Source organism: Selenomonas sp. oral taxon 478, from assembly GCF_001189555.1.
In the GTDB taxonomy this organism is placed as follows: domain Bacteria; phylum Bacillota; class Negativicutes; order Selenomonadales; family Selenomonadaceae; genus Centipeda; species Centipeda felix.
Map to the genome: position 1 here is coordinate 57,672 of NZ_CP012071.1, position 115,343 is coordinate 173,014.

The 115,343-nt window shown below is 56.7% G+C and carries 107 protein-coding genes, 1 tRNA gene, 3 rRNA genes, 3 CRISPR repeat arrays and 1 riboswitch (1 of these 115 only partly in view); of the genes, 21 read left to right on the top strand and 90 right to left on the bottom strand.

The genetic code is table 11. The features are described from left to right. The 11 genes from ADJ74_RS00335 to ychF form a co-directional block, all read right to left on the bottom strand. Positions 1-367, bottom strand: partial view of a PFL family protein gene (locus ADJ74_RS00335; RefSeq protein WP_009442400.1) — the 5' end (the start) only. It extends 995 nt beyond the left edge of the window; only the first 367 of its 1,362 coding nucleotides appear in the window; the start codon lies at positions 365-367; the stop codon falls past the left edge of the window. A gap of 15 nt (positions 368-382) precedes the next feature. Then, on the bottom strand, positions 383-655 hold the full coding sequence (locus ADJ74_RS00340; protein ID WP_009442401.1) for an ACT domain-containing protein: 273 nt from the start codon (positions 653-655) through the stop codon (positions 383-385). A 127-nt stretch (positions 656-782) separates the two neighbouring features. Continuing rightward, complete coding sequence (locus ADJ74_RS00345; RefSeq protein WP_050344133.1) at positions 783-1,418, bottom strand: hypothetical protein; 636 nt, start codon at positions 1,416-1,418, stop codon at positions 783-785. Between the two features lie 20 nt (positions 1,419-1,438). Then, positions 1,439-1,912 carry a hypothetical protein gene (locus ADJ74_RS00350; RefSeq protein ID WP_009442404.1) on the bottom strand — a complete coding sequence of 158 codons (474 nt, stop codon included), beginning with the start codon at positions 1,910-1,912 and terminating at the stop codon, positions 1,439-1,441. Between the two features lie 225 nt (positions 1,913-2,137). After that, positions 2,138-2,926, bottom strand: coding sequence for an NYN domain-containing protein (locus ADJ74_RS00355; protein ID WP_371257526.1), 789 nt, complete (start codon positions 2,924-2,926; stop codon positions 2,138-2,140). 29 nt (positions 2,927-2,955) lie between these two features. After that, positions 2,956-4,275: a dicarboxylate/amino acid:cation symporter gene (locus ADJ74_RS00360; RefSeq protein ID WP_050341005.1), complete on the bottom strand. Its 1,320-nt coding sequence runs from the start codon at positions 4,273-4,275 to the stop codon at positions 2,956-2,958. 192 nt (positions 4,276-4,467) lie between these two features. Next, on the bottom strand, positions 4,468-7,995 hold the full coding sequence (gene nifJ, locus ADJ74_RS00365; RefSeq protein ID WP_050341007.1) for a pyruvate:ferredoxin (flavodoxin) oxidoreductase: 3,528 nt from the start codon (positions 7,993-7,995) through the stop codon (positions 4,468-4,470). 406 nt (positions 7,996-8,401) lie between these two features. Then, positions 8,402-9,190 (bottom strand): enoyl-CoA hydratase/isomerase family protein, encoded by a 789-nt coding sequence (locus ADJ74_RS00370; RefSeq protein ID WP_050341009.1) that lies wholly within the window; start codon positions 9,188-9,190, stop codon positions 8,402-8,404. A gap of 63 nt (positions 9,191-9,253) precedes the next feature. Further along, on the bottom strand, positions 9,254-9,478 hold the full coding sequence (locus tag ADJ74_RS00375) for a hypothetical protein (protein WP_050341011.1): 225 nt from the start codon (positions 9,476-9,478) through the stop codon (positions 9,254-9,256). After that, complete coding sequence (locus tag ADJ74_RS00380) at positions 9,475-10,428, bottom strand: magnesium transporter CorA family protein (protein ID WP_039981535.1); 954 nt, start codon at positions 10,426-10,428, stop codon at positions 9,475-9,477. Before ADJ74_RS00380 ends, ADJ74_RS00375 begins: the two co-directional genes overlap by 4 nt. A gap of 151 nt (positions 10,429-10,579) precedes the next feature. Beyond that, complete coding sequence (gene ychF / locus ADJ74_RS00385; protein WP_050341013.1) at positions 10,580-11,686, bottom strand: redox-regulated ATPase YchF; 1,107 nt, start codon at positions 11,684-11,686, stop codon at positions 10,580-10,582. A 219-nt stretch (positions 11,687-11,905) separates the two neighbouring features. Between ychF and ADJ74_RS00390 the strand changes: the two genes are divergently transcribed. Further along, complete coding sequence (locus ADJ74_RS00390) at positions 11,906-12,118, top strand: DUF1858 domain-containing protein (protein WP_009442412.1); 213 nt, start codon at positions 11,906-11,908, stop codon at positions 12,116-12,118. 59 nt (positions 12,119-12,177) lie between these two features. Here ADJ74_RS00390 and ADJ74_RS00395 read toward each other — a convergent pair whose 3' ends face one another. The 10 genes from ADJ74_RS00395 to ADJ74_RS00440 form a co-directional block, all read right to left on the bottom strand. Continuing rightward, a complete protein-coding gene (locus ADJ74_RS00395) occupies positions 12,178-12,996 on the bottom strand; it encodes a class I SAM-dependent methyltransferase (protein ID WP_050341015.1) in 819 nt (272 codons plus the stop codon). Between the two features lie 35 nt (positions 12,997-13,031). Then, a complete protein-coding gene (gene amrA / locus ADJ74_RS00400) occupies positions 13,032-14,429 on the bottom strand; it encodes an AmmeMemoRadiSam system protein A (RefSeq protein WP_050341017.1) in 1,398 nt (465 codons plus the stop codon). 216 nt (positions 14,430-14,645) lie between these two features. Then, a tRNA-Leu gene (locus ADJ74_RS00405) sits at positions 14,646-14,730 on the bottom strand. A 15-nt stretch (positions 14,731-14,745) separates the two neighbouring features. Next, on the bottom strand, positions 14,746-17,001 hold the full coding sequence (locus tag ADJ74_RS00410; protein ID WP_050341019.1) for a DEAD/DEAH box helicase: 2,256 nt from the start codon (positions 16,999-17,001) through the stop codon (positions 14,746-14,748). Next, positions 16,998-18,323 carry an ATP-binding protein gene (locus ADJ74_RS00415; protein WP_050341021.1) on the bottom strand — a complete coding sequence of 442 codons (1,326 nt, stop codon included), beginning with the start codon at positions 18,321-18,323 and terminating at the stop codon, positions 16,998-17,000. The genes ADJ74_RS00410 and ADJ74_RS00415 overlap by 4 nt, the downstream gene beginning before the upstream one ends. Continuing rightward, the gene (locus ADJ74_RS00420; RefSeq protein ID WP_050341023.1) at positions 18,310-19,854 is read right to left on the bottom strand and encodes a TerB N-terminal domain-containing protein; all 1,545 of its coding nucleotides are present in this window, start codon (positions 19,852-19,854) and stop codon (positions 18,310-18,312) included. The genes ADJ74_RS00415 and ADJ74_RS00420 overlap by 14 nt, the downstream gene beginning before the upstream one ends. Positions 19,855-20,265: 411 nt before the next feature. Further along, entirely contained in the window at positions 20,266-21,060 is a 795-nt protein-coding gene (locus ADJ74_RS00425; RefSeq protein WP_009442419.1) for an ABC transporter ATP-binding protein, read from the bottom strand. Further along, positions 21,060-21,941, bottom strand: a complete 882-nt coding sequence (locus tag ADJ74_RS00430) for an ABC transporter permease (protein WP_050341024.1) — start codon at positions 21,939-21,941, stop codon at positions 21,060-21,062. The genes ADJ74_RS00425 and ADJ74_RS00430 overlap by 1 nt, the downstream gene beginning before the upstream one ends. A 224-nt stretch (positions 21,942-22,165) precedes the next feature. Next, positions 22,166-23,152, bottom strand: coding sequence for an ABC transporter substrate-binding protein (locus ADJ74_RS00435; RefSeq protein ID WP_050344134.1), 987 nt, complete (start codon positions 23,150-23,152; stop codon positions 22,166-22,168). A 24-nt stretch (positions 23,153-23,176) separates the two neighbouring features. After that, a complete protein-coding gene (locus ADJ74_RS00440) occupies positions 23,177-24,172 on the bottom strand; it encodes an ABC transporter substrate-binding protein (protein ID WP_050341026.1) in 996 nt (331 codons plus the stop codon). A gap of 261 nt (positions 24,173-24,433) precedes the next feature. Here ADJ74_RS00440 and ADJ74_RS00445 point away from each other — a divergent pair, with 261 nt between their 5' ends. The 3 genes from ADJ74_RS00445 to ADJ74_RS00455 are packed head-to-tail and all read left to right on the top strand — an operon-like array spanning position 24,434 to position 26,027. After that, entirely contained in the window at positions 24,434-24,991 is a 558-nt protein-coding gene (locus ADJ74_RS00445) for a DNA-3-methyladenine glycosylase I (RefSeq protein WP_172664492.1), read from the top strand. Then, positions 24,988-25,698: an AzlC family ABC transporter permease gene (locus ADJ74_RS00450; protein ID WP_050341030.1), complete on the top strand. Its 711-nt coding sequence runs from the start codon at positions 24,988-24,990 to the stop codon at positions 25,696-25,698. Before ADJ74_RS00445 ends, ADJ74_RS00450 begins: the two co-directional genes overlap by 4 nt. Next, positions 25,695-26,027 carry a branched-chain amino acid transporter permease gene (locus tag ADJ74_RS00455; protein ID WP_050341032.1) on the top strand — a complete coding sequence of 111 codons (333 nt, stop codon included), beginning with the start codon at positions 25,695-25,697 and terminating at the stop codon, positions 26,025-26,027. The genes ADJ74_RS00450 and ADJ74_RS00455 overlap by 4 nt, the downstream gene beginning before the upstream one ends. Before the next feature lie 70 nt (positions 26,028-26,097). Here ADJ74_RS00455 and ADJ74_RS00460 read toward each other — a convergent pair whose 3' ends face one another. Together ADJ74_RS00460 and ADJ74_RS00465 are read right to left on the bottom strand one after the other, a co-directional pair. Continuing rightward, positions 26,098-29,289: an efflux RND transporter permease subunit gene (locus tag ADJ74_RS00460; protein ID WP_050341034.1), complete on the bottom strand. Its 3,192-nt coding sequence runs from the start codon at positions 29,287-29,289 to the stop codon at positions 26,098-26,100. Positions 29,290-29,301: 12 nt separating this feature from the next. Further along, positions 29,302-30,483 carry an efflux RND transporter periplasmic adaptor subunit gene (locus ADJ74_RS00465; protein WP_371257539.1) on the bottom strand — a complete coding sequence of 394 codons (1,182 nt, stop codon included), beginning with the start codon at positions 30,481-30,483 and terminating at the stop codon, positions 29,302-29,304. 184 nt (positions 30,484-30,667) lie between these two features. On the opposite strand from ADJ74_RS00465, the gene ADJ74_RS11400 reads away from it, so the two are divergent. Then, positions 30,668-30,799 (top strand): secretion protein HlyD, encoded by a 132-nt coding sequence (locus ADJ74_RS11400; protein WP_071844268.1) that lies wholly within the window; start codon positions 30,668-30,670, stop codon positions 30,797-30,799. A 20-nt stretch (positions 30,800-30,819) separates the two neighbouring features. Here ADJ74_RS11400 and rnc read toward each other — a convergent pair whose 3' ends face one another. From rnc to ADJ74_RS00605, 27 genes are all read right to left on the bottom strand, one after another. Beyond that, positions 30,820-31,536 (bottom strand): ribonuclease III, encoded by a 717-nt coding sequence (gene rnc / locus ADJ74_RS00470; RefSeq protein ID WP_050341038.1) that lies wholly within the window; start codon positions 31,534-31,536, stop codon positions 30,820-30,822. Continuing rightward, positions 31,533-32,783: a beta-ketoacyl-ACP synthase II gene (fabF, locus tag ADJ74_RS00475; protein ID WP_050341040.1), complete on the bottom strand. Its 1,251-nt coding sequence runs from the start codon at positions 32,781-32,783 to the stop codon at positions 31,533-31,535. The genes rnc and fabF overlap by 4 nt, the downstream gene beginning before the upstream one ends. 19 nt (positions 32,784-32,802) lie before the next feature. Further along, entirely contained in the window at positions 32,803-33,750 is a 948-nt protein-coding gene (locus ADJ74_RS00480; RefSeq protein ID WP_050341042.1) for a nitronate monooxygenase family protein, read from the bottom strand. A 252-nt stretch (positions 33,751-34,002) separates the two neighbouring features. Beyond that, on the bottom strand, positions 34,003-34,233 hold the full coding sequence (locus tag ADJ74_RS00485; protein ID WP_009442433.1) for an acyl carrier protein: 231 nt from the start codon (positions 34,231-34,233) through the stop codon (positions 34,003-34,005). Positions 34,234-34,267: 34 nt separating this feature from the next. Next, positions 34,268-35,011, bottom strand: coding sequence for a 3-oxoacyl-[acyl-carrier-protein] reductase (gene fabG / locus ADJ74_RS00490; RefSeq protein WP_009442434.1), 744 nt, complete (start codon positions 35,009-35,011; stop codon positions 34,268-34,270). Positions 35,012-35,048: 37 nt separating this feature from the next. Further along, complete coding sequence (fabD, locus tag ADJ74_RS00495; protein WP_050341044.1) at positions 35,049-35,984, bottom strand: ACP S-malonyltransferase; 936 nt, start codon at positions 35,982-35,984, stop codon at positions 35,049-35,051. An 11-nt stretch (positions 35,985-35,995) separates the two neighbouring features. Continuing rightward, on the bottom strand, positions 35,996-36,943 hold the full coding sequence (gene fabK / locus ADJ74_RS00500) for an enoyl-[acyl-carrier-protein] reductase FabK (protein WP_009442436.1): 948 nt from the start codon (positions 36,941-36,943) through the stop codon (positions 35,996-35,998). Then, positions 36,943-37,947 (bottom strand): beta-ketoacyl-ACP synthase III, encoded by a 1,005-nt coding sequence (locus ADJ74_RS00505; protein WP_050341046.1) that lies wholly within the window; start codon positions 37,945-37,947, stop codon positions 36,943-36,945. The genes fabK and ADJ74_RS00505 overlap by 1 nt, the downstream gene beginning before the upstream one ends. After that, complete coding sequence (gene plsX, locus ADJ74_RS00510; protein ID WP_009442438.1) at positions 37,940-38,956, bottom strand: phosphate acyltransferase PlsX; 1,017 nt, start codon at positions 38,954-38,956, stop codon at positions 37,940-37,942. Before plsX ends, ADJ74_RS00505 begins: the two co-directional genes overlap by 8 nt. 27 nt (positions 38,957-38,983) lie before the next feature. Further along, a complete protein-coding gene (fapR, locus tag ADJ74_RS00515) occupies positions 38,984-39,538 on the bottom strand; it encodes a transcription factor FapR (protein ID WP_050341049.1) in 555 nt (184 codons plus the stop codon). Positions 39,539-39,693: 155 nt separating this feature from the next. Then, positions 39,694-39,873, bottom strand: coding sequence for a 50S ribosomal protein L32 (gene rpmF / locus ADJ74_RS10680; protein ID WP_006306287.1), 180 nt, complete (start codon positions 39,871-39,873; stop codon positions 39,694-39,696). Between the two features lie 15 nt (positions 39,874-39,888). Next, complete coding sequence (locus tag ADJ74_RS00520) at positions 39,889-40,389, bottom strand: DUF177 domain-containing protein (protein WP_050341051.1); 501 nt, start codon at positions 40,387-40,389, stop codon at positions 39,889-39,891. A gap of 64 nt (positions 40,390-40,453) precedes the next feature. Continuing rightward, positions 40,454-40,993 (bottom strand): hypothetical protein, encoded by a 540-nt coding sequence (locus ADJ74_RS00525; RefSeq protein WP_050341052.1) that lies wholly within the window; start codon positions 40,991-40,993, stop codon positions 40,454-40,456. Between the two features lie 36 nt (positions 40,994-41,029). Further along, positions 41,030-41,521, bottom strand: coding sequence for a pantetheine-phosphate adenylyltransferase (gene coaD, locus ADJ74_RS00530; RefSeq protein ID WP_050341054.1), 492 nt, complete (start codon positions 41,519-41,521; stop codon positions 41,030-41,032). Further along, on the bottom strand, positions 41,518-42,072 hold the full coding sequence (gene rsmD, locus ADJ74_RS00535; protein WP_050341056.1) for a 16S rRNA (guanine(966)-N(2))-methyltransferase RsmD: 555 nt from the start codon (positions 42,070-42,072) through the stop codon (positions 41,518-41,520). The genes coaD and rsmD overlap by 4 nt, the downstream gene beginning before the upstream one ends. 503 nt (positions 42,073-42,575) lie before the next feature. Beyond that, a CRISPR array of direct repeats spans positions 42,576-42,903; the repeat unit is 37 nt; unit sequence GTTTCAATGCCGCACGCGGCTTTGTGGGTGGTGCAGC. Between the two features lie 321 nt (positions 42,904-43,224). Continuing rightward, a CRISPR array of direct repeats spans positions 43,225-44,196; the repeat unit is 37 nt; unit sequence GTTTCAATGCCGCACGCGGCTTTGTGGGTGGTGCAGC. A gap of 336 nt (positions 44,197-44,532) precedes the next feature. Further along, positions 44,533-45,495 (bottom strand): CRISPR-associated endonuclease Cas1, encoded by a 963-nt coding sequence (gene cas1, locus ADJ74_RS00540; RefSeq protein ID WP_050341058.1) that lies wholly within the window; start codon positions 45,493-45,495, stop codon positions 44,533-44,535. A gap of 12 nt (positions 45,496-45,507) precedes the next feature. Continuing rightward, positions 45,508-45,783 carry a CRISPR-associated endonuclease Cas2 gene (gene cas2 / locus ADJ74_RS00545; protein ID WP_050341060.1) on the bottom strand — a complete coding sequence of 92 codons (276 nt, stop codon included), beginning with the start codon at positions 45,781-45,783 and terminating at the stop codon, positions 45,508-45,510. 1,800 nt (positions 45,784-47,583) lie between these two features. Next, a CRISPR array of direct repeats spans positions 47,584-47,981; the repeat unit is 37 nt; unit sequence GTTTCAATGCCGCACGCGGCTTTGTGGGTGGTGCAGC. 527 nt (positions 47,982-48,508) lie between these two features. Continuing rightward, positions 48,509-50,317 carry a TIGR03986 family CRISPR-associated RAMP protein gene (locus ADJ74_RS00560; RefSeq protein ID WP_050341066.1) on the bottom strand — a complete coding sequence of 603 codons (1,809 nt, stop codon included), beginning with the start codon at positions 50,315-50,317 and terminating at the stop codon, positions 48,509-48,511. Beyond that, entirely contained in the window at positions 50,310-50,912 is a 603-nt protein-coding gene (gene csx19, locus ADJ74_RS00565; RefSeq protein ID WP_050341068.1) for a CRISPR-associated protein Csx19, read from the bottom strand. Before csx19 ends, ADJ74_RS00560 begins: the two co-directional genes overlap by 8 nt. Next, positions 50,909-52,288 carry an RAMP superfamily CRISPR-associated protein gene (locus ADJ74_RS00570; protein ID WP_050341070.1) on the bottom strand — a complete coding sequence of 460 codons (1,380 nt, stop codon included), beginning with the start codon at positions 52,286-52,288 and terminating at the stop codon, positions 50,909-50,911. The genes csx19 and ADJ74_RS00570 overlap by 4 nt, the downstream gene beginning before the upstream one ends. Continuing rightward, positions 52,285-53,889, bottom strand: coding sequence for a hypothetical protein (locus ADJ74_RS00575; RefSeq protein WP_253271706.1), 1,605 nt, complete (start codon positions 53,887-53,889; stop codon positions 52,285-52,287). Before ADJ74_RS00575 ends, ADJ74_RS00570 begins: the two co-directional genes overlap by 4 nt. After that, positions 53,889-54,746 (bottom strand): RAMP superfamily CRISPR-associated protein, encoded by an 858-nt coding sequence (locus tag ADJ74_RS00580; protein ID WP_050341072.1) that lies wholly within the window; start codon positions 54,744-54,746, stop codon positions 53,889-53,891. The genes ADJ74_RS00575 and ADJ74_RS00580 overlap by 1 nt, the downstream gene beginning before the upstream one ends. Before the next feature lie 2 nt (positions 54,747-54,748). Then, entirely contained in the window at positions 54,749-56,338 is a 1,590-nt protein-coding gene (locus tag ADJ74_RS00585) for a hypothetical protein (RefSeq protein ID WP_050341074.1), read from the bottom strand. 96 nt (positions 56,339-56,434) lie between these two features. Continuing rightward, on the bottom strand, positions 56,435-57,256 hold the full coding sequence (gene cas6, locus ADJ74_RS00590; RefSeq protein WP_050341076.1) for a CRISPR system precrRNA processing endoribonuclease RAMP protein Cas6: 822 nt from the start codon (positions 57,254-57,256) through the stop codon (positions 56,435-56,437). Positions 57,257-57,304: 48 nt separating this feature from the next. After that, entirely contained in the window at positions 57,305-57,670 is a 366-nt protein-coding gene (locus tag ADJ74_RS00595; protein WP_050341078.1) for a hypothetical protein, read from the bottom strand. Further along, complete coding sequence (locus tag ADJ74_RS00600; RefSeq protein WP_050341081.1) at positions 57,667-59,409, bottom strand: TM1812 family CRISPR-associated protein; 1,743 nt, start codon at positions 59,407-59,409, stop codon at positions 57,667-57,669. Before ADJ74_RS00600 ends, ADJ74_RS00595 begins: the two co-directional genes overlap by 4 nt. 1 nt (position 59,410) lies before the next feature. Beyond that, entirely contained in the window at positions 59,411-61,267 is a 1,857-nt protein-coding gene (locus tag ADJ74_RS00605) for a TM1812 family CRISPR-associated protein (protein WP_050341083.1), read from the bottom strand. A gap of 229 nt (positions 61,268-61,496) precedes the next feature. Between ADJ74_RS00605 and ADJ74_RS00610 the strand changes: the two genes are divergently transcribed. Next, complete coding sequence (locus ADJ74_RS00610) at positions 61,497-63,191, top strand: DUF4127 family protein (protein ID WP_050341085.1); 1,695 nt, start codon at positions 61,497-61,499, stop codon at positions 63,189-63,191. A 57-nt stretch (positions 63,192-63,248) separates the two neighbouring features. Here ADJ74_RS00610 and ADJ74_RS00615 read toward each other — a convergent pair whose 3' ends face one another. After that, on the bottom strand, positions 63,249-63,647 hold the full coding sequence (locus ADJ74_RS00615; protein WP_009442458.1) for a biopolymer transporter ExbD: 399 nt from the start codon (positions 63,645-63,647) through the stop codon (positions 63,249-63,251). Next, on the bottom strand, positions 63,644-64,309 hold the full coding sequence (locus ADJ74_RS00620; protein WP_050341089.1) for a MotA/TolQ/ExbB proton channel family protein: 666 nt from the start codon (positions 64,307-64,309) through the stop codon (positions 63,644-63,646). The genes ADJ74_RS00615 and ADJ74_RS00620 overlap by 4 nt, the downstream gene beginning before the upstream one ends. Positions 64,310-64,476: 167 nt before the next feature. Here ADJ74_RS00620 and ADJ74_RS00625 point away from each other — a divergent pair, with 167 nt between their 5' ends. From ADJ74_RS00625 to ADJ74_RS00650, 6 genes are all read left to right on the top strand, one after another. Continuing rightward, entirely contained in the window at positions 64,477-66,189 is a 1,713-nt protein-coding gene (locus ADJ74_RS00625) for an ABC transporter ATP-binding protein/permease (RefSeq protein WP_050341091.1), read from the top strand. Next, complete coding sequence (locus ADJ74_RS00630) at positions 66,179-67,024, top strand: peptidoglycan recognition family protein (protein ID WP_050341093.1); 846 nt, start codon at positions 66,179-66,181, stop codon at positions 67,022-67,024. The genes ADJ74_RS00625 and ADJ74_RS00630 overlap by 11 nt, the downstream gene beginning before the upstream one ends. A 28-nt stretch (positions 67,025-67,052) precedes the next feature. Continuing rightward, entirely contained in the window at positions 67,053-67,400 is a 348-nt protein-coding gene (locus ADJ74_RS00635; protein ID WP_050341095.1) for a hypothetical protein, read from the top strand. A 25-nt stretch (positions 67,401-67,425) separates the two neighbouring features. Further along, positions 67,426-68,151: a TVP38/TMEM64 family protein gene (locus ADJ74_RS00640; RefSeq protein WP_050341097.1), complete on the top strand. Its 726-nt coding sequence runs from the start codon at positions 67,426-67,428 to the stop codon at positions 68,149-68,151. Then, positions 68,148-69,395, top strand: a complete 1,248-nt coding sequence (locus tag ADJ74_RS00645; RefSeq protein WP_050341099.1) for a metallophosphoesterase — start codon at positions 68,148-68,150, stop codon at positions 69,393-69,395. The genes ADJ74_RS00640 and ADJ74_RS00645 overlap by 4 nt, the downstream gene beginning before the upstream one ends. A gap of 112 nt (positions 69,396-69,507) precedes the next feature. After that, positions 69,508-69,987 carry a PDDEXK nuclease domain-containing protein gene (locus tag ADJ74_RS00650; protein WP_071844269.1) on the top strand — a complete coding sequence of 160 codons (480 nt, stop codon included), beginning with the start codon at positions 69,508-69,510 and terminating at the stop codon, positions 69,985-69,987. A 229-nt stretch (positions 69,988-70,216) separates the two neighbouring features. Here the strand turns inward: ADJ74_RS00650 and ADJ74_RS00655 are convergent, their stop codons facing one another. The 19 genes from ADJ74_RS00655 to ADJ74_RS00745 form a co-directional block, all read right to left on the bottom strand. Then, positions 70,217-70,531, bottom strand: a complete 315-nt coding sequence (locus tag ADJ74_RS00655; RefSeq protein WP_050341103.1) for a hypothetical protein — start codon at positions 70,529-70,531, stop codon at positions 70,217-70,219. Between the two features lie 274 nt (positions 70,532-70,805). Continuing rightward, positions 70,806-71,039, bottom strand: coding sequence for a 30S ribosomal protein S18 (gene rpsR, locus ADJ74_RS00660; RefSeq protein ID WP_006306231.1), 234 nt, complete (start codon positions 71,037-71,039; stop codon positions 70,806-70,808). A 46-nt stretch (positions 71,040-71,085) separates the two neighbouring features. After that, positions 71,086-71,535, bottom strand: coding sequence for a single-stranded DNA-binding protein (locus tag ADJ74_RS00665; RefSeq protein ID WP_050341107.1), 450 nt, complete (start codon positions 71,533-71,535; stop codon positions 71,086-71,088). A 65-nt stretch (positions 71,536-71,600) separates the two neighbouring features. Beyond that, positions 71,601-71,894, bottom strand: a complete 294-nt coding sequence (gene rpsF, locus ADJ74_RS00670; protein ID WP_050341109.1) for a 30S ribosomal protein S6 — start codon at positions 71,892-71,894, stop codon at positions 71,601-71,603. Positions 71,895-72,109: 215 nt separating this feature from the next. After that, complete coding sequence (gene sufU / locus ADJ74_RS00675; protein ID WP_050341111.1) at positions 72,110-72,556, bottom strand: Fe-S cluster assembly sulfur transfer protein SufU; 447 nt, start codon at positions 72,554-72,556, stop codon at positions 72,110-72,112. Beyond that, positions 72,546-73,784 carry a cysteine desulfurase gene (locus ADJ74_RS00680; RefSeq protein WP_009442469.1) on the bottom strand — a complete coding sequence of 413 codons (1,239 nt, stop codon included), beginning with the start codon at positions 73,782-73,784 and terminating at the stop codon, positions 72,546-72,548. Before ADJ74_RS00680 ends, sufU begins: the two co-directional genes overlap by 11 nt. Then, a complete protein-coding gene (locus ADJ74_RS00685; RefSeq protein WP_050341113.1) occupies positions 73,765-74,616 on the bottom strand; it encodes a SufD family Fe-S cluster assembly protein in 852 nt (283 codons plus the stop codon). Before ADJ74_RS00685 ends, ADJ74_RS00680 begins: the two co-directional genes overlap by 20 nt. Then, positions 74,613-76,031, bottom strand: coding sequence for a Fe-S cluster assembly protein SufB (sufB, locus tag ADJ74_RS00690; RefSeq protein ID WP_050341115.1), 1,419 nt, complete (start codon positions 76,029-76,031; stop codon positions 74,613-74,615). The genes ADJ74_RS00685 and sufB overlap by 4 nt, the downstream gene beginning before the upstream one ends. 6 nt (positions 76,032-76,037) lie before the next feature. Continuing rightward, a complete protein-coding gene (gene sufC, locus ADJ74_RS00695; RefSeq protein WP_050344137.1) occupies positions 76,038-76,796 on the bottom strand; it encodes a Fe-S cluster assembly ATPase SufC in 759 nt (252 codons plus the stop codon). 220 nt (positions 76,797-77,016) lie between these two features. Beyond that, positions 77,017-77,133: ribosomal RNA gene (gene rrf, locus ADJ74_RS00700) — 5S ribosomal RNA — on the bottom strand. 82 nt (positions 77,134-77,215) lie between these two features. Further along, a 23S ribosomal RNA gene (locus tag ADJ74_RS00705) occupies positions 77,216-80,150 on the bottom strand. Positions 80,151-80,560: 410 nt separating this feature from the next. Continuing rightward, positions 80,561-82,104, bottom strand: a 16S ribosomal RNA gene (locus ADJ74_RS00710). Together the 16S, 23S and 5S rRNA genes form the textbook arrangement of a ribosomal RNA operon. A 307-nt stretch (positions 82,105-82,411) precedes the next feature. Then, a complete protein-coding gene (cytX, locus tag ADJ74_RS00715; RefSeq protein ID WP_050341117.1) occupies positions 82,412-83,599 on the bottom strand; it encodes a putative hydroxymethylpyrimidine transporter CytX in 1,188 nt (395 codons plus the stop codon). A 3-nt stretch (positions 83,600-83,602) separates the two neighbouring features. Further along, entirely contained in the window at positions 83,603-84,406 is an 804-nt protein-coding gene (gene thiD / locus ADJ74_RS00720) for a bifunctional hydroxymethylpyrimidine kinase/phosphomethylpyrimidine kinase (protein WP_050341119.1), read from the bottom strand. A 13-nt stretch (positions 84,407-84,419) separates the two neighbouring features. Then, a complete protein-coding gene (thiE, locus tag ADJ74_RS00725; protein WP_172664493.1) occupies positions 84,420-85,079 on the bottom strand; it encodes a thiamine phosphate synthase in 660 nt (219 codons plus the stop codon). Between the two features lie 60 nt (positions 85,080-85,139). Then, a complete protein-coding gene (gene thiM / locus ADJ74_RS00730; protein ID WP_050341121.1) occupies positions 85,140-85,961 on the bottom strand; it encodes a hydroxyethylthiazole kinase in 822 nt (273 codons plus the stop codon). A 129-nt stretch (positions 85,962-86,090) separates the two neighbouring features. Then, positions 86,091-86,189, bottom strand: a riboswitch (TPP riboswitch). A 45-nt stretch (positions 86,190-86,234) separates the two neighbouring features. Then, positions 86,235-86,795 (bottom strand): dTDP-4-dehydrorhamnose 3,5-epimerase, encoded by a 561-nt coding sequence (gene rfbC / locus ADJ74_RS00735; RefSeq protein ID WP_050341123.1) that lies wholly within the window; start codon positions 86,793-86,795, stop codon positions 86,235-86,237. Between the two features lie 9 nt (positions 86,796-86,804). Next, the gene (rfbA, locus tag ADJ74_RS00740; protein WP_050341125.1) at positions 86,805-87,680 is read right to left on the bottom strand and encodes a glucose-1-phosphate thymidylyltransferase RfbA; all 876 of its coding nucleotides are present in this window, start codon (positions 87,678-87,680) and stop codon (positions 86,805-86,807) included. A gap of 121 nt (positions 87,681-87,801) precedes the next feature. After that, positions 87,802-88,968 carry a DUF819 domain-containing protein gene (locus tag ADJ74_RS00745; protein WP_050341128.1) on the bottom strand — a complete coding sequence of 389 codons (1,167 nt, stop codon included), beginning with the start codon at positions 88,966-88,968 and terminating at the stop codon, positions 87,802-87,804. A 144-nt stretch (positions 88,969-89,112) separates the two neighbouring features. Between ADJ74_RS00745 and ADJ74_RS00750 the strand changes: the two genes are divergently transcribed. Further along, positions 89,113-90,201 carry a dipeptide epimerase gene (locus tag ADJ74_RS00750; protein WP_050341130.1) on the top strand — a complete coding sequence of 363 codons (1,089 nt, stop codon included), beginning with the start codon at positions 89,113-89,115 and terminating at the stop codon, positions 90,199-90,201. 9 nt (positions 90,202-90,210) lie between these two features. Next, positions 90,211-90,771 carry a hypothetical protein gene (locus tag ADJ74_RS00755; protein ID WP_050341132.1) on the top strand — a complete coding sequence of 187 codons (561 nt, stop codon included), beginning with the start codon at positions 90,211-90,213 and terminating at the stop codon, positions 90,769-90,771. Between the two features lie 109 nt (positions 90,772-90,880). Here ADJ74_RS00755 and ADJ74_RS00760 read toward each other — a convergent pair whose 3' ends face one another. Genes ADJ74_RS00760 through ADJ74_RS00770 form a run of 3 tightly spaced genes read right to left on the bottom strand, consistent with a single transcriptional unit; the run spans position 90,881 to position 95,773 of the window. Beyond that, entirely contained in the window at positions 90,881-92,647 is a 1,767-nt protein-coding gene (locus ADJ74_RS00760) for a bifunctional homocysteine S-methyltransferase/methylenetetrahydrofolate reductase (RefSeq protein ID WP_050341134.1), read from the bottom strand. A gap of 12 nt (positions 92,648-92,659) precedes the next feature. Then, the gene (locus tag ADJ74_RS00765; protein WP_050341135.1) at positions 92,660-95,068 is read right to left on the bottom strand and encodes a homocysteine S-methyltransferase family protein; all 2,409 of its coding nucleotides are present in this window, start codon (positions 95,066-95,068) and stop codon (positions 92,660-92,662) included. Between the two features lie 18 nt (positions 95,069-95,086). Then, complete coding sequence (locus ADJ74_RS00770) at positions 95,087-95,773, bottom strand: vitamin B12 dependent-methionine synthase activation domain-containing protein (protein WP_050344141.1); 687 nt, start codon at positions 95,771-95,773, stop codon at positions 95,087-95,089. Between the two features lie 403 nt (positions 95,774-96,176). Here ADJ74_RS00770 and ADJ74_RS00775 point away from each other — a divergent pair, with 403 nt between their 5' ends. Next, complete coding sequence (locus ADJ74_RS00775; RefSeq protein ID WP_071844270.1) at positions 96,177-96,866, top strand: hypothetical protein; 690 nt, start codon at positions 96,177-96,179, stop codon at positions 96,864-96,866. 141 nt (positions 96,867-97,007) lie between these two features. Here ADJ74_RS00775 and ADJ74_RS00780 read toward each other — a convergent pair whose 3' ends face one another. After that, entirely contained in the window at positions 97,008-97,409 is a 402-nt protein-coding gene (locus tag ADJ74_RS00780) for a type II toxin-antitoxin system HicB family antitoxin (RefSeq protein WP_050341139.1), read from the bottom strand. Between the two features lie 12 nt (positions 97,410-97,421). Then, complete coding sequence (locus ADJ74_RS11170; protein ID WP_071844271.1) at positions 97,422-97,670, bottom strand: type II toxin-antitoxin system HicA family toxin; 249 nt, start codon at positions 97,668-97,670, stop codon at positions 97,422-97,424. A gap of 200 nt (positions 97,671-97,870) precedes the next feature. Here ADJ74_RS11170 and trpD point away from each other — a divergent pair, with 200 nt between their 5' ends. The 3 genes from trpD to ADJ74_RS00795 all read left to right on the top strand — a co-directional run bounded on the left by trpD (position 97,871) and on the right by ADJ74_RS00795 (position 101,971). After that, entirely contained in the window at positions 97,871-98,887 is a 1,017-nt protein-coding gene (gene trpD, locus ADJ74_RS00785; protein ID WP_050341141.1) for an anthranilate phosphoribosyltransferase, read from the top strand. A gap of 31 nt (positions 98,888-98,918) precedes the next feature. Then, positions 98,919-99,854, top strand: a complete 936-nt coding sequence (locus ADJ74_RS00790; RefSeq protein WP_050341143.1) for a bile acid:sodium symporter family protein — start codon at positions 98,919-98,921, stop codon at positions 99,852-99,854. Positions 99,855-100,000: 146 nt separating this feature from the next. Continuing rightward, complete coding sequence (locus tag ADJ74_RS00795) at positions 100,001-101,971, top strand: methyl-accepting chemotaxis protein (RefSeq protein WP_050341145.1); 1,971 nt, start codon at positions 100,001-100,003, stop codon at positions 101,969-101,971. A 167-nt stretch (positions 101,972-102,138) separates the two neighbouring features. Here ADJ74_RS00795 and sdhB read toward each other — a convergent pair whose 3' ends face one another. The 12 genes from sdhB to murI all read right to left on the bottom strand — a co-directional run bounded on the left by sdhB (position 102,139) and on the right by murI (position 111,869). Beyond that, positions 102,139-102,891 (bottom strand): succinate dehydrogenase iron-sulfur subunit, encoded by a 753-nt coding sequence (gene sdhB, locus ADJ74_RS00800; RefSeq protein ID WP_050341147.1) that lies wholly within the window; start codon positions 102,889-102,891, stop codon positions 102,139-102,141. A 15-nt stretch (positions 102,892-102,906) separates the two neighbouring features. Continuing rightward, positions 102,907-104,718 (bottom strand): succinate dehydrogenase flavoprotein subunit, encoded by a 1,812-nt coding sequence (gene sdhA, locus ADJ74_RS00805; protein ID WP_050341148.1) that lies wholly within the window; start codon positions 104,716-104,718, stop codon positions 102,907-102,909. 25 nt (positions 104,719-104,743) lie between these two features. Continuing rightward, positions 104,744-105,376 (bottom strand): succinate dehydrogenase, encoded by a 633-nt coding sequence (locus ADJ74_RS00810; protein ID WP_006690890.1) that lies wholly within the window; start codon positions 105,374-105,376, stop codon positions 104,744-104,746. A 173-nt stretch (positions 105,377-105,549) separates the two neighbouring features. After that, complete coding sequence (locus tag ADJ74_RS00815; RefSeq protein ID WP_006690892.1) at positions 105,550-106,107, bottom strand: Fe-S-containing hydro-lyase; 558 nt, start codon at positions 106,105-106,107, stop codon at positions 105,550-105,552. A gap of 59 nt (positions 106,108-106,166) precedes the next feature. Continuing rightward, positions 106,167-107,009, bottom strand: coding sequence for a fumarate hydratase (locus ADJ74_RS00820; protein ID WP_006690893.1), 843 nt, complete (start codon positions 107,007-107,009; stop codon positions 106,167-106,169). Between the two features lie 302 nt (positions 107,010-107,311). After that, entirely contained in the window at positions 107,312-107,800 is a 489-nt protein-coding gene (locus tag ADJ74_RS00825) for a metallophosphoesterase (protein WP_050341152.1), read from the bottom strand. A gap of 95 nt (positions 107,801-107,895) precedes the next feature. Then, entirely contained in the window at positions 107,896-108,522 is a 627-nt protein-coding gene (gene rdgB / locus ADJ74_RS00830; RefSeq protein ID WP_050341154.1) for an RdgB/HAM1 family non-canonical purine NTP pyrophosphatase, read from the bottom strand. Position 108,523: 1 nt separating this feature from the next. Beyond that, positions 108,524-109,270, bottom strand: coding sequence for a ribonuclease PH (gene rph, locus ADJ74_RS00835; protein ID WP_050341156.1), 747 nt, complete (start codon positions 109,268-109,270; stop codon positions 108,524-108,526). A 147-nt stretch (positions 109,271-109,417) separates the two neighbouring features. After that, complete coding sequence (locus ADJ74_RS00840) at positions 109,418-110,080, bottom strand: hypothetical protein (protein ID WP_009754180.1); 663 nt, start codon at positions 110,078-110,080, stop codon at positions 109,418-109,420. Beyond that, positions 110,073-110,591 carry a hypothetical protein gene (locus tag ADJ74_RS00845; protein ID WP_253271731.1) on the bottom strand — a complete coding sequence of 173 codons (519 nt, stop codon included), beginning with the start codon at positions 110,589-110,591 and terminating at the stop codon, positions 110,073-110,075. The genes ADJ74_RS00840 and ADJ74_RS00845 overlap by 8 nt, the downstream gene beginning before the upstream one ends. Positions 110,592-110,634: 43 nt before the next feature. Continuing rightward, the gene (locus ADJ74_RS00850) at positions 110,635-111,069 is read right to left on the bottom strand and encodes a thioesterase family protein (RefSeq protein ID WP_006690900.1); all 435 of its coding nucleotides are present in this window, start codon (positions 111,067-111,069) and stop codon (positions 110,635-110,637) included. Between the two features lie 11 nt (positions 111,070-111,080). Beyond that, complete coding sequence (gene murI / locus ADJ74_RS00855) at positions 111,081-111,869, bottom strand: glutamate racemase (protein ID WP_050341158.1); 789 nt, start codon at positions 111,867-111,869, stop codon at positions 111,081-111,083. A gap of 205 nt (positions 111,870-112,074) precedes the next feature. Here murI and ADJ74_RS00860 point away from each other — a divergent pair, with 205 nt between their 5' ends. Then, positions 112,075-112,914 (top strand): polysaccharide deacetylase family protein, encoded by an 840-nt coding sequence (locus tag ADJ74_RS00860; RefSeq protein ID WP_050341160.1) that lies wholly within the window; start codon positions 112,075-112,077, stop codon positions 112,912-112,914. Positions 112,915-113,005: 91 nt separating this feature from the next. Here the strand turns inward: ADJ74_RS00860 and ADJ74_RS00865 are convergent, their stop codons facing one another. Continuing rightward, a complete protein-coding gene (locus ADJ74_RS00865) occupies positions 113,006-113,200 on the bottom strand; it encodes a hypothetical protein (RefSeq protein ID WP_009754176.1) in 195 nt (64 codons plus the stop codon). A gap of 273 nt (positions 113,201-113,473) precedes the next feature. Between ADJ74_RS00865 and ADJ74_RS00870 the strand changes: the two genes are divergently transcribed. Further along, positions 113,474-113,674: a hypothetical protein gene (locus ADJ74_RS00870; protein WP_009754175.1), complete on the top strand. Its 201-nt coding sequence runs from the start codon at positions 113,474-113,476 to the stop codon at positions 113,672-113,674. Between the two features lie 246 nt (positions 113,675-113,920). Here the strand turns inward: ADJ74_RS00870 and ADJ74_RS11175 are convergent, their stop codons facing one another. Beyond that, positions 113,921-114,265, bottom strand: coding sequence for a hypothetical protein (locus tag ADJ74_RS11175; RefSeq protein ID WP_050341162.1), 345 nt, complete (start codon positions 114,263-114,265; stop codon positions 113,921-113,923). Between ADJ74_RS11175 and ADJ74_RS00880 the strand changes: the two genes are divergently transcribed. After that, positions 114,245-115,300, top strand: a complete 1,056-nt coding sequence (locus tag ADJ74_RS00880) for a methyl-accepting chemotaxis protein (RefSeq protein WP_084708942.1) — start codon at positions 114,245-114,247, stop codon at positions 115,298-115,300. The two genes, ADJ74_RS11175 and ADJ74_RS00880, sit on opposite strands and share 21 nt — an antisense overlap. Positions 115,301-115,343: the final 43 nt, after the last annotated feature.

The following is a 115,343-nucleotide window of genomic DNA, read 5'->3' on the forward strand; positions in this document are numbered from 1 at the left end:
TTCCTTTTTCGACGAGTGCCGAAAATCCGCCAATAAAGTTGACCCCGACCGCCTTGCCCGCGCGGTCGAGTGCCTCCGCCACAGGGACGAAGGAATCCGTCTGACACGCATCCGCTGCAATCCCGATGGGCGTGACCGAGATGCGCTTATTGATGATGGGGATGCCGTACTCCGTCTCGATGTCCTCGCCCGTCTGAACGAGATATTCCGCCGAGCGCGTGATTTTCTCATAGACATTCTGGCAGAACTTCTCGAGATTCGGATGAGCGCAGTCCCGCAGGGAGATTCCCATCGTAATGGTACGCACATCGAGGCGGTTTTCCGTAATCATCCGATTGGTTTCACGGATGTTCTCAAATGTAATCAATCTGCCGCTCCTTGCTCAAATTTTGTGCATGACCTGGAAAATCTCCTGATGCTGAACCTTGATCTCGAGTCCCTGCTCCTCGCCCTTCTTCCGCAGAATCTCCTGCAGCTCCTTGAGCTTGATCTCTGCATCATCCGGCATCTCGGCTATCATCACCATGTTGAAAAAACCATCCATGATGTTCTGGTTCACATTCATGATGTTGACGCGTTGCTCGGCAAGAATCCCGCTCACCATCGCCACAATACCGACCTGATCCCGTCCGACTATCGTTACAACCAGCTTCATCTTTGCCACTCCTCATCCACTTGCCCGCATGGGCTATGCAATATACCCTGCATCATATCAAAAAAGGCAGACAGCGTCAAATGCAAATACGGCATGAACCACACTGCAACGTGCTGTTCATGCCGCATCAAAGCCCCAGATCTCCCATCCGCATCTCCGACACGTGATCGTCCGTGATGGAGAAGGCAAATCCGACCGTGGGATCCTCCTCGAAGAAATATATGTAGTCTTTTCCATAAATCATGCTCGGCTCGCCGTAGACACGCCGCAGCTCCTCGACGGGCGTGCCGATGCGCACGCCCTTGCCGGAGGCAATGGTATTGTGCGACCGTACGCGCACCATGCGCACTGTACCGTCCACCGTCTCGACGAGAAGGCCATCCTCATATCTGCACGCAACGATATCCTTGCCCGCATAGCGCATGGATTTCTGCGATGTCGTCTCCTGCGGTGTTCCATAGCTGGCGTGTACCTCTGCGTCCCCCGCACCATACGCGATGCCGCCGAGGAGCAGTGATTTGCGTTCCAGCCGAACGGCCGAGGTCTGCTCCTCTGTACGGTGCTGGCGAAGCAGCTGTGCCTCACGCTTTGCCGCATCATCCGCCATCAACGTCTTTTTGACAGACTCACGTGCAATCGGTACATGTCCGCTATGCGTACCGTCCTGCGGTTCTTCCGCACAGCCCGGAAACATAGAATAGGCGGTAAGAACAGCTGCGGCTCCTGCGATGGCAATTCCCGCATACATTGCGTTCTTTCGCATCTTCACCGACCATCTCTCCCTCAGCGGATTGTGCCCACGCAGAACTCGGCAACGCGGCCGTGCTCGATTTCAAAGGTAAGACCGACGCTGTTATCCCCATCCACGCGGTAGATGTAGTCGTCCCCATGGATCACATCCGGCTGCCCGTATGCCGCAATCAGTGCACTCAGATCACTGCCGACCGTGATGTTATCCTGCGTATAGATGCCGTTGCGCGCACCGACCTCAATCTGCCGAACGACGCCGTCCACAAAGATGATGTCAAAATCGCTGCCGTACTCCCACTCGGTCACATGACTGCCCGCGTACATGGAGTCATACTTCGTCTCCACCTCGCGCGGCGCGCCGTAAATACTGCGCACATAGCTCTCCGACGCACCGTATGCAATCCCGCCGGCAGCGAGCGCATCCTGCGGCACCGACGCCTGCACAGCGGTCATACCGAGGAAACTGATGCCAAGAGCCAATCCTGCGATTTTGCTGTAAAAAATCATCACGTTCTCTCCTTATTTTGTTATTAATAAAAATATAGGATAAAACGCTGAAAAGCCTCTGAATATTTCCTTTCAGAGGCTTTTCATATCTTAGGGAAGCACGGATAAACTCCATACAAGTATCCTGACGCATCTTTTTCGCCCGTTTTTCTTGTGCCCTTTATACCGCTTATGCGGTCCCCCTTCCCCGTAAATAACGGGAAAACTCTGATGATCCGTGATTCCTTAGAGTCGATCTATGTCGATATACACCCGATTCTGTTGGACACAAAGGTGACTCTCGGCGAGTATATCCTTCATTTTTCGCGTTTTCCCATACCCTTTCCGTATCTCCGTGAGTGGGATGAGACGGCAGAAGAGATTCATATCGATCCCGCGTGCAAATGGGACTTCGAGCAGCCCACTCTGTGTCTTGAGAAAACACGTCGTCATATCATACGCCTGCAACTTTTTCAACTCTTTGGACGAAAGCATCGCATGACATACGAGGTGGACGCCCATGGGATCAATGTCAATGCAGTCAATCAGTCCGAGGTCGATCGCCAGCCGCTTGAGATGTTCCTCACGCATCTGACGCGCCGCCACCATAAAAACGCGCTTCTTATGTTCTGTCACTACCTTGATGGCGGGCAGAAAATCCCGATCATGGGAAAATATGGCGACCCCGCCGATCTCCGCTTCTTCGTAAATTGCACGTACAATGGCCGCCGTCATAAAGGTATCGGCACTATTTTTTCCGACGAAGGCGCGCACGTAGTTGTGTCCAGCAGCCCACTTGGGACAGACTTTTCCAAATACATCGATCTGAACGAGCTCATGATCTTCCTGCAGACGGCTGCATCCCTCGATAAACAGGCGTTGACTGATATTCTCTGCATCGATAAAAGCGTGTATTTTCATGAGGATGCTCCTCTGCTGTATGTGTCGCAAAACTCCACTCCTGTGTTGCCATACCTCTTTTATTCTACTTGCGAACGCCTGATTCCTTCTTTTTAAAAATGAACTGTTCCGCACGCAGCAGAACAGTTCTATGATATTTTTACTTACACGCTTGGAACCGGCACATCCTCGTCCGACAGAGTTCCCTCAAGGTCGTGATTTGTGATCGCGCAGACAGCCGAATCCGACCAGACATTTTCCGCCGTCTCAATCATATCGATGATCGAGTAGATCGGCAGGATGACCCCCATGAGCCCGACCGGTGCGCCAATCGACGCCATGAGAGAGAGCGTCAGAAAATAGCAGCCCATCGGAACGCCCGCATTGCCGACGGCGGCGAGCACGGCGATAAAGAGCCAGCTGATCATCGTGCCGAGCGAGAGTTCCATCCCTGCATTCTGCATGACGTAGAGCGAGGTCACGAGAATGAACGCAGCACAGCCGTTCATGTTGATTGTCGTGCAGATTGGCAGGACGAAACGTGTCACCGAAGGATGCGCCTTAAGACGCTGCTCGGCAGAAGCGAGTGTCACGGGGAGCGTACCTGCCGAGCTCTTTGTAAAGAGAGCGACCGCGACCGCCGGCATCATCTGGCGGAACACGCGCACGGGATTCAGGCCGCGTACAGCGAGGAAGAACGGAATGACAACGAAGAACTGAATCAGATTGCCGCCGATAACAACCGCGGTATAGACACCGAGCGAGCCAATGATGACACCCGCCTCGATCTGTGCCGCGAGCTGTGCGGCAAAGGCGAGAATTCCCACAGGCAGGACAGTGATCAGCGCGCGAATGAGCGTGAAGAGCAGCTCCTGCAGACCGTGAATCCCCTTGAGGAGCATCTCACGGTTCTCCGTCTTGGGGGCAAAGGCAAGTCCGAGCCCCGCCGCAGCCGCAACGAGCATGACCGAGAGGACGTTGCCCGAGACAAACGGAGCGAGCACATTGTTCGGCACGATGGAGAGAAAGTGATCGTAGTAGGACAGCCCCTCCAGCTTGCCCGGCACATCCGATGCGCCCGCGCCGACGACATCGGCGGGCAGGTTCGCAGGTGCGAGCCAGAGGAAAAGTGCTAGTCCGACCGCCGCCGCACAGATCGTCGTCAGCAGTGTGTAGGTGACGGCGTGGGCAAAGATGCGCCCCGTGTCGCGCTTCGTCCCAAGCGCGGCAAGCGTCGTGATGACGGCAAGAGCAATCGTCGGCACGGCGACGAACTGGAAAAGGCGCGTAAAGACGGTTGCGATAAAGCTGAACAGGTCGTTCAGTGCGGGCACGTTCGCCCAGCCAAGAATACCACCGACGATGAGTGCCGCGATCCACAGCGCGAGCTGACGCTTCTGCCCGCTGAGCTTCGCGGCAGAGAGCGCGGCCTGCGCCTGCTGTTCCACCTCATCATGAGGCGTATGTTTATGTTGATCTGCCATAGAGAATTCCTCCATATCCCAAGATGTAAGAAATCGCTGGTAAGATGATACTGAGCAGATCAGCGATCTCCAAAAACATTGTTTGCATATTATATTTCTATGTTAATGATATGTCAAGTAAAAACTGCCGTGACAGCACGGCAGTTTTTCTCCGCAGGAGCAGCAAAGTGTACGAGAAAATCCGGTACGTCCTTATGCCTTGCCTGCAAGTTTCTTGTAGTTGTTGTAGCGCGTCTCCGCGTCCTTCTGCGTCTTCTCAAAGAGTGCATCCGCCGCCTCGGGGAAGCTGCGCTGGAGATTGATGTAGCGGTTCTCACCCAGCAGGAACTCACGGAACTTCGAGAAGTCCGGCTCTTTCGAATCGAGGCTGAACGGATTCTTGCCTGTCTCGATAAGCTGCGGGTTGTAGCGATAGTTCGCCCAGTAGCCGCACTCCACGGCGAGCTTGCCCTCAAGCTGAGCACAGCCCATGCCCTTGCGGATGCCGTGATTGATGCACGGCGAGTACGCAATGATGAGCGAGGGGCCCGGATATGCCTCCGCCTCGCTGATCGCCTTGAGCACCTGATTCTGATCGGCGCCCATGTCGATCTGGGCAACGTAGACGTAGCCATAGGACATCGCCATCATGCCGAGATCCTTCTTCTTCGTCTTCTTGCCCGTTGCAGCAAACTCTGCAATCGCCGCCGCCGGCGTGGACTTCGACGCCTGACCGCCCGTATTGGAGTAAACCTCCGTGTCAAAGACCATGATGTTGATGTCTTCGCCCGAGGCGAGCACGTGATCCACACCGCCGTAGCCGATGTCGTATGCCCAGCCGTCACCGCCGAAGACCCACTGCGAACGCTTGACAAAGTAGTCGTTGTCACTGTAGATGCGGCAGAGGAGCTCGTCCGTCCCCTTCTCCTTCTCGAGCAGCTCGCGCAGGAGGTCGGCGCGGTCGCGCGTTCCCTCACCGCTGTTGCGCTTTTCGAGCCAGAGCTGCATCGCCGCCTGGAGCTCCGCCGAGCCCTTCTTGGCCTCCAGTGCCTCCGTCACAGCGGCAGCGAGCGACTCACGTACCGACTTTGTGCCGAGCAGCATACCGAGACCATACTCTGCGTTGTCCTCGAACAGGGAGTTCGCCCATGCAGGACCGCAGCCCTTCTGGTTTTTCGTGTACGGAATGGCAGGTGCACTGGCGCCCCAAATGGAGGAGCAGCCCGTTGCATTGGCGATCATCATGCGGTCTCCAAAGAGCTGCGTGATGAGCTTGGCATACGGTGTCTCACCGCAGCCTGCGCACGCCCCCGAGAATTCAAAGAGCGGCTGCTCGAACTGCGAGCCGATCAGCGTTGTCTTCTTCATCGGGACATTCTTGACCGCGACCTTCGTCGTATCGACACCGTAGTCAAAGTACTTCTGCGCATCGCGGAGCTTGTCATCGAGCAGGGTCATATCAAGTGCCTTGCCCGGGCAGACCTGTGCACAGTTGCCGCAGCCAAGGCAGTCAAGTGTCGAGACGGCGATGGTGAGGTTCATTCCCTTTGCGGGACGCGACTTCACAGACTGCATCCCCTCAGGTGCTGCCGCAAGCTCCTCGTCCGTCGTCAGGATCGGACGAATCGTCGCATGCGGACAAACAAAGGAGCACTGGTTGCACTGAATACACTTCTCAGGGCGCCATACGGGGACAGAGATCGCCGTGCCGCGCTTCTCATAGGCTGTACCGCCCACGGGGAACGTACCGTCCTCCATGCTGAGGATCTCGGAGATCTTGAGCTTGTCGCCCTCCTGACGATTCATGACATTCTGGACGTTCGTGATGAATGCAGGCGTCTTCTCGTTGACCGGCACCTCTTCGTCCACAGCATCCTTCCACGCATCAGGAACATTGACGCGGTGCAGCGCCTCGATGCCCTTGTCGATCGCACCATTGTTCATGTTGACGACCTTCTCGCCCTTGCTGCCGTAGGAGGTGACAACCGCATCCTTGAGATACTTGACTGCATCGTCGAGCGGAATGATGTTGGCGAGCTTGAAGAACGCGGACTGCATGACCATGTTGAAGCGTCCGCCGAGTCCGAGCTCACGCGCGATGTGAACGGCGTCCACCGTATAGAACTGGATGTCGTTGCGTGCGATAAAGCGGCGCATTGATGCGGGCAGATGCGTATCCAGCTGCTCATCCGACCAGAACGTATTGAGCAGGAACGTGCCGCCCTTTCTGAGTCCTGCGAGCAGGTCATACTGACGTACATAGGACTGCTGCGAACAGGAGATAAAGTCCGCACGGTTGATGAGATACGGGCTGATGATCGGCGACTTGCCAAAGCGCAGGTGACTCATCGTGATGCCGCCCGACTTCTTCGAGTCGTAGGCAAAGTATGCCTGCGCATACATATCCGTCTTGTCGCCGATGATCTTGATCGCGCTCTTGTTCGCGCCGACCGTGCCGTCCGAGCCGAGTCCCCAGAACTTGCACGCCGTCGTCCCCTCCTTCGTGAGGTTGACATCGCTGTGTGCGGGCTTCAGGCTGCGGTTCGTCACATCATCGACGATGCCGAGCGTAAAGCCGTGCATCGGCTCGTCCTTCTTCAGCTCCTCGTAGACGCCGAAAATCTGATCCGGCGTCGTATCCTTGCCGCCGAGACCATAGCGGCCGCCGACGATGACGGGATCCATGCCTGAGCCATAGTACGCCGCCTTGACATCGAGGTAGAGCGGCTCGCCGAGGGCACCCGGCTCCTTCGTGCGGTCGAGGACAGCAACCTTCTTCACCGTTTTCGGGAGATACTTGAAGAAATGCTCGACGGAGAACGGACGATAGAGATGAACGGACAGCAGTCCGACCTTCTCGCCCTGTGCATTGAGATACTCTGCGACCTCCTCCGCCGTCTGGCAGACCGAGCCCATCGCAATGATGATGCGGTCCGCATCAGGTGCGCCGTAGTAGTCAAAGAGATGGTGCTCACGGCCTGTGATCTTTGCCATCTGTGCCATTGCTTCCTCAACGAGGGAAGGAATGGCATCATAGTAACGGTTGACCGCCTCACGCCCCTGGAAGTAGATATCAGGGTTCTGTGCCGTGCCGCGCACCACCGGATGATCCGGGTTGAGCGCACGGCGGCGGAACGCCTCAACGGCATCCCAGTCGAGGATCTTCGCGAGGTCAGCATAGTCCACGACCTCGATCTTCTGGATCTCATGCGAGGTGCGGAATCCGTCAAAGAAGTTGATGAACGGCACACGTCCCTTGATGGCGACGAGATGCGCTACTGCAGAGAGATCCATGACCTCCTGCACGCTCGACTCGGCGAGCATGGCAACACCTGTCTGACGCGCTGCCATGACATCCTGATGGTCGCCGAAAATGTTCAGCGAGGAGGCGGCAATGGCGCGTGCACTGACGTGGAACACGCCCGGCAGCAGCTCACCTGCAATTTTATACATATTGGGGATCATCAGCAGAAGCCCCTGCGATGCTGTGTAGGTCGTCGTCAGCGCACCCGCCTGCAGAGACCCGTGGACAGCACCTGCAGCACCGGCCTCCGACTGCATCTCAATCAGACGCAGCTTCTGTCCAAAGATATTTTTCATTCCTTTGGCAGCAAGGCTGTCGACATACTCCGCCATCGGCGACGAGGGCGTGATCGGATAGATCGCTGCCACGTCCGTAAAGGCATAGGAAATATAGCCCGCGGCGGTATTTCCGTCCATCGTCTTCATCTTTTTTGCCATAGTACTGCTCTCCTCTCTTTAGAGAAGCGCCGATAAATTCGGCACGACCATCTTGACGCATCTTTTTCGCCCGCTTATCGTTAGCAAATCCTCGACATAGCTCTCGCTATGCGTCCGGTTTGCTGTCTCAATCGGACAAAAAATCTACGGCAATCTGAGAGACTGTTTTATCAGCGATTCCCTAGAAATGCTTCTGCACTTCATCGAATATTAAAATATATACACATGAGCAAAGAATTTCTTCCCCTCCGTCGAACGAGAAACAATATCTATGGAGAAGTATCAATTCTATACTTTCCGTTTATTATACAACGGAACACCCGCCTTGTAAACAAGACAGGTGCTTTGTATCTCCGATATTACGGTGTTCTATCATTGTTTTTTATGATGCAAGCATCCGAACGCCCTATTTCGTTCCTGTTTCCTTCTGATTAAAGCTCGGTTCGCGTCTTTCCAAGAAAGCCGTCACAGCCTCACGATGATCAGGAGAGGCCCCCGCCTTCCCGAGATTTTCCGCCTCGATGCGGCTGTATGCCATATAGTCGCGGTAAAAAACCTCATAGTAAAGCTGTTTCTGCATGGCGATGGCATCAAGAGGACGGCGTAGGAGCTGTATGGCAAAGGCACGCGTTTCCTCCTCCAGTTTCCCCTCGGGGGCGATTCGCGTTGCCAGTCTGAGGCGCAGAGCCTCCTCACCAAAGACAGGGGTACTCAGTGCCATGAGCTCAATCGTCTTCGCAAGGCCGACAATCTGATGCAGGTGGTAGATGCAGCCCGTGTCCCCGGGCAGGGCGACGTTCGAGAACGCCGTGAGCAGGCAGCTCCCTTCCGTCATGATACGAAAATCTGCACCGAGCGCGAGCCCACAGCCCGCGCCCGCCGCTGTGCCGTTCACCATCGCGATCACAGGTTTTCGGCACTTTCGCAGAGCAAGCGACGCCTGCCCCGTCAGCATGGAGAGTTCATAGCTGATGAATTCAAAGGTCGCCATCTCCTTGATGTCGCCGCCTGCGGAGAAATTCTTGCCCGCACCCGTGAGGATGATCACCTTCACCGCTTCGTCCGCATCACAATGCTCCACAGCCGCAATCAAATCGCGAAACATCTGCGCGTCCAGTGCGTTGTTTGACGCCGGACGATCCATAACGATCTGCGCGATACCATCCTGAATGGATTGCTTTATATGCTGATACATGGGAAACCTCCTATCGGAATACACAAAGGACGATGTCCCGCTCGGGCAGCGTGCGGGACATTCTCAGCAGCTTGTCCTGCCAAGGAGCGGATGTGCGGTCGGACGCAGATCACGCACGCGGATGAGGTGCAGTGCCTCTGAGAGATCAATGTCTCTACGTTCGGAACCGTTCTCGTACACGTAGACCGGATGCTCCGCACCGACCTCGCTGCCCGGCATATATACGTACTCCGCCGTATGCGCATCACCAAAGATGATGCCGCGATCCAGCTGTGCTTCGCGTATCAAAACATATCCCTCCGCCAGAGCAGGTAGACCGCCAGCGTCGATACGCAGACAGCGAAGATGAGCACGCGCAGAAAGCCTGTCGGATCATCCTGATACGGCACCGGCACATTCATCCCTAGAAAACTTGAGATTACCGTCGGGATGGCGAGAATAATCGTAATTGCGGTCAGAAACTTCATCACGAGGTTCAGATTGTTCGAGACGATGGACGAAAACGTATCGGCAAGACGCGCCAAGATCGTGCTGTATAGATCCGCCATCTCACGCGCCTGCTTATTCTCGATGATGACATCCTCCAGGAGATCCTCGTCCTCCTCATACATGCGAAAGATATGATGGAGGGAGGTATTCGTCCGCAGGCGCATCAGGCGGTCGAGCACCGCTCCGTTCGAGCGCAGTGCTGCATTGAAATACGTCAGGCCCTTCTGCAGCTGCAGCAGACGCAGGATTTCGCTGTTCTTCATATCATGCCGCAGCCGATCCTCGATCTCCTCGGTCAGCTTGCTGATCTGCCGCAGATAGCGCAGGTAGAACACATCGGATTTATAGAGAATCTGAAAGAGGAACCGCGTCCGCTTGTACGTGCGGAACATCTTCGCTGTCCGCTCGTTGAACTCCGCGATGACGGGCGTCTCTTCGAGACAGACGGTGATGACATGCTCATCCGTGAGAATGATCGCAAGCGGCAGTGTGTCGTAGCTGTCCTCGCCGCGATAGACGGGGACATTGGTCAGGATCATGACGGAGTCATCCTCAACATCCGTATGCGAACGCTCCTCATCGTCGAGAGCGGAACGCAGGAAATCGGGATCAACCTCTGTGAGGGTACTGACGACCTTCAGCTCGTATGGCGTCGGATTGACGATATTGATCCATGCCCCTTTGGACAGCGTCTTGAGTGACAGCTCCTGCAAGGGGCCGGATTCCATGGATTTATAAATCTGCAGCAAGGGAGAACGCTCCTTTCCGATCGTCCTCCCCCGCTGTCACCGCATCATAGCTGCGCAGCGAAGGGAGGACAAAATACACGTATGCGGCGGAGGCTGCAAAGGTGTATCGTCCATGCTCTTCACTTCCTTTCATCGTGCTCAGAAATTACGCTCAAACATTAAAACGGAAATTCACCACATCACCGTCGCGCATGACATAGTCCTTGCCCTCAAGGCGCACCAGACCCTTGTCACGCGCTGCCGCGACACTGCCGAGCGAGATGAGATCGTCATAGTTCACGATCTCCGCACGGATGAACCCGCGCTCAAAGTCCGTGTGAATCTTTCCTGCCGCCTTCGGCGCGGTCGTTCCGCGCGTAATCGTCCACGCATGGCACTCATCCTCTCCCGCCGTAAGGAATGTCTGCAGGCCGAGCAGGGCAAACGCACCGTGGATCAGGCGATCCAGCCCGCTCTCCGCAAGACCAAGATCTTCGAGGAATGCCGCTGCTTCCTCGTCATCGAGCTCGGCGATCTCCTCCTCGAGGCGCGCCGATACTGTCACCACCTGCGCGCCCGTACGTGCAGCATACTCCTTCACCTTCTGCACGTAGGGATTCTCCGTATCCGCCGTCGCCGCCTCATCCTCGCCGACATTCGCGATGTAGAGGATGGGCTTGCGCGTGAGGAGATTCAGATCGCGCAGGATCCCCTGCTCCTCCTCGGAGAGCTCCACCTCGCGCGCAGGCCGCCCCGCATCGAGTGCCTCCTTCAGGCGCTCCAGTGCCGCATGCTCCGCCTTTGCCTCTTTGCTCCCCGATTTCAGCAGTTTCGTCACCTTGGCCAGGCGTTTTTCCACCGCCTCCAGATCGGCAAGGCACAGCTCCGTCTCGATGATGTCAATATCGCGCAGTGGGTCAATGCCGCCCTCTACATGCGTGATGTCCGAGCTCTCAAAGCAGCGCACCACGTGGGCGACAGCATCCACCTGGCGGATGTGCTCGAGGAACTTGTTGCCAAGCCCCTCGCCCTTCGAGGCACCCTTCACAAGGCCTGCAATATCGACGAAGCGCACACTGGCGGGCGTCGTCTTTTTGGAATGATAGAGATCCGTCAGCACCTTGAGACGCGCATCCGGTACGGCCACGACGCCAACGTTCGGCTCAATCGTGCAGAACGGGTAGTTCGCCGCCTCTGCTCCCGCCTTCGTAATGGCGTTAAACAGCGTGCTTTTTCCCACATTCGGCAGACCGACGATTCCGACTTCAAGGTTGCTCACAGATATTCCTCCAAAACACGTTATGACAGATATACACGTTATGTTATAGCACACAACCCATGCACAGGTCAATTCCAACACAGTTTTCCGACGCTTTTCTTCACAGCATGGACGTATATGTTGCAAATGGTACTTTCAATTTTTATATCTTGTGCTATAATGTGAAAAAGTCAAGGATATCTTCCTTCTTTTCACTGTATTTTCCCATAGGAGGTCATTATGGCAATTACCAAAGATATGAGCATCATCGAGATTGTGCAGAAGTACCCCGACACGGTCGAGGTTCTGATGAACGCAGGCATGGGCTGCCTCGGCTGCGCGGCGGCACATTTCGAAAACATCGAGCAGGGCGCACTGGCACATGGCATCGACATCGACGCACTCATCGACAAGCTCAACGAGACGGTCGGCGAGACAGCCGCGGCACAGTAAGCAAAATACGCACGAAAAAGCCACCTCACGACAGCGAGGCGGCTTTTTTGATGCAGTTGTTAGAGCATTTCCCGCACATCCCACCAAATCACGGCCGAGCGCGTTGCAACAGTGCATTTTCCGTTCTTTGCCTCCGCGCAGACGGCACGGTGCAGCTCCTCACGCACGGCATCCGTGACATCGCCCTCATACTGCTCATAGGCGAGCAGCCGATACCGCAGCTCATCCTCAATACTGCGCTCACAGCGATAGTCAATCGTATGCACGTTGGCGAACCGTCCCTGCGCAGCAAGCATATTGTAGAGAATCTGGAACTCCTCCACGTCACAGCTGCTCGCCGAGCGCGGATTTTTCTTGTCGGGGATCTCCGCCACGATGGCGCAGTATGCCTTCGTATATGCCTCCATCTGCAGGATGAGCGGCCATACATTCGCATACATCCAGAAGACGAGCGACACCGTCACGAGATCAAATGCACGGTCAAGTGCCCCACCGACAGGAAGATCCTGCACCAGCTCCTCGATCACCGCATAGTTGGACACTCCTGCCGCAGCGGCATTTTCCCGCAGGAGGCGGACCATCTCATGCGACGGTTCCACGGCCGTAGCGAATTTGATCTTCTCGGCAAAGGGAATAATAAAGGAGCCGGGTCCCGCGCCGATATCGAGCATCGTCGCGTCCGCGCTCAGAATGTGCCGCAATGCCGCATAGGTTTTCCGCCCGTAGTCATAATCGTTGCTGCGGCGCATGGCGGAGAAATCCCGTGCGCGCTTGTCCCAATAATCCACCTGCGGGTTTGCCCGTATGTGCTCCACGCGTTCGTGAAATTTCTCCTTCCACCAGGCATTCCAAAAAGAAAAGTCCGGCTTATCTCCCATGCAAATACTCCTTTCCCGCGGCGAAATGCTCCTGTTCAATGATGCCGAATAACGGTAAATCGTGCGAGAGAAATCGGCTCTTTCGGCATGATGTGTGCCTTCTCCCGTGCAATGGCGATCTGCTGCTCCGCCGTGTCGATCCCCGCGAGATCGGGCAGCAGGAGACCGCGCCGACGGTCCGCCACGCTTTTTACGATAACGCCGTAGACATGCGGATCCAGTTCCTCTGCCGACGTGATCGGCTCAGGCGTACTGAGCACATCCACGCTGTAGACGAGACGATCCAGTTCCTCCACGGCAATCGGCTCAAATCGGCTGTCGTGTGCCGCTGCCGAGACTGCATTGTAGAGAATCTCCTCGGCGAGACTCTGCTGTGCGGGCAGAAACGTCCCGATGCAGCCGCGCAGTTTGCCATATTTCTTGATGGAGACAAAAACCCCCGCACGTCCCTCCGTCAGCTCCTCCGGCATATCCGGCGGCAGAGCGGCATAGCTATGCGTCCGCACAAAGTGCTCCACGCTCGCCCGCGCGAGACGTACATACATATCCTCCGATGCACGCAGCTTCTCCATCGCCGCATCCTCCGCACGAACGAGCTGTGCCGTATAGTCGCGGCTCTCATCCGTTCCCGTGACCGTAAAGGAAGCCACTGCATAGCCGACACCGAAGGGGCCTTCATAGCTGCAGAGACGGCTCTCTATCGCACTGCCGTCGAGCACTCCGGCGAGCACCCAGAGACCATTCAGCCCACAGTGCCCTGCCGTCTCGGCAAAGCTCCCCGGAATCTGCAGCAGGGAGAAAAAATCTCCTGCCCCCATAAACGCCGTACAAAGGCGGTCAAACTCCGGTCCCTCCGCGGCGAAACCATTCGGTGCCGCAGGACTGAGCCGATGCGAGAGATCGCCGCTCGCGATACACACCGTACGCCGCCCCAGCCGCTCCGACACGGCAGCAATGCACTGACCGAGCCGCGCGTGCAGATATGCCGGCAGACCCGAAATACCGATGCGCACCACCTTGACCGGCGCATCTCCGAGATAATCGCTCAAAAAGGCCAGCGGAATCATCGTCCCGTGATCGAGTGCTGCCTCCCGCTCTCCGAGGGTGCCCGCCGGAATATCGTGATCCATCGCCGTCGCGGCGAGCATCCGCACAAAATCTTCGTCATAGTCGACACCGACGGAGATCGCGGGATGCCCAAATGCCGCAAAATTTCCTTCCGCACGCTCTCCCGGTGAGATATGAAAGTAATCCTCATAGACGACAGCATGCGGGCTGATGACAACGACGGTATCGGGATGGAGCTCTGCCGCCGCACGCATGACCTCACGATAGGCGTCAATGGTGTGCGCAATCTCCTGCTCGCGTCCCGCGCCGATCGCAGGAAGAATGAGCGGCGGATGCGGTACAGCATAAGCAGCAAGAACAGACATAAGATTCACACTCCTATACAACAAATGACGGGCTTCATTTCATCCGTGATTCCCTAAAAAAATACCGACTGCACTGCAGTCGGAAGGAACTGTGCACCATGGGTGCGGCTTCGTCCTGCCAAGGAAAAGAAGACGGCATAAACCTGCAGCGAACCCACGAGGACAATGAAAGGAAGCGCTGAGCCCTATCCTGTCAGCGGTTCCGATAAGCCAAAATGGTGCGGATGAAGGGGGTCGAACCCATACGCCTTGCGGCACTGGATCCTAAGTCCAGCGCGTCTGCCAGTTCCGCCACATCCGCATGGAAATCATTCTATCATGCACGCGCAATACTGTCAATCCGCGCTCCCCGCCACGAGAGAACGGTTTTCCGCATCTCTGCTGTGTGCAGCACGCCCTCCGCGAATCCGCGCCGTACCAGTTCCGCGGGGAGATACTCATCGTACTTGTCAAACACAGGCACTTCATCCGAATAGAGAAGCTCCATCGGCGTAAAGTCTGCCGCAGCTTCTTCCGCGAGAATGCGGAAAAAGTCGGCAGGAGACGCCTTCATCGTAAACTGCATAAAATACGGCCGCATGGATTCCAGCCCGCGCAGGCCAAGACGCGCAGCACAGCGGATCCGCAGAAAGCGCTCCAACGCGAGAAAGGCATAGCTGCCAAGCCACGGCAGAAGTGCATACATTGCTCCGCCGAGCGGTATGAGCACGTCCCGCCCCGCCCCTGAATGCTGTGCCGCCCTCCGCGCTCCCATGAGACGCGCCGCGGCATTTTTCAGCAAATACGGAGGGAGAAGATCCTCGGCGAGCACCTGCCGCATCCGATGCAGGATATGCGTATGGATGTCCCCGGGACACTCGCCGAAATACGCGGGCACATTCCCCTTGACCATTTCACAGTAGACGTGATGCCGCTTGCGGTCCACCTCCAGTACACGCCACACATGCCCCGCAATGGCAATTTTCTCACCGACCGGCGGCGGTGTGACAATCGTTCCGATCTCCTGGGACTCGCAGCGAACCGTGTACTCCTCGTTTTCCTGAAAGACACCGTAAAAGCGATAGGACTGCACGACGCGCTCCCCTGCCAGCCCAACGATCAGGCCGCCGCGCTCCGTCCGCTGGATATGCTCCTCCTGCAGGAGATGGCGCAGGAGTGTGCGATAGTCCTCCTGCGTCACGCGTGCGAAAACAGGCAGTGTGAGTACCCGTTCCGCCAGTGCGCGTGGAGAGAGCTCGCCACAGGAGGCGAGGGTGCTCATCGTCTGATGGTAGAGGAGGCTGAACGGGAGACGATGAAGGCGCGGCGGCTCCACCCAGCGCTCCTCAAGATAGAGCTGAATCAGGGCAATCCCCTGCAGGAGCTTCCACGGGATCGCTGCAGGCAGGAGAGCGCGTGCATCGGGAACATCCTCGCGCACGACAAAGTGCATCTCCTGCGGCTGCCCGCGCCGCCCCGTCCGTCCCATGCGCTGGAGGAAGGACGACACCGTCCACGGCGCATCGATCTGAAACGCGCGCTCAAGTCTGCCGATGTCGATGCCGAGCTCAAGCGTCGCCGTCGTGCACGTCGTGAGACAGCTCTCCTCATCCTTCATGCGCGCCTCTGCCGTCTCACGAAAGGCAGCCGAGAGATTGCCGTGGTGGATGAGGAACCGATCCGGCTCATGCCTGCGCTCGCAGTAAGAGCGCAGGGTATTCGTCACCGCCTCGCACTCCTCGCGCGAATTGACAAAGACGAGACATTTTTTCCCGCGCGTATGCTCAAAGATATAGGCAATCCCCGGATCCGCCCCCTCCGGTGCCATATCGGTCGGTGCATCCGGCGCGGTGGGCAGATCAATATCCGTACGGCCTTCTCCCGCCTGCGTGTTCTGCACGTAGAAATGCTCCACGGAAAGCCGCCATCGGCTTCCCTTCGCTGCGATCTCCGGCACCAGCGTCCCGCGCCCCGTCCCCGCCGCAAGCAGTGCCCCCGTCTCTGCGGGCGTGCCGATGGTTGCCGACAGCCCGATGCGGCGCGGCTGCACACCGGCGATACGCGAAAGACGTTCGATCAGGCAGAGCGTCTGCCCGCCGCGATCCCCGCGCAGGAGAGAATGCACCTCGTCGATCACGACGAAGCGCAGATCGCCGAAGAGCTTCGGGATCGCCGCATGCCGATGCAGGAGGAGCGCCTCAAGTGACTCGGGCGTGATCTGCAGAATGCCCGACGGATGCTTCATCAGCCGCGCCTTGTGCGTCTGGCCGACATCGCCGTGCCAATGCCGCACGGGGATCCCCGCCGTCGCGCAGAGCGGCGTCAGCCGCTCAAATTGGTCATTGATGAGTGCCTTCAACGGACCGATGTAGATGCAGCCGACGGAGCTGGGAGGGCTCTCCAGCAGCAAGGTGATGATCGGAAAGAACGCCGCTTCCGTTTTCCCCGACGCCGTTGAGGAGGTGAGGAGGACGTGCTCCTCCGACCCAAAGATCGCCTCGCCTGCCGCGACCTGAACCCCGCGCAGACTGCGCCAATCCTGCCCGTAGATGTACTCACGGACACAGGGCGCATAGCGGTCAAACACGTTCATAGATCAAACTCCGCAAACTGCGCGCTGACCTCCGCCCCCTCCACCGCATTGGCGGCATAGGAAAAGTTCTCCGACAGGAGCAAATCTGCCATCTTGAGCGTCGGTGTCTGATAGATGATATCCAGTGCCTGAATGAAGTCACGAATCACCTCACGCGGCGTAATATGGTCATCTGCGCCGATACGCCCGAACTCGATGCGGATGAAATCCGCCAGATCCTCCTGCGTGACGGTCGTCTCGTATCCGTACAGCTCCGCATGGACGCCTGACAGCTTTTCCACCAGCACCAGCATCTCCTCGTGAGTCAGGGGTGACAGCTTGATAACGGGCGAGAGCAGATCGCGGTGCTCGCCTGCAAAGCGCCCCTCGGCAAGGCGCGAGCGCAGCGCCTCATAGCTGTATACGCCGCGGCGCGTATCCTCCATGCAGGCAGGCGTGCCGCAGAGAACCATCCCGAGATACTTGGCGCGCCCCTGCATGGCGTCGTTATACATCGTGAGGATCTTCTCATAGTTATACTGGCGCGTAATCGCATGGGGGATCTTGTAGATATTGACCAGCTCATCGATAAAGATGAGCATCCCCGCGTAGCCTGCCTGCCGCAGAAATGCGGCGAACAGCTTCAGATACTCATACCAGTCATCATCTGTGATGATGATATTCACGCCGAGCGCATGACGCGCCTCCGTCTTGGTCGTATACTCCCCGCGAAACCATCGCGCTACCTGTGCACGCAGTGCATCGTCACCGTCGCGGTAAGCATGATAGTAGAGCGTCAAAAGACGCGTAAAATCAAAGCCGTGGACAAGATCATTCAGACCGTAAATCATCGCAGCGATGCGCCGATCCACTGCCGCCGAGAAGTTCGCACGGTCCGGCGGCGTTTCGTCCGCCGTCTCCTGCTGGATTCGGCTGATCCAGCGGTCGAGGATGAGGGTGAGCGCCCCTCCCTCGGGCGTCGTCTTGGTCGCCATATTGCGGATCAGCTCACGATAGGTTGCGAGCCCTTGCCCACGCGTTCCCTGAAGCCGGCGCTCCGGGGAGAGATCTGCGTCCACCACGACGAAATTCTTCGCCATCACATAGCTGCGCAGGGTCTGAAGGAGGAAACTCTTGCCGCTCCCATAGCGCCCCATAATAAAACGAAAGGATGCGCCGCCCTCCGCAATCATATCCACATCCGACAGGAGCGCCTCGATCTCACGCCGACGCCCCACCGTGATATAGGGAAGCCCGACACGCGGCACAACGCCCCCCTTGAGCGCATTGATGAGCGTCTGTGCGATGCGGCGCGGAACCTTCCGCGTTTCATTCGATGCCATGACTGTACCGCCCTTCCAATTCATCACGATAGTCCTCCACAACGGCAGGCGGCTCGCCCTCAATCACCGTATCGGAAAAGTCCTCATACAGCTTCTCGTTGATGCCGTCCACGAGCACGGAGAGGATCTGTCCCTCCGCGCGCACCCAGTCAAGCGTCCCACCAGTGAGGAGTGCACAGAGGAGACGCTTCTCCGCCTGTGTCAGGCCATGATCGACGGACGACGAGGACGGTGTATCCTGCTGCTGCGGATTCGTATATGGCGCTGCCGCTGCATCCTGCGCTGCAGGGGGTTGCGGAGAATGCTCCTGCATAAGAGGTGATATGTTCTCCCCTGCGACGGGGAGCAATTCATCATCCTCATCCACAATCAGGCGCTCCTCGGTGACAGCAGCATCGGCGCGGATGCGGTCAAGCTGACTGAAATCCAAATGAACGCGGCGTGCCTCGATCTCGCGCTGTGCCGCGAAAAATTCTGCCGTCTCCTCACGGATGATCTTCCACTGCCATTTTAGAAGCTGCGGCAGACGAATCTCCGTGAGCCCATAGTGCTCGCGCAGCTGCGTATCCACCCCGCGCAGGAGCCCACCGATACGCTGCGCCGCACCATCCGTACGCTCATAAGAATGCAGCTGCCATGCGCCGCCTGCGCACTCATACTGCCGCAGAGGATGCACGGCATAGATGCGGTCCTCCTCCGCGCGCGGCGGATGAAATACGGCCGACGCAAAGAGATCCACCGACCTCGTACAGGAATGTGCGATACAGTCCGAGAAAAAATCGCAAATGCGGTGTTTTTCATAGTATTCTTTGACACGTGCAAGGACGCGGAGAACAATGGCATCCGCTTCCGCCGTATGTGCACGATAAAGTTTGGAGCGCTCCAAACGATACGAGGAAAGCGTACACACTGCCGCCATGATCTCCTCTGCCGTATGCTCCTCTTGATGCAGCATCACATAGACAGCATCATCCTGTCTGCGCTCCTGCACCGCCCCATCATGCTCCTCCAACAGCGCAGGACTGAGCCCGTAGTAGATGATGAGCGCACGCTCCCAATCCTTGAGGCAGCGCAGAATCTGCGGATCCAGAGCACCATAGGCGTGACCGAAGATATGCAGGCGCTCATAGGCATCCATCGGCGATGTGCAGCCAACGAGTGCCAGGAGTTCATAGGCGTAGAGCGACACGTAGGACATTCCCCGCCGCTCCACCTCCCCGCGCCGCACCTTCGTCCGCCAAGCAAAATACCCGCGCAGCTCGGGATCGGTGAGCGAATCGTACGTTGGGAAATACTGATTGACCGTTCCCCGATAGTCATAGTCGTCCTCGTAGTTCGCCATGAGACGCGCCTGCTTGAGGAAAAGCTCGGAACGGGACTGCCAGAAGTTCGTCGAGGTTTTGACAAGAGAGCGCATGGCACGGAGCAGTTTCGGTGTTTTCTCCGCCGGCGGCTGCGGCGGGATTGCCTCATCGCCATAGAGATTCCCCCCTGTATGCCTGCCGTCTGCAGGCCTCCACTCCCATACCATATTGCTCCCTCCTCTCGTTCATGCGTTCGAATCCATCCTTTTATTGTACTACGAATTAGCGAAAAGGCAAGAATTGTACGCAAAGAAAATACGCCTCCCGCCGGGCAGCGGAAGACGCTTTTCGATAGAGAGAAAGAAATGTAGGGAATGTATGTGAACCCTACGGAAGGGAAGACCGCAGGAGATTCACCGGAATCGGTCGTAAGCGTTTGGTTCAGCATGCCTGCGTCGCTCTCTCGCTTACATTGATTACTATAACGGAGCGATTTTAAAACGTCTTGTGAGGGGCGTTAGGTTTTAATTAAGAACTATCGTTTGCCTATTGTTTTACACACTGGTACCGGGATTTCGCACCAAAGCAAGATCAAAAATCAACGCTAATTCAGCTGTGCCGAATTTATCCGTGCATCCCTAGCTCAGCAGGAGGCTGTCACTCGCCAGCTCGCTGCCCGCCGCCTGTTCAAACATGGAGAGCAGGTCGCGCGTGGTCAGCCCCTCCTTTTTCTCCTGCGGCACATCGAAGAGAATGCGTCCCTCGTGCAGCATGATGAGGCGGTTGCCATAGCGCAGGGCATCCTTCATATTGTGCGTAATCATCAGTGTCGTCAGCTGATCCTCCGCGACGATCTGCTGCGTCAGTTCCAGCACCTTCGCCGCCGTCTTCGGATCAAGGGCTGCCGTATGCTCATCGAGGAGGAGCAAATTCGGCTTGACGAGCGTCGCCATGAGAAGTGTCAGTGCCTGCCGCTGTCCGCCCGAGAGAAGCCCGACACGCGAGGAAAGGCGATCCTCCAGACCAAGTTTCAGGCGTGCGAGCTTCTCACGAAACACATCGCGCATCTCACTCGTCGAGCCCCATTTGAGTGTCGGCGTCTGCCCGCGCCGCGCCGCGATGGCGAGATTCTCCTCGATCATCATGCGTGCCGCCGTCCCCATCATCGGATCTTGGAAAACGCGTCCGATGAACTTTGCACGGCGGTGCTCCGGCCACTTCGTAATGTCCTCGCCCGCAATGTAGATCTTCCCCGCATCGACCGAAATCGCCCCCGCGATAGCATTCATCAGCGTGGACTTGCCCGCACCGTTGCCGCCGATCACGGTGACGAAATCACCGGGGCGAAGGTGAAGGCTGATGCCCGAGAGCGCCTTTTTCTCCGTAATCGTCCCGGGGTTAAATGTTTTCTTAATATCCTCGATCTGCAGCATCACTCTGCCCCCTTCCGCATTGCATGGTACTTCTCCTGAATGAGCGGGAGCGAGAGCGCAATCGCCACGAGGATCGCCGTAAAGAGCTTGAGGTCATTCGGCTGCATGCCGAGCTGGAGCACGATCGCGATGACGGCGCGATAGACGACCGAGCCGAGCACCACGGAGATCAGCCAGTTCTTAAAGCTGCGCGTGCCAAAGAGCACCTCGCCGATGATGACGGAGGCAAGTCCGATAACGATCGTGCCCGTCCCCATACCGACGTCGGCGAAGCCGTTGCTCTGCGCGACAAGGGCGCCGCAGACCGCGACCATCCCGTTCGAGAGAAGCAGTCCGAGGACGATCATCACATCTGTGTTCACGCCGTTTGCGCGGATCATGTGAGGGTTCGCGCCTGTCGCACGAATCGCCGTCCCGAGCTCCGTGCCAAAGAACCAGTACGTCAGCAGGATGGCAAGAACAACAACGACCGTCCCGATGAGGAGAATATTGGTCGAGGCATCAAGCCCCCAGATGTTCCACTGGGTAAACAGCGTCTCACGCTGCAGGAGTGGCAGATTTGCCTTTCCCATGACGTGCAGGTTGATGGAGTATAGCCCGATCATGGTCAAAATACCAGCGAGCAGCGCAGGAATCTTGAGTTTCGTGCAGAAAAATCCCGTCACGATCCCGGAGGCACACCCCGCCATGCAGGCAGCAAAGATCGCAGTGATCGGCGCATAGCCAGCCATCAGCATTGAGGCGGCGACTGCTGCACCGAGCGGGAAGCTGCCCTCCACGGTCAGGTCGGCAATATCCAGTACGCGATAGGTCAGATAGACGCCCAGTGCATAGAGTCCCCAAAGAACCCCCTGCGCAGCCGTCGCTACAACGAGATCCATAATGTCACTCCCAAACTCCGTAAAAAGAAGCTGTTGCACGAAGGTATTCACCTCGTATAACAGCCCTTTCTTGTGCCCCTTCCACCGCTTCGCGGTCCCCCTTCCCCGTCATACGGGGAAGGCTTTACGACCTTTCTAAATTGCTTCCCCCGTTTACGGGGGAAGTGGCGAGCATGGCGAGCCGATGGGGGGATGCAATAGTTCCTCTTTGTGTCGATTGCTTGTTACTCGACAATGGTCGCACCGTTTAACACATCCGCAGGAATCGTCAGCCCGATCTTCTCTGCATTCTTCTTGTTGATGACCACTGTGAGGTCATGTGCCGTCTCGATCGGCATCGCAGCCGGCTTCTTTCCTTCAAAAATATCCGCCGCCATATTGCCCGTCTGTACGCCGAGCTTGTAGTAGTCGATGCCCTTCGTCGCAAGCGCACCTGCCGTAACACCACCGACGTAACCGCAGATCACGCCTTTGCCCGCAGGATCCGTAATGCTCGTGAGCGTCGGAATCGCCGATGCGATCACATTATCCGTCGGCTCATAGAACACATCCACATCGTTCACCATACTCTGCGCTGCCTGCTGGATGTCGTTGACCGTCGAGATCGTCGCCGTACGCACCGTCAGCCCCTTGGACTGTGCATACTCCGTCATTGCCTTGACCTGAATCTCCGAGTTGATCTCACTCGATGAGTAGATCGTTCCGATGGTCTTGGCATTCGGATAGAGCTGCATCAGGAGGTCAATCTGCTCCGCGATGGGCGCGAGATCGCTCGTCCCTGTCACATTGCCGCCCGGGGCATCATTCGATGCGACGACCTTCGCACTCACGTAGTCCGTCACAGCCGTACCGACGATGGGAATATCCTTCGTCGCATTCGCAGCAGACTGTACTGCCGGTGTTGCAATCGCACAGATTAGGTCAACCTTGTCACTGATAAAACGCTGAACGATATTCTGGAGGTTGGACTGATCCGCCTGCGCATTTTGACGGTCAATCGTGAGGTTCTTCCCCTCCTCATAGCCGCGTTCCTTCAGCCCGTCAACAAATCCGCGGTTTGCGTCGTCAAGCGAGCTGTGCTCCACAAGCTGAACAATTCCGACCTTGTAGGTCTTTTCTCCCTGCTGCGCCTGCTGTCCGCAGCCCGCCGCCACAAGTCCGAGTGCCGTCAGTCCAAGAGCGGCACATTTCATCCAATTATTCATCCGCATCAACGTCCCATCATCATCCATTCATCAGTCCACCAGTGTTGCATCCTTCAGGACCTCCTCCGGAATCGTCAGTCCGAGCCGCTCTGCGTTGCCCTTGCTGACGACCAGCGTCAAGTCGCGCGCCGTCTCAATCGGCATATCTGCGGGCTTTGCCTTGCCGTCGAGAATGTCGGCCGCCATATCGCCCGTCTGCACGCCGAGCTTGTAGTAATCGATGCCATAGGTCGCGAGACAGCCGCCCGTGACCATGTATGGCTCGGCGCAGATAACTGCCTTGCCCGCCGCATCCGTAACGCTGACGAGCGTCGGGATCGAGGAGGAAATCACATTGTCCGTCGGCTCATAGAATACATCGACATCACCGACCAGACTCTGTGCCGCCTGCGGGATGTCATTGACCGTCGATACCGTCGCAGCGCGTACCGTCAGCCCCTTCGACTCCGCGTACTCCTTCATCGCCTTGATCTGCGTCTCAGAGTTGATCTCGCTCGAGGAGTACACCGTCCCGATGACCTTTGCATTCGGGTAGAGCTGCATAAGGAGGTCGATCTGTTTCTTGATCGGATTCAGATCGCTCGTGCCCGTCACATTTCCGCCCGGTTTCTCATTCGATTGGACGAGCTTTGCGCTCACATAGTCCGTGATCGCCGTCCCGACGATGGGGATATCCTTCGTCACATTTGCTACCGATTGTGCCGCGGGCGTTGCAATCGCGCAGATCAGATCGACCTTGTCGCTGACAAAACGCTGTGCGATATTCTGGAGATTGGACTGATCCGCCTGTGCATTCTGGCGGTCGATCGTGAGGTTCTTCCCCTCCTCGTAGCCACGCGCCTTCAGGCCATCGACAAAACCACGGTTCGCCGCATCGAGCGCATTGTGCTCCACCAGCTGAACGACGCCGATCTTATAGGTCTTCTCTCCGCTCGCCTGCTGACTTTTCCCACAGCCTGAGAGAGACAGAAGCCCGAGGGCGACGACGCCAAGAGCAACTGCCTTCATTGCCGTTTTCATCCGCATCGAATCTCCACCTTTTCTTTCCTATCAAATTTTGAATCTTTTTCATTATACATGGACAACAAGAAAAAAGCTAGTGGGATAACGTCAAATGATGCGCTAATCTATCGAATCTATTGCTATCGCACGGAAGATGCGCTGTCCGCTGTCCTTGACAACGCACTCCAAGCCTACTAGAATACGACGTATCGCAATTCAGAGTGAAATAGAGGACAAAGGCCGAAGTCCTAGGGGCATCGGCTTTTCTTAATGGAGCGTGTATATATGGAGAAAAAATGCAGACGATGTGCATGGGTCAATCCAGAGGATCCCATCTATATCAAGTACCATGACGAGGAGTGGGGCATCCCGCTCCACGACGATCACGCACTCTATGAGCTCTTCCTCTTGGAGACATTTCAGGCGGGACTCTCGTGGGCGACAATCCTGCACAAGCGCGAGAATTTCCGCCGTGCCTACGAGGGATTTCACCCGGAGCGCGTCGCCGCATTCGACGCAGGAAAGATAGATACTCTCATGCAGGATGCGGGCATCGTCCGCAACCGCCGCAAGATCGAGGCGAGCATCACGAACAGCCGCGTCTTTCTCGATATCGTTCGTGAATACGGCTCATTCGACGCCTATATCTGGGGCTTCACCGAGGGGAAGTCCATCCGCGAGAGCTGGGAGCTCCGCACCACATCACCCCTCTCCGACCGCATCACAAAGGATTTGAAGCGGCGCGGGATGAAATTCGTCGGCTCGACGTCGATCTACTCGACACTGCAGGCAATCGGCGTGCTCGCCGCACACGCAGAGGAGTGCGACTGGAGGCAGCCATGAAAGCGTCGACCAGTGTTCCGCTCGCTGCCCTGCGCGCCGCCTTTCCCTACACCGTCCCCATCCTCGCAGGCTTTCTCTTCCTCGGACTCGCCTACGGCATCTATACCAACGTCTCAGGCTTTTCATTTCTCTACCCAATGGCGATGAGCGCCATCATCTTCGGCGGTTCGCTTGAGTTCATCGCCACGGCACTCCTCCTCGCTCCCTTTGCCCCGCTCGAAACGTTTCTGCTCGCCCTTATGGTGCAGGGACGGCATATCTTCTACGGCATCTCCATGTTGGAGAAATACCGTGGAACGGGATGGAAAAAGCCATACCTGATCTACGGAATGTGTGACGAGTCATTCTCCATCAACTACACGGCAAAGATCCCGCCGCACATCGACGCAGGCTGGTTCATGTTCTTTGTCACCCTTCTGAACCAGCTCTACTGGGTCGCAGGGGCCACGCTCGGCGGGCTGATCGGGAGCGCACTTCCCATCAACACATCCGGCATTGAGTTTGCCATGACCGCACTCTTTGTCGTGATTTTCATTGAGCAGTGGAAGAACGACCCGCAGCATTTGACGGGCATCCTCGGCATCGGCGCTGCTGCACTCGCGCTCATAATGTTCGGCCGGGATGCGTTCATGCTGCCGACCATGGGAATGCTCCTCCTCGGCTGCCTCATCCTGCGCCCCATCATCGAGAGGAGAGAAGCGGCATGAGTTTTACTGAGCAGTGCATCACAATCGGGCTCTGTGCACTCGCGAGCGTGCTCACGCGCGCACTGCCCTTTCTCCTCCTCTCGGAGAAAAAACCGACGCCGCCGCTCGTTCGCTGCCTCGGCAATGTACTCCCCGCCGCCGTCTTCGGGATGCTCGTCGTTTACTGCCTGAAGGACGTATCTCTCCTCAGCGGGACGCACGGCCTGCCTGAGGGGATTGCCATTGCCGTCACGGCACTCCTGCATTTGAAATTCCGTCAGATGCTTCTCTCCATCGGCGGTGGAACGGCGGTCTATATGTTCCTCGTCCAGTTTGTATTTACCGCATAAAGACAGCAAAAAGCTTCTGCACGAAGCGTGAAAACTTCGTGCAGAAGCTTTTTTGCATACCACACAGCGATTACATATAATCGTCCGCCGTGCGTGTCTTATTTTTCTTGCTGATGCCGAACATCCGCGAGATACGGTCGACAATGACGTAGAACACTGGAATGAGGAACACGCCGAGCACCGTCGCACAGAGCATTCCGCCAACGACGGCGACACCCATGCCGTTGCGCGCCGCCGCGCCCGCACCGGACGCCATACAGAGCGGCAGACAGCCGATGATGAACGCGAACGAGGTCATGAGGATCGGGCGCAGACGCAGTCCTGCCGCCTGGATGGCCGCCTTCAGCGGATCCATGCCGCGATCCACGCGCACCTTTGCGAACTCGACGATCAGGATGGCGTTCTTCGCGGCAAGGCCGATGACCATGATAACACCGATCTGCATGTAGACGCTGTTCTGATAGCCCGGTGCAGGAATGCCGATCGCCCCGAAGATCGCGGCAAGAATGTACTCGGCAAAGAGAGCACCGAAGATGCCCGTCGGCACGGTGAAGAGCACGGCAAACGGCACGCTCCAGCTCTCATAGAGAGCCGCCAGACAGAGGAAGACAAAGAGCAGTGCGAGCGCGAGAATCTGCATCGTCGAGTTCGCCGACTTCTGCTCCTCGCGGCTCTGTCCCGACCATGCGATCGAGAAGCCGGAGTTGATGTGATGCTGCACCACCTCGGTGATGGCGTTCATCGCCTGGCCCGAACTGTATCCCGATGCCGCATTCCCCTGTATGTTGATCGAACGTGCGCCGTTAAAGCGGCTGATCTGGGTCGGACCCGTCGTGAGTTTCGGCTTCAGGAGGGTATCGAGCGGTACCATCTCCCCCGCCGAATTGCGGACAAAGATAAACTTCGCCGCCTCTGCCTCCGTACGATACGGCGTTGCAGACTGGAGTACGACCTTATAGGTGCGGCCAAACTGATTAAAGTCGTTGACCTCATAGCCGCCAAAGTTGGTCTGCAGTGCCGTAAACACATCAGAAAGCTGCACACCGAGGTTTTTGACCTTCTCGCGGTCAATCTCATACTGATAACTCGGCGCATTGATCTTAAACGTGGTACGCACACCCTGCAGCTCAGGACGTGTCCGCGCTTCGGCGAGAACAGCATTCACGATGTCGTTCAGCTCGGTATCCGAGTGACCGCTCATATCCTGCAGCTGGAGCGACCAGCCGCCGACATTGCCGAGTCCCGGCAGTGCCGGTGGGTTGATGGCGACGACGGTTGCCTCCGGTGCCTCCATTGCCCCCACGCGGAACATCGTTCCGACGGCGGCGGCGACGGACTCGCCCATCCCAGGGCGCTGCGACCAATCCTTCATACCGACGAAGACAACCGCGCCGTTGGAGTTTGCACCGCCGGCGAGAATGTCAAAGCCGTTGATCGACATGACGGCATCCTGCCCCTTGATCTCCTTCTGCGCCGCCTGCTGGATCTTGTCCACAACCTTTTGCGTCTGATTCGTGGATGTCCCGGACGGGAGCTGGATGGCGATCAGCAGATGGCCCTGATCCTCATCGGGGACAAACGTAGATGGAAGGTTGCGATAGATGATGGCAGTCAGACCGCAGACGATGAGCAGGAATACGACGGCCGTGCGCGCCTTGCGGATGAATCTTGAGACAATGCCGACATAGCCCTTGCGCGTACGGTCAAAGACACGGTTAAACCAAGCAAAGAAACGGTCGAGTACTCCTTCCGAATCGCTCTCTTTCTTTGGCTTCAGCATCAGCGCACAGAGTGCGGGCGTCAGCGTCAGGGCAACGAAGGCGGAGAGTGCCATCGCGATCGCAATGGTCAGAGCGAACTGCTTGTAGAGCACGCCCATCATGCCGCCCAAGAAGGCGACGGGGACAAAGACAGCCGCAAGGACGAAGGCGATCGCCACAACCGGCCCCTGTACCTCTGCCATGGCACGCTCTGTTGCGTCCACAGGCGAGAGTCCGCTCTCCATGTGATGCTCTACGTTCTCAATAACGACGATGGCATCATCGACGACGAGACCGATGGCGAGCACCATCGCAAAGAGCGTCAGCGTATTGATGGAAAAATCCAAGAGGACGAATGTGCCGAATGTACCGATGAGCGAGACCGGCACGGCGAGCAGCGGGATAATCGTTGCGCGCCAGCTCTGCAAAAAGACGAAGATGACGAGCACGACGAGCAGCAGTGCCTCGACGAAGGTGTGAACAACCTCTTTGATGGAGGCATTGATGTAGTCCGTGCTGTCAAAGACCGACTTCATCTTGAGCCCGGGCGGGAACGTCTTCTCCGCCTCCGCAAGCACCTTGCGTACCTCGGCAAGGGTAATCATCGCATTCGCATCCGAGGTGAGCCGGATACCGAAACCGACGGCAGGGTAGCCGTTGAACTTCGCGACGATATTGTTCTGCCGCTCGCCCGTCTCGATGCGTGCCACATCCTTCAGGCGGACGAACGAGCCGTCCTTGCCCGAGGCGATGATGACGTTGCCGAACTCCTCCGGCGTCGTCAGGCGTCCCTGCACCTTGCCCGTAAACTGTTTTTCCTGCCCATTCTCTGCCGGCATACCGCCGACGGTTCCGGCAGGAGCCTGCACGTTCTGCTCCTTGATCGCCGCCGTGATGTCTGCGACGGTCAGTCCGAGCTCAGCGAGGCGGTCGGGATTCAGCCAGACGCGCATCGCATAGTCCGCGCCAAAGACCTGCACGTCGCCGACGCCGCTGATGCGCTTGATCGCATCGAGGAAGTAGAGCGTCGCGTAGTTCTTCATAAAGGCACGGTCATACCTGCCGTCCTCGGAGTACATCGAAAGAAAGTACGCCATCTGCCCCGAGGATTTACGCGTTGTGACCCCTGCAGACTGCACCGCGGAGGGCAGGCTCGCGTTGGCACCGGCGGCGTTGTTCTGCACCTTGACCGCGTCCATATCGCCGTCCGTACCGACATCAAAGGTGACAGAGAGGCTGTAGCGTCCGGTATCATCAGAGGTGGAGCTCATGTAGTCCATTCCCTGTGTGCCGTTGATCTGCTCCTCGATGACCTGTGCGACCGTCTCATTGACAACGGCGGCACTCGCGCCCGTATAGGATGCCGACACCGAAACCGTCGGCGGAGAAATCTGCGGATACTGCGCAATTGGCAGCGAAAACCCAGCCAGCGTTCCGACGATAACAATGATCAGGGCGATTACAATCGCAAAGATCGGTCGGTGAATGAAAAATTTTGCCAACGGATTTCCTCCTTACTGCGCGGGCGTCGGTGCGCTCGCATTAAAGTCAGAGGAATCTCCCTCAAGCGTGAATCCCATATCGTCCGGCGTCACCATCGTCACCGCGAGATCGCCGCCCTCCTGGAGTGTCGTGAGCCCTTCGACAACGACCGTGTCCGAGGCATCCAGACCGTCCTTCACGACATAGTAGCTGCCGATCTTATCCCCGAGGGTGATCGTGCGAGCTTCTGCCTTGTTGTTTGCGCCGACAACCATAACGAAGGATTTGCCGAGAAGCTGCTGCACGGCACGCTCGGGAACGAGAAGTGCATTCGGAATCGTATCGCCGATCAGCGTGACGCGCGCGAACATCCCCGGCAGGAGGAGTCCATCCGGATTGTCAAAGAGTGCCTTGACCGTCAGCGTGCCCGTCTGTGCCGTCAGTGCGCGATCAGACGTAACGATATGCCCTGTGATCGGATACTTCGAGCCGTTCGAGAGAGTCAGCGTCACTACGACAGAGCCGATACCGCCCTGCTGTACCGCCTGCTCGACAAAATTCAGGTACTCGTTCTCTGAGAGACTAAACTTCGCATAGATGGGGTTCGACGTGCCCATGGAGACCAACGTTGTCGAACCTGCCGACACAAAGGTGCCGACGGCAACATCATCGACGGAGAGCTGCCCCGACATCGGTGCGTAGATCGTCGTATCGTCGAGGTTCTCCTGCGCCTGCTGCACCATTGCCTGGTGCGCCGCAACTGCAGCCTCATAGGCATTCACCTGTGCCTGCTGGTTGCTCACGGTCTGCTCTGAGATCGCCGCGTTTGCGTAGAGCTGCTGGTAGCGGTCGAGATCCATGCGCGCGTTGGCGAGCGTCGCCTCCGACTGTGCGAGGTTCGCCTTTGCCTGCAGGAGTGCGCTCTCATACTGGCGCGCGTCGATGCGGTAGAGTGGCTGTCCCGCGCGTACAGGCTGGCCGCCGGTGATGTATTTCTCCACGATGTTGCCGGAGACGCGCGACTGGATCTTCACCTCGTCCGTGCCTATGATCTGTCCGGCATAGACGTGCGTCAGCGGCGCGTCCTGCCGCAGGACATTCATCGCCTTGACGGCAGTGGGACGTGCGCCCCCCTGCTTTTCTCCGCCGCAGCCCGTGAGCACCACGCTGAGTGCCAGCGCAGCGGCGGCAAATACGCCAAGTCCTTTCCTCATCTCAAACAAGTGAATAACCTCCTCTTCCCATTTCCCGCAACGAGGTACAAAATGCTTCAGTCCTTCATAGAAGAAGGGCAGGTATCCATCGTCGGAATCCCTGCCATAGTAAGTTTATCTTATCGAAATCCATGGCAAAAGTCAAGGAATCGCTGATAAAATGAGGTCTGCCAGATTGACGTAGATTTTTTGTCCGATTGAGGCAGCAAACCGGACGCATAGCAAAGGCTATGTGGAGGATTTGCTAACGAAAAGTGGGCGAAAAAGATGCGTTAAGATGGTAGTGCCGAATTTATCAGTGCTTCCTCAAGATTGATGCATGCTTTCACCGTATTTTTACCGTTTCCTCAAACGTTCCAGCGCTGCCGCCGCAGCGTGCTGCTCTGCCTCTTTCTTGCTGCGTCCTGTCCCCTCACCCAACGGTGCTGTGCCGATGCGGACGCGCATCGTGAAACGCTTGTCGTGATCGGGGCCGCTCTCAGCAACCTGCTCATAGGCGATGGGCTCATGATCATGTCCCTGCACGTATTCCTGCAGCATCGTCTTGTAATCCTGTGCGACGTGTTCCTGCCGCAGATGCGGCAGCTCGTCGGCAAACTGACGCTGCACATAGGCGCGTGCGGCATCCCAGCCACGGTCAAGGTAGACCGCGCCGATCACCGCCTCAAAGACGTTCTCAAGGTTGTTCTGCCGCTCTGCTCCGCCGCCGAGCATCTCGCCGCGCCCCATGCGCAGATGTGCTCCGAGATGCAGCCGGCGCGCCAGCCGTGCGAGCGTCTCGCTCTGCACGAGACTCGCGCGCATCTTCGTCAGCTCCCCCTCCGCACAGTGCGGATAGGCGTCGTAGAGATACGTACTGATCGCGAGCTCGAGAACGGCATCGCCCAGAAACTCCAGCCGCTCGTTATGTGCTGCGTGTCCCCGTGCCTCGTTGGCATAGGAGGGATGGGTCAGCGCCTCGTCGAGGGTGGAGAGATTGGCAAAATCTACGCCGAGGGACGCAGAAAGGCGCACGAGTTCCGCGCGCCTTTTTTCCGTTATCGGATATGTCATGATTCTTTCGCGTATTTCTTAACGACGAGACAGGCGTTGTGTCCGCCGAAGCCGAACGAGTTGGAAATCGCCGCACGCACTGTCTTAGCGCGTGCTTTGTTCGGCACATAGTCCAGATCCAGCCCCTCATCCGGCGTCTCGTAGTTGATCGTCGGCGGGAGCATATCGTTCTCCACCGCAAGAGCGCTCGCGATCAGCTCCACACTGCCTGCCGCTCCGAGAAGATGTCCCGTCATGGACTTGATCGAGGAGACGGCGACATCCTTCGCCGCCGCACCCCAGACCGTCTTGATCGCCTCGGTCTCACAGAGATCGTTCATGTGCGTGGACGTGCCATGTGCATTGACATAGTCGATGTCCTCGGGACGCAGCCCTGCATCATCGAGTGCCAGCTGCATGCACTTTGCCTGATACTCGCCGTGCGGCGCCGGGCTCGTGATATGATAGCCGTCCGAGTTCGAGCCGTAGCCGACAAGCTCTGCGTAGATATGCGCACCGCGCGCCTCGGCGTGTTCGAGCGTCTCGAGCACGACCAGCCCTGCGCCCTCGCCCATGACGAACCCCGAGCGGTTCTTGTCAAAGGGACGCGAAGCGTGCGCAGGATCGTCATTGTGATCCGTGCAGAGCGCCTTCATCGCCGCAAAGCCCGCACTCGCCGCCTCGGAGATGCTCGCCTCCGTGCCGCCCGCGATCATGACATCCGCCTCGCCGCGCTGCATGACGCGATAGGCGTCACCGACACAGTTCGCGCCCGTGGCGCACGCCGTCACGATGCAGGACACGGGGCCGTGCAGACCGTAGTTGATCGCAACCTGCCCCGCTGCCATGTTGGCGATCATCATGGGGATGAAAAAGGGGCTGACACGCTCGGGGCCCTTTTCAAAGAGACGCTCATAGGTGCTGTGCATCGTCTCGATGCCGCCGATGCCCGCGCCGACATAGGCGCCGATGCGGTCACGGTTCTCCTTATCGAGATCGAGCCCCGCATCCTTCAATGCCATGCCCGCCGAGACGACGGCAAACTGCGCATAGCGATCCATGCGCTTGGCTTCCTTCTTGTCGATGTAACCGTCAATGGAAAAATCCTTGACCTCGCCGGCAATCTGCGCGGCGTAGCGTGTCGCGTCGAAGCGGGTGATGCGGTCGATGCCGTTCTTTCCTGCGAGAAGCGCATCCCAGAACGCCTCCTTGCCGATGCCGATCGGTGTGATCGGGCCGACCCCCGTAACGACTATCCTCTGTTTCAAACCAACCGACTCCTTTCCGCTAATTCGCTGCTGCGAGCTGCTGTTTCAACTCCTCAAATATCTCATGAACACTCATAATCCGATCAATACGCGGCATAAACTCGCCGGTAAAGACAAGTCCCGTCTCCACGTCGCCCTGCTGTGCACGCGAGAGCGCACGGATGATGCAGAAGTGGTGATCGCACTGCTTGAGGCAGTGGTCACAGACCTTCGGCGGGACGGGTCCTTTCATGATCCGCGCGGAGAACGGAGTGCGCACAGCACGCCCGGGAAGCCCCACGGGACTGTGGATGATGACCACGTCCTCCTGCTTCGTCTTCAGATAGTACTCTTTCAGCGACGGTGCCGCATTGGACTCAATGCTCGCAGCAAAGCGCGAGCCGAGCTGCACGCCGTCCGCACCCATCTTGTGCAGATCGGCAATATCCTGTCCCGTCAGAATGCCGCCGGCAGCGAACACGGGGATCTTCACAGCGGCGCGGACATCGGAGATGATGCTGCGCACCGACTGATCCGTACCGAGATGCCCGCCTGCCTCCTTGCCCTCGACCACGACGGCAGCCGCACCGAGTTTTTCGGATATCTTCGCCAGTTTGGCCGAGGAGACAATCGGCACGATCGGCGTCCCCGATTCCTTGCCATACTGGAACATATCACGGGAGAATCCAGCGCCTGCGACGACGAGATCAATGCCCTCGTCGATGGCAATTTTAACGGCATCAGCAAAGTCTTTTGCCGCGACCATCTCGTTGATGCCGATGATCCCATGGGGAGAAAGTGAGCGTGCGAGCCGGATCTCATAGCGCAGCTCCTTCGGCTTCATGCCGGATGCTGCGATGAGCCCGATCCCTCCCTCGTTTGCAGCGGCAGCAGCGAGACGCGCTGTCGTGATGCGAATCGCCATGCCGCCCTGAATGATGGGGATCGTGGCAACCTTCTTGCCGATCCTCACCTCGGGTAGTCTCATATAAGCCCTCCAATCGGGAAAGTGCACTGCCTCCGGCAGGTCTCTCCGTAGAAGTTTCGGCTCCCCCTCCACCCATTGCTGTTCATTGGTACCGCCGGATGGAAGGCGGATCTATTCATGCAGGGCACACAGAAGCCCTGGTTTTATACATAATTAATTCCGCCTTTTGAGAAAAATCCCGTGCGCCTCAGCTGTCACGGGATTTCCCAAAAAGACCGATATGGTGCAGTGCCGCAGCGCGGCCGCAGTCCATTACTTGTGCTGGTCGATGTAATTGACGACATCCTGAACCGTCTTGATCTTCTCAGCAGCCTCATCAGGGATCTCGACGTTAAACTCTTCCTCAAATGCCATGATGAGCTCAACGATGTCGAGGGAATCAGCACCAAGATCGTCAATAAACGTCGACTCCAAGGTGACCTCATCAGCCTCCGAGCCAAGCTGCTCAACGACAATGTCGCGAACCTTGTCAAACGTTGCCATGTGTTCTCACCTCCTTTAAATAAGATGTTATATGCTACATCACCATGCCGCCGTCTACGTTGAGTACCTGGCCGGTAATATACGATGCCGCATCGCTTACGAGGAAGAGAACGGCATCGGCAACATGCTCCGGTTTGCCGAGTGCTCCGAGGGGGATGCCCTCGATGAGCTTCTCGCGGATGCTGTCCTTCAGGACAGCCGTCATATCGGTGTCGATGAAGCCGGGCGCAACGACGTTGACCGTCACATGCCGCGCGGCGAGCTCCTTTGCCGCCGCCTTGGAAAAGCCGATCACGCCCGCCTTTGCAGCAGCGTAGTTCGTCTGTCCAATATTTCCGATCTCACCGACAACGGAGGAGAGATTCACAATACGTCCGCTGCGCTGCTTCGTCATGAACTTGGCAGCGGCCTTCGTGCAGGCGTAAATTCCCTTGAGATTCGTATTGATGACGGCATCGAAATCCTCATCCTTCATACGGACAAGGAGCGTATCGCGCGTGATGCCCGCGTTGTTGACGAGAATATCCAGCCCGCCGAGCTCCTCATGCACGCGTGCGACCATCTCGGCCGCCGCCGCACTGTCGGAGACATCGGTCTGAACGATCATCGCCGTACCGCCGTGCTGCTCGATGATCGCCTTGACCTCCTCGGCAGCCGTCTGATTGCCGGCATAGTTGATCGCGACTTTCGCCCCCTCTTCGGCAAGACGTAGTGCAATCGCACGTCCAATCCCGCGGGATCCGCCCGTAACAAGAGCAATTTCCCCATCAAGAAGCATGAAAGCCCTCCTTCATCATAACGAATTTATTTAATCATTACTTGTTAAGTGTGTCAAGTGTTTTTTGCAGAGATGCTTCGTCCTCGACGTTCATGCTCGTCAGCGTCTTGTCGATGCGCTTGTTGAAGCCTGCGAGCGTCTTGCCCGGTCCGCACTCGATGTACGTATCCGCACCGAAGTCACGCATCGTCGCAACACATGCGATCCAGCGCACGGGATGATCCGCCTGCGCGACGAGGTTCTCCTTGATCTCCGCTGCCGTCTGCTGCAGTCCGCCCGTATAGTTCGAGACGACGGGGAACGCTGCGTCATGGAGCGCCACCTTGTCGAGCTCTGCGGCGAGCTTCTTTGCCGCCGGTGCCATGAGCGTCGAATGGAACGGTGCGGAGACGGGGAGAATGACCGCCTTCTTTGCGCCCTTCTCCTTGAGCAGTTCGACCGCAGCAGAGACGCCCTTTTCGGCACCGGCGATGACCGTCTGCCCGGGGCAGTTGAAGTTGACGGCCTGTACCGCTCCCTGTGCACTTGCTGCGGCACAGGCGTCGATGATCGTCGCGTCGTCCAGACCGATGATCGCCGCCATCGCGCCCTCGCCCACGGGCACAGCCTCCTGCATATAGGCACCGCGCTTGTGCACGAGCACGACGGCGTCACGGAAGGAGAGCGCACCCGCGAGAACGAGCGCTGCATACTCACCGAGGCTATGTCCGCCCGCGATCGCCGGGGAAACGCCGCGTTCCTGCAGCAGCTGCGCCGCAATCACGGAGACGGTGAGGATGGCCGGCTGGGTATTCTCGGTCAGCTGGAGCTGATCCGCAGGGCCCTCAAAGCAGAGCTTGCTGATGGAGTAGCCGAGTGCCTCATCCGCCTCGGCAAAACGCTCCTTTGCGAGGTCATAGGCATCATAGAAGTCTCTGCCCATGCCGACGACCTGTGCCCCCTGTCCCGGGAACAAAAATGCAAGTTTTCCCATTCTGGTACTCCTTAGTCACAGACCTTGCGTGCGGCATCCATCGCGCCCGGCAGATCCCGCACAATATCCTCGATGATCTCCTTGACCGGCTTGATGTCCGAGAGCATGCCCGAGATCTCACCGATCATGACCGAGCCGTTCTCGACATCGCCCTCATGGGTGGCGCGGTGCAGACTGCCGACACCGAGCTGCTCGAGCTCCTCGTGCGACGCCCCCGCCGCCTCCATCTCCTCGTACTTGCGCGAGAGCTTATTGTGGAGGACGCGCGCAGGATGCCCGAGCGAGCGTCCCGTGACGACCGTCGAGCGATCCTTTGCCTTCAGAACGGCATTCTTGTAGTTCGGATGCGCAATACACTCCGTGCTCAAGACGAAGCGCGACCCCATCTGGATCGCCTGTGCGCCAAGGGCAAACGCCGCCGCCATACCGCGTGCATCACCGATGCCGCCCGCGCCGATGACGGGAACGTGGAGCGCATCCACCACCTGCGGCAGGAGTGCCATCGTCGTGATCTCGCCGATGTGACCGCCGGACTCCGTGCCCTCAGCGATCACAGCATCGACCCCCGTACGCTCTAGGCGGCGTGCAAGTGCCACAGAGGCGACAACAGGAATGACCTTCGAGCCGATTTCCTTGAGTGCGGGAACGTATTCGCCGGGATTGCCCGCGCCCGTCGTGATGACCGGCACGCGTTCCTCGAGGACGACCTGCATGACCTCTTTGACAAACGGACTCATGAGCATCACATTGACACCGAAGGGCTTATCCGTCCATCCCTTGACCTTCTGAATCTCGGCGCGGAGTGCGTCGGGCGGCATGTGACCTGCGCCGATGAGTCCTAGCCCGCCGGCATTGGAGACGGCGGAGGCAAGCTCCGCTGTGCCGATCCACGCCATGCCTCCCTGAAAAATAGGATACTTGATGCCAAGCATCTGACAGATCGGATTATGTTCAAACATTAACCGTTCTCCTCCTTCGCCCACTTCATAATACACGATGCCCATGTGAGTCCCGCACCGAACCCCGCGAGGGCGATATTGTCTCCCTTTTTGAACCGATGTGCGTGCGCCGCCTCCGCGAGGGCGACAGGGATGGACGCGGCAGACATATTGCCGTAATGATGAATATTTATAATAACTTTTTCCATCGGCATCGCCAATCGCTTGGCTGCCGCCTGGATAATACGGATATTCGCCTGATGCGGAACGAGATAGTCCAGCTCCTCCCGCTCCATCCCTGCACGATGGAGGGATGTCTCAACGGTCTTTCCCATGACCTTGGTGGCAAAGCGGAACACCGCCTTGCCGTCCATGTGAACGAAGTTGAGCCGCTGCTCAATCGTCTCCGGCGTAACGGGACAAAGGCTGCCGCTCGACGGGATATCGAGGGCATCTGCCCCCGAGCCGTCGCTGCCGAGATCGAACGCGCGCATGCCGTAGCCGTCCTCGACCGCCCCGAAGACCGCCGCCCCCGCTCCATCACCAAAGAGGATACAGGTGTTGCGATCCGTCCAGTCAATGACCTTCGAGAGGGTCTCGCCGCCGATCACGAGGACGTGGCGATAGACGCCGCTCTCGATGAATTGCGCCGCGATCGACGCAGCATAGACGAATCCGGAGCACGCCGCCGAGAGATCAAACGCTGCCGCGTGCTTCGCGCCGAGGCGATCCTGCAAAACGCACGCCGTCGCGGGAATGATGCGGTCGGAGGTGAGCGTCGCCATGATGATGAGATCGAGATCCTCTGCCGCAACACCGGCATCGGCAAGCGCCATCTCGGCAGCGCGCTGTGCCAGCGCCGAGACAGGCTCATCCGGTGCAGCAATACGTCGCTCGTGAATGCCCGTCCGCTCAACGATCCAAGCATCGTTCGTCTGCACCATCTTCTCCAGATCAAAGTTCGTCAGCACCCGTTCAGGGACATAGTACCCCGTTCCGAGGATGCCTGCACTAATCTTAGACACGGCCTGTTTCCTCCTCATCCTTTGCGAGTGCATCGCGAATCTGATCGAGCACCTTGCCGTTGACATAGCTGACGGTCACACCGATCGCACTCGCGATGGACTTTGCGTCCGAAGAGCCATGCCCGATCACACAGCAGCCGTTCACGCCGAGGAGCGGCGCGCCGCCGTACTCACGGACATCGAGGCGCTTGCCCAGATGCCGCAGGGTCGGCATGAGGAGCAGCGCGCCGAGTTTTGCCATCAGGCCTGCCCCGCGAATCTCCTCGCGGATCAGTCCCAGAATCGTCTTGGCAAGCCCCTCGGCGAACTTCAGCACGACATTTCCGACAAAGCCGTCACAGACGACCACATCGAAATTCCCCTTGGGTACATCGCGCCCCTCAGCATTCCCGCAAAAGTATATATTCGGATCGGTCTTCAGGAGCGGGTACGTCTCCTTTGCCTGTTCATTCCCCTTCGTCTCCTCCTCGCCGATGTTGAGCAGGCCGACGCGCGGACGCTCGACGCCGAAGACATACTGGGCGTAGAGCGAGCCCATCACCGCGCTCTGCACCAGATGCTCGGGCTTCGAGTCTACGTTGGCGCCCGAGTCCAGCATTAGCGTCACACCGTCCGGGGTCGGCATCGGTGTTGCGATCGTGGGGCGGCTGACCCCACGGATGCGATGGAGGATGAGCTGTGCCGCCGTGACCGCAGCACCCGTCGAGCCCGCGGAAAACACGGCGTCGCACTCTCCATCCTTCACCATGCACGTAGCGACGACAATCGAGGCGTCCTTCTTGGAGCGCACTGCCTCCGCCGGAGCCTCGTCCATGCCGATCACATCCGCCGCATGGACGATGGAGATATGCAGGGCATCCGTATCCGCTCCGCCCAGCTCCGCGCGAATCTTTGCCTCATCGCCGACCAGTACGATCTCGCAGTCGTATTTCTTCGCCGCATCAATCGCCCCACGGACAATCTCCTTCGGCGCAAAATCGCCGCCCATCGCATCAACTGCTATACGCATCCTGCACTCCCTTCTCCCCTGTCGTCCTCATTTTCCGAGTGAAACCACGATAAATTTGGCGCGGAAGACCTCCCGCCCATCACGGTAGGTCTTGACCCAGACAAAAATTTTATTGCCGCGTATCTTCACGATCTCCGCCTGTGCGATGACCGTATCCCCCTTGTAGATAGGGGTTTTATACTTGACGTTCGCGACCCCCGTGACCACGAGCGGCGCATCGACAATCGCAAGTGCCAGTGAGTTTGCCTGTGAAAAGAGCGCCGTCCCGCGTGCGATCTCCGAGTCGGCAAAGAGGTGATCGTCCGTCACCTTCAGCGCCGACGTCCCACGCACGCCCAGCTCAAGGGACAGCAGATCGCCGACCACCTCCGCATGCGGGATGGCGCGCACCTTCTCACGCGCATTCTCGGCGAGCGTCCGCACACGGGCACGCAGCTCTGGGATCCCCAGCTCTGTGCGGTCGAGCCGTACCGTCTGCACGCTCACAGAGAGCCGCCGCGCCAGTGCCTCATCGGTCAGGAACGGCTCCTTGCGCACGGCAAGCACCAACGACTCCTGACGCCGTCGTTTCTTCTCCGTCATCGCGCCGTTCCCTCCTCTCGCTTCACTATCACTTTAGCACCTACTGCTATCAGTATGAAAGCATTATACTAGGTACTAAAAAGAAAAGCAAGAGAAAATCGCAAAAAAACAGCTGCAAAAAGCCTTTCGACTTCTTGCAGCTGTTCGCTTCATCCTCATTCAGCCGCCTCGGCCACAGGTTTTCCGTCATAGTAACCGCACTCCATGCACACGTGATGCGGGAGCTTCGGCTCATGACACTGCGGGCACGATACATAGTGCGGTGCTTCGAGCTTCCAGTTGGCACGGCGACGGTCGCGACGTGCCTTCGAGGTCTTTCTCTTTGGTACTGCCACTTTGGATACACCTCCTTAATCGTTCTTGAGCAGGCTCTCTAAAGCCGCCAGTCGGGGATCGGGGACGAACGTATTGCACGTACATGTCCCCTCATTCAGGTTCTGTCCGCAAACCGGACAGAGCCCCTTACAGTCAGACTTACACAGCTCACGCAGCGGCTCAGCCACAAGGAGGGTATCGCGCACGAGCGGGTCAAGCACGATGGTCTCACCATCGTAGCCCTCCGTCTCATCCGCTTCTCCCGGAGTCTTCGCATAGTCCTCAGAAAAATCATACGTATTTTCCCGCTCGCTTTCGGCAAGACAGCGGTCACAGACAAACGCACGGACAGCCCGCACCGTCCCCACAATACGGAAGGACGTTCCGGTATCCATCACCGTTCCTTCAACATGCACCGCCCCACGATAGGCAACGGTGCTGTCCCCGAGATCCAGAGATTCCGGCGTCACCGAAAATGTGAATTCACGGCTTTCCCCCGGAGCAGATGCCAAAGCGGCGACATCCAGCTTCATCATGACGCATGACCTTTCACATTATAGCGGTGGTTTTCCCCATTGTCAAGGCTGGTTTTCATGCTGCTCAGAGTTCCTGTCCGTCGCCCTGCGGCGCATTCATCTGTGCCTTGGCCGTGCGCAGGACATTGAGCGCCTGATTCAGTCCGGCCTCCGCCTGCTGGACGCCCTTGAACGTACTGCCGACGTGGGCGATCAGCTGCTCAAACACCTGATTTGCGTAGGCATCCGCGTCGCTCTGCAGACGCGTGGCATTCGCCTGCGACTGCTCCATCAGCGTGCGCGCCTGATCCTGCGACTGCTGCATGATCGCCCGCGCACGCTCCTTCGCCTGGATGACGATCTCGCTCTCCTCGAGGAGCTGATTGGCGCGCGCCTCAGCTGCACTGACGATATTCTTCGCCTGCTCATTGGCGCGGGCGATGATCCCCTCCTGCTCCTGCATGATCTCCGCCGCACGGTTCAACTCCTTGGGGAGATCCATGCGCAGCTCCTCCACGAGATGCACAATCTCATCATCATTCACCAGTGCCTTATCGCTAAAGGGAAGATGCGAGGCATCCGCAACGAGGTCTTCCAGTTTCTTCAGCGTATCCGTTACTGCCATAAATCTAGCTCCTTTTCCTGCGCGCCATACGGCACGTTATCCCCGTCGGGGTTTTTCATACAGTTTCAGAATCGCCTGCTCCACAGGCGGCGGGACAATCCCCTGCACCGGCCCACGGAAGCGGATCAGCTCGCGCACCCCCGAGGAACTGATGAACGTCAGATCCGGGCGCGTGAGCAAAAAAATCGTATCGCTCTCGGGCATGAGGTGGCGCACCATCGCCGCATGATTCTCCTCATACTCAAAGTCCTTCACCGAGCGCAGGCCGCGCACCACGACGTGTGCCCCCTCCCGCCTCATATAGTCGGTCAGCAGGCCGGAGGACACATCCACGCGCACATTCGGCACATGCGCCGTCGCCGTGCGGAGAAACTCGACGCGCTGCTCCAGAGGGAAACATCCCTCCTTGGCGACATTGTGGAAAATGCAGACAATGAGCTCATCGAACATGGACGCTGCACGCTCCACAATATCAATGTGCCCCGTCGTTACGGGATCGAAACTCCCGGCAAAAACCGCCCGTCTCATCCCTGCTCCTCCTCTGCATAAAAACAGATCCGCGCCGCACCGTAGCGCCGCTCGCGCATCATGCGGAGTGCCCCCGCCTGCGGAACGATCTCCTCTCCCGCCCCCTGTTCGAGGACGAGGAGACCGCCCGCCGCGAGGAGCGCGCCGCGTGCCGCCGCCTCCAACACGCGGGCATTGTCCCCGTGCGCATAGGGCGGATCGGCAAAGATGAGGTCGAAGGTACGCCCCTCGCGCGCGAGCTCTGCGGCGGCGGCATAGACATCGCCGCGGCGGATCTCCGCGCGCTCCGCGAGCTTCGTGCGTGCCGCATTCTCCGCGAGAATGGCATGCGTCGTGCGGTCGACGAGCACGGCGGACGCCGCTCCGCGCGAGAGTGCCTCCAGCGCGAGCGCCCCCGTCCCCGCAAAGAGATCGAGCACGCGCGCATCGATCACGCGGCTGCCGAGCATACTGAAAAGTGCCTCACGCGTGCGGTCGGCGGTCGGGCGCGTCCCATCCCCCGCAGGAGATTTCAGGCGCGTACCGCGTGCGCTCCCCGTGATGATCCGCATCGCATTCCTCCTGCCAGTCATTAGACTTTCCTATTTTACCACAATTCGCATTCGCATTTCAACCTGCTTCCCGTATCACACGAAACGAAAAAAGCGGCTGCCGCTCTGAGGAGAAGAAATTCGCGCAGCAAAAAGCCGGAACGATGCAGCTCATTCCGGCGATATTGACAACGACATCTCACAGATCTTGTTGAAGCTTCTGGGCAAACGCCTCCACATAGGACGCTGTACGCGGCTATTCCCTTTCGCCCCCACCACCGCTTCGCGGTCCCCCTCCCCCGCTCGCGCAGGGGAGGCTTGGTTACGCGCCGTTTTCTCGCAGAATCACGCAATATCAGCTTCCCCCGCCGATGCGGGGGAGCGGTCAACGTCTGCCAATCACACTTCGTTTTACTCGTGTTCTTGGGACGTTTTCCCATACGACCTGTTTCCCGTTCAGCTGTGCCCTATGGGCTTGCTTCTCAGACAGGTCAGTAAGTGGCGAGCGCAGCGAGCCGATAGGGGCGCTCATGCCGCACGCGGCTTTGTGGGTGGTGCAGCGAGGTTTTCTCCATGAAAAAGAAAAACAGAAGACCGTTTCAATGCCGCACGCGGCTTTGTGGGTGGTGCAGCTTTTTTCACTCGTAAAGATGTGGAGAAAGCGATGGTTTCAATGCCGCACGCGGCTTTGTGGGTGGTGCAGCCGCCGGCAGTTCCGCAGGGTTGTTCGCAACCTCATGTTTCAATGCCGCACGCGGCTTTGTGGGTGGTGCAACTATAATCTCGCTCTCGGTCTTTTCGGCGTAGAGAATGTTTCAATGCCGCACCACGCGGCTTTGTGGGTGGTGCAGCAACGTATCAAGAGTTGCCGAAATGGCACGAGGAGGTTTCAATGCCGCACGCGGCTATTCCCTTTCGCCCCCACCACCGCTTCACGGTCCCCCTCCCCCGCTCACGCAGGGGAGGCTTGGTTAGGCTCCGTTTTCTCGCAGAATCACGCAATATTAGCTTCCCCCGCCGATGCGGGGGAGCGGTCAACGTCTGCCAATCACACTTCGTTTTACTCGTGTTCTTGGGACGTTTTCCCATACGACCTGTTTCCCGTTCAGCTGTGCCCTATGGGCTTGCTTCTCGGACAGGTCAGTAAGTGGCGAGCGCAGCGAGCCGATAGGGGCGCTCATGCCGCACGCGGCTTTGTGGGTGGTGCAACCAAAGTTTTCAAACCCATTCGGGTGTATTCTTCCTGGTTTCAATGCCGCACGCGGCTTTGTGGGTGGTGCAGCCGCACTGTTGGGCGAAGTTCGTGCCCGCAACTTCGAGTTTCAATGCCGCACGCGGCTTTGTGGGTGGTGCAGCAACACTCGGTGTCGCTGTTTGTTGGCGAGATTGAGGTTTCAATGCCGCACGCGGCTTTGTGGGTGGTGCAGCCTGTTCGCCGACGAGCCTATGGTGCGAGGCAAAGGTTTCAATGCCGCACGCGGCTTTGTGGGTGGTGCAGCCCCATCGGGCGCGCGGATTCCTCCACCTCGACTTCGAGTTTCAATGCCGCACGCGGCTTTGTGGGTGGTGCAGCTCTATCATATCCTTTGCGTCTGTAAAGAAAAGCTGTTTCAATGCCGCACGCGGCTTTGTGGGTGGTGCAGCCTCACCACGCGCTGCCATTACTGCCACATCACGAAGTTTCAATGCCGCACGCGGCTTTGTGGGTGGTGCAGCAAATAAGCCCTCATCTATCTCACGTGAAGTTTGCGGTTTCAATGCCGCACGCGGCTTTGTGGGTGGTGCAGCGCAAGGAGGATTTCGAAACCGCGCGAGCCGTTTTGTTTCAATGCCGCACGCGGCTTTGTGGGTGGTGCAGCGAGGGTCGAGGGTGCGGACGATGAGACGTTGAAGAAGTTTCAATGCCGCACGCGGCTTTGTGGGTGGTGCAGCCGGGGATCACGTGCCCCACGTTGACCCACTGTGCCGTTTCAATGCCGCACGCGGCTTTGTGGGTGGTGCAGCACGGCGCACTCGCGTCCCTTATCCCGCGTTTTGGTTTCAATGCCGCACGCGGCTTTGTGGGTGGTGCAGCATCGCCTTGAGCTTCACCGCGCCGTCCCTGATACGTTTCAATGCCGCACGCGGCTTTGTGGGTGGTGCAGCCTCATCGCTCTCAGCCCTTTTCCCCCTAGGGAGAAAAAGCCCTTTTGGAAAGTCTCCGGAAATTTGAGATGTCTGACGGAAAATATGTAAAATATCTGTTCCTGTTCAGCTGCTCTCTCCGGCGCAATCCCTTGCGCGATCAGCACCTAGCACGCCCATGAGCAAATTGGAAAGTCTCGACGGTGTTATGCGGCTTTGCGGCACATCCCCACGACTTTCCATTTCGTTCTCTGCACCGTCTATATCATAGCAGAGACTACGCCAAATAACAAGTGTTTGCCCCACGTAAAAAGCCGGAACGATGCAACTCGCTCCGGCTCTATCGACAACAATATCTCACAGATCATGTTGAAGCTTCTGTGCAAACGCCTCTACATAGGAATCAATGTAGGCACGCGGCGTCTTCCCTTCATACTCCTGATAGTCCTTCTCCATATATCCCTCATAGCGTTCATACCAAATATGACGGGCATCGTCGTTCAAACGACAGCCATCCTTCTTCGTCGTCTCGAAATCATCGGGTTTCAGACTGCCCTTGCGAAGAAGTGAAAGAACGAAGCGGTCAATCAGAGAGGCACGAAATGGCTCCATCAAATCAAAGACAAGACTCGTGCGCCGCCCATCTATCGCGTGAAAGAACCCGATCCGCACATCTAGTCCATGCCCGACAGCTGCAAGACGCACCTCCCGTTCCAAAAACGCATAGCCATAGTTCAACAGTGCATTGACAGGATCGCGTGCAGGACGCCCACCGCGCCCATGGAATCCCCACACCTTTTCATCAAGCAATGCAGAGAACGCCGCAAAATAGGCACGCGCACACGTTCCCTCCATCCCGCGCAGCGCATCGACAGTATCCGCACGCGCAATTTTCGCCCACATTGGCTTAACGATGCGGAGAGCTTTTGCGATACGCGCATCATCCACCGTCTTCTCATACATCTTGAGCAGACGATATTGCCCACGCAGCTTCTCCGCAACTATTGGTTTGGCGAGCGCAAGAGAACGCGCCTCATCCTCCGCATATACAAACTGACAGCGAAGCATAGAGAACGTCATCCGCTCCCCTGCTAACTGACCGACAATATTGCACCGTCGATCAACAAAGAAAACCGGAACGCCTTCCTCCATACAAGCAAATAGTGCCGGCAATGTCGCAGCCGCCAGCCTGCCGACCACAACAGAGGTAACCATGCGAATCGGCACACGGGCAACGATCGCCTCCTCTTTCTCGACGATCAGCCGCCCGCCGCACTTACGCACAGAGCTTCTCGGTGAAATGAGATAGAGGACGGGCATAGATGAGCCTCCTTAGACGAGGAGAAAGGGAACATCCTCTTCCAGTGGTTGACCGTGCATCCATATACTTTTCTCGCATGCCTTACAGACAGGAACGATGAGGAGGAGAGGACGATCCGCCGCCTTTATGATATGCAGCAACTCCTCCTGCACCGCTCGAACTTCGGCAGTCGAAAAATTGCCGGAAAACACACTGAACTGGATGCGCAGAGCCCATGCCTCAAGGCATTTTACAACACGAGCACGAATTGCATTCTCCTTGATGTCATAGCAAATGATGTATTTCATAGCAGATCACCGCATGTAGCTATTCCCTTTCGCCCCCACCACCGCTTCGCGGTCCCCCTCCCCCGCTCGCGCATGGGAGGCTTTTCATTTACGGCATCTCGGCTTCTCGCCCCGATGCGCAGGACGCTGGGGGCTGCAAAAGTCCGTCCAGCGTGAAGGACTACGGTATTTTAGCTTCCCCCGCCGGTGCGGGGGAGCGGTCAACGTCTGCCAATCACACTTCGTTTTACTCGTGTTCTTGGGACGTTTTCCCATACGACCTGTTTCCCGTTCAGCTGTGCCCTATGGGCTTGCTTCTCGGACAGGTCAGTAAGTGGCGAGCGCAGCGAGCCGATAGGGGTGCTCATGCCGCACGCGGCTTTGTGGGTGGTGCAACTCGAAGTTAGCGACCTCATCCCTGTCGGGAACTTGTTTCAATGCCGCACGCGGCTTTGTGGGTGGTGCAACCAGAAGGTCATGAAGTTCGAGCCGCTGTGCAAGGGTTTCAATGCCGCACGCAGCTTTGTGGGTGGTGCAACGGAGTTGTGGCTCGCGCACAGGTCTCTGTGGCAGGTTTCAATGCCGCACGCGGCTTTGTAGGTGGTGCAGCCATGTCCTCTTTACGGCTAAGAGGACAAAAAGGATGTTTCAATGCCGCACGCGGCTTTGTGGGTGGTGCAGCGCACGAGGAGGGATTCGATTATGTCTGCTTACGTTGTTTCAATGCCGCACGCGGCTATTCCCTTTCGCCCCCACCACCGCTTCGCGGTCCCCCTCCCCCGCTCGCGCAGGGGAGGCTTGGTTACGCGCCGTTTTCTCGTAAAATCACGCAATATCAGCTTCCCCCGCCGATGCGGGGGAGGTGGCGAGCGCAGCGAGCCGATGGGGGCGCTCATGCCGCACGCGGCTTTGTGGGTGGTGCAACCCGTTCGGGAACTCGTCAAAGACGAGCTTTATAGTTTCAATGTCGCACGCGGCTTTGTGGGTGGTGCAGCCGCACATGATGGTCGCGGACGAGATCAAGGGGCTGGTTTCAATGCCGCACGCGGCTTTGTGGGTGGTGCAACCTTTCGACAAAGACCTTGACCTGCTCTCGGTCAGCTTGTTTCAATGCCGCACGCGGCTTTGTAGGTGGTGCAACATCACATTCCTGAAGGGGGAGTACGGGCTCGTTGAGTTTCAATGCCGCACGCGGCTTTGTGGGTGGTGCAGCCATGTCCTCTTTACGGCTAAGAGGACAAAAAGGTTTCAATGCCGCACGCGGCTTTGTGGGTGGTGCAACATCGCCGAGACTATGTGTTTCGTGCGCAAGGAGTTGTTTCAATGCCGCACGCGGCTTTGTGGGTGGTGCAACAAGAAATGCCTTTCTACAGAGTTTTCTGTAGATAAGTTTCAATGCCGCACGCGGCTTTGTGGGTGGTGCAGCTATGTTAACCTCTGTCCCCACGAGGTTAACGTATAGTTTCAATGCCGCACGCGGCTTTGCGGGTGGTGCAGCGACGTTCGAGCGGACATTTACGCCTGTTCGGGAGCTGTTTCAATGCCGCACGCGGCTATTCCCTTTCGCCCCCACCACCGCTTCGTGGTCCCCCTCCCCCGCTCGCGCAGGGGAGGCTTGGTTACGCGCCGTTTTCTCGCAGAATCACGCAATATTAGCTTCCCCCGCCGATGCGGGGGAGCGGTCAACGTCTGCCAATCACACTTCGTTTTACTCGTGTTCTTGGGACGTTTTCCCATACGACCTGCTTCCCGTTCAGCTGTGCCCTATGGGCTTGCTTCTCGGACAGGTCAGTAAGTGACGAGCACAGCGAGCCGATAGGGGCGCTCATGCCGCACGCGGCTTTGTGGGTGGTGCAACAGCATGCCGATATTCCAATCTTTTGATTGGAGTTGTTTCAATGCCGCACGCGGCTTTGTGGGTGGTGCAGCTACATTGGTAAGATTTTTAGACGAGGACATGTGTTGTTTCAATGCCGCACGCGGCTTTGTGGGTGGTGCAGCTACAGACCTCCCTGCTTCTGAGCCGAATACAATCTTCGTTTCAATGCCGCACGCGGCTTTGTGGGTGGTGCAGCTTGTTCGCTCTATCGAGTTTGATGCTCGCCATAAGGTTTCAATGCCGCACGCGGCTTTGTGGGTGGTGCAGCCTCATAAATGCGAGGGGTCATGCAGCCGCCCGTAGTTTCAATGCCGCACGCGGCTTTGTGGGTGGTGCAGCTTCGTCGCTCGCAGCTCTTGTCCACCTAGGGAGAAAAAGCCCTTTTGGAAAGTCTCCGGAAATTTGAGAGTTCTGACGGAAAATATGTAAAATATCTGTTCCTGTTCAGCTGCTCTCTCCGGCGCAATCCCTTGCGCGATCAGCACCTAGCACGCCCATGAGCAAATTGGAAAGTCTCGACGGTGTTATGCGGCTTTGCGGCACATCTCCACGACGTTCCATTTCGTTCTTTGCACCGTCTATATCATAGCAGAGACTACGCCAAATGACAAGTGTTTGCCCATGCAAAGAGGGCGCTGCACTCTATAGCCTTCGTGCAGCACCCCCCTTGGCATTATGTCGGCGATATCGCTGTAAGCAGCCCTTCCACTGCGTCCTTTACTTTAGGAAGCACTGATAAATTCGGTACAACCATCTTGACGCATCTTTTTTGCCCGCACTTCGGCGGAAAATCCTCCACAGAGCACCACTCTGCGTCCGGTTTTCCACCTCGTTCGGACGAAAAAATCTACGCCAATCTGGCAGACCTCATTTTATCAGTGTTTCCTTTACATCCAGTGCGGTTGGCAGTATCGCGCGTCCTTGGAACCGTCTGTCCCCTTGTCCAATGGTCATCTGTGCGATTTTTTCCTCCCATTTCGGTTTTTTCGTGTGATCCCATCGGAGGAGGTGGACGAGTTCCTTTTGCGCTTTGTCATAGCGTGCGCGTACGTCTTTACCGAGACGATCCAGTTCTCTCCCGAACGCCTGTATGTAGGCGTTCATCTCGGTTTCCCGCTCTGCGGTATTCCAGCCGCCCTCTCCATCAAAGGCGCTGCGGTAGGAGTCCTCTGTGTCGGTGAGGAATAGCCGCGGGGTGATCTCTATGCTGCCAAGTCCGAGGGGTTTCCCCTTGCCAATCTTGCAGAGGAGGTGTCCGTCGCACAGGCAGAGTACCTTGAGCAGCGCACCGAGTTCATCCTCGGACAGGCGCTCGAAGCGGATGCTGCCGTAGAATGTGTTTCCGGCGGCCACGGGTTGGATCTTGCACTTGGTTTGTGTGTTCGGCTGATCCTGTTCTCTGTTCATCCATGCTGTCCCATTTTTCTGATGCCAGTAGAGTTTGTAGCCGCGAATGGGGACGCCCGCAGAGTCCCAATGGGCAAGCCGATCCGCCCCGTTTTTCTGTTCGAGGTAGAGCTGTACGGCGGTTGGTTTCGGTGCGCTGAGGATCTGCGGGAAGTGCGGGGCTTCGGTCCGCGGGGTCTCTTTCGGCACGGCGTCGGCAAAGGCAAGGCGGCTCGCCCAGAGTTCTTTACACCCGCTGCGGCGATTCGTCTGCTCCCTTCCCACTCGCGCATGTTCCCGCTCTTCCCGGCGTCCGAAGAGGGCATCGGTGTAGTCGATCCGATCGCTCTCCATGCGCAGGACGTGATCCCCGATGCTCATGTGGTAGGCAATGCGATAAAATCTGCCAAAGCCAAAATGTGCAATCTCCCCCTGCGCATCTGTCTTGTAGAAGCAGGGGGCAACAAAGTGGATGTCGTCCCATCCTGTGAAGGACGCTGCGGCATTCCCCTTTTTTGCACAAAAATTTCCCTTCTCTTCGTCCAGCAGTTCGACGCCCTTGCGGCTGCTGTCCTCACGATATGCCCGCACGACGTTGTCGGGGACGGGGATGCGCTGCGTCCAGTCCGGGTCACGATGGCGGGTATAGGTACCTTTCTTCGACATCCGCCCCGTATGGCAGTCCGCCCGTCCACTCCCCGGTTCGCCCCAGCGGACTTCATTCTCCGGCTGTCTGCCCCCTCCGTAGGTCATGATGTCAAATTCCGCCGGACAGATATAGTAGCCGTCGTCGCCGGTCTGCTGCACGAGATAGCCCGCCTCTGCCTTGGTTTCGGATATGGTGTTCGTCCCCTTCCGAACGGTCGTCGCCATCTCCGTCGTGTAGAGTTTGCGCATATTGTCCTTTTTATCTGCCATGGTGCGGAAGTAGAGCACCTGATCGTGATAGTCCTCGCCCGCCCGCATGGCGCTGCAGGTGACGATCTTAAAGAGGTTTTTGATCATGCCGCGCAGTGAGCTGCCCGGGAGGATGGGGATGCCCGTCGGCGCGAAAAAGTTCTCGACGGCGTTCCCCGCATCGACGCCTGTGCCAATAAAGACGGGTGTCAGTGTCTTGATCTCTAGGTCGATTCGGCCACTGAGGCGTCCCTTTGCAAGAACATGGGCGCGATAGTTCTCGACGCGCTCCGCATCGCTCATGGCATCCCCTTCGATGGGCGAGGTGAGTACGCCCTGCGGCAGAGATACGAAGTTGTACGGTGCTGTTGCCGTATCGTAGTCCTTAGCCATTGGTCTCCTCCTCCATATCCGCCGCTGTGATGCGGCAGTACCGATGATCGACATACCCCGCCTGTCCTGTGGTATGGATGCCGATGTAGCTGCGCGTCACGAGTCCGACATATACGGGGTTCTCTGTACTGTCCTCCATTTTTGGCAGGGTCAGCTTCAGTTTGCGCTCGGGGTCGCGCAGGGTCATCCATGCGCTGTGTTGCTCCTCTTCCCGCGCGGCGTCGCTCCTGCTTCCCCAGAAACGTGCGAGGGTGTCGACGTACTCCGCCGCCTCGCCCTCCTCGTCGATGCGAAAGCGTCCGATGAGTCGGTCGTTCTCGCGCTGCAGATGGAGTTCGCTCGTTTCGTTGAAGATGCGGAGTTCGATGAGCAGTTTCGTGTTCAGGGGCGCCTCATCGGGAAAGGAGAATGTGCCCTGCTGCCATGTCCCACAGCGTATTTCGTTCACCTGCCAGAGTATGACGGTCGCTTTCCGGACGTTCCGTCGTGTAAGTTCGCGGGAAAGTTCTTCCGCTGAGGCAGGGATGTCGACGATCTCCACTGCGCTTTTTCCCGCACAAATGCAGCGCATTTTCTGTTTCTTTTCCTCGCTCATGTCGCATCCTCCTCGCACAGTGCAGTCACATATCCCTGCAGGGTCTGCACGGTGTCCGCCGCAAAGTTTTGTCCCTGCGTGAGCTCGTAACAGCGCCCATGGTAATGGATGACGGCGTGCAGTCCCTCCAGTGTGCCGCGGCCGATGGATTTCTCCCCGCCGATTGCCGCACGCCCCAGCCAGAGGTCCTTGAGGAGGAGGATGCAAAGCCCTGCCTCCTGCTCACTTGCCTGCCGCACGCCGAAGCGGAGGGTGACGGACCGTCCCCCGTCTTTCTCCCGCCATACCGGCGCGGTAGAAAAGAGTGCGGACGGGATCGTCCCACCTGTAAAGCGGTCGATGCGGCTGCGCATCTGTGTGTGCATCTCGGCGTCGACGACGGCTTCCTCGACGATGAAGCGGCCGCGGGCGGCCGTCGTCCCCATGAGGTGGTCGATGAAGGCCTCCGCCTGTGTCTGTTCTTTTCCCAATGCGTGTAGGATGTATGCGGCACGATGGCGCAGGACGCCCTTGAGGCTTGTGCCGGGGATGATGTTCTGCCCTGCAGCATTCGTCTTCATGCGGGCGGCAGGGCTTTTCTCACCGTCCGCCGCCGCTAGTGGATCCACACTGTCACGCACGATCAGTGCACCGGTGAGTGCAAAGTCCGCCGTGATGACGAAGTCGCCATCCGCAGGCGGCGGTTCTATCTGCGCTGCATCGTCATACGCCATGTGCCAAGCGGCATTGCCACGTTTCGGCGAGAGCCACGCGATGGTGTCCTCCGGCCTGCGGAAGTCGTAGCAGTCCACGACCATATCCCGCAGCTGCATGCGGCCAAATCCCTTGGTGGTGAGCGCACCGACATGAAAGCCGCCGCGCAGGAGTTCGCTCAGGCGGAGAAGTGTCTCTTTCAGCGTGTGCTCGTCTTTCTGATGGACGCGGCGCAGGAGGATCTCGGCATAGAATGGGCCGCCTGCCCCGCTCTCGACAATCTCATAGTCGTATTTATGTGCGTCGATTGCCGTTCCTGTCACGTCGTCGATGTGGACGCCATCACGGGATCCGATCACTGCATCGTTGAGCTCTACGTCATAGAGGGAGACAGCGCTCTGACGCTCGTCGCATACGCTCTCCCCACCGGTGCGGTGCATTGTACCGAACAGGATGTCTGCCGCACATGGGGTGTCTGCTTCGATGAAGCTGCGCAGCGCTCCTGCCAGCGATGTGCCGGGAATGAACGGCACACCGGCCTTGCTGCGCAGGACGTGGATGTCTCGATCGTTCCGGTCCTCCCCGCTTTCTCCTTCGCCGATGAGCAGCGGCGCCGCAAGGTGCAGTCTGCCTCGCACGGTAATGCGTCCCAGTATTTGCGCTGGGTTCACGTTCGTATTCATGCGCTTTCGCCCCCCTTCTCCGGCTTTCCTGCCGTTTTTCTTGCAAAGCGGAAGAATGTGTGCCAGTATGCGTAAAACACTTCTTCCTGCTTCAGGAGTGCCACCGTGCCGCCCCATACGCCGATTTCTTTTCCTGCGTCGATGAGGTCTTGATCTGCGGTGACGTTCTGTCGCTCCCGTGCAGCATAGGGCATTTCCTCGTGTATGATCTCTCCGAGGTAGGATCGGAGGGGACGCCCTTCGACCCTGACGTTCTCCAGCATTTTGCCGAGCGGCGTTTCTTTTTTCGTCTCCCATACGATCTGCCGTATACGCTCACATGCGCCCTGCGGGCGTATGCCGAGAGCACTGTCTAGGCGTGCAAATGCGTGAGATGCATTGGGAGGGAATGTCCTGCGGGCGCGCCCTGCATCCTCTGCCGCCAGCACGCGGATCTGTTCGATGATGTGGGCGAGGATGATCTGCTCTGCGATGCGTCTGCTCTCTGTGCAGAGCTCGCGTGCTGTGGGTGCGGGCGGGTCCTGCGCGATGCAGCAGAGCCCCCTGCCGTCCCAGATGCGCAGCTGTCCGAACCCCTCCTCTGTGCGGCGCCCAACGCCGCTGTACAGGATGGCGTTCACCGCCTCCATGTCACAGGGCTGCCAGCCGCCTGTTTTTCGGACGGCAAACACGGTTCCCGCGCTGAGCGCCGTCTCGCGTGGGCGGCGCATTCCCCATACGCCGACAAAGTTGTCAATGTCCTCCGCCTGTGCATAGATGCTGCGCTGTTCCTCTGCCAGTAGGAAGCCGCCATCTGTCCCTGCATTGAGCGCGTCGACGACTTCGTCGAGCATGGAGCGTGCATCCCCCGGCACGGCTCTATGCGGCAGGAAGGGTGTCTCGCATCGGAGGCAGAAGCGTTCCTCGGTCGGGATGGGCGGCGGGAGTATATCCTCTGCCGGCATCACGGTGATCTCGCATTGTCCGTACTGTGTATATTTGGAGCGTCCTGCACAGCAAGAGAATGTCTCTGTGCCGATGGTGCCACAGAGAAGGCGTAGCTCTTCCTCTGCGCCGCAGATCAGTCCCTCAAAGCTCTGCCCCTGCGCAATCGCTTCGTAGTTGTATATGCCGCCGTCCATGCTCCTGCCGGCGAGACGTTCCTTGCCGCTGCCGCCATTCAGATCACTGCGGCTGATGTGGAGACGGATCTCCTTCTGCACGGCGACGGGATGCAGTCCTTTGTCGCAGACGGCGGCAAAGCCCCGCATGCTCTTGAAGCCCCCATCGCGCGGAGCCTCTCCGTACATGAGGTCACAGATCGCACTGCCGTCCTTCGAACGCTGCACGGAGAGCGGCAGCGGGATTGCGCGCGTCTGTGTCAGAGGCTCGACGAGATAGGCATCAACGAAGCGCAGGCCGCCATAAAAGAGGCGCATGAAGTCGTCATTCTCATGCGCCGCATTCCCAAGCGCAGCAGCCTTGATGAAGCGTGCGGCAAAGATGCCGCGCAGTACGGAGCCACTGAAGCTGTCCTGCGTCGCGGTCATGACGGATGTATGTCCCGGTGCGGAGAGGATCATCGGTGCTTTTGTTCGGATACGAACCTTCATCATCTGCATCAGCGTCTGCCCCCTTTCCGCCCCTGACGCCCGAGTGCCTTCGTTATGAGCGCAGGTACGATGTCTTTGCCGTTCTGCCGCAGGGTACATCCGATCCTGCCAAATCCGCGTGTCCGTTTTCCGCCGCACTGCGAGAGGTTACGTACGGCAAGGGCGAGGATGCACAGATGCTCTATGTCTGCGTTGACTAGCCGGATTTCTCCACTGAACTCTGCCCCCTTTTCGATGACGCGCATGTTGTGCAGTGTGGTCTGCTCTGCTATGCCCGTCTCACGGTTGATCCGTGTTTGCCAGCGCAGGTTCGCGTAGACGCCGAGGACGTCTTCCGGACGAAAGATGGAGGGATACTTTTCCTCCAGATGCTTGAGATCTGCATGGATCTCCTCGTACTTTTCCATATAGAGGTTGTGTAGGATGAGCTGCACCTGCCCCACACGTCCGCGCTGAAAGAGTGTATCGAGCGCCGCCCTGTCAAAGAGGTCGAGTTCCGCCGTCTCTGCCATCTCTGCAACCTCGCAGCCACTCTCATAGAGCAGTCCTTTGAGCCGCTTGGCGGGGAAATACGGCAGTCCGACATCATCCTGTACCACGTCCGCATCGACGTGGATATCCGCGTAGCCCGTACCGAGATGGAGCGGGGAGAAGGTTCGGATGTGGATGCGAATCGGGGCAGCGGGGTCGATATCTCCGAGGCCGGCAGGCTGTGTCTGTACCATGGCAAACGGATCTACGATGTCGGCCTGCCGTATCTGCGGTTCATCCGTCTCTTGGACGCTCGGCCGGACAACTGGCTCTTTCTTTCCATACTTGATTTTTTTCTGCCCTGTTTTGCCGTCTTTATTCCGGTTCTTTGCCATAACTACACCTCCCCATCCATGACATAGTCCATGAGTTCAATCGCATCCATATAGGGTGTGCGCTCCTGTTCCCACAGGTTCTCCGCGTAGGCATGCCATGCAGGTACATCGGGCAGCTGCAGGTTCAGATGACCTAGTTGTGTCATAAACTGCTGCTGCTCGTGTTTTCCATAGGCAAGGACGCGCCGCAGTTCCTTGACCTTGTTCCGCGGAAGCCCGCGCAGCCCCCGTACGCCCGCAAGGAGGGCGGTGATGTGCCGCTCGTCCGTCGCACCCGCTCCGTCCGTATCAACGCGGTATGGGCCAAAGTGCAGATCCCCGCGCGCACCGCGATACTCCCGTGCGCGGAACTGTTCCAGTGTCGGCGGCTGCTCGCCGTGCAGGATGGCAAAGTCGAGCCAGCAGGAGTCCACCTCGTGTCCTGCCGTACGTTCCAACGCACGCATCTCGTTCTTTGCTGCGCCGCATAGCTCCTCTGCCATCTCGTAGGCACGAAAGAACGGGTATGAGGTGTTCATGATGGTGATGCCGGCGCAGGAGGCAATGTTTTTCTCCATCAGGTGCTGCATCAGAAATGCCGAAAACTCCACGGCAGCCTTGCCCGCACAGACAAAGGTCATATCGTCGCCGCCCAGAACAATAGGACGAACGGGAAGGGTGCAGAGCCCATGCTCGTCTCTGAGATCGAGACTGTCCTTGTACCGGTCAATATGCTCCACGATGTGTTTGACGAGTGCGGCAAAGGCGGCAAGGGTATCGTGACGGATGCCACGCGAACGTCGGATGTATGCGGTCAGTGTTTCGCAGCCTTGAAATTTCCGCCCCATGTTGTTGCCGTCGATATGCACGACGGCAATATCATTCTTCGGCGTTTTCTGTCCAAGGCGGGCGAACTCGACGGGGAAGTCATAGCGTCCGATAAATTGTTCCTGTTCTTCGGGCGTGAAGGCGGTCATGAGTTTGTCCATGAGTGCCTGCTGCACATCCGCCTCTCCACTTCCCGACGGGAATGTGGGATGCAGTTTGGCGGCGACTTCCCACGAGCAGAAGCGACCTCCCACCCATGCGTTTGCCGTCTCCCCGGTCTCGCTGCATGCAAGGGTCAGCCCGGTGTAGGGTACGTTGACTGCCGGAAATACGGTGTTCTGCCCCTCCTTGAGTCGGTCGAAAAGAGGGTTCAGCCGCTCCGCTCCAATGTAGCGTCCGTCCGCCGCGAGTTCGAGTGTGCCGATCGCCGCACCGGTATGAAGCCCGGGTGCATGGATCAGGAGCTTTTTCGTGAACGCAGCGATGACGGCGGTCAGGATGTCGTCGTCCACATGCTCCGCAAAGAGAAGCAGTGCCTTGCCGCCGCCGATGTAGCCCACACGCGCCGCTGCTGTCATGGACGACCAATCGGTGTCCTCCGGCCGCTTCCACGACATGTCATCCAGTGTATCCGCCCCTAGGATTTCACGCACTGCCGGCAGAAGTATCTCCTCGAAGACAGCCTCCACAAGATAGGACGCACCGATGTTTGTCTTGAGCTGATTGCTCGAGAAGATGTACTTCTGTATGGAGCGCGTATCAAAGAGTATTGCCTTGTACTGCATAGCTCGACCTCCTCAATATAGAATACATTCTATTTCGGCATTTCTACTCTTTTTCCCTTTATCTTTGATAACAATTCTATAAGACAATCCTTATTTTTATCCGAGTGCCACGGTGGTCTCCCCAAAGCCCTGTGCGGTCAGGCGCCCTACGCCACAGAACGGAGCGAACTGCGCGAGCAGGAGGATGATTTCCCGCTCCTCTGCGGAGAGTCGTCCGATGCTGAACGCAAATGTCCCTGTGAACCCCGGCATCGTTTTGCGCTCACTCTGACGAATCCTGACACCCGCGCCCCGCCAGTCCAGCGGTATGAGTTTCGCCGCGACCATGCGTACGATGTCTTTGTCCACGGCAAAGGGAAGCCCCTGCCATGTCCACTTGTCCGCGAGGGAGGCGAAGATGAGCGCAGGACGCGGGACGGCACAGTCGTCCTTGTCCACGCGAAAGACGGTCGGCGAGCGGAATGAAACGCGTATTTTCTGCGCATCCTCCGCCGAAAGTGCCGCAGCGATCAGTTCCTCCTCCGCGATGATGCCCGTGTTTTCCCGTCCGTCGGCAAGAATTTCCTCGACGATGAAGGAGAGCTGCCCCACCGCCAGCACTGTTCCGGGCGAAATCCGAAGGAGTGCCGCAAGTACGTTCTCGTCGAGTGCCGTCAGCCGCAGCAGCAATTCCTCCCCCTCCGCATAATGCGGTTCGTTGAGCTCCTGTGCGCGGAGGACGGCTGTGGCACTTCTGCCGGTGCGCTGAAAAAAACCGATGGTGAAGGGTTTCATCTTCCGTGCGTGGAGCTCGCTCGCGAACGCCGGATCGTATGCGGCAATGCAGCGAAAGAGCGCTCCGTGCAGCAGCTTGCCGGGGAACATGGAGTAATGACCGCCGCGCTCCGTGCGCAGGCGAAGGACAAGGATGCCTAACATATTTTCCTCCTAAGGGCACAGGTACTCTATGCAGAGGGGTACCTGCAATCAGTAGGCGCGGAAGCGGCGAAATACAAAGCGTGACTCGCGTACGATCTCCCCGTTCTCATCCGTGCGCTCGCGTACAAGGCGTTCGCTGCACGCGGAGAGGACGGCAATTCCTGCCGCTTTCAGCAGGCATACGAGGGCAAAGGTATAGGTAAACTCACCCTGCACTAGCACCGCCATCGGTTTTCGCGCGAGAATCTCCTGCGCGTTTTCCTCTGCCAGACGGTGTACCGCCTGCGCGTCCCAGTCGGCGGGGATGCGCGGGAAGGGAAGATCGACAATGGTTCCATACGCCTCTGCGGCTTGTCTCTGCCCCTCCTCCCAACGCGAGGAGGGGTGGTTCGTGTGGTTGATGAATTCCATCATGCCTGCTCCTTTGCCATGCGGCACGCGATCTCGGTGTCTGTTAGGATCTGCTCCATGATGTTCTTGAGGCTGTCCACCGCCATGCGCCCCTTTTCCGCGCGCGCATGATTGGTATGGTTGCGCTCATCTTTGATGACAAAATACTTGTCGAGAATATCCTCTGCGAGATTTTTATCCCTCGGCTCGATTCCTGCCTCATACAGCCGACATGCCCCCGGTCTCCACTCAATGTCAAGGAATGGACAGTTACTGTCTTGGCTGCCCAAGATTCTAATGAGCTTTGCTACAACGAAATTATCTGTATTGGCAAGCAAAGCATCCCAGTCTCCCTTCGTGGCGTCTATGTATATCGGTTTGATCTGTTCCAGATACGTACGGCCATGTTCTGTATGCTGTAAACTGCACTTCTCAGGGCTGCGCATACGATTCAGCCACAGGAGGAAGGCGCGCAGCGTCTCCGCATCTTTCAGACGAACCTCGAAACGATCTGAGAGTCTCCCATCAACAAACTCGTTAATTTTATCCTCCGTCACTTCCTGCCGAAATTCCTTAAAGAACCGTTGTCGTTTTTCTCGCCATTCATTTTTCGCCTTTTGAAAATTCTTCATGTTTTTGCACTTGAACTCAGTGACCAGAAAGACCCCTCTGTTCCGATGCATGGAGTCCTCTTCCAGCTTGCATTCAAATAGCGCCTGCACCTCCTCGGACGACAGGGATAGAAAGCCGGACGTTACGAGTGCCTCCGGGACGCGCTCGGTAACGAGCGTCATTGCCTGTTGTAGAAGGTCATGCGCAATGCACCAACGGATGAGCGCGATGTCGTTAAGTTCCTCCTTCAGGATCTTCGCATAGTCCTCCTCGATGCGCCCGAGCATCTGATGCATGAGTTCATCACTCTGTTTTGCTTCCGCCGTTGCATTGCCCGTCGCGGCGGATGAAAATTCTGTGATCGACCGCTGAAGTTCCACAATCGCATCGCGCAGATCGCCATAGTGGCAGAGTTTCAGCTCCTCAGCGAATTTACGCATCGACGCGAGCAGTGCTCGGAGTGCCTGACTTTTTTCACGCTGCTCAAAGAAGCGGTTCATCACTGTGACTTCTCCGTGGCGGACGAACTCCTCCGCCCCTGCGACGAGGTCGAAGAAGGAATAGAGTGGGTTGACCTCCTCAACTCGTTTTTTGTTGTAATCGGAGTAGAGGACTTTGCCGATGCGGATGTTCTCATATTGGAGCAGCCGCATGAGCGCGACGAGGATCATGGAGGCATTGCGCGGCCCACCTGTAACGTCAACATGGAGGATAATCTCTGTGTCTGGATGATCTTTGCTTATGTCATTTGCATAGCGGCGCACATGAGAGGCGACGTCGATGAGCGCATTCATATTTTCCTCTATCGGCTCATTCTCGTCAAAGTCAATCGCCTCAGTGATCTGCTCCGCGTGCGGCACGATATCCGATATCCGGTGCAGAAAGTAGTCATAGTGCGTCTGCTCCCAGTCATGCGTGGCGTTATACCCTTGAATGGCACCCGCCACCTTGTTTGTCCGCACGAGAAAGAGGCGTGACAGTCGGTCTGCGGGCTCATGCGCTCCGCTCAGAAGATAGCGGACGGCAGATTCGTTTGTCGTATGGCATCTTTTTTTTTCGCCGATGTTCTGGTAGTCTGCAACGGATATTGCACCCGTATCCCGAGCGAGTTTGACATCGCTCAAGAAGCATAGCATGATGTTCGTCCGCATATTACCTCTCCTCCTGTGAATTCGATGCTGCCGCAGAAAGTTCTTCCAGTACATTGTCCAACAAGCCGTCGATCTCCCTGCGCCCCAGTGTATTTTCTGCGGTCGCATGGTTGACCTGATTGCGCTGCTCACGCAAGTAGAAGTACGAACGCAGGCAGGACAGCATCGGCTCCCTGCCGCAGTCTGTCTGCACAATACCCATGGTCTCCAGCATCTTGGTCCATGTATCCGCCCACGCTGCCCAACGCCGATCTAGGTCGTCAGAACTTCCGGATGGGAATTTGCACTTTTGAATCCCCAGCAATCGGAATACAAGTGGATTGTTTTTCTTCTCTAAGATTCTGTTAAGCAGCTTCGATTTGATCCGATCCCATGCTGTGGCGTCCTGTAAAAGTTTCGGAACCGTCCACCTCTGCCCAGTGTTCTCCTTCTCAATTTGCGCACAGACAAGCTCATACAGCCACAAAACGTCCTCCGGAAGAGTCCGTATCTCCGCTGGATTTTCGCGCAAATGCTGAAAGGTTTGCCCCAACTTGCAATAAGAGAGGACAAGCGACGGTGCCCCCTCCGGAACAATCCCACGTTCCAACGCGTCCGCAAGTATAGGCTTGTAGGTATCGACGCACATCTTCTGTATCGCATTCCAATACTGTGTCGAATTTATGATAAAATTTTGCATCCAGCCGGGATGCATCCGATCTACCGCCCGCTCCGCGCAAGGCATGTACGCCGACACAGGATAGACGATCCCCTGCCGGACGAAGCACACGGGAATCCACTCGGTCGCGAGTGTCATTGCCTGTTGAAGCAACCTCTTATCTATGCACCAGCGAATAATCAGCACATACCGCGCCGCTTCATCCTCTGTCTCCCCAAGTAATTCGCCATAGCCCTCGGTGATTGTATCGATGATCTGCATGAACATACGATCGTCAACCGTACGGTCTTCCTCGGGCACATCCAAAAATATCGTAATCGCTGTACTCAGTGCGGAAAGCGCCGGTGGGATATTGCCCGTCTGACAGATCTGGATGGCATCCGAAAACGTGTGCATGGCACGAAGCACGCCCTTGAGAGCGTCGCTGATCGGCTTGCCGGAGGTGCCGCTTTCTGCATCGTAGTCAAAATACTCCTCAATCGTCCGGGAAATGCCATAGGAAACGAATGCGTCCGCTCCCGCGACTAATTTATAGACATCAATGGTGCCATGCACATCAAATATGCGGTTCTCAAGCGACAATGTCTTGAAATCCGCATAGATCATTTTCTCGACACGCATTCCGTCATACTGCAAAAACTGCATGACGGATGTCATCATCATGGTGACATAGCGTGCCCCGCCTGTAATATCCGCATAGATGTGACAGGCATGCCATTCGGCGAATCCACCGGCATCTGCCTTGATGCGTTCGGTCAGAGATGCGACCTGACTCTCGATGTCCTCGATCAGTGTATCCTCATGATAGTGGAGTAGTATCGGTATGAAGTCCGTCTCCGCGAGCGCAGGACGCAGTCGTTTCATCCGACTGCACCAGAACTCGAACTGACTGGGGTATTCGCTGCGCTCTCCGTGCTCCTCGACCACAAGGCCTCTATCCTCGCCGCCCATCTCCGCCGAGAGGCACTGCGGCGTTACGAGGCAATAGACACGGTGTAGACGCTCCCCCTTCTGTGCCAGCAGATCGACCACATTCGCAAGCGGTGCTTCGTTCGTCTGGAATCCCGGGAACAGCTCACTTCCCACCTCCAGTACAAAAGCACCTTCTCTAACAACAGAAATCTGCAGCCCGGTTTCCGCATCGGGATCTTTTTCGCATCGTACCGGGCTGAAAAAATTAATTGCAATATTCTGATTCATGAACGCACCCCCCCTAAGTTATCTCTTATTTTATCTAAAATTAACGCAATAGGCAAGAAATAGATTCTCATATTATCTGCTATGCTCAAGCGGTCGCAGTACACAAATTTGTCCCATTTTCCCTGCACCTTTCCGAACGGCTTGTTGCTTCTACAGCAAACAACGGATTGCAGAACAGCGCGGTATCCAGTAAAATACTTCTGATGAAGCAAACGAAGGGGGATTCTGCATGAAGCAAAGTTTCGAGATGGTCACCGCTTTTCTCGCGCTCTCCCTCCTCCTTTTTCATTTTGCCTTCCATCCCATATACGCGGGAGAGTGGCAGCCGCTCTCCGCCGCTATGGAGGATGGGGCAGTGCGGCGCCCCATTTTGCTCGTCCCACTCGATTCGCGTCCGCCGTGCGGGGCGTTTGTCGTAAACGGCGGCAAAATCATTGGACAGGAGGTCATGACGCCGCCGTCCGAGCTGATGGACTACTACTCCATGGCAGGCGACACGGCAGCGATGCGAAGCTGGGGGGCTGCGCATATCCATGAGGCGGATGCCGCCATTCTCTCGGTCGATCAGCTGCTCTCGGGCGGTCTTCTCGCCGCACGCGAGGCGCATATCTCGACGGAGGACATCAATGCGCTCGCCGCGTATCTCCGTGACCTGCACGCAGCGCATCCCGACGTTCCCCTGCACGCGTTCTATATTCTGCCGCGCGCGATCCCGCAGGACGGTATCGAGGGCTGGCGTGAGCGGCGCGCGCTCCTCTCCTATGCACGTCTCCTAGGGCGCGCGGGCGTGGGTCTGCCGGTCGATGCGGAGGAAATGGCACGTCTGCGCGCCGAGATCCCCGATGCGGATCTGCAAAAGTATCTTGCGCACTTCGACGAGAGCACGGCACTCGCCGCCATGCTCATTACGCTCACCGAGGAGGGCACGCTCACGCGCCTTGTGCTCGGGCAGGACGACGGCGAGGAGTTTTCCGTCGGCAATCTGAAAAAGGCGGAGCTCTCCGCCCTGCTCACACAAAAAAATATCGCCCCGGAGCGGGCGATGATTGTGCACGGGGCGGATGAGATCGCGCTCTCAATGCTCGCGCGGATGGCCGTCGATGATCTGCGTGCGCGCGGCGGCGCTCCTCCACGTATTTCACTCCGCTATGCGCGTGACGATATGGCAGACGCTGTCTTTCCTTTTATGGCGGTCTCGAACGATGTGACGGCACGAGAGAAGATCGCCATGCTCGGCGGCACGCTCGCACCGGATGATGCGAACAGCGACTTGACCCTCTTCATCGCGGCGGGCGACAGTGACGCGGATACGCTTGGCACACGCACGCCCTCTGCCGCTGCGATCCATCGGATGCTTTCCACAGGAAAATCCGTCGCACTCGTCGATCTCTCGCGCCATTTCCGCGCGGAGGAGACGCTGCTCCCCATGCTGACTGAAAAAGATGTCCCTGTGAACGCTCTGACGGCATACGCGGGGTGGAATACGGCGAGCAACGCCATCGGTACGGCACTCGCGGAGGCCGTTCTCTACCACTGCGCCATGAAAAATGCCGCGACAGCAGAGGAGCGGGAACGCGCCGCCGCTGCAAATCTCGCCTTTCTCACAGGGCGCATGGCAGAGGACGAGTTCTACCTCAAGGAGACGATTGACCGCGTGAACGACGCGCTCCGCCGTGCGGGCTATGCGAACAGTGCCGATCTCGATCTCACGCGAAACTGGCGCTGGGCGAACGATCTCCTGATGAACGATCTGAGCCGGCGCATGAGGAGCTATGAATCAACCGCCGCATTCCGCACGCCCGTGATCCAAAACGGCATGATGCTGCGGGTCGTGCGGAGCAATATCACAGCGTACTACCCGTGGCCGCGCACGTTCGAGGTGCGACTGGAGGCTGCGCCCGTGGTGGAACGAAAGATGCCATAAAGATAGGGGCTGCTGCACGAAGCGAAATCGTACAGAGCAGCCCCTGTTCCTATTCCCTTACTGCGCTGCTAGTCCAAAGCGCGTAATCCCCGCCTGGCGGAAGCGATCCAGCAGCTCCATAACGCCGCTGTAGTTCATATCTCCATCCGCGCGCACGACGACGGCAAAGCGCGGATTTTTTTGTGACTCCATGCGTGCCTGCTGCACGAGGGTATCCGCATCAATCGGCTGATCCTCGAGCCAGAGTGAGCCATCCTTGCGCACTGTGACGAGATAGGTCACGTTCAGCTGGGTCTGTGCCGACTGCGCCTTGGGGAGATTTACATCCACGGTCTTGACGTTGACCATGTAGAGTGTACTCATGATGAAGAAGACGAGCAGGAAGAACATGATGTCGATCATCGGTATGATGACGACCTCAGGCTTTCCGAATGCCCTGCGGTCACGCAGTCTCATTGTGCCGCCCCCTCCGCTGCATCGTCCGCCGTGACGCCGGCAGCGTCGGCGAGAGCGAGACGACTGCTCTCAGCAGCGGAAAAGCACATCTCCATATCCGTGACGATGTTCTCGATCCGCTGGGAGAAATACGCATGCACCATCAGGGCAACGAGGGCAACGCAGAGTCCCATCGCCGTCGCAATCAGTGCCTCACCGATGCCGCCCGTGATCGCCGCCGGCTCGCCCGCCTGGATGTTGAATACGCTGAACGTCGTAATCATGCCGCTGATCGTCCCTAGGAGGCCGAGGAGCGGCGCCATCGTCACGATCACGCTCAGGTAGTAGATGCGCCGCCGCATCTTGGAGAGGGCGATGCCGGACTGGATCTCCATGTAGGCACTCATCCGGTCGGCGCGGCCGCTGTTCTTGGTGATCGCACTGAACAGAATGTCGGCAATCGCGCCGCGCTGGTCGCGTGCAAGGGCAAGCGCCTCCGCATAGCGAGCATTGGCAATATGGAGCATGAAGGCGTGCGCAAACGCACGTCCTGCATCCGCGCGTGCAAAGTAAAATGCGCGCTCGATTCCAATAAAGACAACAAAAATGGACGCAATCGCCAAGAAATACATGACGATGCCGCCCTGCTTAAAAAATGTGATGCCCTGCGCGACAGAATCCATGGCAAGTCCTTTCCGCTCGATAACCATATAGTTGATACGGCTGTATTCTACTATATATTGATGTATCCGTCAATGATAGCATCTTTCATTTCCCGATGCGCTCCCTTGCGGTTCTGATGAAAAAATACTATAATAAATACCGTTCGTTCAAAAAAGGAGGATACGGTGTGAAACTGCCCCTCATCCGTGGCTTTTGGCAGCTGTTCAAGGGATATTGGAGCTCTGCGGAAAAGTGGAAAGCGCGCGGACTGCTTGCATCCGTGATCGTGCTCAATCTCGTTATGGTCTATCTGCTCGTCCGCATCAACGACTGGTACCGCAACTTCTACGATGCACTCCAAGCGTATGACTGGGCTTCCTTTTGGCCGCTCATCGGCACGTTTACGGGGCTTGCCCTCCTCTACATCGTCATTGCCGTCTATGCCGTCTATCTGCGGCAGATGCTGACGATCCACTGGCGCACATGGATGACGGAGGAGTATCTAGCGCGCTGGATGCGCGGGCAGGTCTACTACCGTCTGCAGGTACTGCGCAGCGACACGGACAACCCCGACCAGCGCATCAGCGAGGACATCAACCAGTTCGTCACGCTGACGCTGACGCTCCTCGTCGGCGCACTGAAACAGCTCACGACGCTCGGCGCATTTGCCGTTGTGCTGTGGAATCTGTCTGGGGCGCTCACCGTCCCCATCGGGAGTGAGGCATTCACCATCTACGGCTATATGTTCTGGCTGTCCCTCCTCTATGCGGGCGTTGGCAGCGTCCTCGTCCATCTGGTCGGGCGTAAACTCATCCGACTGAATTTCGATCAGCAGCGCTACGAGGCGGATTTCCGTTTCAGCATGATGCGCATGCGGGAGAACAGTGAGAGCATCGCGTTCTATCGCGGCGAGATGGCAGAGGCTCAGGGGTTCAAGGAACGCTTTGCCTATGTCATTAAAAACTACTGGGGGCTGATGCGACGGACGAAGCTGCTGAACTTCTACGTGAACGGCTATGGGCAGCTCGCCATCATCTTTCCGCTCATCATGGCGGCGCCGCGCTACTATGCGGGCGAGATCGCCCTTGGCGGTCTGATGCAGACCATCTCGGCATTCGGCCGTGTGCAGGATGCGCTGTCCTTCTTCGTTGACTCCTACAGCTCCATCGCTGAGCTGTCCGCCGTCATCCAGCGACTGTCGGGCTTTACTGCGCACATCAACGAGGCCGCTGCCGTTCCGCCCATGATCGTCCACGAGGACGATGCGGAGGACGCATTGCGTCTCAGTGATCTGCACGTCGCGCTCCCGCACGGTGCGGAGCTCTTTGCCGTCTCCGCACTGACCCTGCCAGAGGCCAGCCGCGTGCTCGTCACGGGGGAGTCGGGCGTCGGCAAGAGCACGCTCCTGCGCGCTGTCGCAGGGATCTGGTTCGCGGGCAGTGGCACTGTGACGATGCCTGAGCGCTCGTCGCGCCTCTTCCTCCCGCAGCATCCCTACCTGCCGCTCGGCACACTCCGCCGCGCACTCTCCTACCCGTGCACGGCGGCCGCCTCCGATACGGAGATGGCGCGCGTGCTCGCGCAGGTCGGACTCCCCCACCTCGCACCGCGCCTATCCGACACGGACGACTGGAGCCGTATCCTGTCGCTCGGTGAGCAGCAGCGTCTTGCCTTTGCACGCATCCTGCTCATTCGCCCCGACTGGATCTTTCTCGACGAGGCAACGTCCGCCCTCGACGAGCCGCGCGAACGCGCCCTGTACGAGCTGCTCCGACAGGAGCTTCCTGCGTCGGGCATCATCAGTGTCGGGCATCGCTCGACCCTCTATGCGCTGCATGAGACGGAGCTGCGCATCCACGACCACACGATCATTTCCCGGGAGATTCCACATGAACCGTAGAGACTTTCTGCGCCGCATGACCCTCGTCGGCATCGGTGCAGCCCTTTTCCCCTTTTTCCCCGATGCAGCAGAAGCATCATGGTACATCCCCTCCGCCCTTCCGGGCGTGACGATAAAGCCGACGTATCTCTCCTTTGGCGCACTCGAAAACCGCTTTGTCACGGACTGCATCGTCATTCATCACATCGGCAACACGAACGCAGATGTCTCCGCTGCGACTGTCCATGAGTGGCATCTGCACAATGGCTGGGCGGGCATCGGCTACCACTTTCTCATCCGCAAGGACGGCACGATCGAGGAGGGACGCCCCATGGGCACCGTCGGTGCACATGTCTACGGCGAGAATCGACATACCGTCGGCATCAACATCGTCGGAAATTTCGAGGACGCTGTCCCGACCGAGGCACAGAAACACAGCGCCGCGCATCTGATCGCCGCACTCTGCACCGTCTATCAGCTGGATCCCATCTGGGGCGTCACGGTAAAGGGGCACCGCGACTTTAACGCGACAGCCTGTCCCGGCCGCTATCTCTATGCAGAGTTGCCGGAGATCGTGGAGGAGGCACGCGTCTACTACGGCTCGGATGAGCTGCAGACGGAGCGCCTGCGCATCATGCAGCAGGAGCGTGCGGAGCAGGAACAACAGCGGGCACGCATGCGCACGCGTATGGAGGCGGCGCAGAATAAGAACGGCCGCCCGTCACATCCCACGCCGAGCGCACCCAATCCGCCCGTACAGCCTGCGCCTGAGAAGCCGTCGTTGCGTCCAAACAAGCGTCCTGACCTACCAAAACCTGGCAATCTGCCGACGCAGCGGCGCATCGCATCCAATTAGCCCAAACAAACGATGGAGGTGAAGATCCATGGGGTTCCACTACCGGTGGTTTGACCGCGATCAGGAAAAAATGGACGAGATGGGCATTCCGCTGACCCGCGCGCAGATCGACGAGCGCGAGCGGGCACAAGAGCCGCAGCGTCTCTTCTCCCGCGGGGAGCAGACCGGCATCGTCCTCACGGCACTGATCTTCGCCTATGGGTGGACACAGGACGACACGGCTCTCGTCTTCTTCTGTCTGTCCTTCCTCATCTTCGAGCTGCGCAAAATCGCAGCACATTTTTCCGTTGCCTACGGCAAAAGCATTGCGAACGCTATGCAGGGCTTTAGTCTTGCCCTGCTTCTCGGCGCATTCGCCATGCTGTTTATGAACTGACCCCCCCTCAGGAGGAGGTACTCACGTGAAACGACCACAGGGCATGGGCATCCTCAAACTCGGTGCGGCGCTCGCCATCATCCTTCTCTTTGTCATCATCCATCTCATTGCGCCGCAGTTTCTCCCCTCGCTCTTCACCCTGCTTGCCAGCGGTGATATTCCGGCGACGGTGGAGTACATCCACACCTTCGGTGATGGAGCAGTCCTCTTCGCCTTTTTGCTCACCCTCTTTACCAATGCACTTGGCTTTCCGCCCGCCGTCATTTTCTCGACGGCAAACGTCATCCTATTCGGCATTGTCCCCGGCATCATTCTGTCCTGTGTCGCAGAGACCGTCGGCGTCACGGTCGCCTTCGTGCTGATGCGCTTCTACTTCCGCGATGCGGCGGAAAAGGCGATCGCGAAGAGCCCCTTTCTCGCAAAGGTCGATCACTACAGCGGCAGCAAGGGCTTCATCATCATGCTCATCGGGCGCATGGTGCCATACCTGCCCTCCGCTATCATGAATGCCGTCGGTGCCCTCTCCTCGATCCGCTTGCGCGACTACGTCCTCGCCTCTCTCGTCGGAAAATTCCCCTCGACGGGCATCGAGGCAATCATCGGGCACGACCTCATCATGCAGCAGGAGGATAAGACGCGCCTAGTCATTGTCGTTATCTGCGCAGCCATTCTCATCTACACCGCCATCCGTTTTGAACGACACATGATGCGCACGGAAACTGCTGGGCAGGATGTGGAGAAAAAATCATGACACGACGCCATTTCCTTCAGACCGCCCTTCAGTCCATTCTCACAATGGGACTCGGCGGTCTCTTTTCATCTCGTGCCGCAGCCGCAGCAGACGGCATCCGCCACCTGCGTCAGATCATTACGGCACAGCCAAGCAGCACGCGCATGATCCAGTGGGACGCGTCCACTCTCCTGCGCGGCGCACATGTCGAGCTGCGCAGCGGAAGAGACGGACATATCACGGCATTCGTCCCCTCTTACACGCATTTCACCATAGACGACACAGAGCAGTTCGTCTACCACGCAGAGATCCCTCTGCCTGCTGGCGGCGGTGCCTACCGTGTCACGCATACGGCAGGGACATCCGATTGGATTCCCCTATCTGCTCCACATGCAGTCCGTACGCCCGTGCACGCTCTGCTCTTTTCGGACAGCCAATGTGGGGAAGATTACAGCGTCTGGAACAGCCTCTATCAGGCAGCATGGCGGCGTCACAGCGATGCAGATTTTGCCGCACTCGTCGGTGACCTCACAGACAACGGCGAATCCACGTGGCATTGGGACAGCTTCTTCACGGCGATGGAGGGGAATCCATCGCCGCTCGCACGCGCACCTCATGTCCCCGTGCTCGGCAATCACGAGTATTACAGCCTCGCGTGGACAGACACCCTGCCGCTGCGCTATCTCAGGACCTTTGCCCTGCCCGAAAACGGCAGCACGGCATTTCGCGGGCACTATTATTCCTTCGATCTCGGTGCCGTGCACGTGATCGTCCTCGATACACAGTTCCTTGAGTGCGGCGCACGCGGTGCGGCGCTGAATGAGGAGCAGCTCGCCTGGCTGAAACGCGATGCAGTGACATCCTCCGCCCCATGGAAAATCGTCCTCATGCACAAGGACATTCTCGCCTATGGAGAGTATCAGACCGTACAGGAGACGCAGCACGGCATCAGTGACGTGGGGCGTGTCTTTATGGATACATTCGATGCATGCGGCATCGACCTCGTTGTCACGGGACACGTCCACGCCTATCGGCGGCGTCAGATCCGCGCAGGGCAGACGGACACACAGGGAACGCTCTATCTCCTCGGCGGGCCGGGTGGCAACGAGTACTTCGATGTCCCGCCCGAGTCCTACGACCTCGCCGCCTCCGCGAATCCCGCACCATCGAACTACCTCTTTCTGGAGGCAGATACACACCATCTCCGCATCACCTGTGAGGCGCTGGATGGAACGGTGATTGACACTGTTGAGCTGCAAAAGTAGAAAAGGAAGTTCTCTTTCAGTAGTTAAGGAAGCCGATGTTTTTGTGCACACTCGAGGGCATTTTACTTTGTAGGTGTGAGTATGAGCAAAGAATTAGCAAATATAGACAGCGGTGATTTCCGAAATACCGTCTCGGAAATCGATCGCGCAGAAATCCGAAACACCGTCTCGGATTTTTGAACTGTCGCCGACCAATTTACAGACGCTATCTGCGCAATTCACTTTGAGCTGGTCACACTATTTGTTTCTCATGCGCATCACAAATGACAAGGAACGCAAATTCTATGAAAATGAGGCTACAAACGAGCGATGGAGTCTGCGCGAGTTGAAGCGACAGTTCAACTCTGCTCTCTATGAGCGGTTGGCACTTTCTCGTGAGATGTATGTGAACTACTATGACCGCAAGGTGAAACTGGCGACCGAGAATCCCACCGTTGCTATTCTGCTCTGCAAGGAGAAGAACAATGCTGTAGTGGAGATGACCTTGCCGGAGGACAATACGCAGATTTTCGCCAGTAAGTATGAGCTTGTTCTGCCGGACAAGGCTGCTCTTATGCGGCTCTTGGAAAATAAATTCAATGATGAGGAATAATATCCTTGTAATAAGGGAATGAATGATTGATATGCCCGCCATGCGCCCCGTCTCTGCCCGCATATCACCGAGTCCGAAAATACGCATAGCCTCCACCTCGGACTGCGCGCGCAGCAGGCGTCACAGCATTGCAGAACTGACGGCGAAGGTCGAGAGACTCCTAGACGCATATAGATAAAACAGCCCTACAAGACAAGATAATCTTGCCTTGCAGGGCTGTTTCATATCCTTAGCGACGCCATGGCGTACGCTGATCGTAGTCCCGCTTGATCTGCTTTACCGCGCGGTCGTGACGCCGCTGCTCTTCCTTCATCGCACGATCATACTTCTCCTGATCGCCGTCCCGACGGAACTCGAAGCGGATCTTGCGCACGTTCTGCTCATGGACACGAGCCTCTTCCTTCATGCGGAAGCTGTACTCATTCGTCGCCCCGTTGATGTAATCGAGCGACTGAACTGCCGGCGCAGCCTCTGCACTCGGTGCTGCAATGCCGAGGCCCAGGGCAAGGGCCAGCACTCCGGCGATATACTTCTTGTTTTTCATACGTTGCTCCTTTCTTACTACTACAGTGCCTATACAGTAACATAGCTGCGTTAAGGATGTTTTAGGAAATCACTGATAAAATGAAGTCCGTCAGATTGGTGTAGATTTTTCGTCCGAACGAGGTGGAAAACCGGACGCAGAGTGGTGCTCTGTGGAGGATTTTTCGCCGAAGTACGGGCGAAAAAGATGTGTCAAGATGGCGTGGCTGAATTTATCAGTGATTCCTTAGATGCCAACAAAAAACCGCACCCGAAGGTGCGGTCATGCGATCCGTTTACTCCGCTGTGAACGGAAGAAGCGCAATATTGCGCGCGCGCTTGATGGCAAGCGTCACCTGACGCTGATGCTTTGCGCAGTTGCCGGAAATGCGACGCGGCAGGATCTTGCCACGCTCCGTCGTAAAGCGACGCAGCTTTGCGGCATCCTTATAGTCGATATGGTCTACCTTGTCCACGCAGAACGAGCAGACCTTGCGACGAGGCTTGCGGCCCCGATCTCGTTTCATCATGTTCGCTGTCCCTCCTCATTTCAGGATATTTCGATCATCTTCATGCTCAGAATGGAATATCGTCATCGGGAATGACGGGTCCCATCATATCCGGTGCAGCTCCGCCGCCCGCAGCGGGTGCGGCAGAACGCGGCGCAGATGCGTCATAGCCGCCCTGCGAGCTGCCGGCATTCTTGGAATCAAGGAACTCCACATTGTCTGCCACCACATCCGTCGCATACTTGCGCTGTCCGTCGCTGCCGTCGTAGCTGCGCACCTGGATGCGCCCCTCGACGCCGATACGGCGTCCCTTGGTGAGATTGTTGCCGCAGATCTCGGCGAGTTTCTCCCAGCATGTCACGGGGATGAAATCAGCCGTCTGCTGGCCTTCCTGCTGTGCTGCACGCGAGAAGCGGCGGTCAACCGCCACCGTAAAACGGCAAAATGCTTTGCCGCTCTGTGTGTAGCGAATCTCAGGGTCGCGCGCAAGGCGACCGATCAGTATGACTCTGTTCATGGGTTTCTCTCTCCTGAATGAATCCCGTCACGCATACAGAACGTACGGATGACTCCGTACGCCCCTTACTCCTCGATGCCGTCTGCGCGGACGATCATGTGCTTGAGCAGATCGTCGGTGATCTTCATCACACGGTCGCACTCAGCGACACAGGCAGGCTCTGCATTGACGTACAGCAGAACGTAGTATCCTTCGGTCATGTCCTTGATCTCATAGGCGAGACGCTTCTTGCCCCAGCGGTCTTCCTTCTCGATCTTACCGCCGTTTGCCTGAATGAGCTTTGTGAACTTCTCGATGACGGCGTTTGTCGCATCTTCCTCCATCGGCTTCACAATAAATATGACTTCGTACAATCTCACGAAATCACCTCCTCTTTGGTCTATGGCCGCCGTTTTGCAGCGGCAGAGTTATTCTTCTGCGAGCGCGCACGAAATACGCACTCACGCGACAAGGGACAGTATACCATGTTTTTATGCAGTCCGCAAGTACTCGATGCGCATTATTGTAAAGGAATCCAATCAGCAGAAAGAGGACCGCTTCGAACGCATTATTTCAAAACAGTCCTCTTTCAATCTCACCGATCCTTCTTCAGCACGTCTTCCAGCGTATGCCATGCCAGCACCGCGCACTTGACGCGCGCGGGCATGTTGGAGATGTTCTTGAGCGCGATTGCCTCATCGAGCTCCTCCAGTGCGGCATCGTCTGTCACCTCGCGTTTGATCATCGACGTGAAGAGTTGGGCGAGGCGCTGTGCCTCCTCCACGGTCTTACCGCGCATGAGGTCAATCATGATGTCCGTGCTCGCCTGTGAGATAGCGCAGCCGACTCCAGTAAATGCGGCATCCTTGATGATGCCGTTCTCAATCTGGAGTTCGAGTGTGATCTCATCGCCGCAGCTCGGATTATGTCCGCGCTCACGCACGGTCGCCGCTGCGAGCTCGCCCTTGTTCTCGGGCGAGCGGCTGTGCTCGCCGATGACCTCTGTATAGAGATCGCCGAGAGCTGTGTTTTCAGTCGGCATAGCCGAGCACCCCCCGTACCTTTTTCAGCGCCGCGATAAACTGATCTATGTCCTCATGCGTATTGTAGAGGTAGAAACTCGCGCGGCAGGTAGCGTTCTGTCCGAGATAGCGCATGAGCGGCTGCGCACAGTGGTGTCCCGCGCGAATCGCAACGCCGTAGCTGTCAAGAATCGTCGATACATCATGCGGATGGACATCCTTGACGTTGAATGTAATGATGCCCGTCTTATTTCCACGGGTCGAATCGCATCCATAGAGCTCCACAAAGGGCAGTTCACGCAGCTGCGGCAGTGCATAGCTGAGAAGATCGCGCTCTATCGCCTCGATGCGGTCAAAGCCGATCTTGTCCAGATAGTCAATCGCTGCAATCAGTCCCGATGCACCGCTGACGTTCTGCGTCCCCGCCTCGAACTTTGCCGGCAGTTCGGCAAACGTCGTCTCCTGCTCGCCGACATAGTCGATCATGTCTCCGCCAAAGAGGAACGGCGGCATCGCATCGAGTATATCGTACTTTCCATAAAGGACGCCGATACCCATCGGGGAAAGCATCTTATGCCCCGAGAACGCAAAGAAATCCGCATCCATCGCCTGCACATCCACCTTGATGTGCGGTACGCTCTGCGAGCCGTCGACAACGACGACCGCACCGACCGCATGAGCACAGTCGGCAACGGCGCGCACATCGTTGACGAGACCGAGCACGTTGGATACCTGCGTCACTGCAACGATCTTCGTTCGCTCCGTAATCTGCTGCGCTATATCTGCCTCGGAGAGATTTCCGTCCTCGCCCAGATAGATATACTTCAGCACAGCACCGCGTGACTTTGCTACGAACTGCCACGGAACGATATTGCTGTGATGCTCCGAGATCGTAATGACGATCTCATCCCCCTCACGAACGTTCGCAAGGCCAAAGCTGTACGCTACGAGGTTCAGTGCCTCCGTCGCATTCTTTGTGAATACGACCTCCTCCGGACGCGCCGCACCGATGAACTGCTGCGTGCGCACACGTGCCCGTTCATAGATATCTGTCGCCTTGACCGAGAGCTCATACGCGCCGCGATGCGGGTTCGCATTACAGTACGTACAGTAGTCAGCGACCGCGCGGATGACCGTCTCTGGCTTCTGTGTCGTTGCGCCATTGTCAAGATAAACAATGGGACGGCCGTTCATCTTCGTCTGCAGGATGGGAAAATCCCGCAGATACTCATTCACCTTGCGTTCCACCCAACAGTCTCCTCTCCAAATAGTCTCCAATCTCCGTGCGCAGGTTCTCATCCGTGATGCGCTCCAGCACGGGGGCAAAGGATGCCTCGACGATGAGCTGCTGTGCCGCACGCTCGTCGAGCCCTCTGCTCATCAGATAAAACAGCTTGTCCGCATCCATCCGCCCGATGCTGACGGCATGGTGTCCGTCTACATCTCCCTCATGGGAAAGCATCAGCGGGACACTGCGGTTCCGTGCATGTGGGGAAAGAATCGTTACTTCCTCATCTTCCTTGCCGACCGAACCGCGCGCGCCTTGGATAAAGTCAAGCGTTCCGCGGAAGTTCTTGACACAGTGCCCGAGAAGCGCGCCGCGCACCTGCATATTGGCATCCGTGTGCTGCCCCTCCTGACGGATGACATAGTTGAGATCAATTTTGCGCTCATCATCACCGAAATAGAGCCCCCATACATCCGTACACGCCTGATCGCCTGCGAGTGTCACCTGCAGTTCCGAGGCGGTATGCTGTGCGCCCGCCTCGACGAGGGTACAGGAAAAGCGGCCTCCCTTTCCCACCGCCGCATGGATCCGGCTAGCGGCAGGCGCATCTGTCGGAGCCAGCTGGATATAGGTCAGCGACAGCTCTGCACCGTCGGCAACCGTTACCTCAATCTCCTGTGCACCGCTTTCACGCAGCTCCACCACATGATGCACGCATTCTCCTGCCGCTGCGGAGAGCTGTATTGGTGCAGCAGGCAGTGTGAGCCCATCGGGCACAGGCAGGTCGTTGACCCCCAGCCAACGCCATGTCGGCATAGGGATGCGGCTGAATCCATTGGCTGCTGCCATCATCCCATCGCCCCTTCCAATTCAATATTGACCAGATTATTCATCTCAACCGCATACTCAAGCGGGAGTTCCTTCGCAATCGGCTCAACGAATCCGCGCACGATCATCGCGCGCGCCTCCTCCTCGTCGATGCCGCGGCTCATCAGATAGAAGATCGCCTCATCACTGATGCGGCCGATCTTCGCCTCATGTCCGATGTCCACCGTATCGCAGGCGACATCCATCACGGGGAGCGTATCGCTCCGCGACGCGGAGTCGAGCATCAGCGATTCACAGTTGACGGAGCACTTTGCCCCGACAGCACGCGGTGTCACCTTGACCCCGCTGCGATAGATCGCGGCACCGCCCGACTTTGAGATCGAGCGCGTGCTGATATTTGCTGACGTATTGGGCGCATCGAGGATGACCGTCGCCCCCGTATCGAGTTCCTGCCCCTTCGAGGCAAAGGTAATCCCCGTGAACTCACAGGTCGCATTCTCCCCCTGCAGGATACTCGTCGGATAGAGCATCGAGACGTGTGAGCCGAACGAGCCGGAGACCCATTCCACAGCACCGTTCTTCTCCACCTTCACGCGCTTCGTGTTGAGATTCATCATGTTGCGTGACCAGTTTTCGATCGTCGAGTAGCGCAGACGCGCCCCCTCCTTGACGAACAGCTCGACACAGCCCGCATGGAGATTCGTCACATTGTACTTTGGCGCAGAACATCCCTCGATGAAATGCAGGCTGGCGCCCTTCTCCACGATGATGAGCGTATGTTCAAACTGCCCTGCCCCTGCTGCATTGAGACGGAAATAGGACTGCAGCGGAATGTCCACCTGAATCCCCTCGGGCACGTAGACGAAAGAGCCGCCCGACCAGACCGCACCGTGCAGTGCAGCAAATTTATGTGCCTTCGGCGGCACAAGCGTCATAAAGTACTGCTGAACAATATCGCCGTACTCCTGCAGTGCCGTCTCCATATCCGTGTAGACGACCCCCTGCTTCACGAGCGACTCCTGAATCGAGTGATAGACCACCTCGGAGTCGTACTGTGCTCCGACGCCCGCGAGCGAGGACTTCTCCGCCTCGGGAATCCCCAGACGGTCAAACGTATCCTTGATGTCCTCGGGAACCTCATTCCAGTCGCCGACCATCTTCGCATCGGGACGGACATAGGTCACGATCTCATCCATGTTCAGCGCCGACAGATCCGGCCCCCACGCTGGCATCGGTGTTTCATGGTAGACCTTGAGCGCCTTCAGGCGGAAATCAAGCATCCATGCAGGATCGTGCTTGCGTGCAGAAATATCGCGGATGATCTCCTCCGTCAGTCCCGACGCAGACTTATACGCAGAGCGATCCTCGTTCGTAATATCATAGATCGTACGCTCGATATCGTCGATCTGGGTTTTCTTCTTTGGTACAAAATCCCCCATTCCTGCTCACCCCACTCTATCGTGCTCTGCAAGGATATGGGCAAAGCCTTCCGCATTGATCTGTTCCACGAGCTCTGCGCCGCCCTCACGAATGATCTCGCCTTTGGCGAGCACATGGACAAAATCCACCTTCAGTTTATCGAGGATGCGTGCGTTATGCGTGATAATCAGACAGGCATTCTCAGCCGTATGGAACTTTGCAACGCCCTCAGAGACAATCTGCACTGCATCGACATCGAGCCCAGAGTCCGTCTCATCGAGAAGCGCCAGCTTCGGCTGGAGCATGAGCAGCTGCAGAACCTCGCTGCGTTTTTTCTCGCCGCCGGAGAAACCGACGTTCAGGTAACGCTGCGCATAGCTCGGATCAATCTTCAGCTCTGCCATCATCGCATTCAGTTCCTTGCGGAAGGCGAGCAGCTTCTCCTTCTTACCTGTAATCATCTGACGCGCCGTGCGGATCATATTCTCGACCGTGATCCCCGGAATCTCCTCCGGTGTCTGGAAGGCGAGAAAAAGCCCGTCACGCGCACGCTCATAGGACGGCAGCTCCGAAATATCCTTCCCATCAAAGACAATGCGCCCGTGGGTCATCTCATACTTCGGATGTCCCATCATCACGTTCATCAACGTAGACTTGCCCGACCCATTCGGGCCAAGGATAACATGAACCTCCCCTTTACGTACCGTGAGGTTGACACCCTTTAGAATTTCCTTGCCCTCGACACCGGCATGGAGATCGGTGATCTGCAGCAATGTATCTGTCATCATAAAAACTCCCTTAGGTTTTAAATTTACGTCTGTATTGAATCCTTACAAAAATACTCGGGATTAACATTTCACATTGTAGGTGCTTTCATATAAAAAGTCAATAACTTCCAGTACGAACGATAAACAAAACCTATAATTGAGATTGTCTTTCATTAATAAAATAAGAAAAAGCTGCTGTACTCAGACCATATTGTCATCGTACAACAGCTTCATGTTTTTGCGGCAATTACCTACTCTCCCACGTCGTCTCCAACGAAGTACCCTCGGCCTGTGGACGCTTAACTACTGTGTTCGGAATGGGAACAGGTGGAACCGTCCAGGCATCATCACCGCATCTTGTTGAATGAGTCTTGCTCACTCAAAACTTCACAGAAGAAACTTCCTTGCAAATGTATTGGGTAAAACTACCTTAGAATGTAGTCAAGCCCTCGACCGATTAGTGCTGGTCAGCTGCACACATTGCTGTGCTTCCACATCCAGCCTATCTACCTTGTCTTCTTCAAGGGGTCTTACTTCCTTATAGGAATGAGATACTTCATCTCGGGACGGGCTTCACGCTTAGATGCTTTCAGCGTTTATCCCTTCCGGACGCAGCTACCCGGCCGTGCCCTTGGCAGGACAACCGGTACACCGTTGGTCCGTCCACTCCGGTCCTCTCGTACTAGGAGCAGCCTCCCTCATGTATCTTACGCCCGCGATGGATATGGACCGAACTGTCTCACGACGTTCTGAACCCAGCTCACGTACCACTTTAATGGGCGAACAGCCCAACCCTTGGGACCTGCTTCAGCCCCAGGATGTGATGAGCCGACATCGAGGTGCCAAACCTCCCCGTCGATATGGACTCTTGGGAGAGATTAGCCTGTTATCCCCAGGGTAGCTTTTATCCGTTGAGCGATGGCAATTCCACTCTCTTTCCACCGGATCACTAAGCCCTACTTTCGTACCTGCTCGACCCGTCAGTCTCGCAGTCAAGCTCCCTTCTGCCTTTATGCTCTGCGCGCGATTTCTGTCCGCGCTGAGGGAACCTTTGGACGCCTCCGTTGCTCTTTCGGAGGCGACCGCCCCAGTCAAACTGCCCGCCTGGTACTGTCCCGAATGCTGTTAACATTCCGGTTAGATCCTTAGCATATAAAGGCCGGTATCCCAACGGTGACTCCAATCGATCTAGCGATCGATCTTCCCAGTCTCCCGGCTATCCTGTACGTTATATGCCAAAGACCAATGCCAAGCTGCAGTAAAGCTCCATGGGGTCTTTCTGTCCAGTCGCGGGTAACCTGCATCTTCACAGGTATTTCAATTTCACCGGGTCCCTCGTTGAGACAGTGCCCAAATCGTTACGCCTTTCGTGCGGGTCGGAACTTACCCGACAAGGAATTTCGCTACCTTAGGACCGTTATAGTTACGGCCGCCGTTTACAGGGGCTTCAGTTCGCTGCTTCTCCTCAAGGGATAACAACTCTCCTTAACCTTCCTGCACCGGGCAGGCGTCAGCACCTATACTTCAGCTTGCGCTTTCGCAGGCACCTGTGTTTGTGGTAAACAGTCGCTTGGGCCTCTTTTCTGCCGCCGCCAACAGCTCCAACAGTAAATGTCTTCACCATCAGCGGCCATCCTTTTCCCGAAGTTACGGATGCATTTTGCCGAGTTCCTTAACGAGGGTTTTCCCGCGCACCTTAGGATTCTCTCCCCGCCTACCTGTGTCGGTTTTGGTACGGGCGGACGTCTTCTCGTTAGAAGCTTTTCTTGGCAGTGTAGTGCAGCTGAATTCAGATTGACCGTAGTCTTTCCTATCTATCGGTTCTCGGCCTTGTAGTATGGGGATTTGCCTCCATACCAGCCTACCGCCTTCGACGCGCTCTACCAGTCGCGCGCTCAGCTTCCTTCCTGCGTCACTCCATCCTCAAACGAAGACGCCCGGTACTGGAATTTTCGCCAGTTGTCCATCGCCTATGCTTTTCGCCTCGGCTTAGGTCCCGACTTACCCCGGGACGACGAGCGTTGCCCGGGATTCCTTAGGCTTTCGGTGGACAGGATTCTCACCTGTCGTTTCGCTACTCATACCGGCATTCTCACTTCTTACCCGTCCAGCAGTCCTTCCGGTCTGCCTTCGTCCAGATAAGAACGCTCCCCTACCCAGTGTGTACCTTAGTACACCCTGCCGCGGCTTCGGTTCTGTGCTTGAGCCCCGGATATTTTCGGCGCAGGGCCTCTCGACCAGTGAGCTATTACGCACTCTTTTAATGGTGGCTGCTTCTGAGCCAACATCCTGGTTGTTTTCGAAGTCCTACATCCTTCTCCACTTAGCACAGCATTTGGGACCTTAGCCGGCGGTCTGGGCTGTTTCCCTCTTGAATACGGGTCTTATCACTCGCATTCTGACTCCCAGGCTGCCCATATGAGCCATTCGTAGTTTGACTGGGGTCGGTAGGCTTTACGCCCCCTTGCCCGATCAGTGCTCTACCGTCTCTATGGTGATTCGCCTGAGGCTAGCCCTAAAGCTATTTCGGGGAGAACCAGCTATCTCCACGTTCGATTGGCATTTCACCCCTATGCACACCTCATCCCAACGTTTTTCAACACGCACGGGTTCGGTCCTCCACTCATTTTTACCTGAGCTTCAACCTGGACATGCATAGATCACTGTGGTTTCGGGTCTAATCCATGCTACTTCCGCCCTCTTAAGACTCGCTTTCGCTTCGGCTCCGCGTCTCCCGCTTAACCTCGCAGCATAAATTAACTCGCCGGTTCATTCTTCAATAGGCACGCCGTCGCACATGTAAAGTGCTCCGACTGTTTGTAGACATACGGTTTCAGGTTCTATTGCACTCCCCTCCCGGGGTTCTTTTCACCTTTCCCTCACGGTACTTTTCGCTATCGGTCGTTTCGATGTATTTAGCCTTGGATGGTGGTCCACCCTGCTTCCCACCGGGTTCCTCGTGCCCTGTGGTACTCTGGATCCCTGCACGCCTTTCACTCTTTCGTGTACGAGGGTCTCACTCTCTTTGCCGCACCTTCCCAGATGCTTCCACTAAAGTGTCCAGTTTGTTGCAGGTCCGCAACCCCGGAGAACCGAAGTCCTCCGGTTTGGGCTCCTCCCGTTTCGCTCGCCGCTACTCAGGGAATCTCTTTGATTTCTTTTCCTCCGACTACTTAGATGTTTCAGTTCATCGGGTGTTTTCTCCCTACCTCTAGGATAGGGTGACAAGACGTTACTCTTGCCGGGTTGCCCCATTCGGAAATCCATGAGTCACAGCTTACTTGCAGCTCGTCATGGCTTATCGCAGCTTATCGCGTCCTTCTTCGTTTCGAAACGCCTAGGCATCCGCCGTATGCCCTTCTTCACTTGACTTAACGTTCCGCTTCGATGTTAGGGACACCGCATATCCTACCGTCTGCTGTGTCGGCTCAGTCAACGTAGCGAACTACGTTTCCTTGTGCCTCCTTGCATTCGGCAGAATCTTCGGCGTCAATCTCACATTGGCGCAGAACTCATCTTAGTGATTAAGGTATTTTCGCTTTATCCTAATTTGCTTGGGAAAATCTTTCAGTGTGGAAAATATCGTGACATGAGTTCACCATATCTCCCATGTTTAGATTTTCTTGTTTCTTCTGTGCAGTTTTCAGTGAACAATAAGAGCTTCATCGACTATCCAACAAATCGTTGGTTTCCAGTAGATGCGCCCTCAAAACTAGACAATGCAAAACTTTAGCCAAATGACCGACCTAAGATTGTGAACCGTAGTTCATCTTAATCCTTAGAAAGGAGGTGATCCAGCCGCACCTTCCGATACGGCTACCTTGTTACGACTTCACCCCAGTCACCTTCCCCACCTTAGACGGCTGCGCCGGCTTCGGGTGTGAATGACTTCCGTGGTGTGACGGGCGGTGTGTACAAGACCCGGGAACGTATTCACCGCAGTATGCTGACCTGCGATTACTAGCGATTCCGACTTCATGCAGGCGGGTTGCAGCCTGCAATCCGAACTGGGAAACGGTTTTTGAGGTTCGCTTGCCCTCGCGGGTTCGCTGCTCTCTGTCCGTTCCATTGTAGTACGTGTGTAGCCCAGGCCATAAGGGGCATGATGACTTGACGTCATCCCCGCCTTCCTCCGCGTTCTCCGCGGCAGTCTCCTTTGAGTGCCCACCTTTACGTGATGGCAACAAAGAACAGGGGTTGCGCTCGTTGCGGGACTTAACCCAACATCTCACGACACGAGCTGACGACAGCCATGCACCACCTGTTTTCCTGTCTCCGAAGAGAGGGCACTATCTCTAGCGCTTTCAGTCAATGTCAAGGCCTGGTAAGGTTCTTCGCGTTGCTTCGAATTAAACCACATACTCCACCGCTTGTGCGGGTCCCCGTCAATTCCTTTGAGTTTCAGCCTTGCGGCCGTACTCCCCAGGCGGGATACTTATTGCGTTAACTCCGGCACGGTAGGGGTCGATACCTCCCACACCTAGTATCCATCGTTTACGGCCAGGACTACCGGGGTATCTAATCCCGTTCGCTCCCCTGGCTTTCGAGCCTCAGCGTCAGTTGCAGTCCAGAAAGCCGCCTTCGCCACTGGTGTTCTTCCCAATATCTACGCATTTCACCGCTACACTGGGAATTCCGCTTTCCTCTCCTGTACTCAAGACCGATAGTTTCTCTCCCATCACGGGGTTGAGCCCCGCACTTTTAAGTAAGACTTACCGGCCCGCCTGCGCTCCCTTTACGCCCAATGATTCCGGACAACGCTCGCCACCTACGTATTACCGCGGCTGCTGGCACGTAGTTAGCCGTGGCTTCCTCGACAGGTACCGTCATTACCTAATACTATTTGCACTAGGCACGTTCGTCCCCGTCAACAGAGCTTTACGATCCGAAGACCTTCTTCACTCACGCGGCGTTGCTCCGTCAGGCTTGCGCCCATTGCGGAAGATTCCCCACTGCTGCCTCCCGTAGGAGTCTGGGCCGTGTCTCAGTCCCAATGTGGCCGTTCATCCTCTCAGACCGGCTACTGATCGTCGCCTTGGTGAGCCGTTACCTCACCAACTAGCTAATCAGACGCAGACCCATCAACAGGTGATAGCATGTTCAGAGGCCATCTTTCATCAGAGAAGGATGCCCTCCTCTGACTTCATTCGGTATTAGCATTCCTTTCGGAATGTTGTCCCCATCCTGTCGGCAGGTTGTCTACGTGTTACTCACCCGTTTGCCACTAGATTCTCTAAAAGCAAGCTTTAAGATCATCCCGTTCGACTTGCATGTGTTAAGCACGCCGCCAGCGTTCGTCCTGAGCCAGGATCAAACTCTCCATAAAAGACCGTAGTCTATCTGAGAGCCTGTTGGCTCAAAATGTCATTCTTGTAAAAGAATTGTGTTCGTTGACCGAAGGTGTTTCCACCTTCACAACGATGTTGCATCTGGCTTGTTAGATTTGAAAATTCGAAATCTAACTGTTTTGCATTGTGTAGTTTTCAGGGTACATCCTGCGCCGCTCTAGTGCTCGGGCTTGCTTTCGCTCGCCCGCCGCTCTCATCGGCGCGACTGTCATAATATAACACACGCCACCAGTCCCGTCAACCCCTCTTTTTCGTTTTTTTCGCTTTTCGTCAAAAAAGATGTACCTACGCTTTGACGCACTTATTCAGCCCAACGGATAGCGCGAACGTGATGAGGACCGTCGGCAGTGTGTATCCAATGGGCAAATCAACATCCATAAGCAGTCGATAGATGAGGAATCCCACCAACCACGCGAATATGTTACGCCAATCACACGCCTTGTTCTGAGCATCCGTTTTCAGAACGAAGAACGCTCCGAGCAGAACAGCAACCATGGGGGCAAAGACGGATCCAATCATATACAAAAGCCCAGTAATGTCATCCATAGGAAAGAGAATGGCCGCCACTGTCCCAATTGTCGCCGCAAATACGGCCATCTGCTTCCCTTTTCCCTCGCCGTCTGGTCCCATAGCCGTCCGCACAGCTTCCGCAGAAATCCCGGCGGAGAAGGCATCCAAGAATGCTGTGGTGACCGTGGAAAACACAATAATAAGGAGTCCCACCGTGCCAAGCCCTGCGCGAAGCATGATCTGGGCGATGTCACCGGTTCCCGCCAAAATTGCCGCGCCCATGCCAATCAAAAACATCCAGCTGCTTACGAGACCGTATACAAGCGTGCTGACAAGAGCCGCCCTGACCGGCTCTTCGGTGTCCTTTGTGTAATCGCCGACCACAGGCAGCCACGAAAGCGGCATGGACACTGACAGTTCCAGTGCGGCTCCAAAGGAAATCACCTCGGACGAGAAAGGTGCTGTACCGGTCTCCTCCATAATAACAATGCACATGATCACCGTCAGGATGAAGAGTGCTGTCATCGTGATGGTATTCATCCGGCCAAAATTTCTGACTCCCACCACAATCCACAGTACAATCAGTGCGCCAATCACCACGCACCAGACCCAGTTTCCTATCGGCCAGATGCCCGTGGCGGACAAAGCTCCATCATAAATCATAATGCCTGTCCAGCCAACGAGCTGCAACACGTTCAGCATCGCAAAAAATGCGCCGCCATAGCGGCCATAGGCCATCTTCACCGTTTCCATGGCGCTTTTTCCACTTCTGGCACTGACCAGCCCGGTCAGGAAAAAAAGGACACCGCCAATCAGATGCCCCAGCACAATTGCTGTCATGCCTGCTTCCCATCCAAGTGGTGCCAGATAGGTCCCTGTCAAAATTTCCGCAATAGAGACGCCCGCACCGAACCAGAGCAAGCCATGTCCAAACAAATTACGCCTTTTTGCTTTCTCATTCATCCTTTACATCCCCTCTGAAAACCTGCCGTGCAAGTCGAATGCGTGATTCATGGGACCAGAGCCCCTTCCGAGGTCAAGCATAGCTGCCAAGGCTCCGGAAACATATTCCTTTGCCCGACCTACGGATTCATGCAGGTCAAAGCCCTTGGCGAGGTTTGCGGCAATCGCGCTGGATAGTGTGCAGCCCGTACCGTGCGTGTTGTGTGTGTCGATTCTTCTTCCCTGAAACCACGTAACCGTCCCTCGCTCATAAAGGAGGTCGTTGGCATCATTGTGACTGTGCCCTCCCTTTACGAGAACACTGCAGCCAAAGGTCTTTGCTATGGATGCGGCAGCCTCACGCATATCCGCTTCCGTTGTGATCGCAAGCCCGCTAAGAACCTCTGCCTCCGGAATGTTCGGCGTAATCACCTCGGCAAGCGGAATCAAAAGATCCGTCAATGTCTCCACCGCCTTCTCCTCAATCAGTCTTGCCCCGCTGGTGGCAACCATGACCGGATCCAGCACGATGTGCTCCGCCGCATAATGGGTTAGGCGATCTGCAATGATGCGGATCAGCGCCCCATCAGATACCATGCCGATTTTCACTGCATCCGGCCGAATATCTGAAAAAACGGCATCCAGCTCCTGCCCCAGAAACTCCGGGGAAACATTCAAAATGCTGCGCACACCGCATGTGTTCTGGGCGGTGAGTGCTGTCACGGCACTCATGCCAAACACACCGTTCATCGTCATTGTTTTGAGGTCGGCCTGAATGCCGGCTCCCCCGCTGGAGTCACTTCCGGCGATGGTCAGTACAGTTTTCATCCCGTTTTCCTCCCTATCTGCCCGTTGCTTCTTTTACCTTGTGCAGCAGGCGCTGCGCTGCAAGGCGGATATCCTCCTTGGCAAAGATCGCTGAGATAACGGCAATTCCCGCAATACCGCTGCCGGCAAGCTGCATGACGTTTTCATCGTTGATGCCGCCGATTGCGACAACGGGAACGGCTGCCGCAGAGCATATTTCTTTCAGCGTCTCATAACGAACGATCTCTGCATCTTCCTTGGAGTTGGTAGGAAATACAGCTCCCACCCCCAAGTAATCGGCACCGCACTCTGCGGCAATCCTTGCCTCCTTTACCGTCTGTACCGAAACGCCGAGAATCTTGTCCTTCCCTATGCGTCGTCTGGCTGTACCTGCCTCCATATCGCTCTGTCCCACGTGGACGCCATCGGCGCCGATTGCCATGGACAGCTCCACATCATCATCAATAACGAAGGGAACACGATAACGCCGGCAAAGCAAGCGAAGCTCCCGTGCTTCTTGCAGCAAGGAAGCGCGGGGCATTGTCCCTGCGCTTTTCTCACGCAGCTGAAGGAATGTCACACCTCCTTGCAGCGCACGTTCTACCGCATCATACAGTCTTCCCCCATGCAGCCAGCGACGATCGGTCACCGCGTATAGGAGAAGGTCTTCTTTCCTCACAGCCATTTCATTCATCTTCTTTCCTGTCGTCCCTGCTCGTTTCGCATGGAGCCTTCGTCTGCACGCGCTGCCGTATCATCGGATTTCGATCCTTTCTCCTCGATGCATACGCTCCGCTGTTATATGATAGAGCGCGTCGATGATTCGATTCCGATATGTGGCGTTTCCATCACCTTCTGTCATATACTCCATCGCAATCTCGCCGGCGAGTCCCATCGCAGCAACAGCGGCGGCCGCAGCCGCCAGCGTATGTCCAGGATTTGCCGCCAGAAAAGCAGTCATTACACCGGAGAGCTGACACCCCGTTCCCGTAATGCTACTCATTTCTTTGCGCCCATTGTGGATGACATAGCAAGCCTCTGCGTCAGCGACCAAATCAATGGCACCGGTAATGGCGATAACACTCCCGCATGATTGGGCACACGACTTTGCAAATTCGATCATGTCCGCCAGATTCGCCTCAGTGACCGCATCCGCAGCATCTGCGTCCACTCCCTTTGTCGTCGTGCTGCCAAGACATAGTGCCTTGATCTCCGATATGTTGCCGCGAATTGCCGTAAAGTGCAGTTCCTCCATAAGAGCGGCTGCCGTCTCGGTGCGCAGCTTCGATGCGCCCGCGCCTACCGGATCCAAAAGCAGTGCATGCCCAAGCTCCATGGCATGCTTTCCGGCCAGATGCATCGCGCGGATGGACTGCTGGTGCAGTGTGCCGATATTGATGTTCAGCCCGTCACAAATTCGTGTGATGTCGGCGGCCTCCTCCGGCTCATCCGACATGATGGGGCTTGCACCAACCGCCAGAATGGCATTCGCCACATCATTTGCGGTCACATAGTTGGTGATGTTATGCACGAGCGGTGCATTCTCTCTTACATTTTCCAAATAGCTTTCCAGCATGACTGTTTCCTCCTGCTGCGTCGCTTTCCCAGCCTGTTCCGTCCGAATCACACACAATCCGCCTTACGAGGCCTGCCTGCACAAAAAGAGCGCCACCCAAAATGAAATGGATGACGCTCAAATGCGCTTAAAAATAAAGGCCTATTTCCCTACGTTGGCATTATCCAAATCAGGTTATGGGTCAGGATCGAATCCACTCTCAGCCTTTCGGCTCCCCTTGTACTTTTATTATAGTACTTCTTCCATGCTGTGTCAACTTAGGGAATCACTATACTATCCCTCATAGACAAAGTTCAATTCACTGCGCTCTGCAAGGAGCGGAGCGGCGGCGTCCTTCTCCGAGAGGACGGTTGGTGTGAGCGGCCATGCGACACCGATTGCCGGGTCATCCCAGCGGATGTTGCCGTCACAGTCCGGTGCATAGAGATTGTCCGCCTTATACTGCACCTCCACATTGTCGGTCAGCGTGATGAACCCGTGGGCAAAGCCGCGCGGGATGAAGAGCTGGCGATAGTTCTCCGCAGAGAGCTCCACCCCCACCCACTGTGCATAGGTTGGGGAGCCGCGGCGGATGTCAACGGCAACGTCGAAGATCGCACCGCGCGAGGCACGCAGGAGTTTCGCCTGCGCCATGGGGTTCAGCTGATAGTGCAGGCCGCGCAGTGTCCCCTTCTGTGCCGAAAAGGAGTGATTGTCCTGCACGAATGCGACATGAATCCCCGCATCCTCCATTTTTTTTGCCGACCAGCTCTCCATAAACCAGCCGCGCGCGTCGCCGAATACCTGCGGCTCTATGATGACAACGCCGGGCAGTGCCGTTTCAATGACTTTCATGCTATCCCTCTACATTTCATCCACAATGCGTTTCAGATACACACCGTATTCGTTCTTTGCCAGTGGCTCTGCGAGACGGAGCACCTGCTCGGCATCAATATAGCCCATGCGGTAGGCGATCTCCTCGATGCAGGCGATCTTCAGTCCCTGACGCGCCTGGATGGTCTGGACGAATGTCGCCGCCGACAGAAGGGACTCATGCGTCCCCGTGTCCAGCCATGCATAGCCGCGCCGCAGCCGCTCCACACGGAGTTTTTTCGCCGTAAGATAGGCGATGTTCACATCGGTGATCTCAAGTTCCCCACGTGCCGACGGGCGTACTGCGCCCGCGATGTCAACGATGTCATGGTCATAGAAGTAGAGTCCTGTCACAGCGTAGTTGGACTTCGGCTGCTTTGGTTTTTCCTCCAGCGAGAGTGCTTTTCCGTCCGCGTCAAAGGAGACGACGCCGTACCGCTCAGGATCGGACACATAGTAGGCGAACACGGTTGCCCCCGTGTCGTGCCGTACCACCTGCTGAAGTACCTGTGCAAAATCCGAGCCGTAGAAGATATTGTCCCCCAGCACGAGCGCACATCCCTCGCCGCCGATAAAGTCTGCACCGATCAGAAATGCCTGTGCCAGTCCGTCAGGGCTTGGCTGTACGGCATACGAGATGGCGATACCGAGCTGGCTCCCGTCACCGAGGAGGCTCTGATAGAGCTCACTGTCGCTCGGCGTCGTGATGATGAGGATGTCCCGTATGCCCGCAAGCATGAGCGTGCTCAACGGATAGTAGATCATCGGCTTGTCGTAGATTGGCATGAGCTGCTTCGATACGACCTTCGTCAGCGGATAAAGGCGCGTCCCTGAGCCGCCTGCCAGGATGATTCCCTTTTTGATCATTCCGTCACCTCTTCAAAAAGATTCATGATGTTCTAATTCGACAATGCAGACAGATCTCCTTCATAAAAAAGGCACGCAGAAAGTGAATCCTTCTGCATGCCTTTGATCCGTGATATGAGATTTACCCCGCAAACATTTCCATAATATGCGCGACGAGAATGCCGAACGGTGTGCCGATCACGTAACCCATCAGCGCCATGAGGATGCCGACGGGAACCAGTGAGCCCGAGTAGGTGCCGGCAAGCACAGGCGCGGATGCCGTCCCGCCGATATTGGCGAGTGAAGCCACGCACGCCGTGAACATGTCGAGGTGGAAAAGCCGTGCGAGGAAGAACATGAGGACAAAGTGAACACCGAGGATGATGAACCCCGTCAAAATCCAGTACGGTGCATCGCCCAGTTCCAGCAGGGAGGCGCGCGATGCGAGGAGGGCAATCACGGAGTAGAGGAGTACATTCGAGATCTCCGCCGAGCCCGCCACGCGTCCGAGCGGCGAGACAGCGCCGATCAGACCGAGCACCGTGATAAAGAGAATCGTCCACGTTGCCTTGTCAAAGAACGGTACGGCTGCATTGAGCGTCTTTCCGACGTTCGCACCGAGTGCAGAGACAACGAGAGCGACGCCGAGCAGGAGGATGATGCTCTGGAATGTGATCTTCCCCGTGTTCAGCTTGGCATCCTCCTCAAGGCTGCGCGAGACAGCATCGAGCTGTGTTGTATCTGCCTTGTTCCACGCGTTAAATCGTGCGGCGAGCGTAATGAGCCAGAGCAGGAACATAACCCAGATGGAGTAGTCGATGGAGTCCACCACGAGGGCATAGCCCATATCCGCCTCTGACACGCCGAGCGCCGCCTGTACGGCGACCATATTGCCCGAGCCGCCAAGCCATGAGCCGCAGAGCGCGCCGAGTGCCATCCACGAGTCGACACCGATCAGCCCCTTCATCACCAGATAGGCGACAATAAAGCCGATCATGATTGTGAGTGACGCGGAGAAGAAGCCAAGCAGCATCCGTGGGCCAAGCTTCAGCACCTTGCGGATGTCGCAGCGCAGCAGCATGGTAAAGACCATCGCATACGTCAGTGAGTTCTTCAGTGCGCCGTAGGCGGGCTTTGTCGCCGCCATATCCCATGTGCCGAACGTGCAGAGCAGCATGGAAATGAGGTAGACGAGGACGACAGCGGGAAGATAGCGGAACAGTGCCCAGCCGGTCCCCTTCTCAAGCGTTACCAGCCCGCCTGCGAGGAGGATAAGCACAGCAACATAGGTGAATCCATCCGTAATCATGACAATACACTCCTTCGATGATATATAATTCCTTGAAGAATTATAGTCTCGATTATATAATAAACCAATAAAGAGATACAATGGACTTCTTTCCTATAGCGCTCTCTTTTATGAAAGAATTCTGTATACAAAAGGAGGATTCCCATGAAAATTACGAACGTCGAACTGGGCATGCTTTCTGTCCCCCTGCGTGTTCCGTTCAAAACAGCACGCCGCCGCGTGGACAGCGTCGAGGATGTCATCGTTCTCATCCGTACCGATACGGGTGCAACAGGCTATGGCGAGGCACCGCCGACGGGCGTCGTGACGGGTGACACGACGGGCGGCATCATCGACGCGATCCGCACGCACCTTGCCCCGCTGCTGATCGGACGGGACGTGAACGAGTTCGAGGATCTCATCCGTAATGTGCAGACCGCACTCATCCACAATACCTCGGCAAAGGCCGCTGTCGATATGGCGCTCTACGATCTCTACGGGCAGCTCTGGAACATCCCCGTACACAAACTGCTCGGCGGAGCAAGGGACGGCATCGTGACCGACATCACGATCAGCGTCAATGCGCCCGAGGAGATGGCGCGCGACGCACGCGATGCCATCCGTCGCGGCTACGACACGCTCAAGATCAAGGTAGGAATTGATCCCTCGCTCGATGTCGCCCGTCTCGTCGCCGTCCGCGACGCGGTCGGCAAAGACGTGCGCATCCGCATTGACGCCAATCAGGCATGGCGTCCGCGCGAGGCCGTCCGCATCCTCGCCCAGATGGCAGAGAAGGGGCTCGATATCGAGCTGGTGGAGCAGCCTGTCGCTGCCGCCGACATTGACGGACTCGCCTACGTCACGAGAGAGAGCGACGTTCCCGTCCTCGCCGACGAGGCTGTCTTCTCCCCCGCCGATGCGCTGCGCATCATGCAGCTCCACGCCGCTGACATGGTCAACATCAAGCTGATGAAATGCGGCGGACTCTACCCCGCCCAGCAGATCATCGCTGCCGCAGAGATCTACGGCATGGAGTGTATGCTCGGCTGTATGCTCGAGGCAAAGATCTCCGTCAATGCCGCTGTGGCACTCGCCTGCGCAAAAAAAATTGTCACGCGCATCGACCTTGACGGTCCCGTGCTCTGCCGCGAGGATCCGATTGAGGGCGGTGCACAGTTCAACGAGAAGGACATCACTGCCTCCACCGCACCGGGGCTTGGCATCAAGGGTGTGGCCGGACTGAAGATGCTGTAAGGAGATCGCATGAGTACATCGACCAACTTCGCCGTCGGCGAACCGTTCCCCCTGCCCATCCGCGCCGAAGCAGACGGCGGTATGTTTCAAGCGGATAAAAACGGGATGATGTTTCTGCTGCAGCTCTCGCGCACGGATGCCATTGCTGTGGAGGCATTTCGCACGGGCGAGATCGAGCTGGCGCTCACCGAGGCGGACGGCATACTCTTTTTCCTCTATCGTATCGACGGCATCTTCAAGGACGGCTGGGGCGACGCGCCGCTCTCCCTTGCCCTCGTCAAAGAGGAACTGATGCCGGACGAGGAGAGCCTCGCCGATCCGACCATCCATCTCTATCTCGTCGATACGAAGCTCAAGCTGCTCCTCGCACAGCGGACGGCGCGTGTGCCCGAGGCGTTCGCGGACATCATCCGACAAAACGTACGCACACAAAAAAATGCACCGCTCTCGATGCTTGCCTTCCAAAAGAAAGTCGCTGCCGTATGGGCGAAGAAGTCCCCCGCGGACCTTCGTGCCGCAGCATCAGCGTCGCATACGCTGCCAATGACACTTAGCGGCACTGTTCACTAGAGAATCGCTGATAGATACTCTTTTCATTCGTTCGTGGGACTGCTCTATCCATAGCTAAAAAATCCCCCTTTTGCCGCAGATAATACGGCAAAAGGAGGATTTTTTGTTATCATTTCAAAAGCTCTGCAACGATGCGGGCGACCAGCGGCGTTCGCGAAAATGGCGTGATGATGTAGTAACCGTCAATATACGGCTCAATATCATGTGCAATCTCCAGCGAAAGCCTGACGGCGAGTTCCTCCGCCGCCTCCCGATCGAGCCCGTGGTATGCATTGATGATGCGTTCCTCGACGTGGATGCCCGCAATCTCGCTTTCCATAAACCGTGCGTTGCGCTCGCTGACCACGGGCATCAGTCCGCCCATAATCAGGGCGTCTCCCAGCTCCTCACGCGCCGTGCGCAGATTCTCCTTCGCGCGTTCGCTCAGCACGGGCTGGGTAAAGAATCCCGTCATCCCCGCTTCCAGCTTTTTCTTGGCAAGTCCAATCTGCGAGGGAAAATGTTTCGCATTGATGTTGAGCGCACCGAACACATGAAACGGCAGAACGTCGCCATGCTCACCGAGGCTCTTGATGAATGCGGACAACTTGCGCGAGTTGAACTGATAGACACTCTTTACCTCATCGCGTTCCGCCGTTGGAATCGGGTCGCCGGTAATGGCAATCATATTGTGAATGCCCTCTGCGCTGAGCCCGAGAAGGATGGACTTGATCGCGTTGAGGTTGCGGTCGCGGCAGGTCATGTGCGGAATCGGCTCGATCCCGAGCTCACGATGGACACGCGCCGCAAGCATCGCCGCATCCATACGCGCCCGCGCGACGGGGTTATCCGCAATCGTAACGGCATCGACGCCCGCCTCGCGCAGCTCACGTGCCCCACGGAGAAATTTCTCCGCGTGACCGGTCTCAGGTGGGTCGAGCTCTACAGCAATGACTTTCCTGCCATCCCGCAGGGCGGCGAAAAAGGGGCTCTCCGCCTGTATGACAGGCTCCTGCTCAGCGGCTGCCTGCACATCAGCGGTCACTGTGCCCTGCGTTCCGAGAGCCGTGCACAGGGCGCGGATATGCACCGGCGTCGTGCCGCAGCAGCCGCCGAGGATGGAGACACCGTCCTGCACGAGTGCCGCCAGTGTCTCAGCAAAATACTCCGGTGCACTCTCATAGAAGGTGCGCCCATCGACGACCATCGGATGTCCCGCGTTTGGCATCAGCGCGAGCGGCAGCGACACCGACTTGAGATGATGCAGCAATTCCTTCATCTGACGTACGCCGTTGACACAGTTGAAGCCGACAGCATCAATCTGCCCGCTCTCTGCCACGGCGCGGACGAGATCCTCCGCAAAGAAGCCGTCGCGCGTATAGCCGCCCGGAAGTGCCGTAAAGGAAATCTGCACAAAGGCATGGGGGCATGCCGCCTTGATATAGGCGGCCGTCTCCGTCAGCCCCTCAGCCGAGGAATTCGTCTCAAAGAGGAAATGCGTGGCACCGCAGGAAAGGAATGTATCCGCCAGAAAGCGATACTCCGCAGCAATGTCGCGCGGCGGCAGTCCGATCACCGGACCGATATCAGCAAAAACGTATGCGCCAAATGGCTCTGCCGCGCGTGCGGCGAGCGCCCAGCCGACACGGATGATCTGCGCAACGAGTTCGTCATCGCCTTGGTAGACAATGCGGTTTGCGGCAAATGTATTCGTCTTGATCGCCTGCGCACCGGCGTGCAGGTACTCTGTATGAATCCCTGCAACCACGTCGGGCGATTGGAGGTTGGCAAGTTCCACGCCCTTACCGCGTGTATTGGTTTTCTGTGCGTAGTACGTGCCCATACCGCCGTCAAAGACGAGCGGCTCGTGCTTTAGATGTTCGCGTATATCCGCCATCCTGTCCCTCCCTCAGCCGAGAACACTGCGCGCGATTTCGACGGCACTGCGCGCATCGGCGGCATAGTAGTCCGCGCCGATCTCACGCGCATAGTCCTCCGTCAGGACAGCACCGCCGACCACCGTCTGACACTCATGACCTGCCTCGTGCAGCGCGTCGATCGTCCGCTTCATCGCCGTGACGGTCGTCGTCATCAGCGCAGAGAGACCGATCAGTCCGACCTTCTTCTCGATGGCGACTTCGACCACGCGCTGTACGGGTACATCGCGTCCGAGATCGATGATCTGATAGCCGTAGTTCTCAAGGACGACCTTGACGATGTTCTTGCCGATGTCGTGGATATCGCCCTCGACGGTTGCGAGGATGACCTTCCCCTTTGAGATTCCCTGTCCATTTTCGGCCAGCTTTGCCTTGATGAGTTCAAGTGCCGACGTCGCTGCATTTGCCGCATTGATCAGCTGCGGCAGGAAGATGATCTCCTTTTCATAGCGGTCGCCGACAATGTCGAGCGCAGGAATGACTTTATCCTGAATGATGTCCATTGGAGCCGTGTTCGCCAGCAGCCGACGCGCAATCCGCTCTGCATCATCGCTGAGACCACGCATGATGGCATCCATCAGCGGATCGATTTCTGCATCCCCCTCCGCAGTAGGTGTATCCGAGTTCACGTCTGCCGCAGCATCCGTAACACCGAGCTCCTTACGGCGGCGAATCTCTGCCTGCTCGGCAGCAAACCGCTCAATATAGGCGGCACAGTCCACATCCTCACCGCTGACGGCACGGAAGGAGACAACAGCGTCCATGACCTCCTTCGTATTCGGATTGATGATCGGAAAATCCAGACCGACGTGCATCGCCTGAATGAGGAAGTTCACCGTCATGTGCACGCGTGCGGGAAGGCCAAACGAAATGTTGCTGACTCCGAGTGCACAGTGTAGTCCCAAACGCTCATGCACCTCGCGCACGGCACGCAGCGTCTCCATCGCCTGCTCCTGCTGTGCCGAGACGGTCAGCGTCAGGCAGTCGATCACGATATCCTCGCGGTCGATCCCATAGGTCTCCGCCTCTGCCACGATGCGCTCAGCGACGGCAACACGCTGCGCCGCTGTTTCGGGCAGACCGCTCTCATCCATCGCGAGCCCGAGTACTGCCGCCCCATAGTGTTTCGCAAGCGGGAAGATCGCGTCCATGCGTGCGCGCTCCCCACTGACCGAGTTGATGATGGCGCGCCCGTTCGTCACGCGCAGTGCCGCCTCGAGCACCTTCGGATTCGCCGAGTCGATCTGCAGCGGCAGATCAACGACACTCTGGACGGCCTTGACTACCTGCGGGATGATCGCAGCCTCATCGACGCCCTGCGCACCGACATTGATGTCGAGTACCTGCGCGCCCGCCTCCTGCTGTGCAATGGCGAGTTTCTTGATGTAGCCCATATCCTCTTCAAGAAGCGCCTGCTGCAGCCGCTTCTTGCCCGTCGGATTGATGCGCTCTCCGATGACATTGACCTTGCCATACTCTGCGACGCGTCCGGGCGAAGCGAGCCCCTTGCGTTTCTTCCGTGTGGGACGGTCTGCTGCCCCACCCGCCACCGTCTCCGCGAGGCAGCGGATAAAGTCTGGATTGGTGCCGCAGCAGCCACCGAGAATGAGTGCCCCGCTTTGGGCAAAGTGCAGCATCTCCGCCCCGAACATCTCCGCCGTCATCTCGTAGGCACCCGTGCGCGGGTCGGGGAGACCTGCATTCGGTTTGACGATGATCGGCAAGTCCGTCCACTCCATCATCTCTGCGACGATGGGGCGAAGCTCCGCAGGACCGAGCGAGCAGTTGACACCGAGTGCAGCGATGCCGAGCGCATCCAGTGTCACAGCCACGGAGGACACCGCAGCACCGAGGAAGGTGCGGCCGTTCTCCTCGAAGGTCATCGTCACCCAGATGGGCAGCTTCGTATGTTCCTTCGCTGCAAGCACGGCTGCCTTTACCTCATAGAGATCCGTCAGCGTCTCAAAGACGACGAGGTCGGCACCTGCCGCCTCGCCTGCCGTGACCATCTCGCGAAAGAGTTCATACGCCTCCTCAAAGGAGAGTGTTCCCAGCGGCTCAACAAGTTCGCCGATCGGACCGACATCGAGGGCGACGCGTACACCTTTGACGCCGGAATGCTCCGCCGCACGGCGTGCCGTCGCGACATTTGCCGCGATCACCTCGGCAACGCTCTTCCCCGTACCGATCAGCTTGTGTCCATTGGCACCGAACGTATTGCTGTAGATCACTCGGCTGCCCGCCGCAATATAGTTGCGGTGCACCTCCTCAACCACATCAGGATGCTCCATCCCGAAGAGCTCGGGACGCTCCCCCGGGGCAAGGCCGCGCGCCTGCAGCTCCGTGCCCATACCTCCGTCCAAAATAATAATATCGTTCATTTTCCTATTTACTCCCATCTATTTCCCCGTCTTTGCCCCTTCGCGGCACCTGCGCCCCGCCTTACGGAACGGGCAGGTGCGGAACATGAGACAGTGCTCACAGTCCGGCGGGCGATGCGGCTGCGGTGTGCGCGCAATCCCCATGATCGCCGTCACGGATTTGCGCGGCACCATGATCGTCGTCGGCGTCAGTGATACGCCGATGCGCCGTGTCATATCGAGCATTGAAAAGAACTTCGGCTGCTCCGTGATCGGCAGATCGCCGTAGCCGGGACTGAAGCGATCCGTCAGATAGCGCCCCTCTGCCTCTACAACCGCGCGCATATCCGCCTCAAAATTGTTGCAGATATTCTCGATCGCCGTGCTCGCACACGCATCCATGATGACGGCATCCGCTGCATTCGTCACCTCGCTGCGCATCATCAGCCGCTCTACACCGGGACCGAGCGTCGCTCCAAAGAGCACTGCCTCCTCGCACGGCGCGAGCATCTGCGGAATATCCTTGCCGGCAAAGGAAACGCCGAGCACTGCCCCATCCTCAATGGGCACCTGCCGATAGGTCAGGCGCGGCGTCGACGCCGCCAGCACCTCATCACTGCAGCGATGAATCTGCGCCGCAATCTCCTCCGTCAGTTCCTGCCCGCGAAAGCCAAGATATTTCAAAATCTCATTGTCATTCAGCGCGGTAAACCGCGGTTCAATCATCGTCGCTCCCATTCTCTTCCGTCACCACTCCCTGCTGTCAATGCTTCTCGCGTCGTCAAGTGTCCCCGATTATACCACATCCATCATATCCGTACAATGACATGGATTCCACGCATCGTCGCAAGAGTTGCTAATTGTGCTTATTCGTCACAATGATACTTCTTTCTGTACTCGTTTCTCATGTAGAAAGAGGCACGATTTCTCCTCAAGCACTGGAACTTATATAGAACATCCTTTATAAGTACAATTTATTTTACAATTCCAAAATTTTATTTTATAATATTAAACAAATATATGTAAAGACTTGTTCCTACTTAAAGCCTCTAATTGAGTCCAAACTTTTTAGGGGAATCATCTCTTATACAAATGCTTTCAAGGAACACAAACGACAAGGAGGCTCATTATGAAATGCAATACACGTACTATTGCACTCGGACTCTGTGCGTCGATTCTATTTACATCGTCCCCCTATGCTATCGCCGACGTCCAAGAGCGTCCAAAGCATCCCCAACCTTCTTATACAAGTAATGTGGATTATACGAATACAGAAGAAGATGTTTTCTCTTCATCGCCGCAACGCCTTTCCACTGTCGCCAAAAATCATGCCTATATTCCCAGAGATACGCAGTTCACCGTAGAACTCACCTCTGAACTCTCGTCCAAAAAAGCAAGGAAAGGCGATATTGTTCCATTGAAGCTCTCGCACAATGTCATTATCAATGACGTTGTTGTCATCCCGGAGGGAGCAACGGTTCGAGCAACAGTCGTAGAAGCAAAAAGTGCTGGTATGTTTGGACGCTCTGGAAAACTAGGATTTACCATTGACAGTGTCCGCACCATTAATGGCATTGATATCCCTCTCGCCTATACGGCAGCCAGGGAATCGGGAAGTGCCGACGGTGCCGTTGCGGTCGTGGCTTTCGTGAGTATTATCGGCGGTATGTTCATGAAGGGTAAAAACGTTTCATTTCCTGCAGGGACAACTTTCGACGCCAGAGTAACAGCAGATACTGATTTACATGTATCACTGGATGATTTAGCAGACGCCATGAGTCCTAATCGACCACATGGTGTGACGATCACATTAAAATAGTGGTCGATACTGAAAAAAGAAGTAAGCAAATAGGGCGTGCTCAGCTCGTTGCACACATAAGTATAATTCAAAAGCGTAGGAACACAATTCCTACGCTTTTAATATTGTCCTCATATTCTACAAAATCGACTCTTTACTGCATCAATCCGCAAATCGCACCGATGTCACCGCGTGCCGCTCCTCCGTACCATAGGCGCGTCCGATGCCCATTGCAAGGAACGCATTGACCAGACTGTTGAGACTAACACCTTCGCGTTCTGCCTGTTTGATCAGTGCCAAATGTACGCTCTTCGGAACGCGCGTCGTGAACTTTCCACTCGCTGATTCATCAGCATACATGTGCGGCTCCGGTACATCACGACCTTCTTCTCTCGCTGTCTCAATCCATGATGCAATCGCATCTGAGATGTTATGCAGGGCTTCTTCCTGTGTCTCTCCGTCAGCGATGCATCCCGGCAATTCAAATACCTCCGCCAAAAATCCACCGCCATCCTCTGCAGACAGCGCGGAAAGTGTAACCTGGTAGTCATGTGTATCTTTCATCCTGCACCTCTACTATTCTACAGCGCGTCGAAATAGTACCAACGCACGTTTAACATAAATTGCTTTCAATGGGCGACGTTTTCCCCTGGAATCAACGGTCAATATCTCTTGCAATTTTGGATGTGAAAACGTGTAGTGATCCCCCTTCCCTTTACGGCAAGTAAATCCACCAACTTTTGTCATGAGCTTTTCCAGATCATCAAAAGAAACATCGGCAGGATTATTCTCAACAGCTTGGAGCAATTTATTATAGTGTTCCATTTACGGCCCTCTCGTTTTGTTTGATATTATATATGATACTACTTTATTCTGATTTGTAAATGACAAATTGACGTGACAAGGGGTCCCGTGTCCGCAACACTTGGCAAGCGACCATCAAAAAGCTCTATGGCAGTCCCATGTATTTTGTGTTATAATACTGCCTTATCACCGTATCCACAATTTCTCAAGGAGGAAATGGAATGATAAAAGAGGCGATCAAGAAAATTGTCGATAAGCAGGATCTGACTTACGACGAAGCATACGCCGTCATGAATGAGATCATGTCGGGCGAGACCTCTGCGGTCGAAAACGCCGCCTACCTCGCTGCGCTCTCCACGAAGAGCAGCGGCATGGAGACGATTGACGAGATCTCGGGATCGGCGGCGGCAATGCGTGAACACGCACAGCCTGTCACGCACAAGATGGATGTCATCGACATCGTCGGCACGGGTGGAGACCACTCAGGCAGTATTAACGTGTCCACCACCGCCTCGTTTCTCGCAGCGGCGGCAGGGCTCAAGGTCTGCAAGCACGGCAACCGTGCCGCGTCCTCGAAGAGCGGTACGGCGGACTGTCTGGAGGCACTCGGGGTCAACATCGACCAGCCGCCCGAGAAGGTGCGTGAGGAACTGGGGAGCATCGGGCTTGCCTTTCTCTTTGCCCAGCGTTATCATCAGTCGATGAAGCACGTCGGTGCGATCCGCCGTGAGCTCGGCATCCGTACGGTATTCAACATTCTGGGCCCGCTGACGAATCCCGCGCGCCCCGCATACATGCTGCTCGGTGTCTACGGAGAACATCTCCTCCGCCCGCTCGCACGTGTGCTGCCGGGACTCGGCGTCAAGCGCGCACTCATTGTCCACGGAACAGACGGGATGGATGAGATCTCCGTCGGTGCACCGACCAAGGTGTATGAGATCGAGAATGCAGCAGAGCGTGCCTATGAGATCCGTCCCGAAGATTTCGGCATCACGCCTGCGTCAAAAGAAGCGATCCGCGGCGGCACACCTGCCGAGAATGCTGCCGTGACGCGCGGGATTCTGGCGGGAGAGATCACCGATGCACGGGCGGATATCTGCCTGATGAACGCGGGGGCTGCCATCTATATTGGGGGGAAGGCAGACTCGATTGCGGAGGGCATCGACACAGCACGCCGCGTCATTGCCGATGGCAGTGCTCTGCAGAAGCTGGAGGACTTTATTCGCATCTCTCAGTAATGCACAGGGGAAATGGAAGGACATGAAGTAAATGAACGCACTTGAACAACTCAGTAATTTTGTCTCACGCTACATGGCGGTCTTTGTCGTCGTCATTGCAGGCATCGCTCTCTTTCAGCCGTGGACGTTCCTCTGGAGCGTTCCATGGATCACGATTCTGCTCGGCATCGTCATGTTCGGTATGGGAATGACGCTGCGTTTTGCCGACTTTAAACTCGTTCTGCAGCGTCCGCGCGACGTCTTTATTGGAACGGTTGCCCAGTTCGGCATCATGCCCTTCCTTGCATGGGTCTTGGCACAGGCATTCTCCCTTCCGCCGGAGCTTGCCGCCGGTGTCATTCTCGTCGGCACCTGCCCCGGTGGAACGTCCTCGAACGTCATGACCTACCTCGCACGCGGTGATGTCGCCCTTTCCGTCAGCATGACCATGGCGTCCACCATTCTCGCGCCGATCATGACACCGCTCCTCACGCTCTGGCTCGCAGGGCAGTGGATCGACATTCCTGCGGGAAAGATGATGATCTCCATCGCACAGGTCGTCATTGCCCCGATTCTCCTCGGTCTCGTCATCAACCACTTCTTTGAGCGCCCTGTCCAAAAGGCAGTCAAGGTTCTCCCGCTCATCTCCGTGACCGCGATTGTTCTCATCGTCGGCGGTGTTGTATCGGCGAACGCGAGCCGCATCATCGAGACAGGTGCTCTCATCATGGTCGTCGTTATGTGCCACAACCTCTTTGGTTATACGCTCGGCTTCCTCGTTGCAAAGGCACTCCACATGGATATGGCAAAGGTCAAGGCGGTTTCCATCGAGGTCGGCATGCAGAACTCCGGGCTTGCCACATCGCTTGCCCTGCTCCATTTCGGTGCAGCTGCTGCCATTCCCGGTGCACTCTTCAGCGTCTGGCATAACATCTCAGGATCACTGGCCGCAAACTACCTATCCAGTCGAATGAAAAAAACCGACTAACGAAAATTTTTTCAAATAAATCCTCCAAAAGCTTAGGACTCTTGGAGGATTAATTTTATTTGTGTTGAATTTTACTTTTGTTGGATTATATTTATCTGAAAGAAGCGTTCTGCGCTTCCCATGATTATTGCTAAAGAGGTGATCGGATGAAACTAAAGTCAAAGATGCTTCTGTGGATTGGAGCGCCGCTTGTCGTGATTTTTACTGCGATGGCAGTGTTTTCCTACTGGGAAGCGAGCAACATGATCGAAGAGGCGACGGAACGCGAGATGCGCGCGCTCTCGGAGTTCCATGCCGAGGAGGTCAACCGCGTGGTCGAGGCACCGAAGGGGATCCTCGAGGGTATCGGTCGCGTATGGTCGACAAATATACCGACGGATGAGCGTTTCCTTGAAACAGCCAGGGACTTCACTGCACGCCCGGACATTGATTCCATCTATATGGGTTTCCCACGCGAGACAAACCGCCCCTTCCTCTACAGCGAGGAGGGTGTCGTACCGCTGAATGAGTTCGACGCAACGAGCCGTCCGTGGTATAAACTCGCAGAATCCAAGGAGGGCGTACAGCTCAACGAGGTTTCCACGAACGAGCGCACCGGAAAGCCAACGCTTGCCATGAGCCGCGCCATTCGTCACGAAGGGCAGCTGCTCGCCGTGATGGGGCTCGAGACCAATTTCTCCGACATTCAGAATATCGTCGCAAAGATCAAGATCCGGGAGCATGGCGCTGCATTCCTTCTCGATGAACAGGGACGCTTCATCTACCACTCTGCCCTTGGACTCGACGACAATGTGCACGCACAAGGCGAGGAAGACGCACGCCGCCTCCTCTCAAAGGAGCCTATTTTCTTTACCAACACATACGCAGGTGTTGAGAACTACTATGCTGTTCATCCGGTCGGCACAACGGGCTGGTCCCTTGTTCTCTTTGTGCCGAAGGATGAGGTGCTCGCCGATGTAAACAATCTCAAGTGGGCGATGATTGTGGGGCTTCTCGTCTCCCTCGCCCTCATCGGCGGTCTGCTCTATAAGATTGCTGACTCGATTGCAGGTCCCCTTGAGAATATGGCAGGTGCGGCACAGGAGGTGGCAAAGGGCAATCTCGCCATCGTCCCGCCCCAGATGGATCGCGACGATGAGATCGGACAGCTCCACAACTCCCTGCTCACGATGGTCAAGAATCTGCGTGAACTGATTCAGAAAACGGCGCAGACCTCCGAACAGCTCGCCGCCTCCTCTGAGGAGCTGACTGCCTCGGCAGACCAGTCAGCACAGGGCGCACAGAGTGCGGCCGAAGCGATCGTGAAAATCACGGGCAGCACCATCGAGCAGAATGAGGTTGTCGATCAGTCCTTTAAGACAGTAGACGGCATCACCCACGCGATCAACGAGATCACAACGGGAATCTCGGATGTCTCTGCCGCAACCCATCGCGCTGAAACAGCAACCGTTGAGGGACAGCAGGGACTCGGTGTCGCCGTCAAGGGGATGGATGTGCTCAATCAGAGTGCACAGGATGTCTCCGATGCCGTCACTGCACTCTACGAAAGTTCCAAGCGCATCTCCGAGATCGTCGAGATGATCACCGAGATCGCCGGACAAACAAACCTGCTTGCTCTCAACGCCGCCATCGAAGCGGCACGCGCAGGCGAACAGGGACGCGGCTTTGCCGTCGTCGCCGAGGAGGTGCGCAAGCTCGCTGAGCAGTCCGAGACAGCAGCGCAGGAGATCACAGAGCTCATCACCGAGAACGCAAACCGCATTGAGGACACGTTCAAGGTTATGCAGGAGCAGAGAGAACACGTCGGCGAAGGCGTCAAGCATGTCAATCAGGCAGGCGAACAATTTGACCGCATCGCTGGGGTTGTGAGCGAGCTCACCGAAAAGGTGGATGCAATCCTGAAGAGTACCGAGGGAATCAAAGTGGGCAGCGAGCACATGATGAGCTCGGTCGAAGCTGTTCAGAAGGTCTCGAATGCTGTCCACACGGAAGCAGAGAATGTCTCTGCCGTCTCTGAAGAGCAGGCAGCCTCCATGCAGGAAATTGCGGCATCCAGCCAGACGCTGGCACAGCTTGCACAGGATCTGCAGCGAATTGTCGGAGGTTTTAAGCTCTAAGGCCATCAGTACACTTCAGGGGCTGTTGTACGATACAATGCAGTATTTCGTACAACAGCCCCTTCTTTGTCCTCCTGCCGCGCCGGCACGATACATTCCCACACAAAAGGGGCTGCCCGGAAATGGGGCAGCCCCTTCTATGTTCCGATCCCTTTGGGGGTATCGGATTAATGGTTGAACATATTGCGCAGTGCCTGCTTGTTGACCTCGCGGTTCAGCTGGGCAAGATGCTGCGTGAGCTTGATGCTCTTCGGGCAGACACGCTCGCAGTTCTGGCTGTTTCCGCAGCTCGTGATGCCGCCCTTTTCCATCAGCGCATTGAGGCGCTTCGGTGCATCGAACTTCCCAAGCGGATGCAGGTTGAAGAGCAGCGTCTGTGCTGTCGGCGCAGGTCCGATGAAGTCGGACTGCGGGCCGACGTTCGGGCACGCCTCGAGGCAGCAGCCGCAGGTCATGCAGTGCGACAGCTCGTAGCAGGTCTCTGCCGTGTACGGGTTCTGGATCGGTGCATCCTTGACGCCCCACGTACCGTCCACCTCGACCCAGCCGCGAATGCGCTTGAGGCTCTCGAACATGACCGAGCGGTCGATGAGGAGATCGCGGATAACGGGGAACGTACGAGCCGGCTGCACGCGGATCGGCTGCGAGAGGTTGTCGATCAGCGCGCAGCATGCCTGCTGTGCACGGCCGTTAATGACCATCATGCACGCACCGCAAACCTTCTCCAAGCAGTTGCACTCCCAGACAGGGGGCGGAACGCGCTTGCCGTCAACCGTCACGGGGTTCTTCTGAATCTCCATGAGGGATGCGACGACGTTGAGGCCGGGACGATAGTCAACTTCGAACTCCTGCGTGTAGGGATTCTCGTTCGGTCCATCCTGACGCTCGATGATAAAACGAACTTTTTTCTGTTCTGCCATGACTTCTATCCTCCCTTACTCTTTCTTGGCGACGGCGTAGTTACGCGCACGTGCCTTGATGAGCGAATGCTCGAACTCCATGTAGCTGACCTGAGGCTCTTCCGTATTCGGGTCATAGTCCACAATGGAGGTCTTCATGAAGCGCTCATCATCGCGGCCGTAGAACATGAGCTCACCATCAGCATCCGTCATGCGCTCGCCCTTGTCATCAAGAAGGATCTTGGCATGTGCGCCGCGGCTCTCATCGCGGCAGCGTGCCGCCTTCGTCACAGCCATCGCGTAGAGGATCATGTTGCGGAGCTGGCGGACAAACATGGCTTCCTGGTTCGCCCATGTGCCGTGATCCGTCACACCGATGTCATCCCAGCGCTTCAGAATCCCCTTGAGTTTCTCAAGGCAGATGTCGAGGCCCTTGTTGTCACGCTCAATCGAGACGTAGTCATACATGATCTCGCCCATCTCCTGATGGAGCTTGTGGGCGTTCTCGGAGCCCGTCATGTTGCGGATCTTATCGAACTCCGCCACAGCCTCCTTGCGTGCACTCTCAAGTTCTTCCTCTGTGAGTGCTGTGCCGAGCTCACCGCTGCGTGCCCAGCGCAGTGCCTCGGGGCCAGCGATGAAGCCGGAGTACGCTGCAGAGAGGAGCGAGTTTGCACCAAGACGATTTGCGCCGTGATACTGATGATCGCACTCACCCGCAGCCATGAGACCGGGAATATTTGTGTGATGCTTGCGATCGACCCAGATGCCGCCCATCGAGTAATGCACGGACGGGAAGATCTCCATCGGCACCTTGCGCGGATCCTGTCCGACAAACTCTGAATACATCTCAAGAATACCGCCGAGTTTGTGCTCGAGGTAATCCGCAGGGATATGGGAGAGGTCGAGGTAAACACGACGCTCATTGTTGATACCAAGCCCCATATGGACGCAAACCTTGAAGATCGCACGCGATGCGACGTCGCGCGGGACGAGGTTGCCGTATGCGGGATACATCTCCTCGAGGAAGTACCAGGGCTTGCCGTCCTTGTACGTCCAGACGCGTCCGCCTTCACCGCGGCAGGCCTCGGACATCAGGCGGTTCTTATCCGACCCCGGAATCGCCGTCGGATGAATCTGAATGAACTCAGGATTGCCGATGTGAGCGCCCTGCTGATAGGCGGAGGAAACAGCCGAGCCGTTGCAGATCGTCGAGGCCGTGCAGCGGCCGAACACCTGACCGGGGCCGCCCGTCGCAAGTATAACGACATCCGCCGGGAACGATTTGATCTCGTTCGAGTTCATATTCTGTGCAACAATGCCGCGGACGATGCCGTCCTTGTTTTTGATTGCACGGATGTACTCCCAGAACTCATACTTCGTGACCTTGCCCTTGACCTCCCAGCGGCGCACCTGCTCATCCAGCGCGTAGAGGAGCTGCTGGCCCGTTGTCGAGCCTGCGAACACAGTGCGCTTATTCTTCTGTCCGCCGAAATTGCGCAGATCAAGCACGCCCTCCGCCGTACGCGTAAACGGAACGCCCATGCGGTCAAACATCTTGACCAGCTTCGGTGCTGCCTCAACCATGCCCTTAACGGCAAGCTGGTCAGCGAGGAAGTCGCCGCCGTAAACCGTATCGTCAAAGTGCTCGTAGACACTGTCATGCTCGCCCTTGGTGTCCATGCAGGCATTCATGCCGCCCTGTGCGCAGAGCGAATGCGAGCGCTTCACCGGGCAATAGGAAAAGAGGTCGACGGTACCGCCTCCCTCGCAAACCTTCATCGTTGCGAGAAGGCCCGCCAAACCGCCGCCGACGATGATAACCTTATTCTGTGGTACTTTAGCCATTCTTAGCTCTCCTTTGCTGCAGTTCTCACATGAAGTAGCTGCCCATGAAGGCAAGCGTAACAAGCGACATCAGCACGCAGAGTGCCATGGACAGCGCGTTGATTACCGACTGCGCGCGCGGTCCCTTTGCGATGCCCCACGTCATGCAGAACGTCGAAATACCGTTGCAGAAGTGGAAGATCGCCGCAATCATGCCGATCGTGTAAAGCACCGTGTGCAGAATCGCATAATCGCCGGTAACGAAGTAGGTGTAGAGCAGGTCATAGTTGATGTGCGATCCCATGACTCCCTTCTCCCACACGCGCATAAAGCCAACATGCCAGATGAGGAACGGAATGAGCAGCCACGCCGTATAGCGCTGCAGCGCAAACTGCCAGTTGCGGACATAACCATAATTGCCGGGGTTATTCTTCGCCTGCGCAGCGATGTAAATACCGTAAATCGCGTGGAAGAGGATCGGAACAGCGATGGCGAACACCTCAAGCCCATAGAACACGGGGCGCGGGATGAGATCCATCATAGCCAGCGCATCATTAAAGGCCTTTGCTCCATGGAGCACCGTCGAGTTCGTAAAGACATGCTCGAAGAGGAACACGCCGATAACGACGAGTCCGACCAGTGAATGAAGGCGCCGCATGTAAAAGGTTGTGTGGAACATTTCATACCTCCTGAAATATGTTGACCTTAAGGAAACATGAATCACTTCAGCACTTCAGATTGACAAACTTCATTTGATTCGTGATTCCTTAGGAGCCGCAGCCCCGGCACCGTACCGGAGCCGCGCCCCCGAATGATTTGTCATGCGCCAAACCATCGGCATGAACACGCATATTAGAGTCTGCGATAGGGCTTCTGTCCCATTTCATAGAAGTTATTTCCCTCGGAGTCGATGACGACGATGCAGGGGAAATCCTCGACCGTCAGCTTTGCAACGGCCTCGGGACCAAGCTCGGGGTAGCCCACAACTTCATACTTCTTCACGGACTTTGCGATGAGAGCTGCGGCGCCGCCGACAGCTGCGAAGTAGGTGACGCCGTACTTCTTCATTGCCTCGACGACCTCAGGCGAGCGCGAGCCCTTGCCAACCATGCCCTTGATGCCCTGTGCGAGCATCGTCGGCGTGTAGGCGTCCATACGGCCGCTCGTCGTCGGCCCCGCCGAGCCGATCGGATCGCCCGGCTTTGCCGGCGTTGGTCCGAGATAGTAAACAATCTGATCGTGCCAGTCCACGGGCAGAGGCTCGCCCTTTGCGAGGGCTTCCGTCATCGCCTTGTGCGCCGCATCGCGGGCGCTGATGATCGTTCCCGTAATCAGAACACTGTCGCCCGCCTTGAGCTTACGGGACATTTCCTCCGTAAACGGAGTGGTAATACGGATACTTTCCGCCATTGAGTATTCCTCCCTAAAGATAATACACAGAATCTGCTCCTCAGAATGCAGCGATTCGCTTAGAGGATGCGGTGCGCATGCCGGAGCGCATGGCAGCAGATCGTGACCGCAACCGGGAGACCTGCGATATGCGTCGCGCCCCACTCAATGTTTACGGCGAGTGCCGTCGTCGTGCCGCCCAGCTGTGGCCCGATGCCGGTCTTGTTGATCATCTCGAGGAGCTCTTCCTCCAGCTTTGCATACTCGGGCATGGGATGGCGCTGATTGATCGGGCGCGTAAGAGCCTTCTTCGAGAGGAGTGCCGCACGATCCATCGTGCCGCCGATACCGATGCCGACGACCTCCGGCGGGCAGGGATTTGGGCCGGCGTGCTGGATGATCTCCATGACAGCCTTCTTCACACCCTCGACGCCATCGGCCGGAACGAGCATTTTCACACCGGACTTATTCTCCGAACCGAAGCCCTTCGGTGCGATCGTGATGCTGAGGCGGTCGCCGGGGACGATCCTGGTGTAGATGACACCCGGCGTATTATTCTGTGTGTTCTTACGATTAAAAAGGGGCTCCGCAACAACGGACTTGCGCAGATAGCCTTCCGTGTAGCCCTTTGCGATTCCCTCGTTAATCGCATCCTCCAGAAGTCCTCCCGTGATGTGAAGATCCTGTCCGACTTCGACGAACACGATGGTCATCCCCGTATCCTGGCAATACGGGCGATCCTCCTCGCGCGCAATCTCAGCATTGCGGATGATCTGATCCAGAACGACCTGACCGACAGGCGACTCCTCTGTCTCCCGGCCCTTCTTGAGGCCTTCATAGACGTCGTCGGGGAGATAGTACGCCGCTTCTTTGCACATCTCGGCGACGTTCTCCGTGATTTCTTTTGCGGTTAGCTCTCGCAAAATAATCCCTCCTATAAATATAACTTATACACAGGTTAATTAGACTATATCATATTTTTTTCTTGCTTTCAAGTCTTTCAGACTTCTTGTAACCCCTTGAAAAAAGTGAATCTCATTCAATTTCAAGTTGTTGATTTTCACGTAGAATAAGAGCGTATTTTCTTATTTTATATCATTGTTTTTCTTTATTGTTTTATTGTTTAATTTCAACCAATATATTATTATTAACAATATTTTTATCGCATATATAAATCCCATATCGTACGATATGGGATTTATATGATAAAATTTTTGAAAGATTTTTATTTAAGGCGAATGAGATTCATCTTTGGTTCTTCCCCTGCTGTGAGATTTATCATCATAAAGGAGCCCTGCACCGCATCACGCGGACGAGCCACACTCCCGGGGTTGAATACGGTCACATCCCCCTGCTGCTCATAGAGGGCGATGTGCGTATGTCCATAAACAGCAATATCTGCCCCTGCCTCATGCGCAGCCGCGGCGAGCATCCTTGTATCAAACCGCACGTTGAAGAGATGCCCATGCGTGAGAAAGATACGATGCCCGCCGGCCTCGACGACGGTCTCGTCATACGTTCCATCCAGAGGCAGATCGCAGTTGCCGAGGACGCGCACAACGCTCTTCCCCGTCAGCTGTTCCAGTGCATCTGCATCGGCGGCATAGTCTCCTGCATGAAGCCACATCTCTGCCTGTGCCGCCTCAGGATACTGCAGCATCGCTTTCAGGCTCTCAATATCCCCATGACTGTCGCTGACAATTCCAATATTCATGCTTCACCTCACGCCTAGGAAAGATTGGGCAAAAGGCGCCCTATGACGACATCTTCCGCTGCGGCACAGACAGCTCGATGATCGATCAACATGCGTCATGCGCGGCCAAGGAGTGCACGCAGCTCCTCCCTCATCTGATCGAGTGCCGCACCGCGATGACTGATGGCGTGTTTTTCCTCACGTGAGAGCTCTGCCATCGTCCGCCCATCCGCACGATAAAAATAGGGGTCGTAGCCAAATCCCTCCGTGCCGCGTGCTTCGTGGCGAATAAAGCCCGTACACGTTCCCTCTGCCGACAGTTCCCGTCCATCCCAAAGTGCGAGCACGAGGGCGCAGTGATAGGCGGCGCGGGCATTCTCCTCCCCGCGTGAGCGAAGTTCCGCGATCAGCTTCCGATTGTTTGCCGCATCGTCGCCATGCACCCCCGCATAGCGCGCGGAGCAGACACCGGGGGCACCGTCCAGTGCCTCCACCGAGAGCCCCGAATCGTCGGCAAGCGCCGAAAGCCCCGTTTTTTCACGATAGTACTGAGCCTTGATGCGCGCATTCTCCATGAATGTCGCACCATCTTCGACCGGCTCTTCGATCGCACCGAGCTCCGGCTTCAGCTCATAAAGACGTGACAGTGGAACAAGGCGCACGGGCAGCCCGAGAAATGCCGTCTCCATCTCCCGCACCTTCCCTGCGTTTGATGTGGCAATCAGTATCGTCTTTTCCTTCATATTATCCCTCCCGTCCCGGCAGCCACGAGAGCACATCACCGAGGGCGACCTTCTGCTGATCGATCAGCGTGCGAATGCCTTGCTCACCGAGATCCAGCAGAGCATTCAGCTCCTTCCGTGCAAAAGCACGGCCTTCGCCCGTCCCCTGCACCTCGACAAAGGCACCTGCGCCCGTCATGACAATGTTCATATCGACCATTGCCGCAGAGTCCTCCTCATAGCACAAGTCAAGAAGCGGCTCATTTCCCGCATTGATGCCGACGCTGACCGCCGCCACATAGTCACGTACGGGGAAAATACCGCGCTTCGCATAAAACGACGCACACGCCTCGACAAGGGCAACAAATGCCCCCGTCACTGATGCCGTCCGCGTCCCGCCGTCCGCTTGGAGAACATCGCAGTCAATGTGAATCGTACGCTCACCGAGTGCCTTCGTATCCACTACCGCACGAAGAGCACGTCCGATGAGACGCTGGATCTCCTGTGTCCGCCCCGACTGATGGCCGCGCACCGCCTCGCGCGCCGTACGTTCCGCCCCTGCACCCGGAAGCATGGAGTACTCAGCCGTCACCCAGCCCGTGCCCGTTCCCTTCAAAAAGAACGGCACGCGCTCCTCCACCGTCGCCGCACAGACGACGCGCGTATGACCGGTCTCAATGAGTGCGGAGCCATCCGCATAGCGCTGATAGCCGCGTTCGATCCGAACGGGGCGCAGCTGGTCGGCACGCCGCAGATCTCTTCTTGGCATGAAATAATATCTCCTTTGGAAGTAATTCTCCCCTCCGGCTCGCGCTGTCCGTCGCACCGTGCCGCAGCAAGGCAAAATCCGCAACACAAAGCCTCCCCCGTCATGCGGGGAGGGGAACCGCACAAGCGGGAAAGGGTACTGTATCATTTATGCCGTATGGCTCTCCTGATATTGACGATAATTCTTGATGACGCAGATCGGGGTTTTCTGTGATGCGTTGCCGAACGGATTGTCGAGCAGCAGCTTAGCGGCAAGTTCCCCATTTAATCCATCCGATACGCCGACCACACGTGAACGCTTGAGATCGTTGACATCCGCCACCATCGCGCCGAATGCCCCCACACGCGTCCGTATACGGTCTGCCACCTGGTCTGCATCCGCAGGACCATAGACAATCGCCTTGTCAAACGGCGGCATCGTTCCAGTCACATCGTCAATCAGCGCCGTTTCTCTGCCGCCCCAGCGATAGAACATGCCGCCTTTGCCGACGAGCTTTGCGAGAAAACCGGCAAAGAGGGCAAAGAGAACACGCCCCGTTCCCTCTACATCCATCAGGGACTGCATCCCATGCGGGCTGGCAAGGCTGCCGTAGTCTGGGATAAAGCGGCAGGCAAAACGTGCCGCGCGGGAAATGTGCAGCTGCTCCGGGAAGACAAACCGTCCCTGTGTAATCGCCACCACACTCTCAGCGCAGCAGACCAGATCGTCCGCCGTCACCTGCTCTCCTGCATAGTACTCAATCGCATCCACAATGTCATCCGCATCTGTCAGAATACGTGTCGGCACAGGAAGAATCTTCAGTTCAGCCATTCTGCACCTTCCCTTCCCGTACAAGCGCAACCCCGGCGAGCGCGGCAATCTCCGCCGCTGTCATCTTCATCAATACCTTGGAATAATGCGCCGGCGTCCGCCCCGTCTCCAGATAGATCAGATCCATGCGAAAATCCACCATGTGGGCAATCGCATCATCGAGTGTATGTCCGTTTCGCCCCTCAATGGAGAGCTTGAGAGCAAGATTTATGCGCTGCTTCTTCTCTATCAGTGCCGCCTCGAAGTAGTCATCCTCGCGCGGTGCCCCCTCACACTCCACCTTGCCGTGCACCAATGCGCCGTCGTACTGCTCATAGGGCAGCTGAACACGCAGGATCGCATCCATGATTGTCCCGCACTGCTTCCCCTCATTGGCAAAGGGAATCGTCGCACCGATCACTAGACTCTCGGGCGTCCGTTCCACGACGGAAAAGGGCGTCATCTCCTCTGTCTTCGGCACAATCACCTCCGTACCAAGATAAGCAAAGAGTATCTTCACGCCCGCATACACAATAAAAACGACTGCAATCAGCAGATGCAGCCACCACGAAAATTCAGATCCCAATGTCCCGTCCTTCTTTCTCCGCCGTCATCGCCGCTTCCATCGGCACATAGAACTCCTTGGGCAGGCGCGTTATATGTCCCGTATCGCGATGCGTAAATACATTTTCTGAGAAGCCGCTCACCAGCAGTGTTCCCGCCTGATTGAGAATGCGGTAGGAGAACACCATCTTGGCCTTTGTGAGCGCCGTCGCCGTGGTCTCGATCACCAGCTCATCGTCAAAATGACCTGGTGCATGGTACTCCGCACCGACCTTCGTGATTGGGAATACGTACCCCGCCTCCATCAATGCGCCCAACGTGATGCCGATGCGCCGCAGATACGCGACGCGTCCGATCTCAAACCAGCGGATGTAGTTCGCATGATGCACGACCGCCATCGCATCCGTATCGTAAAAATTCACCCGATGTGTTACTTCAACCGGCATGAAAACTCCTTTCAAACAATCTCTTCCATTCGCGCGGCACGCGCGAGATCCGCCTCCATGTGCGCCAGCTCCTCTGCACGCACAACAGGACGCCCCGACTCAAAAAACGTGCAGTGTGCGGTCTGCGCACCGATCGGCTGCGTTCGCAGCCCCGTTCGCCGCGCGAGCTCCTCCACCGTTCCCTCATTCCCATCCACGAGGCGCACATTCTGCGGCAAAAGCTGCCGCATCGTATCCTTGAAATAGTTGAAATGCGTACAGCCGAGCACGATCGCAGAATAATCCGAAAAACGATACGGTGCAAACGCATCCCGCAGGTACACCTCCACTGCCGAGGAGACGAACTCCTGCCGCTCCGCGAACTCCACCAGTCGCGGCAGTGCCAAGAGATCCACCAATCCGTTCGGATCGCAGGAGGAAATCAGCCGTTTCAGCTTCTCCCCATGCACCGTGATCGGCGTCGCCGTGACGAGTACATGATGCTCCGCATCGCGCGTGAGCGCCTTCTTGACCGCAGGCTCCATCCCAATGATCGGCACATCGTAGAGACGGCGCATCTCATCTACGGCCACGGAGGTCGCCGTATTGCATGCGACGACCACAGCATCGGCGCGCTGCTGCTCAATGAGAAAGCGAAACGCGGTACGAACAAAGCCGCGCACGGCGGGAACAGATTTCGTCCCATACGGCACATGATCGCGGTCAGCATAGAAGATAAACTCCTCCGACGGCAGCACACGGCGAGCATGACTAAGCACCGTCAGACCGCCATAGCCTGAATCAAACAGCGCAATGCGCATCTGTCCATCTCCTCTTCCTGATCGAAACCGACGGCTCTATTATAGCAACTTCTTCCTTTTTTTGCCATATTTGACACAAAAAAGCCATAATAAGGCAACAACTATGCACAGAGACGAGATTGGCAGAACTGTCTGCCTTGACAGAACAAATAGGATAGGCTACACTTAGCGCGTTGTTAATTTCTATTAAAAAGAAGGTATTGCAGTGAAATTCCCACGTTGGTTGCTCATCCCGATTGTTCTTATTCTCCTGTGTTTCGCTACGGCGGCACTACTCATGTGCACATCGCCCGGCGTGCCCGTACTCAACTACCACCAGGTCGAGGACAAGGACGGCAACCCACTCACACTATACTGCGACCAGTTCGATCAGCAGATGGCATATCTCGCAGAAGAAGGCTACCATACGATCACGCTGGATGAGATGATGGACGCCGCGGAAAACGGCACGCCGCTCCCCGAAAAGCCTGTCATCATTACCCTCGACGACGGCTACGTCGACAACTACGAGTATGCCTATCCGATCCTGAAAAAATATGGATTCAAGGCGACGATCTTTCTCATCAACGATTTCACGGGCGTCTACCCGAACTATCTGACATGGGAACAGATTCACGAGATGCAGGATTCCGGACTGATCGACTTTGAGAGCCACACGATGACGCACGCGAATCTCTCGGAGCTGACCTCGCGCGACGAGCTGCACCATGAGATCGCGGACTCCCGCGAAGCGCTCTCCAAGAAACTCGGCAAGGAGATCGACTACATCGCCTATCCGGGCGGACGCGTCACGGACGCGGTGGAAGAAGTCACACGAGATGCGGGCTATCGCGGCGGATTCACCGTTCACTACGGACTATCCACCCCCACAGAGGGCGTCTACCAGATGGATCGCATCCCCATCTTCGGATGCAACACGCATACAATGACACGCTTTAAGCTGCGGTTGGCATTCGCTCCGCTCATCGCACCATTTGAGGATCTGCGCCTGACCCTGCGTGCATGGGGACTGGCACCGATTGGAAACTATCTCCCGATCCCCTAAGAACGCGGTAAACGCGATGGTACTTAAACACAAGAACAGCCCCCGAGATTGCAGCTCGGAGGCTATTTTGTTTCCATTGTGCAGGCAGGGACTAGCACCTAGGCTCGTCGCCGTCAGTCTCACTCATCGAGCCATTTGCTGATATATCGTTGGCGATTTCATTTGTCAGCACTTCTGCCGTATTCTCTGTCGGCTCGTTCGAGGCTTCGCTAAAAACGTACTCCAGTAAGGAAGCCTCGATCTCCTCTCTGCTGTAAGGCGGCTTCTTTGTAGATAAATCCACCATCGTCAAGCATCTCCTTCATTGTTGATCCGTAACAATCAAACAGCCATCGTTTCCTTATCTTTGAATTCGGCACATTCGAGAATCTCCCTGCAATCCGTGCCTTGCGAGCTTCAGCGGTCTCTTCTGCCTCGATTATCGCCAACCGCCCCTTGGTTGTCAAGGAGATTCTACTCAGCAGAATATTTTTGTGAAAAATCTGTAAAAGATTGAGACAGGATTCAAAAAATATGCTATAATTCCCGTATTGGTTATTGTGTTTAAGGAGGGCTTTTCATGGATTTTGAAGCACTGGTGAAAGCGAAGTTTGACGAGGCTTATGCGGCGACGGAGCATCCGAAGAAATTCTTCCTCACGGAGAACGGTCGTGGTGTTGTCGACGGCGGTGATATGTATAACGCTCTGCTCCACGATGTGCTCGATGTCGTTCAGCGTGCTGTTGTGGGTATCCTGAAGGACAGCCATCACAATCACTAAGAACCGAAAGAATGTGGCCGCCGCACAGTTTAGTGCGGCAGTTTTTCTGTTGTCATTCCCACAAATTATAAATTCTCTCTCCCTTTTCATCTGCATCCAATTATGGTACAATACCCGAAAATAGGCGATTTTTCCTATTCATACAGAGGATGAATGGAAAAGGACGCATTTTTGTTATAGTTATCAAACTATTATAAATGCACGGTATTCTTTCGTGTTTCAGGGGAGGATGTACTATTTTTTTCATCACGCAAGGATGCAGAGGCGCAAATTTCCACCTCTTCGCCCGGGCATGGCGACGCCAAGGCACTGGAAAAGTACCTGCACGATCTGATCGACGGCGGACTGACCACCCCCGCCCCGACCATCCGCAGTCCGGAGCTGCAGAACATCACGCGGCTCATCGCACAGTTCGCCCAAAAACAACGGGAGACGCTGACGGAGCTCTCCCTCGACATCAACAAGTCGGTCGCCGAGACGGTACACGCCTCTGTTCAGCTCAACGAGCTGGCGCGCGAAAACCACGCCGTCGAAACGAACGTCAAGGAGCTGGTCGATGTCGTATCCTCGATGGCAAATGACATCGTTCACCTCGCAGAGGTCGTCTCCGAAACTGCAGATCAAACAGGCGTCGGCAAGGAATCAATGGATCTCACGCAGACACGCATCCATGAGGTCGTCAAGGAGACGGATGCGGCACAGAGTGGGCTCACAGAGATGACACAGGATGTAGAGTCGCTCCATGAGCGCACAGCGAGCATCGACAACCTCGTCGTCACGGTCAACAGCATCGCGGAACAGACGAATCTGCTCGCACTCAACGCCTCCATCGAGGCGGCACGTGCCGGAGAGCATGGGCGCAGCTTTGCTGTTGTCGCCGATGAGGTGCGCAAGCTCGCCGAACAGTCCAAGAACTCCGTCGACGAGATCCGCGATCAGCTGACAAAGATCCGCACGGGCGTCGAGCAGATTACGAATGCGTTCCAGCAGATGGACGACTCCTTCCGTGCCAATGTCGAGGCCGTGGGGCAGCCATCCGGCGAATCGAGCAAGCTCACCGCAGTCTTTGATGCCATCAACAAAACAATCGACGACCTCGCACCGCTTGCCCAGCGTCAATCGGCGGCATTCGAGGAGATGAACGCCACCCTCCAGTCCACCACCAATGATGTGGTACGCATGACGGACGGCTCAAAGACCTGCAATCGAGATATGTATGACTCGATCCGTAAAATCAATGCGGTACGCATGAACATCGGTGCACTGAAACTCGGCTTTGGTCCGAAAGCAATGATCGAATTCGCAAAGACTGACCACATGGTCTGGGGCATGAAGATCCATCAGCTCATCTGTGGCAATATCGACCTCAAGGCGGCTGATGTAGAAAACCATGCGATCTGCCGTCTCGGAAAGTGGTACTTCTCCGAGGGCAAGGAGAAATACGGTCACATGCCCGAGTTCGAGAAACTCGGCGTCGCTCATGAGAAATTCCACAAGCTCTGCGCTGCAACGATTACGGCGTATTACAATCACAAGACGGCTGAGGTGGACCGGAACCTGCCCGAGATCCAGCGCATCTCCGACGAGGTGATCGGCTATCTCGACGCGATCAAGAAAAAAATATAAGTTTGTACAAAAAGAGAGCAGTAATGCGAGGATTCTAACATCG

Bases quoted from the DNA above. Each gene is read 5' to 3' on its own strand.
- ADJ74_RS00340 (WP_009442401.1), bottom strand. From the start codon at position 655: ATGAAGCTGGTTGTAACGATAGTCGGACGGGATCAGGTCGGTATTGTG.
- ADJ74_RS00345 (WP_050344133.1), bottom strand. From the start codon at position 1,418: ATGCGAAAGAACGCAATGTATGCGGGAATTGCCATCGCAGGAGCCGCA.
- ADJ74_RS00350 (WP_009442404.1), bottom strand. From the start codon at position 1,912: ATGATTTTTTACAGCAAAATCGCAGGATTGGCTCTTGGCATCAGTTTC.
- ADJ74_RS00360 (WP_050341005.1), bottom strand. From the start codon at position 4,275: ATGGCAGATCAACATAAACATACGCCTCATGATGAGGTGGAACAGCAG.
- nifJ (WP_050341007.1), bottom strand. From the start codon at position 7,995: ATGGCAAAAAAGATGAAGACGATGGACGGAAATACCGCCGCGGGCTAT.
- ADJ74_RS00370 (WP_050341009.1), bottom strand. From the start codon at position 9,190: ATGTATCAGCATATAAAGCAATCCATTCAGGATGGTATCGCGCAGATC.
- ADJ74_RS00390 (WP_009442412.1), top strand. From the start codon at position 11,906: ATGGCAATTACCAAAGATATGAGCATCATCGAGATTGTGCAGAAGTAC.
- ADJ74_RS00395 (WP_050341015.1), bottom strand. From the start codon at position 12,996: ATGGGAGATAAGCCGGACTTTTCTTTTTGGAATGCCTGGTGGAAGGAG.
- amrA (WP_050341017.1), bottom strand. From the start codon at position 14,429: ATGTCTGTTCTTGCTGCTTATGCTGTACCGCATCCGCCGCTCATTCTT.
- ADJ74_RS00410 (WP_050341019.1), bottom strand. From the start codon at position 17,001: ATGAACGTGTTTGACCGCTATGCGCCCTGTGTCCGTGAGTACATCTAC.
- ADJ74_RS00415 (WP_050341021.1), bottom strand. From the start codon at position 18,323: ATGGCATCGAATGAAACGCGGAAGGTTCCGCGCCGCATCGCACAGACG.
- ADJ74_RS00420 (WP_050341023.1), bottom strand. From the start codon at position 19,854: ATGGTATGGGAGTGGAGGCCTGCAGACGGCAGGCATACAGGGGGGAAT.
- ADJ74_RS00425 (WP_009442419.1), bottom strand. From the start codon at position 21,060: ATGCTGCAGATCGAGGATATTAAGAAAACATTTAACCCCGGGACGATT.
- ADJ74_RS00430 (WP_050341024.1), bottom strand. From the start codon at position 21,941: ATGGATCTCGTTGTAGCGACGGCTGCGCAGGGGGTTCTTTGGGGACTC.
- ADJ74_RS00435 (WP_050344134.1), bottom strand. From the start codon at position 23,152: ATGCGGATGAATAATTGGATGAAATGTGCCGCTCTTGGACTGACGGCA.
- ADJ74_RS00440 (WP_050341026.1), bottom strand. From the start codon at position 24,172: ATGCGGATGAAAACGGCAATGAAGGCAGTTGCTCTTGGCGTCGTCGCC.
- ADJ74_RS00445 (WP_172664492.1), top strand. From the start codon at position 24,434: ATGGAGAAAAAATGCAGACGATGTGCATGGGTCAATCCAGAGGATCCC.
- ADJ74_RS00450 (WP_050341030.1), top strand. From the start codon at position 24,988: ATGAAAGCGTCGACCAGTGTTCCGCTCGCTGCCCTGCGCGCCGCCTTT.
- ADJ74_RS00455 (WP_050341032.1), top strand. From the start codon at position 25,695: ATGAGTTTTACTGAGCAGTGCATCACAATCGGGCTCTGTGCACTCGCG.
- ADJ74_RS00465 (WP_371257539.1), bottom strand. From the start codon at position 30,483: ATGAGGAAAGGACTTGGCGTATTTGCCGCCGCTGCGCTGGCACTCAGC.
- rnc (WP_050341038.1), bottom strand. From the start codon at position 31,536: ATGACATATCCGATAACGGAAAAAAGGCGCGCGGAACTCGTGCGCCTT.
- ADJ74_RS00480 (WP_050341042.1), bottom strand. From the start codon at position 33,750: ATGAGACTACCCGAGGTGAGGATCGGCAAGAAGGTTGCCACGATCCCC.
- ADJ74_RS00485 (WP_009442433.1), bottom strand. From the start codon at position 34,233: ATGGCAACGTTTGACAAGGTTCGCGACATTGTCGTTGAGCAGCTTGGC.
- fabG (WP_009442434.1), bottom strand. From the start codon at position 35,011: ATGCTTCTTGATGGGGAAATTGCTCTTGTTACGGGCGGATCCCGCGGG.
- fabD (WP_050341044.1), bottom strand. From the start codon at position 35,984: ATGGGAAAACTTGCATTTTTGTTCCCGGGACAGGGGGCACAGGTCGTC.
- fabK (WP_009442436.1), bottom strand. From the start codon at position 36,943: ATGTTTGAACATAATCCGATCTGTCAGATGCTTGGCATCAAGTATCCT.
- plsX (WP_009442438.1), bottom strand. From the start codon at position 38,956: ATGCGTATAGCAGTTGATGCGATGGGCGGCGATTTTGCGCCGAAGGAG.
- fapR (WP_050341049.1), bottom strand. From the start codon at position 39,538: ATGACGGAGAAGAAACGACGGCGTCAGGAGTCGTTGGTGCTTGCCGTG.
- ADJ74_RS00520 (WP_050341051.1), bottom strand. From the start codon at position 40,389: ATGATGAAGCTGGATGTCGCCGCTTTGGCATCTGCTCCGGGGGAAAGC.
- ADJ74_RS00525 (WP_050341052.1), bottom strand. From the start codon at position 40,993: ATGGCAGTAACGGATACGCTGAAGAAACTGGAAGACCTCGTTGCGGAT.
- coaD (WP_050341054.1), bottom strand. From the start codon at position 41,521: ATGAGACGGGCGGTTTTTGCCGGGAGTTTCGATCCCGTAACGACGGGG.
- rsmD (WP_050341056.1), bottom strand. From the start codon at position 42,072: ATGCGGATCATCACGGGGAGCGCACGCGGTACGCGCCTGAAATCTCCT.
- cas1 (WP_050341058.1), bottom strand. From the start codon at position 45,495: ATGCCCGTCCTCTATCTCATTTCACCGAGAAGCTCTGTGCGTAAGTGC.
- cas2 (WP_050341060.1), bottom strand. From the start codon at position 45,783: ATGAAATACATCATTTGCTATGACATCAAGGAGAATGCAATTCGTGCT.
- ADJ74_RS00560 (WP_050341066.1), bottom strand. From the start codon at position 50,317: ATGGCTAAGGACTACGATACGGCAACAGCACCGTACAACTTCGTATCT.
- csx19 (WP_050341068.1), bottom strand. From the start codon at position 50,912: ATGAGCGAGGAAAAGAAACAGAAAATGCGCTGCATTTGTGCGGGAAAA.
- ADJ74_RS00570 (WP_050341070.1), bottom strand. From the start codon at position 52,288: ATGAATACGAACGTGAACCCAGCGCAAATACTGGGACGCATTACCGTG.
- ADJ74_RS00575 (WP_253271706.1), bottom strand. From the start codon at position 53,889: ATGCAGATGATGAAGGTTCGTATCCGAACAAAAGCACCGATGATCCTC.
- ADJ74_RS00580 (WP_050341072.1), bottom strand. From the start codon at position 54,746: ATGGCAAAGAACCGGAATAAAGACGGCAAAACAGGGCAGAAAAAAATC.
- ADJ74_RS00585 (WP_050341074.1), bottom strand. From the start codon at position 56,338: ATGCAGTACAAGGCAATACTCTTTGATACGCGCTCCATACAGAAGTAC.
- cas6 (WP_050341076.1), bottom strand. From the start codon at position 57,256: ATGTTAGGCATCCTTGTCCTTCGCCTGCGCACGGAGCGCGGCGGTCAT.
- ADJ74_RS00595 (WP_050341078.1), bottom strand. From the start codon at position 57,670: ATGATGGAATTCATCAACCACACGAACCACCCCTCCTCGCGTTGGGAG.
- ADJ74_RS00600 (WP_050341081.1), bottom strand. From the start codon at position 59,409: ATGCGGACGAACATCATGCTATGCTTCTTGAGCGATGTCAAACTCGCT.
- ADJ74_RS00605 (WP_050341083.1), bottom strand. From the start codon at position 61,267: ATGAATCAGAATATTGCAATTAATTTTTTCAGCCCGGTACGATGCGAA.
- ADJ74_RS00610 (WP_050341085.1), top strand. From the start codon at position 61,497: ATGAAGCAAAGTTTCGAGATGGTCACCGCTTTTCTCGCGCTCTCCCTC.
- ADJ74_RS00615 (WP_009442458.1), bottom strand. From the start codon at position 63,647: ATGAGACTGCGTGACCGCAGGGCATTCGGAAAGCCTGAGGTCGTCATC.
- ADJ74_RS00620 (WP_050341089.1), bottom strand. From the start codon at position 64,309: ATGGATTCTGTCGCGCAGGGCATCACATTTTTTAAGCAGGGCGGCATC.
- ADJ74_RS00630 (WP_050341093.1), top strand. From the start codon at position 66,179: ATGAACCGTAGAGACTTTCTGCGCCGCATGACCCTCGTCGGCATCGGT.
- ADJ74_RS00635 (WP_050341095.1), top strand. From the start codon at position 67,053: ATGGGGTTCCACTACCGGTGGTTTGACCGCGATCAGGAAAAAATGGAC.
- ADJ74_RS00645 (WP_050341099.1), top strand. From the start codon at position 68,148: ATGACACGACGCCATTTCCTTCAGACCGCCCTTCAGTCCATTCTCACA.
- ADJ74_RS00655 (WP_050341103.1), bottom strand. From the start codon at position 70,531: ATGAAAAACAAGAAGTATATCGCCGGAGTGCTGGCCCTTGCCCTGGGC.
- rpsR (WP_006306231.1), bottom strand. From the start codon at position 71,039: ATGATGAAACGAGATCGGGGCCGCAAGCCTCGTCGCAAGGTCTGCTCG.
- ADJ74_RS00665 (WP_050341107.1), bottom strand. From the start codon at position 71,535: ATGAACAGAGTCATACTGATCGGTCGCCTTGCGCGCGACCCTGAGATT.
- sufU (WP_050341111.1), bottom strand. From the start codon at position 72,556: ATGCCGACTGAAAACACAGCTCTCGGCGATCTCTATACAGAGGTCATC.
- ADJ74_RS00685 (WP_050341113.1), bottom strand. From the start codon at position 74,616: ATGATGGCAGCAGCCAATGGATTCAGCCGCATCCCTATGCCGACATGG.
- sufB (WP_050341115.1), bottom strand. From the start codon at position 76,031: ATGGGGGATTTTGTACCAAAGAAGAAAACCCAGATCGACGATATCGAG.
- sufC (WP_050344137.1), bottom strand. From the start codon at position 76,796: ATGACAGATACATTGCTGCAGATCACCGATCTCCATGCCGGTGTCGAG.
- cytX (WP_050341117.1), bottom strand. From the start codon at position 83,599: ATGAATGAGAAAGCAAAAAGGCGTAATTTGTTTGGACATGGCTTGCTC.
- thiD (WP_050341119.1), bottom strand. From the start codon at position 84,406: ATGAAAACTGTACTGACCATCGCCGGAAGTGACTCCAGCGGGGGAGCC.
- thiE (WP_172664493.1), bottom strand. From the start codon at position 85,079: ATGAATGAAATGGCTGTGAGGAAAGAAGACCTTCTCCTATACGCGGTG.
- thiM (WP_050341121.1), bottom strand. From the start codon at position 85,961: ATGCTGGAAAGCTATTTGGAAAATGTAAGAGAGAATGCACCGCTCGTG.
- rfbC (WP_050341123.1), bottom strand. From the start codon at position 86,795: ATGAAAGTCATTGAAACGGCACTGCCCGGCGTTGTCATCATAGAGCCG.
- rfbA (WP_050341125.1), bottom strand. From the start codon at position 87,680: ATGATCAAAAAGGGAATCATCCTGGCAGGCGGCTCAGGGACGCGCCTT.
- ADJ74_RS00745 (WP_050341128.1), bottom strand. From the start codon at position 88,968: ATGATTACGGATGGATTCACCTATGTTGCTGTGCTTATCCTCCTCGCA.
- ADJ74_RS00750 (WP_050341130.1), top strand. From the start codon at position 89,113: ATGAAAATTACGAACGTCGAACTGGGCATGCTTTCTGTCCCCCTGCGT.
- ADJ74_RS00755 (WP_050341132.1), top strand. From the start codon at position 90,211: ATGAGTACATCGACCAACTTCGCCGTCGGCGAACCGTTCCCCCTGCCC.
- ADJ74_RS00760 (WP_050341134.1), bottom strand. From the start codon at position 92,647: ATGGCGGATATACGCGAACATCTAAAGCACGAGCCGCTCGTCTTTGAC.
- ADJ74_RS00765 (WP_050341135.1), bottom strand. From the start codon at position 95,068: ATGAACGATATTATTATTTTGGACGGAGGTATGGGCACGGAGCTGCAG.
- ADJ74_RS00770 (WP_050344141.1), bottom strand. From the start codon at position 95,773: ATGATTGAACCGCGGTTTACCGCGCTGAATGACAATGAGATTTTGAAA.
- ADJ74_RS00775 (WP_071844270.1), top strand. From the start codon at position 96,177: ATGAAATGCAATACACGTACTATTGCACTCGGACTCTGTGCGTCGATT.
- ADJ74_RS00780 (WP_050341139.1), bottom strand. From the start codon at position 97,409: ATGAAAGATACACATGACTACCAGGTTACACTTTCCGCGCTGTCTGCA.
- ADJ74_RS11170 (WP_071844271.1), bottom strand. From the start codon at position 97,670: ATGGAACACTATAATAAATTGCTCCAAGCTGTTGAGAATAATCCTGCC.
- trpD (WP_050341141.1), top strand. From the start codon at position 97,871: ATGATAAAAGAGGCGATCAAGAAAATTGTCGATAAGCAGGATCTGACT.
- ADJ74_RS00790 (WP_050341143.1), top strand. From the start codon at position 98,919: ATGAACGCACTTGAACAACTCAGTAATTTTGTCTCACGCTACATGGCG.
- ADJ74_RS00795 (WP_050341145.1), top strand. From the start codon at position 100,001: ATGAAACTAAAGTCAAAGATGCTTCTGTGGATTGGAGCGCCGCTTGTC.
- sdhB (WP_050341147.1), bottom strand. From the start codon at position 102,891: ATGGCAGAACAGAAAAAAGTTCGTTTTATCATCGAGCGTCAGGATGGA.
- sdhA (WP_050341148.1), bottom strand. From the start codon at position 104,718: ATGGCTAAAGTACCACAGAATAAGGTTATCATCGTCGGCGGCGGTTTG.
- ADJ74_RS00810 (WP_006690890.1), bottom strand. From the start codon at position 105,376: ATGTTCCACACAACCTTTTACATGCGGCGCCTTCATTCACTGGTCGGA.
- ADJ74_RS00815 (WP_006690892.1), bottom strand. From the start codon at position 106,107: ATGGCGGAAAGTATCCGTATTACCACTCCGTTTACGGAGGAAATGTCC.
- ADJ74_RS00825 (WP_050341152.1), bottom strand. From the start codon at position 107,800: ATGAATATTGGAATTGTCAGCGACAGTCATGGGGATATTGAGAGCCTG.
- rdgB (WP_050341154.1), bottom strand. From the start codon at position 108,522: ATGAAGGAAAAGACGATACTGATTGCCACATCAAACGCAGGGAAGGTG.
- rph (WP_050341156.1), bottom strand. From the start codon at position 109,270: ATGCCAAGAAGAGATCTGCGGCGTGCCGACCAGCTGCGCCCCGTTCGG.
- ADJ74_RS00840 (WP_009754180.1), bottom strand. From the start codon at position 110,080: ATGGCTGAACTGAAGATTCTTCCTGTGCCGACACGTATTCTGACAGAT.
- ADJ74_RS00850 (WP_006690900.1), bottom strand. From the start codon at position 111,069: ATGCCGGTTGAAGTAACACATCGGGTGAATTTTTACGATACGGATGCG.
- murI (WP_050341158.1), bottom strand. From the start codon at position 111,869: ATGCGCATTGCGCTGTTTGATTCAGGCTATGGCGGTCTGACGGTGCTT.
- ADJ74_RS00865 (WP_009754176.1), bottom strand. From the start codon at position 113,200: ATGGTGGATTTATCTACAAAGAAGCCGCCTTACAGCAGAGAGGAGATC.
- ADJ74_RS00870 (WP_009754175.1), top strand. From the start codon at position 113,474: ATGGATTTTGAAGCACTGGTGAAAGCGAAGTTTGACGAGGCTTATGCG.
- ADJ74_RS00880 (WP_084708942.1), top strand. From the start codon at position 114,245: ATGGCAAATGACATCGTTCACCTCGCAGAGGTCGTCTCCGAAACTGCA.